Source organism: Sulfitobacter indolifex, from assembly GCF_022788655.1.
GTDB lineage: Bacteria > Pseudomonadota > Alphaproteobacteria > Rhodobacterales > Rhodobacteraceae > Sulfitobacter > Sulfitobacter indolifex.
The window spans coordinates 1523132-1634184 of the sequence record NZ_CP084951.1 but is presented as its reverse complement, the minus strand read 5'-3'; the positions used below and the strand labels follow the sequence as shown (position 1 = coordinate 1634184).

The following is a 111053-nucleotide window of genomic DNA, read 5'->3' as shown; positions in this document are numbered from 1 at the left end:
TTAAGGCGGTTCTGAAGGAAGAACCAGCCCGCCAACATGGTCAGCAAGACAATGAGATAGATCAGACGTGCTGTGTCGATGTCGGCCATGAATGCGCCCCCTTATCAGAGATATAGGAACGCAGAGCGCAAATGTCAGCCGGGCATCGGGCCGGGGCCAAAGCCGAAGGCCGCAAGGCCATCGAGCACGAATTGAACCGAAAGGGCCGCCAACAGCATGCCGAGCAGACGGGTGATGATATTGATGCCAGTCTTGCCCATCGCGCGCTCAAGTGCGCCGCTTACTTGCATGGTCAGCGCCATAACCACCAGTGTCAGCGCGGTGATCACGATGATGGTCAGCAGCCCTTCGCCGCCCGGTTTCTCCCCCGTCAGCAGGATGACCGAGGCAATGGAGCCCGGGCCAGCGATCAGGGGAATGGCCATGGGAAATACCGACGGATCGTCGTGGTCATCCTCATCCGCACGGTCCTCGCGCCGTTTGGTGCGGCGATCGAACAGCATGTCGAGGGCGGTGATAAAGAGCAAAATCCCACCCGCGACGCGGAAAGCGGGCATCGAAATCCCGATAAAGCCAAGCACTGCCTCGCCAAAGGCGGCGAAGATCAGCAAGATCAATCCAGCCACACCCACCGCGCGCCAAGCGATTTTGCGCCTTTGCGCGTTGCTCATCCCGCGGGTCAACGCGAGGAAGACTGGCGCGATGGCGATGGGGTCGATCACCACGAACATCGTGACGAGGGCGGTGATCATATAGGCGGTATCGAATGTCATTGGTCTTCCTTGGCGGTTCGCGTTTTGCCAGAATGCACGAGGGCCGCCCTCTAGGCGACCCCCGCAACTTGATAATTTGAACGGTATCGGATCAGGCGTTGGCCTTTTCCAGCTTTTCCTGAGCGCCCATCCAAAGTGCTTCGGCGCGGTGCAGCGCGTCCATCACTTCTGCGTATTTCTTGTTCCAGACCTCAAGCTCGCCGGTTTTAACGTCCTCATAGAGTGCGGGATCGGCCAGCTTCTTGGCCAATTTGTCGCGCATCTCGTTGATCTTTTCCATCCGCGCTTCGGCCTTGCGAACCTCGCTGCGGAGCGCCAGCACCTCGTCACGGCTGGCGCGTTTGGGCTTGGGCGCTTCCTTGGGTTGTTTCGACGGGTTCTTGCTGACCGGCTTTTCCGGCGTCAGCAGCATCTTCCGGTAGGCTTCGAGATCATCCTCATAGGGTTTGACCGTGCCATTCGACACCAACCAAAGCCGATCCGCCACGAGCGACAGCAAGTGCATGTCGTGGCTCACAAGAATCACGGCACCTGAGTAGCGCGTCAGCGCCTCAACCAGCGCTTCGCGGGATTCGATATCAAGGTGGTTGGTCGGCTCGTCGAGGATCAGCAGATGCGGCGCGTGGAGCGTCGCCAAGAGCAGCGAAAGACGTGCCTTTTGCCCGCCCGATAGGCGGCCCACTTCGGTCTCGGCCTGTTCGGGGCCAAGGCCAAAGCCCGCCAATTGCGCGCGCAGTTTTGACTGCATCACCCCGGGGCGGGCGGCGATCATATGCTGCAGCGGCGTCTCTTCGACGATCAACTCATCCACTTGGTGCTGCGCAAAGAAGCCCACACGTAGTTTGCTGGAGTTGATCTGCTTGCCCGCCATCAGCGGCAGCCGGTCTGACAGCAGCTTGGCCAGCGTCGATTTACCCTGACCGTTCTTGCCCAACAGAGCGATGCGGTCGTCTTGGTCAATGCGCAGGTTCAGGCGCGTCAGCACCGGGTTGTCCTCGGTATAGCCGACCGAGCCGTTCTCGATGTTGATAATCGGCGGCGACAGTTCTTCGGGCTCGGGGAAGGTGAAGACCTTACGCGCCACATCCTCGGGCGCGGTGATCATGTCCATCTTCTCGATCATCTTCAGACGTGATTGCGCCTGTTTCGCCTTTGATGCCTTGGCCTTAAAGCGGTCCACGAAGCTTTGCATGTGATCGCGACGGGCTTGCTGTTTCTTGGCCATTGCCGCTTGCAACGCGCGTTTCTCGGCGCGCTGGCGGGCGAACTGGTCGTAGGGGCCTTGGTAGTAGGTCAGCTTGCGGTCTTCGAGGTGCAAGATACCGCCGACGGCCCGGTTTAGCAGGCCGCGGTCGTGGCTGATGATCAGCACTGTATGCGGGTATTTCGCCAAATAGCTTTCCAGCCAGAGCGCCCCTTCGAGGTCGAGGTAGTTGGTCGGCTCATCCAAGAGCAGCAGGTCAGGCTGGGCAAAAAGCACCGCCGCCAGCGCCACACGCATCCGCCAGCCACCCGAGAAGGCAGAGCAGGGCATCTGCTGTTCTTCGTCGTCAAAGCCCAGACCTTTGAGGATCGACGCGGCGCGGCCTTCGGCGGACCAAGCGTCGATATCAGCCAGACGGGTCTGGATGTCAGCGATGCGGGTCGGGTCTTCGGCGGTCTCGGCCTCTAGCATCAGCCGGGCGCGCTCGACATCGGCGGCCAGCACCGTGTCGATCAGCGTGGTCTCGGAAGACGGCACCTCCTGCGCCACGCCGCCGATCTTGGCGCGGGACGGCAGAGAGAACTCGCCGCTATCGAGCGACAGTTCGCCACGGATGATCTTGAACAGCGTGGTCTTGCCCGCGCCATTGCGCCCGACGATGCCCACCTTGTGGCCCTCGGGGATCACGGCGGAGGCTTCCTCAAACAGAGGGCGACCTTCGACGGAGTAGTTGATTTCTGAAATGCGTAACATGGATGCCGTTTGGAGCAACCTGAGCAGAAGGTCAATCGCGGCTTTTCATGTGCAAGACCCCATGCTAGGGAGCGCGCAAATCAACACCCGCTATGGAGTACAGCCAATGGCCCTCGAACGCACTTTCTCGATCATCAAGCCCGACGCAACCCGCCGCAACCTGACCGGTGCCATCGTTAAGAAATTCGAAGACGCTGGTCTGCGCGTTGTCGCACAAAAGCGCATTCACCTGACCAAAGCGCAGGCGGGCGAGTTCTACAAGGTACACGCCGAGCGTCCTTTCTATGACGAACTGTGCGAATTCATGGCCTCCGCGCCGATCGTTGCTCAGGTTCTCGAAGGTGAAAACGCCATCGCGAAAAACCGCGAAGTCATGGGCGCGACCAACCCCGCCGATGCCGAAGCAGGCACTATCCGCGCAGAATTCGCTGAAAGCGTTGGCGAAAACTCCGTTCACGGTTCCGACGCACCGGAAACCGCAGCGGTTGAGATCGCGTACTTCTTCTCCGGTCTGGAACTGGTCGGCTAAGCCACCGTTCTCCGGACAAATAAGGGGTCGCCTTCGGGCGGCCCTTTTGCGTTTAGATTAGTTGTTAAGTGTCGGATGATGCGAGGACATGCGCCCTTCGACGTCGCCCGTCGGTGGCGCTTTGGCAGCTTGGTCTTTCAGATGGCGCTCTAGCAGATCGACATTACGCAGTTTGGATTTCCATCCGATATCGAACAAATCACCCACGAGCGGGACCGAGCCGATCACATAATCGATGCCCGTGTTTACCAGCATCTTGGCCAAAACACCCTTGGGTGCGCCCATGCGGTGCGATTCCTTTAGGATATAAGCGGCTGGCAACAGCGCTAACGTATCACCGACAACGGGCACAAAGCCCAAAATCGAATCCCACCCCATACGCACGCCAACGACCGGCAGTTTGAACGCGCTGTCCATGCTCACCGCCAAACGGCGGAGGCGGGCGAGGTCGGCTTCGTGAGAGGGGGTATGCGGTTCCATGGGCGTCCTTGCGTGTCCTGCTATAGAGCGCAAACGCCGTGCCAGGGCTCAAAGTTCCCCAAAGTACCGTCCCCGTCCGGTGTTCTGCTAGGCCAGCTCAGAGGCTGGCGTAATCCGTGATCAGAGGCGTGGGCCGCTGCGGCGGTTGGGCTGAGGTGCCTTTCGGCGTCTGCTCAGGCTTGGGTTTTTGCGGTTGCGGCGTTCTGTCTAGTCGGGCCATCGGGTAGCTCCTTTGCTGCTCGCTGGGGTTCGATGTCTCTTACCCCTGCAACCAACTTGGGCGCGGTTCAGGTCCATAAGGGGGCCGGATTGCGCCCAAAATGGGGCATTTGTTGCGATTTTGCGACGGAATCCGCTGTTTTCGCCTATGGGTTGAGGCCAAAAAGCGCATCTGCCTGCAACGCACTTTGAGGTGCGACGCGCCCTCGGCCTGTCAAATCGACCAAATGGGCCAACACATTTCGCGTGGCAGCGCCCAGCAAAGCGGGCGGCGTTTCGGTATATATTACGCGGGCCAGGTCCTCGGCTGTGGCGGGGCCGTCGTGAAGCGCTTGAAGGATCGAGGCTTCGCGCGCGCGGCGATGGTCGACCAGCCAATTGAGGCGCGCATTGGGATCAGAAACCGGCGCGCCGTGGCCGGGGTAGAACACCCGCCATTCCCGCGCGGCCAGTTTTTCACAGGACGCCATGAAGTCCGTCAGATCACCATCGGGGGGAGAAACCAGAGAGGTCGCCCAGCCCATAACGTGATCTGCGGTCAGACAGGCGTCCCCCCAAGCCAAACAGAGGTGATTGCCAATATGGCCCGGCGTGTGAAGCGCCTCTAGCGCCCAGCCATCGCCCCGCAGTACATCGCCATCGACCAAAGTGTGATCAGGCGAAAAGTCGTGATCGACACCCTCACCGCCGCCCATCAGCCCCGCTTGCGCCAAATCTTGCATGATCGGTGAACGCCCGGATGTGCCATCACCAAAGGCCCAGACCTCGGCCTCCGTGTGCTTGGCCAAGGGGTGGGCCAGTGGTGAATGATCGAGATGCGTATGGGTCACGATGATATGGCTGACCCGTTGGCCGGGTTCCAGCGCGCTCAGGATCGCCTCAAGATGTGCGGGATGATCGGGGCCGGGGTCAATCACAGCGATATCACTGTCGCCCAGCAGGTAGGTATTGGTGCCGCGATAGGTCATCGGTGAAGGGTTTGGCGCGACAATCCGGCGCAGACCGGGCTCTAAAATCTCGGCAACTCCGATCTCGGGGGCAAAGTCATCGGGTGGCAGCATGGTTTCACCTTTCGCAGGGGCAGGGGGCTGGCTAAGGTCTAGCCATGAATTTTGCTTGGCTCAAACGATATGTGCCGCGCGGCATCTACGGACGCGCCGCGCTGATCCTGCTGCTGCCGGTGGTGGTTTTGCAGTTGGTCGTTGTGGTGATTTTTGCCCAGCGACATTTCGAAGGCGTTACCAACCAGATGACCGACACCGTCCTGCGTGAGCTGGAACTGGTGATGCTGGCCGTTGGCACCGCACCAGATCTGCAATCGGCCCCAATGGCGGTTGAGGCGCGCGCCGGGCCGCTTGATTTCGTGGTGACCCCAGCCAACCGGCCACTTCCAGAAATCGACAAGTTGCTGTGGTACGATTACTCGGGCCGGGTGCTGATCCCACGGCTTAGAAGCGAGATGGACGGGATTGAGGCGGTGGACCTCCGCGATGATGATTTTGTCGTGCTTTATGTGGAAACCGTTCACGGCCCGCTGCGTATTCAGTTTGAGCGGCGGCGCATCTCAGCCTCCAACCCGCATCAGCTTTTCGTCTATACGGTTTTCTTTGGCGTATTGCTTAGCGTCATCGCATCAATCTACCTGCGCAACCAATTGCGCCCGATCAAGCGCTTGGCCCGCGCTGCCGAAGCTTTTGGCCGGGGGCGGCATGAGCCCTATACCCCCACGGGCGCGGTCGAAGTGCGCGCGGCAGGCAATGCCTTTGTCGACATGCGCGCGCGGATTGAGCGGCAGATTGAGCAGCGTACACTGATGCTGTCGGGGGTAAGCCATGACCTGCGCACACCGCTCACGCGGATGCGGCTAGGCCTGTCGATGATCGACGAAGAAGACGCAGCGCCGCTGTTGGCCGATGTCGATGATATGCAGCGGATGCTGGATGAGTTCTTGAACTTTGCCAAGGGTGCCGCCGAAGGGGAGCCGGAGAAGGTGGATCCCCATAAATTCGTGCAGACCATCGTCGACGACGCGCAACGCGGCGGCCGCAATGTGACACTGCTTCCGCCTGAGGGCAGCGGCGAGGGCAGGGTGAAGCTGCGCAAGGTGGCCATGCGCCGGGCGGTCGATAACCTGATCTCTAACGCGGTGCGCTATGGCACGCAGGCCGAAGTCTCGGTCATGCTAAGCGACCGCACCCTGCGCATTCGCGTCGAAGACAACGGCCCCGGCATCCCACAAGAGCGTCGCGATGAAGCGACGCGCCCGTTTTCGCGGCTTGATCCGGCCCGCAATCAAGACAAGGGCGGCGGCGTGGGACTTGGCCTTGCCATTGCCACCGACATCGCCCGTGCTCATGGCGGGGTGCTGCGTCTGGGAGAAGCGCAACGGCTGGGCGGATTGCGCGCGGATATCGTTATTGCACGGTGACCCGGCGGCAGGATTGTATGGCACGCTGTCCTTTGCCAAGGTAGTCGAAACCTAAAGCGGAGCGCGTCCATGACCCCCTATGACATGATCAAAGCCCATCTCGATTCAGCCGTGCCCTTTGCGGGTCATGTTGGGGTGAAACTGCTAGAGCTTGGCGACGGGACAGCCAGCGCTGAATTGGTGCAGCGGCATGAAACCTCCAACCACATCGGCACCCAGCATGCAGGCGCGATGTTTACATTGGGCGAGGCGGCGTCAGGGGCGGCCATGGCCGGGGCCATCGCGCCGGTCATCATGGACATGCGGCCCGTTGCAGCCATGGGGCAGATCGCGTTCAAAAAGATCGCAGAGGGCACGCTGACCGCCCACGCCAAAACCTCACGCCCCGGCGCTGAACTGCTATCGGCCCTGCAAGAGGACGGTAAGGTCGCCTTTGACGTAACTGTCGACATCCGCAACGAGGCGGGCGAGACGGTGGTTGAGATGATGATGAACTGGCACGTCAGCGCAAAACGCTAAAGGGGAGCAGGTGGGACACTGGTTTTTCTATGGCCGGCAGCCCAGTTCAGTCAGCAGGTGGGCGCCTGAACAGCGACAACCGCGGCAGGCGCCCTTCACAGCTGATGTTCTGTGTCGGTCTAAGCAAGTCATTCACGGCTACCCGCGATCAGTCATTCGGAAGACTAGGCCCAGACCACCCCTTTTGAGATCCCCGTTACCCCATGCGCTTTGAGCTATAGCTGCCGGGTGATGCGGGGAACACGACTGTCTTATTGCCGTTCAAAAAGACCCGGTGATGCGCATGGGCATGGATCGCCCGTGACAGTACGCCCGATTCAACATCCCGGCCAAGAGACACGTAGTCCGAGGCGCTTTGCGCGTGGGTAATGCGAACGATGTCTTGCTCAATGATCGGTCCTTCGTCGAGATCGGCAGTTACATAATGAGAGGTCGCGCCGATCAGCTTTACGCCGCGCTCATACGCCTGCTTATACGGGTTCGCGCCTTTGAACGACGGAAGAAAGGAATGGTGAATATTGATGATCCGACCGCTCATCTTTTGGCACATCGCATCAGATAGGATCTGCATATAGCGGGCCAGTACGATCAGTTCAGCGCCAGCATCCTCGACCACCTCCATGATCCGTGCTTCTGCCTCGGATTTGTTCTCCTTAGTCACCTTGATGTGGTGAAAGGGGATGTCATGGTTCACCACAACCTTCTGATAATCCATGTGATTAGAGATCACAGCCACGATCTCGATCGGAAGCGCGCCAATGCGCACGCGGTAGAGAAGATCGTTCAGGCAATGGCCGAAGCGCGACACCATAACCACGACCTTCATCGTGCTGTCCGTGTCGTGGAACTTATAGTCCATGCCAAAGGGCTCAGCGATTTCGGCGAACCCTGCACGCAGATCTTCAAGCGTATTGCCTGTCTCAGCCTCCGCGCTCACCCGCATGAAAAACTGACCGTTGTCGGCATCATCAAACTGCGCGCTGTCGGTAATATTGCAGCCGTTCTCAGCGATATATTTTGCGATTGCGGCAACGATCCCGCGTCGAGAGGGACAGGTAACGGTCAGGCAAAACTTGGTCATCGGATGGTCCTTGAAAATTGGGTTGTGCAGCCGCGACAGCCACGTTGTCTGACCCGGCTGTATGGGCACCTCAGGCTGCGTAGGGCAATAGACATGCATTCGTGAGACAAGCAATCATCTTGAACTTGATGCCGGACAATTCTTGAGCGGCCCTTGCCGCCTTGGCTTGATTATACTCCGTGGTGACACGTCGATTGATCATGCGCGGCACTTGCAAACGCGTGCATCGCAGCCAGCAGCCCGGTAACCCGCGACACGCTAGGATCACCTTTCCCCGACATTGGTCATCCTCGCGCATTTTCCGCAGTTATCTTCAACGAGGTCCGTTAATCGATGCAGTGCTCAGTCTCTCTGTCTAATGCCGACCTTACTGCAGTCTTCGGGATAGGCGGTGCCCGCGAAACCCATTCCGCTGGCGGAGGCCAAACGTAGATGTCTCATGCAGTCTCCCGTTGGTGTCATATTTGGCTTTTATCTGGCATTGAGGTTTAGACCTTTCCGCGTGAACCACAGAAGAGGAAACGACGTCTCAGAAGAATTGATATTTATACTTTGATTAGATGCGATTAGTAAGCTCAGTGTCAGCTGAATTGAGGAGGCCGCCATGTCTCGCACGAAATCCGCCAGAGATATCAGCCTGAAATCGCTCGAGTTGTTTCAGGTCTGCGCCAAGGAAGGTTCGCTTCAAGCTGCAGCGCGAGAGGCCGGTCTGACGGTCAGCACCGTGTCGCACCATCTGCGCAGTCTGGAAGACCACCTGGGCGTTGAACTGTTCAACCATGCGCGGCGCCCGATGGTTTTAACGCCGAAAGGCCAAGTCTTCTCCCGCCAGATTGAGGAGGCGCTGCGGACGATCCGCAAGGCGAAGGCCGAAGCATCCGCAGGCAGTGTTGCCGATGCCAGTTTTCTAAGAATTGGCGCAATCGAGGATTTTGTTAGCGATATCGTGCCGCATCTCGCCGTCTCCCTCTCAGGCGTGATGCCGAATTGCGATTTTGTGTATCACACAGGGGTCAGTCACGATCTGATCAATATGCTGCGAAACAGGCAACTGGACCTCGGCATATGTACCGCGCCGGGCGAAACGATGAGCGATCTTCAAGAGCGCCCTCTTTTGCGTGATCCCTTTATCGTTGTTCTGCCGCGGCTCGCGCCCCAGTCGCTGTCGGATATTATGGAGGGGACGACTAAACTGCCCTTCCTACGGTTCTGCAGCAATCTGATGATTGCACGTCAGATCGATGCGCAATTGCGGCGGCTGGGGGTGTCGTCACCGCATCGGTTTGAATGCAGCAACAACCAGACGCTCATGGCAATGGTCGCGGCAAACGCGGGCTGGACGATCACCACACCGCTGCTTTTTTCCCGGGCCAAGCGGTTCCACAACGATCTGCGGATGCACCGCTTCCCGGGGAAATCTTTTGCGCGCAGGCTCGCGTTGATGACAACGCCCGACTGTTCGCGCTCTGTCATCGAACTGGTCGACAGCAAAGTGCGCGCGTTGATCCTGCAACACGCGATTGAACCTCTGCATGCCAGCGAGCCTTGGTTGGCCGATAGCTTTGGACTGCTTGAGCCCTCGGAAAACGAAGCTGGAGAGACCATCGGCCTGGCGTAGAAATTCGGTTTCTACCGCCGTATCATTAAGTGCGATCAAACTATCGGAACTATCTTAAGATTTTTTCGAATATTGGATTGAGCGTTTGCTGTTGCGAGCGCTGTCTGCCCCTCTGAACCCGGAATATTTCGGAGGCACCACCATGAAATCTCGGACCAAAGTCGTCGTGATCGGCGGCGGCATTGCCGGTTGCTCGACACTTTATCACCTCACTCAAGAAGGATGGAGCGACGTCGTGCTTGTTGAGCGGGACGAGCTGACCTCGGGCACCACGTGGCACTCCGCCGCGCAGGTTACGAATTTTGGGGCCAATCAGACGATGGTGGGGCTGAAGACCCATTCGATCAACCTTTACAAACGCCTTTCCGAAGACCCTGAGTATCCCATCAACTACCATCACGCCGATGGTGGAATCCGGCTCGCCAACACCGATGCGCAGATGCAGGGCTATCGCCATTTTGCCTCAATGGCGCGCGGCATGGATGTGGATCTGGAAGTCATCGACGCCGAGGAATGCGCCCGACGTCACCCACTGATCTCGACCGAGAACCTGCTGGGCGGGCTTTGGGATCCGCTCGACGGGGACATCGACCCGGCGCAGCTTTGTCAGGCTTTGGCCTATCACGCGCGCACAGCCGGGGCCGAGGTCTACCGCAATACGCCGGTCACCGCTCTGACGCAGCACAAAGACGACACATGGACGGTCCACACCAAACACGGCGACATCGACTGCGATATTGTGGTCAACGCCTGTGGCTACCGGGTGAATGAGGTCGGCAGTATGATGGGTGTGCATCACCCCGTCGCCTCGATGGAGCACCAGTATTTTCTGACCGAAGACATTCCCGCGATTGTTGAGGCCGGTCACCGTATGCCACTGCTACGCTGTCCTATTTCCGACTACTACAGCCGACAGGAAAAGAACGGTCTGCTGGTCGGCTTTTATGAGCAGAACTGCAAAACTTGGGGGATGGACGGGATCGACCCGAATTTCGTCAACGCCCTTTGCCCGGACGATCTGGAGCGGGTCATGGACGTGCTGGAAGGTGCCTTTGAGCGTATGCCCGCGCTGGCCGAGACCGGCATCCGATCCATCGTCAACGGCCCCATCACCTATACCATCGACGGCGCGCCGCTGGTTGGCCCAATCCCCGGCAAGCGCAACGCCTTTTGTATCATTGGCCTGCGCGCAGGTCTGGGCGAGGGCGGGGGGCACGGTTGGCTGCTGGCCCAGCAGATCGTCCATGGCGAGGCGCAGTATGACACCTGGGTCATCGACCCGCGCCGCTTCACCGGCCATGCGAATGTTGAACTCACAGCGCTCAAGGCCATCGAAGATTACCAGAACGAATTCCGCTTCCATTTCCCGCATGAGCATCGCCCCGCGGCGCGGCCCGCCAAGACCACGCCGCTGACCCCGGTGATGGCTGCCGAAGGGGCTGAATTCACCGTCGTCAACGGCTGGGAGCGGGTCGACTACATCAAGCCGTCGCCGAACTTCCACCCGACACTAAGCTTCAACTTCGACGAAGCCTTTGACGTGGTCGCGGCGGAGGTGAAGAACGTGGCCGAGAATGTCGGCCTGTGCGAAGTCAACGGCTTCAACCGCTTTGAAATCACCGGCAGCGACCGGCACAGTTTCCTCGATCGAATGTTCTGCGGCGCCGTGACCAAGCGCGATGGACGTGTCGGATTGGGCTACCTGCTGAACCACCACGGGATGGTCAAGGGCGAGGCCACGGTGGCCAATTTGCCCGACTCAGATCGCGGTCCGCAGCGTATCTGGTACGGCTCGGCAGCCGCCAGCGAATATCATGACATGGACTGGTTGCAGATGCATCTGCGCGAAGATGAAGACGTGCAGATCCGCAGCCTGACCAATGACCAAACGATCCTCGTGCTCGCCGGACCCAAAGCGCGCGACGTGCTCAGCGCCTGTTCTCGCGGCGATTGGTCGAAAGAGGCCTTCCCATGGCTCAGCCTGCGCGAATGTTTCATCGGCTTTGCGCCCGCCACGGTGCTGAGCGTGAGCTTTTCGGGCGAGTTGGCCTATGAAATCCACGTACCAAACAATGCGCTCTATGCCGCCTATCTGGCCCTGCGAGAGGCTGGGGAGGCACATGGGATGAAGCTGTTCGGTGCCCGGGCGGTTGACGCGATGCGACTGGAAAAAGGTTTCATGCACTGGAAAGCGGAACTGCTGACCGAATTTGACCCCTTCGAAACCGCGCTGGACCGTTTCGTAAAACCCGAAAAGCCCTCAAATTTCATCGGCAAAGCGGCGCTGCACAAACGCATGGCCGAAGGGCCGCGCAAGAAACTGGTGACGCTTAAGGTCGATGCCACCCACGCTCCGGCCCATGGCGGTGCCTCCCTGATGCAAGACGGCAAGGTTGTCGGTACCGTGACTTCGGGGGATTGGGGGCACAGGGTGGGCATGAACCTTGCCTATGCCTTCGTCGACCCCGCGCTGGCCACGCCCGGCACGCAAATCCCGCTTGATCTCTATGGGGAAATGGTCGGCACCGAGGTGATCGACCCCTCGCCATATGATCCTTCCTATGCGCTAATGCGCGGATAACATGATGGGCAGGGGCCGGTCCAAAGCTGGCCCCCGTCCCGCACCAAGGTCATCCAGCGACAATGTGTTCCGCTGCACACCCAATATCTACGACAAGGATCACCCATGCACCTCTCCCGTTTTCCCCGCGTCCACCTTGCCCATCTGCCAACCCCGCTTGAGCATATGAAGCGCCTGTCAAAAGAGCTTGGCACTGAAATTTGGATCAAGCGGGACGATTGCACCGGCCTTTCGACCGGCGGCAACAAGACCCGCAAGTTGGAATTCCTGATGGCCGAGGCCATTGAGCAGGGCGCTGACATGGTGATGACCCAAGGCGCCACCCAAACCAACCACGGCCGCCAGACAGCTGCTGCGGCGGCCAAGCTAGGGCTTGCCTGCCACATCCTGTTGGAAGACCGCACCGGATATGACGACGCCAACTACAACACCAATGGCAATGTGCTGCTGGACCATCTCCACGGTGCCACGACCGAAAAATTCCCCGGCGGCCACGACATGCCCGGTGAGATGGAAAAGGCTGCAGAGCAGAAACGGGCTGAAGGACATAAGGTCTATGTCATCCCCGGCGGCGGCTCCAACCCCACGGGTGCTTTGGGCTATGTGAACTGTGCGTTTGAGCTGCTGAACCAAGTGAACACGTCGGGCATGAAGATCGACCGGCTGGTCCACGGCACCGGGTCTTCGGGCACGCAGGCAGGGCTTGTCACGGGCATGTGTGCGATGAACGCCCAGATCCCCATTCTCGGCATCGGCACCCGTGCGCCACAGCCCAAACAGGAACAGATGGTCTATGACCTTGCCTGCAAAACCGCCGAGAAGCTGGGCTGCGCGGGCGTGGTCAAACGCGAAGATGTGATGGCCAACACTGATTATGTGGGTGACGGCTATGGCATCCCCACCGACAGTGGTATCGAGGCGATCCAGATGTTTGCCGAGCTTGAAGGCATCCTGCTTGATCCTTGCTATTCCGCCAAGGGGGCTGCTGGTCTGATTGATCTTGCCCGCAAAGGCAAGTTCAAGGACGAGCGGGTGGTCTTTTTGCACACCGGCGGGGCGGCGGCGCTTGGCGGCTATGACTTCGCCTTTGACACCGCTAATCGCTGGGTCAACCTATAAGAGAGGATGGCTTCCGTGGCGCGCAAGTTTACCGGCAATTTCACCCAGCAAGAGGGTCTTTCCGCAGACGCAATCGCAGCCGCGGTTGCGGTCCTGCAATCGGGGCGTTTGCACCGGTATAACCTCGCACCGGGTGAGGTTGGGGAGGTGGCCCAGCTTGAGGCTGAATACCGTGATTGGCAGGGCAGCAAATTCTGCCTTGCCGTCACCTCGGGCGGGCAGGCGTTGCAAATAGCCCTGCGCGCCTGCGATGTGGCGCCGGGCGACAAGGTGCTGACCAATGCCTATACGCTGGCCCCGGTGCCCGGCGCGATCCGGGCGGTGGGCGCTGAGGCGGTGCTGGTCGAGATCGACGAAAACCTAAGGCTCGACCTTGATGACCTAGACGCCAAAATCGCCAGTTCCGGGGCGCGGGTGCTTTTGCTTTCGCATATGCGCGGGCATCTTTGCGATATGGAGCGGCTGATGGCGATCTGCGATGCGGCGCAGGTGACCGTGATCGAGGATTGCGCCCATACGATGGGCGCGCGGTGGAAAGGTCGTCGGTCGGGTAATTTTGGCAAGGTGGCCTGTTTCTCGACCCAGACCTACAAACACATGAATTCCGGCGAAGGCGGGTTTCTGACCACCGACGCCGCCGCAATCGCCGCCCGCGCCACGATCCTGTCAGGCAGTTACATGCTGTATGAGCGCCACGGTGCCGGGCCGGAGCCTGAGGCCTATGCCGATGCGCGCTATGACATGCCCAATTGCTCGGCCCGGATGGACGCATTGCGCGCGGCGATCCTGCGTCCGCAGCTTGCAGCCCTCGACACCAACATCGCCCGCTGGAATGCGCGCTATGCGCTGGTGGAAAATAGGCTGGAAGCACAGGACGGCGTGGCGACAATCAAGCTACCCTCCGCCGAAGCACACGTCGGGTCCTCCATCCAGTTCCGCCTGCCGGGCTTTACCGCCGGGCAGTGCCGCGCCGTGCTGGAGGCTGCTGCCGCGCGGGGCGTGGAGCTTAAATGGTTCGGCGCGAAAGAGCCGGCAGGCTTCACCTCGGCGCATCCGTCTTGGCGCTATGTTCCAGCGCAAAACATGCCCGCGACAGACCGCATCATGGCGACGCTTTTCGACATGCGCCTGCCGCTGAGTTTTTCGGAAGACGACTGCGCGCTGATCGCCGAGTTGATCTGCGAAGCCGTGGGCGAGGTGGCATCATGAGCCGCCCAGTTGTCGGCGTATTGGGGGGCATGGGACCGGAAGCGACGATCCTGTTGCAACAGCGTGTGCTTGCGACAGTCGATGCCCAAGACGACGCCGATCACCTGCCACTTTTGATCGACATGAACCCTCAGGTGCCGTCGCGCATCGCGCATCTGATCGACGGGACCGGGGAAGACCCCACCGCCACGCTAGCTGCGATGGCACAGCGGCTGGAACGGGCAGGGGCCACGGCCCTCGCCATGCCCTGCAACACCGCGCATCACTACGCGCCAGCGATTGAGGCGGCGGTTTCAATCCCATTCTTGAACATGGTGACCCTATCGGTCGACCGCGCGGCGGGGCAACTTCGCTCGGGCGCTTCCGTCGGCATTCTTGCCTCTCCCGCCGTGCGTATGGCCGGGGTGTTTGACGCAGCCCTCGACCGCGCAGGGCTGAAATCCCTTTGGCCCGCCGATGCCGATCGCATGTTGGCCGCAATCCGGTTGATCAAGGCGCAGGGCATCACCCCGCAGGCGCAGCAGACGCTCTCAGAGGCGGCGGATGAATTAACAGAACAGGGGGCCGAACTTCTGCTCATTGCCTGCTCGGAGTTCTCGCTGCTGGCCCCAGCATTGTCAGCCCCCGTGCCTATCCTCGACACGATCGACGTACTGGCCGAGGCGATCCATCAGCACTCCCAAACCGAACCGAGGTAAGCCCATGGCGATCACGTATCTGAAGCAAGTCGAGACGCGCCCTGCGGTTGAGGGCAACGACATCCGCGGCGTTGTTGCACAGATGCTTGCCAAGATCGAAGAGGGCGGCGAAGCAGCCGTTCGGGACTACGCGCGCGACCTTGATGGCTGGACCGGGGATATCGCGATGTCTGAAGCGGAACGGGCCGCCGCCTGTGCGCGGGTGCCGCAAAACCTGAAGGACGATATCCGTTTCGCCCATGCCAATATCCGTCGATTTGCCGAAGCGCAGAAAGCGACGATGGCCGATTGCGAAATCGAGGTCATGCCGGGGCTGATTGCGGGGCAGAAACAAATCCCCATATCCAGCGCGGGCTGCTATGTGCCCGGCGGACGCTATAGCCATATCGCCAGTGCTTTGATGACGATCACCACCGCCAAGGTCGCGGGCGTGCCACATATTACCGCGTGCTCGCCCACGCGTCCCGGCATTGGTATTCCCGACCCGATTGTCTTTGCGATGGACCTGTGCGGGGCAGACCTGATCCTCAATCTCGGCGGGGTGCAGGGGGTGGCGGCCATGTCGATGGGGCTGTTTGGCGGGACGCCTGCCGATATCCTCGTCGGCCCCGGCAACAGCTATGTGGCAGAGGCCAAGCGCATGCTGTTCGGTGCCGTGGGGATCGACATGTTTGCAGGTCCGACCGATTCACTCGTGGTCGCGGACCACAGCGCAGACCCTGAAACGGTGACATGGGACTTGGTCAGTCAGGCGGAGCACGGGGCCGACAGCCCGGTTTGGCTGGTCACAACCGACCGGAAACTGGCACAAGCCGTTTTGCAGCGGGCGCCCGAAATGATCGGCAGCCTGCCGGAACCAAACGCCAGTGCCGCGCGCGTGGCTTGGACAGAGCGCGCCGAGGTGGTCTTGTGCGACACCCGCGAAGAGGCGGCCCAAGTGGCCGACCGCTACGCACCAGAACATCTTCAGGTTCAGGCCGAAGACCTTGATTGGTGGCTCAACCGCCTCTCGGCGTATGGATCATTGTTTCTGGGGCAAGAGACAACCGTTGCCTTCGGCGACAAGACCTCTGGCCCGAACCATGTGCTGCCCACTAGTGGGGCGGCGCGCTATACCGGTGGCCTCTCCGTCCATAAATTTACCAAGACCGTAACGTGGCAACGCTGTAACGCGGATGCCTCGCATGAACTGGCCCTGCGCACCGCGCGCATCAGCCGGATGGAGGGGATGGAAGGCCATGCCCGTTCTGCCGAACTTCGGCTGAAACACCAACCGGCCTGACCCCAAGCCGCGCTTAGGAAAAATAATGCTACTGACTGCCAAATCCCGCATCTCCCCCTATGCCGGGGGGTTGCTGCTTGCGAGTGTGATCGCGGTGGCCGCCACCTTCCTGTCTGACCACTATGGTGCGCCGGTCATGCTGTTTGCGTTGCTGCTCGGCATGGCATTTCATTTCCTGTCGGAAGATGGCGCCTGCGCCGTGGGAATCGACTTTGCCGCGAAGGCGCTGCTGCGCTTCGGGGTCGGGCTGCTGGGGCTGCGGTTGGGGTTGGCAGAGGTCATGAGCCTTGGGCTTACGCCTGTCATTGCCATCATCGGTTTCGTTCTGGCAACATTTGGCTGCGGGGTGGTGATGTCTCGCCTCTTTGGCCGCCGCACGGCCTTTGGCATGCTGGCAGGCGGGTCAGTCGCGATCTGCGGTGCATCGGCGGCCCTCGCGATCACTTCGGTATTGCCGCCGCATAAGGACCGCGAGCAAGACACGCTTTTTGTGGTGATCGGCGTCACTGCGTTGTCGACGATCGCGATGATCGTCTATCCCATTCTTTTCCAATCGCTGGGCCTGAGCAATATCGAAAGTGGTTTTCTGGTCGGCGCGACGATTCACGATGTCGCGCAGGTGGTAGGGGCTGGGTACTCGATCAGTGAAGAAGCAGGCGTTTTTGCCACCTACGTCAAAATCTTGCGTGTCGCGCTGCTTCCGGTGGTGATGCTGGTCGTGATGTTCAGCTTCAGAGGCGCGCAGCAGCAGTCGGTCGGCGTTCCGTGGTTTCTGGTGATGTTCGCAGGCTGTGCGGTTCTGGCAAATCTGGGGGTGGTGCCCGCGCCCGTGCTCGCATTGCTGAACGAGGTATCGCGTTGGTGCTTGGTCATCGCGATTGCGGCCTTGGGGGTAAAAACCAGTCTGGCACGGATTGTGAAGGTGAAACCCAGCTATAGTATTATTTTGATTGTTGAGACGTTGTTCCTGCTCTGTGCAGCGCTTGTCTTTGTTCTGATGATTGGGATTTAGACGGCGGTGTAACTGATGCTGCTAAAAATGTGATGCGATTCTGCACGGTTACAGTCAGCAGAAGGGCCGCACTGACCCCAGTCAGCTTGTGGCGGTTCCAGACAAGTCTTTGAAAACATGGTAGGCCCGGCAGGACTTGAACCCGCAACCAAAGCGTTATGAGCGCTCTGCTCTAACCAATTGAGCTACAGGCCCGCCATGGCGTTTGGGTATGATGCCGCAGCCCCAGCGTCAAGACATTAGCTGCACCAAATGATTGCAGTCGGCGGCGCAATACTCTAACTCCGCGCGCAAGGGAAAATGCGCGCCGGGGGCCATGACCATGACAAAATCCGACAACGGAATCACCTATGCCGAAGCAGGCGTGGATATTGACGCAGGCAATGCGCTTGTAGAGCGGATCAAGCCGGCGGCGAAATCCACCGCGCGCCCGGGCGTTATGTCTGGCCTTGGCGGCTTTGGCGCGCTGTTCGACCTCAAAGGCGCAGGCTTTACCGATCCGGTGCTGGTTGCGGCGACAGACGGCGTGGGCACCAAGCTGCGCATCGCCATCGACACCGGCAATGTCGACAGCATCGGCATTGATCTGGTCGCCATGTGCGTCAACGATCTGGTCTGCCAAGGGGCGGAGCCGCTTTTCTTCCTCGACTACTTCGCGACAGGTAAGCTGGAGCTCGACAGTGCCGCGCGGATCATTGAGGGCATCGCCAAGGGTTGCGCCGATTCAGGTTGTGCTCTGATCGGTGGCGAGACCGCTGAGATGCCGGGCATGTACCACGCGGGCGATTTTGACCTCGCCGGTTTTTCTGTCGGCGCGATGGAGCGGGGGACGGAACTGCCGCGCGATGTGAAAGAGGGTGACGTGCTTTTGGGTCTGCCGAGCGACGGTGTGCACTCCAACGGCTACAGCCTTGTGCGCAAGATTGTTGAGCGTAGTGGTCTGGGCTGGGGCGATGATTGCCCATGGGGCGCGGGCGATCTGGGCAGCGCGTTGCTGACACCCACACGGCTTTACGTCAAAGGGGTTGTGGCCGCGCTGCGTGCCGATGCGGTGTCGGCGCTGGCGCATATCACCGGCGGTGGTCTGACCGAAAATCTGCCGCGTGTGCTGCCCGTCGGGCTGGCCGCTGAAATTGATTTGAATGCATGGGACTTGCCGCCAGTGTTCAAATGGCTGGCCGCCGAAGGGGGCATGGCCGAGGCCGAGATGCTTAAGACCTTTAACGCCGGGATTGGCATGGTCGCGGTGGTGTCTGCCGATAAGGTTGAGGCTGCCAAGGCCGCCTTTGCCGAGGATGGCCATAGCGCCATTGAGATTGGCCGCATCACCGAAGGCAATGGCGTCACCTACTCCGGCGCGCTGCTTTGACCAAGCGGGTTGCGATTTTCGTCTCAGGCGGCGGCTCCAACATGCAAGCGCTGGTTGAGGATATGACCGGCGACCACGCGGGCCGCCCCTGTCTGGTGCTCTCGAACAACGCGGATGCAGGCGGAATCGCCTGGGCGCAGGGGCAGGGGATCGCGACGGAAGTTGTCGATCACCGCCCCTTCGGCAAGGATCGCCCGGCCTTTGAAGCGGCCTTGGGCACAGCGCTTGAGGCCCATGCCCCTGACATCATTTGCCTTGCCGGTTTCATGCGCAAGCTGACCGAAGGTTTTACCGACGCTTGGGCCGGGCGGATGATCAACATCCATCCGTCGCTGCTGCCGAAATACCGCGGGCTGCACACCCATGCCCGCGCGTTGGAAGCGGGCGATACCGAACATGGCTGCACCGTGCATGAGGTAACTGCCGCTTTGGACGATGGTCCGATCCTTGGCCAAGCGCGCATTCCGGTTCTGCCCGGCGACACGGCTGAGACATTGGCCCAGCGGGTGCTGGTACAAGAACACCGCCTTTACCCCGCCGTGCTGCGCCGTTTCGCCGCCGGTGAACGCCAGCCGGTCATGCTCACGGGCTGACGCTGGTCAAAGCTTTCCGCGTGATGTACCTCTTGAGCAAAGCCCGATGACCGGGCGAGCAACTTGTCAAAGAGCATTTATGAAAACCATCACCACGACAGCCGACCTCGCGCAATTCTGTGAAGAGGCGGCCCGCTATGATTATGTGACCGTCGACACCGAATTTCTGCGCGAACGGACCTACTATTCCAAGCTCTGCCTCGTGCAGTTGGCCATGCCCGGCACGGATGACAGCAACGCCGTTCTGGTCGATCCGCTGGCCGAGGGCATCTCGCTTGAGCCGCTCTACACGCTCTTCCGCGATACGTCAGTGGTAAAGGTTTTCCACGCGGCGCGACAGGATCTTGAAATCTTCTTTGTCGATGCCGAAGTCTTCCCCGAGCCGCTTTTTGACACGCAAGTCGCCGCGATGGTCTGCGGCTTTGGCGAACAGGTGGGCTACGAAACTCTGGTGCGCAAGATTGCACATCAGGCGCTGGACAAGACCTCACGCTTTACTGACTGGTCGCGTCGTCCGCTCACCGATGCGCAAAAGACCTATGCGCTGGCGGATGTAACCCATCTGCGCCAGATTTACGAATTTCTGGCCCGCAAACTTGAAGAAACCGGCCGCGCGCGTTGGGTGGCGGAAGAGCTTGAGACACTGCTCAGCCCCGACACCTATGTGACCCAGCCGCAGGATGCATGGAAACGCGTTAAGACCCGGACCAATTCGCCCAAGTTCCTCGCCATTGTGCAGGAACTGGCGGCTTTCCGAGAGGATTACGCCCGCACCCGCAACATCCCGCGCAACCGCGTTTTCAAAGATGACGCGCTGGTCGAATTGGCGAGCCTCAAGCCCACGAATGGCGAAGAGTTGAACCGCGCACGTCTGCTGCTGCGCGAGGCCCGCAAGGGTGAGATTGCCGAAGGCATTCTGAAAGCCGTCGCCGCAGGCGTGGCGTGCAAACCGGGCGATACCCCTCAGCCTGACCGCAAGCGCGATAAGCTACAAGTGAACCCGGCGCTGTCCGATCTTTTGCGTGTGCTGCTCAAGGCCAAGACCGAAAGTGCAGGGGTCGCAGCCAAGCTGATTGCTTCGGCCAGTGATCTGGACATGCTTTCGGCGGGCGAGCGTGACGTGCAAGCGCTGCGCGGCTGGCGGCACGAAGTCTTTGGCGCCGATGCGCTGCTGCTTTGCGAAGGCAAGATCGCCTTGGCGGCAGACGGCAATGACGTGAAGACCGTTAAGGTCTGATACGAAAAGAGCCGCCCGATTGGGGCGGCTCTTTTCGGCACTACGCGGTGTAGCCTCAGCGGCGCGACACCAGCGTGTTCAACTGCCCTTCAACGCGAATCTCCCGCACACCGCTCAGCGTCTGATTGGTCAGACGGCGCGCTGCGATCACTTCGCGGGTGGGGTTGCTGCCTTGCGAGGTTGCTTTGTCGGGGCGGACCCCTTCCAAACGGTAGGTCAGCACCCCATCAACGGGCTGTTCGTCAAGCGTCGCAGGGGTCAGACGTACCGCATAAATGCCTTGCCTCGCGGCCAGCCCGGTGGCCCGCAAGATCGCACCGCCCGGCACCGGCTCAATGGTCAGGTCGGTGATCTGCTCAAAGGGGCGGCCCGCATAGGTGTCGACTTCAACCGCGCGTTTGGCAAACAGCCCGCTGCGCTGTGGAATCAACGGATTAGCGTTTTCCTCAGAGGCCGCTGGGACCGAACGCGAGGGGCCGAACCAATTCATCGGATTGATGCGGCTGTCACGCACCGTGCCGCAGGCGGATACCAAAAGGGTCGAGGCCAAAAGAGCGAGGAGTGTCTTGCGCATGGGATCCGCCGTTAAGTTAACTTGTCTTGTGCTACCGCATCACGCCAGCCATGGGAAGGGGGTGGACCTTTGCGCATCGGCATCCTACCTGTCAGGCAGTGAAATTCACCAAAGAGAGTGCACCAATGGCCACGCCCGCCTTTGAAGAACTGGTCGAAGATTTCGAGTTTTTGGAAGACTGGGAAGACCGCTATCGCCATGTGATCGACCTTGGCAAAGCGATGGACCCGCTGGCTGAGCCCCTGCGCGTGCCCGCGACCAAGGTTGATGGCTGCGCCTCTCAAGTCTGGCTGCATGCGCAGTTCGACGGTGGGAAACTGCATTTCGACGGGGCAAGCGATGCGATGATCGTGTCGGGTCTGATCGCGGTATTGCGTAGGCTGTTCAACGGTTTGGCGCCTGCTGAAGTTGGCAAAGTCGACGCGAAAGCGGAGTTGGGGCGGTTGGGGTTGAACGACCACCTCTCGGCGCAACGTTCCAACGGTCTGCGGGCGATGATTGAACGCATCCGCGAAACGGCTGCGCAAGAAGCGTAAATGCTAGAGACCGCGCAGCGCAGTCTCTAGATCCCCATAGCCGGTAAATCGCCGTTCGAAGGCGAGACCCAAACGGTCAGCGCATTCGCGCGCCTTTTCAGTGAGTGCCGGATTGTTGGTCTGCGCCTGATAGACGAGTTTTTCGTAGTTACCAAAGTACATATCGCGCAGTTCAGGATGCCGGTCGAGACCCATAGGTTTGATAATGAACGCCTCAAACTGCCGCACCAGAAAATCGGTGAGGTAGAAGGTGGTGATCTCATCTTCTGAGGTTATGGCGAAACTGTCGTTGCCTTGGAAAAAGCTATAGCAATGCGGTCCGGCGACCATCTGCACGCCCATTTCTGCGCAGGCCCGTTCAAGACCACCCCCGGTGCCGCAATCGGCATAGACGACAAAGAAATCATCATAGTCTGCGCGGTGTTTGGCGACCGTGTCGCGCACCGCTTGGGTGATCTTTTCGGGGTAGAGATGGTATTTCGCCGGCAAGCAGGTGAGGTCCAGATGGGTCCAGCCGTTCGCGGCTTTCAGATCCAGTATCTCACGGGCCAGTGCACCGCAGGCGATCAGCAAGATGCGGCCCGCGCGGGTGGGCGCGAGCCCCTCTTGGGTGAGGGTCCGATCATCTGGAAGGTTGCTGTCGCTCATACCGTCACCATCGCATGTCATCGACGCCAACGCAAAGCAGGGACGGCAGGTCAGGCGTTGGCAGAATTATGTTTCCGGCCCATCCAGTCTTTCGCCGTCTCCACGGCGACCGCTGCATCGCGGCAATAGGCGTCTGCACCGATGGCTTTACCGAACTCTTCGTTCAATGGCGCGCCACCGACCAGCACAATATAGTCATCGCGTTTGCCCTGTTCGATCAGGGTGTCGATCACGACTTTCATATAGGGCATGGTCGTGGTCAGCAGGGCGGACATCCCGAGTATGTCGGCTTTTTCCGCTTCCAAAGCTTCGAGGTAGGCTTCGACCGCGTTGTTGATGCCCAGATCGACGACTTCAAATCCCGCGCCTTCCATCATCATGCCGACGAGGTTTTTGCCAATGTCGTGGATGTCGCCTTTGACCGTGCCGATCACCATTTTGCCCACCCGAGGCGCGCCAGTTTCAGCCAGGAGCGGCTTGAGGATGGCCATGCCGCCCTTCATTGCGTTGGCCGCCAGCAGCACTTCGGGCACGAACAAGATACCATCGCGGAAGTCTGCGCCTACGATGGTCATGCCACCAACCAACGCTTTGGTTAGGACTTCGTAGGGTTCCCAGCCACGGTCGAGCAGAATTTGAACGGCCTCTTCGATCTCTTCTTTAAGACCGTCATAGAGGTCATCGAACATTTGTTGGACAAGTTCTTCGTCGTCCAACTCGGCCAGGATGATATCGTCTTCTTCTGACATGGTGTTTCCTTCTGCTGGGCGTGCAGGTGCATGACACTTGGGCCCTTGTCTCACGGAACGTTTGCGCCGGGGTCGCGGTTTGCGACATCGCCCGCGCCTTGCGCGACGCCTTGGCGGCAAACTACTGCTTTTTGCGGTGTAAGGACAAGGTGTTGAGGGGGAGATACTTGCTGATGTTCGCGCAATGTTCTAACCTTCTTTCATGGATAGGGAAGACCAGCGATTCCGCGTGCTTGGCCGCGCGGCAGGCAGCAATGATGCGGGCCGGTTTGAGCGTCATGCCCGCGTGGCGGAAGATGACGGTTGGGCGCGCGAAGACGAGCTTCCGGTGCTGCGTACACAGACCAGCATCGAAGTGCCGCGCAAGGTTATCACCTACAACCGCTCGCCGGACTTGCCCTTTGATCGGTCGATCAACCCATATCGCGGCTGCGAGCATGGCTGCGTCTATTGCTTTGCCCGGCCCAGCCACGCCTATCTCGGCCTGTCGCCGGGGCTGGATTTTGAGACGCAGTTGATCGCCCGACCCGAGGCGCCACAGGTGCTGGCGCGGGAGTTGCGCGCGAAACGCTATGAGGTCGCGCCCATCGCCATCGGCACCAATACCGATCCGTATCAGCCGATTGAGAAAACTCATGGCATCATGCGTGAATGCCTAGAGGTGCTCTCGGCGTTCAATCACCCGGTGGCGATTGTTACCAAAGGCAGCCTAATCGAGCGGGACATCGACATTCTGAGCGACATGGCCAAGCGGGGTCTCGCAGCGGTTGGGATTTCGGTAACCACGCTTGACGCCCGGCTCAGCCGGTTGATGGAGCCGCGCGCGCCCGCGCCGCAGCGACGTTTGCAGGTGATCCGAAAGCTGTCAGAGGCTAGGGTGCCGGTGCGGATCATGGCCTCGCCGATGGTTCCAGCACTTACTGACCCGGAGCTAGAGGCGATCCTGACCGCCGGGCGGGATGCCGGGGCGCGTCATGCCAGTTGGATCATGCTGCGCTTGCCGCGTGAGGTGTCGCCCTTGGTGCAGGAGTGGCTTGCCACCCATTACCCCGACCGTGCTGAGCGGATCATGGCACGGCTGCGCGATATGCATGGCGGGAAAGAATACGATGCGAGCTGGCATAAACGCATGCGGGGCGAGGGGCCCTATGCGCAGATGGTGGCGCAACGCTTTGATCTGGCGGTCAAACGTCTGGGACTGACTCGCGCGGGCGTGCCGTTGCGCTGTGATCTGTTTCGACCGCCCCCGGTGAAGGGCGATCAACTGAGCTTGTTCTGAGCGTTTAGCCCCGGCGGCGACCCCGGCGCGGGGCACGCACTGGGCCTTGACCGTCGGTGCCATCGCTCTCTGATGAGAACTCGCCGATCTCTTCGCGGATCTGCTCCAGCGTCGGGGCCGGGCCTTTTTCGGTGCTGTCGAGGGCGTCGCGCATCGCCACCAAATGCTCGGGCAGGGTGCCGCAGCACCCGCCGATGATGCTCGCACCCGCGTCGCGCGCCATTGTCGCATAGCGTGCCATCAACTCAGGCGTGCCGTCATAGTGAATATGGCCTTCGACGTATTTTGGAATGCCCGCGTTGCCCTTGGAAATAATCGGCAGCGTGCCGTTCTTGGCTGCAAAGCCCAATACGGTGCGCAACAGGTCCGACGCGCCCGTGCCGCAGTTGGCACCATAAGCCAGCGGTGTGTTGTCCAGCCCATGCACCATGTCGACCATTCCTTCGGAGGTCAGGCCCATCATCGTGCGGCCAGCGGTGTCAAAGCTCATCGTGCCGCACCACGGCAGATCCGCCAGCGCAAAGCCTTCGGCAGCGGCGCGGTATTCTTCAGGTGCGCTGATCGTTTCCAACCAGCCAATATCGGCACCGCCTGCCTTGAGGCCATCAGCGGTCTCGTGGAACATCTCTACGGCGAGGGAATGGGACAAGGTGCCGACCGGCTCCATGATCTCACCCGTGGGGCCAACGGAGCCTGCAACGATGACCTTGCGTTCGGCGGTATCGGCCACCTCACGCGCCAGTTCGGCAGCGACACGGCTGAGCTCATGAACGCGCTTTTCAGCGCCGTGCAGCTTGAGCCGCGACGCATTTGCCCCAAAAGAGTTGGTCAGAAAAAGGTCGCTGCCCGAATCCACCGCGAAACGGTAAAGCTTCGTAATCTTCTTCGGCTCATCGGTGTTCCACATCTCAGGCGCGTCGCCTGACATCAGCCCCATGTTGAACAGATTGGTGCCCGTGGCCCCATCCGCGAGCAATGTGCCCTTTTCAGCCAAAAGATCGGTGAATGCGTTGCTCATGGGGGCTCCTGTAGGGTCTGGGAATTTCGCCTGATGTCATGATGCCACTATGGGGGCAATCTCATAATATTCATCTTCATTATGAGGGCAGGCGGGAAGGGCACCCCGGCGCGGATGGCCGGGGTGCAGGGGTTTAGCTGGTCTCGTTCAGCAATTGTGTTTTGGCTTCGGCCATCAGCGCCTGCATTTTGGCGCGGATCGTCGCCTCATCAGCGCGGTCGCCCAAGTCGCCGGAGACTTTGCGATATACATCTTCGTCGCCCGCTTCTTCAAAGTCCGATTTTACGACCTCTTTGGCATAGTCCTCGGCGTCACTGCCCGATTTGCCTAAAAGTTCAGCAGCCCAGAGGCCCAAAAGTTTATTACGGCGCGCCTCGGCGCGGAATTGCATGTCTGCATCGTGGGCGAACTTGCTTTCAAAGGCATTTGCACGGTCGTCAAACTTGCTCATAGCGGGTCTCCGATTGCTGCTGTTACCCTAATCATATCGTGTCGCGCCTGCGTTCCCGCAAGTGGCGCATGAAAGGTCGCGGGCCATGCTTGCAGCAGCGAGGTGGTTGCACTAAGAGAAGCGCAAGCGGCGGGGATGTTCCCGGCCCCCTGTTGGAAAGGATGCCCATGGCCCGGCGCAACAAGATCTACGAAGGCAAGGCAAAGATCCTCTATGAAGGTCCTGAGCCCGGTACCATCGTGCAATATTTCAAAGACGATGCCACGGCCTTTAACGCCGAGAAGAAAGCCACGATCGAGGGCAAGGGCGTGTTGAACAACCGCCTGTCCGAGTTCTTTATGACCGGGCTGAACAACATCGGCGTGCCGACGCATTTCATCAAACGTCTGAACATGCGTGAGCAACTGGTGCGGCAGGTTGAGATCATTCCGCTCGAAGTGATCGTGCGCAACTATGCGGCGGGCTCCATGTCCAAGCGTCTTGGCATCGAAGAGGGCACACAGCTTCCGCGCCCAATTGTCGAGTATTGCTACAAAGACGACGCACTTGGTGATCCGCTGGTTACCGAAGAGCATATCGCGGCCTTTGGCTGGGCCACCCAGCAGGACATGGACGATATCCTAAGCCTCGCGCTGCGGGTCAACGACTTCATGTCGGGTGTGATGATGGCCGTCGGCATCAAGCTGGTGGACTTTAAGATCGAGATTGGCCGCGTTTACGATGGTGATTTCCAGCGTTTGATCGTTGCCGATGAGATCAGCCCCGACAGCTGCCGCCTGTGGGACATTGAGACGGGCCAGAAGCTCGACAAAGATGTGTTCCGCCGCGATCTAGGCTCGCTCACCGATGCCTATACCGAAGTGGCCAAACGTCTGGGCGTGATGCCTAAAAACAATCAGCCGGTGACCAAGCCGACGTTGATCAACTAACGCGGCTTCGCCGTTCAATTTGCAGAAGTTACAAAGGGGTGTCGCGCCATGAAAGCACGGGTGCATGTGATGCTGAAGAACGGGGTGCTCGACCCTCAGGGCGAAGCAGTTCGCCACGCGCTCGGAGCCTTGGGCTTTGATGGGGTGAATGGGGTGCGCCAAGGCAAGGTGATCGAGTTGGACCTTGCCGAGGGCACGTCTGAGGCCGAAGTGACCGCCATGTGCGAAAAGCTCTTGGCCAATACGGTGATCGAATCCTATTCGGTGGAGCTGGCCTGATGCACGCAGCGGTAGTTGTCTTTCCCGGGTCCAATTGCGACCGCGACCTTGCCGTGGCCTTTGAAGCTGCGGGCGCCAAGGTTTCCATGGTCTGGCACAAGGACAGCGAGCTGCCGCAAGGCGTTGATATCGTAGGGATCCCCGGCGGGTTCTCCTATGGGGATTACCTGCGCTGCGGGGCGATTGCCGCAAACTCTCCGATCTGTCGGACTGTGGCGGCCCATGCAGAGCGCGGTGGCTATGTGCTGGGCATCTGCAACGGCTTTCAGGTGCTGACGGAAACCGGCCTGCTGCCCGGCGCGCTGCTGCGCAATGCTGGACTGAAATACATCTGCAAGACCGTGGGTCTTAAGGTTGAGACCACGGCGAGCGATTACACCAATGGCTACGACGCCGGTCAGGTGATCAACATTCCGATCGCGCATCATGATGGCAATTACTTTGCCGATGATGAGACCATCGCGAAATTGCGCGGCGAAGATCGCGTGGCTTTCAGCTATGCCGAGAACCCGAATGGCGCGCGTGATGATATCGCGGGCATTCTATCGGAAAACCGGCGCGTGCTGGGCATGATGCCGCACCCTGAGCGAGCAGCCGAAGCGGCACACGGCAACACCGACGGGGCGGCGCTCTTTCGCGCATTGGCCGGCGCGCTGCAGACTGCCTGACTTGAGTGCATCGCGCGTAGGGCGTAGGTTGTCGTGATGAGCGATGCATCCCGTCCCGAACGCAGCAGTATGGCCGTATCTTGGCGGGTACGGTTTGCGATTGCGTTGCTGATGATTTTGGCAGTGGTGACGATTTCGATCACCAACAAGCTGCTGACTGACCGTTTTACCGAAAGCACCCGCAATCGCGCAGAACTGCGGATCGCGCTTTACAGCGGCAACCTGCTCGCGGAGTTGCGGCAAAACGCCATCGTGCCACAGCTTCTGGCGCGGGATCCCACGTTGATCGGTGCGCTGCAGTCAGCGGATTATTCGCTGTCGACGCAGCGGCTTATCTCCTTCGTGGAGGAGATCGGCGCGGCGTCATTGATGCTTTATGACATCGACGGGCGCACGGTGGCCGCGACGGACCGTAACCGCCTTGGCTCAGCACATAAATCCGAGCCTTATTTTGTCGATGCCATCCGCTCCAACGCCACGATCTTCTCGACCATCCAGCGCGAGCAGGGGGGCTACCGTTTCCTCTATTCACGGCGGATGCAATCGGGGGGAGAGACGCTAGGTGTGATTGCCGTCGAGGTCGATCTGCAAAAGTTCGAGCGGGCATGGGCCGGCATCTCTGACGCGGTCATCGTTATGGACAGCACTGGCGAGATTATCCTTGCCACGGAACCCCGCTGGCGGGGTCTGACAGAACCTGAAGCGCTGGCCAATCACACCCCACAAAGCGCGATTGAACGCGCCATTCAGGCCACGACGGATTGGACGGCACTGCCGCCCGATGCCTATTTGCAGGGCGAAGCGGTGATGCGCCTTGAGAACCGGATACCGTTCCGGGGCTGGCGGATGAGCAGCTACACCACCTATGCCTCGGTTCGGGAAAAAGTGAACGGCGTGTTGGCGTTAGAGGTGATGGGCTTTGCAATCCTCCTTGCCCTGGCGTTCTATTTCCTCAGCCGTCGCACCGCCGGACGGCTTGCTATTTTCCAACGGGAATCGGCCAAGCTGCGCGCGCTGAACCTTGCGCTGCAACGTGAGATTGCCGAGCGTAAGCGCGTTCAACAGACCCTCGCAGTGGCCGAGCAGACGCTTGAGCAATCGTCAAAACTGGCCGCCTTGGGCGAAATGTCTGCCGCCGTGAGCCATGAGTTGAACCAACCGCTTGCGGCGATGAAAACCTATCTGGCGGGTGCGCGACTGCTATTAAAGCGGAATCGGCAGGACGAGGCGCTCTCGTCTTTTGGGCGCATCGACGACCTGATTGAACGTATGGGCGCGATCACACGACAGCTTAAATCCTATGCCCGTAAGGGGCAGGAGGCGTTCTCTCCAGTCGATATGGGGGCGGCACTGGCGTCTTCGCTGTCGATGATGGAGCCGCAGTTGCGCCAGCGGCAGGTTCAGATCAGTCGAATTCTACCGGATAACCCTGTTTTGGTGATGGGGGACCGTATGCGGATCGAACAAGTTATGGTAAACTTGCTAAGAAACGCATTGGACGCGACTAAATCGGAACGAAACCCGCAGGTAGACATTATACTATCAGCGGGGGAGACGGCGACATTGACCGTGCGCGACAATGGTCCGGGTATTGAGGATTTAGACGCGCTGTTCGAACCTTTCTACACGACCAAACAGCCCGGCGATGGTGTGGGGCTGGGTCTTGCCATTTCATCGGGGATCGTAAACGACCTTGGTGGACGGCTCATGGCGCGCAACGGACAGAACGGTGGCGCTGTTTTTGAAATGCAACTGCCTATATTGGCAGATGAAACGAAGATTGAAGCGGCGGAGTAAACGCATGGCTCAGGCAATGAAAATCGCGATTGTAGATGATGAACAGGACATGCGGCAGTCGATCAGCCAGTGGCTGGCTCTGTCAGGCTATGACACTGAAACCTTCGGCAGCGCCGAAGATGCGCTGAAAACGTTGGGGCCGGATTATCCGGGCATCGTCATTTCTGACATCAAGATGCCGGGTATGGACGGAATGCAATTCCTGAAAAAACTGATGGGCAGCGACTCGGCTCTGCCGGTCATCATGATCACCGGCCATGGCGATGTGCCGATGGCAGTTGAAGCGATGCGCGTCGGCGCGTTCGACTTTCTTGAAAAGCCCTTTAACCCCGATCGGATGAGCGAGTTGGCTAAGAAAGCCACCAATGCGCGCCGCTTGGTGATGGACAACCGTGCCCTGCGGCGCGAACTGTCCGACGGCGGCCAGCTGATGAAAAAGCTGATCGGGCAGTCGCCAGTGATGGAACGGTTGCGCGAAGACATTCTCGATCTGGGGCAGGCCGATGGTCATGTGCTGATCGACGGTGAAACCGGGACCGGTAAGACTTTGGTGGCCCATGCGCTCCACGCAGTCGGCAGCCGCGCAGGTAAGAAGTTTGTCCTCGTTTCCTGTGGTGCCTTGGAAGAAGACGCGCTGGCCAAACGGCTTTTTGGCCCCATGCAGCCTGAGGATGCACAGCTGCCAGCGATTGAAGAGGCACGCGGTGGGACGCTGGTGTTGGAAGACATCGAAGCGCTTTCCGAAAGCCTGCAGGCGCGTTTGCTTAGCGCTATCAACGAGCAGGGCACACCAGCCGAGACGCGAATCGTTGCGATCTCAAACCTGCAAGAGGCGGGCCGCACATCTGAGGACGCGCTACGCTCTGACCTCTTCTACCGTCTGGCAGCGCTGCGCATTACCGTACCACCGCTGCGCCAGCGCGGCGAAGACATCCTGACGCTTTTCACCCGCCTGAGCGATCAGTTCGCGGATGAATACGGGTGCGACGCACCGCAGGTCTCGGCCCAAGAAGCCGCGCAACTGTTGCAAGCGCCGTGGCCCGGCAATGTGCGCCAGCTGATCAACGTGGCCGAACGCGCAGTGCTGCAATCGCGCCGTGGCTCGGGCACCATTGCGTCGCTGTTGATGAGCGACCATGACGAGATGCAGCCGGTGATGACCACTGAAGGTAAGCCGTTGAAAGAATACGTCGAAGCCTTTGAGCGCATGTTGATCGACAATACCATGCGCCGCCACAAAGGCTCAATCGCCAGCGTTATGGATGAGCTTTGCCTGCCGCGCCGGACCTTGAACGAGAAGATGGCCAAATATGGATTGCAGCGGTCAGACTACCTCTGACCGCGCCTGTGATCTTTGAGGGCAGCGCGGCTTAACCGCTGCGCTGCTCTGCGATCTCGATGGCTTTGCCGTTCTGATCGGTGATGCAGGACCAGCTTGCCGCCCCGGGCACATTCACCACATAGCGGTATAGTTCGACGATTGGCCGGCTGGTGTTGATCGCGACGCCAGATGCACCGGTCTGTTGGCCCACCGCTGCCACACAGCTTTTTTGCCCACGCAGGTCTGCCAATGCTGCTGGATCGTCGGCCACGGCGATCTCGTCGCAGGCGGCGAGGCCAAGAAAGGTGAGACACAGCGCCGGGCGCAGAATTTTTTGCATAGGATGCGGTCCTTCAAGGCTTGGGGGCCGCGCGGCGCGGCAAGGCATATCTATCGCGTCACCCCGACATCAGTCTCGGCGACAGTCTGAATGTTTCCAAGCGCATCCAGCTTGTCAACCGAGCCAAGTTAAACCGCATTTGACTGTTGCTCATTCGATTGACCATTGTGTTTCACCCCCTAAAGCCCTTAACTAGCCGGATAAGTCCCGTAACGCCCGACTGGCGTATGACGACTTTTGACAGTTTCGCTGCTGCGTCACTCCGACACCGGGGGGCAGGCAGACCGATTGGGCCGGAAACGGCCGAAGAACCGCTGATATTCGCAAGGGCTAGCCCGACCGAAGCACAGCTAAATTAATGGATGCAAGCGGCGCGACAAGCCCTTGCGTCGGAGAAGAACCGCGATGACGCGCGCAGTTGCTCAGAGCAGACAGACCGGGGCCAGCACTGGCCTCGCTGTTGTTGCCGCGTCCTCCATCGCCCTGACAAGTCACACCTCCCAGCCCGATGCCCCACCAGGGGCCTTCCGCGCGCGGGTGCTGTGCATAATGGATCTATGTCTAAGAAAATGCTTATCGATGCCACCCACGCCGAGGAAACTCGCGTTGTGGTCGTGGATGGAAACAAGGTCGAGGAATTCGATTTTGAATCAGAAAACAAACGCCAGCTTGCCGGCAATATCTATCTAGCCAAGGTTACGCGCGTTGAGCCGTCCCTTCAGGCGGCCTTTGTGGATTATGGCGGCAACCGCCATGGATTCCTCGCATTCTCGGAAATTCACCCCGATTATTACCAGATTCCCGTGGCTGACCGACAGGCGCTGCTGGAAGAAGAGCGCGCTTATGCTGAAGCACAAGCCGCCAAGGATGAGGATGACGAAAAGCCCAAACGCACCCGCTCTCGTTCGCGTGGCCGGTCCAAAAGCCAAGCCGCTGAGACCAACAGTGATGATGCAGTAGCCACGTCCGAGGTTTCCGACGAAAGCAGCGACCAGATCGCCGGGATGGAAACGGTTGACCTCGACAGCGAAGAGGGCAGTTCGCCCATGGAGCGTGTCGCTGAAACGCCTGTGGAAGAGCCCGAAGGCAATGGCGATGATGGCGACGCGTTCGAAGCAACCGACGCCACAGAAAATAACGCCAACGAGGCGAACGGCAGCGATGCCACGGCCAAGGACGATTCCATCGAATCCGTGGCTGACGAAGACGACAGCGAAGACATTCGCCCCGTGCGCAAGCCGCGCCCGCGTCGGTACAAAATCCAAGAAGTGATTAAGGTGCGCCAGATCCTTCTAGTGCAGGTCGTCAAAGAAGAGCGTGGCAACAAAGGTGCCGCACTCACGACTTACCTCAGCCTGGCTGGCCGCTACTGTGTCTTGATGCCCAACACCGCACGTGGTGGTGGCATCAGCCGCAAGATCACCAATGCCGTCGACCGCAAGAAGCTTAAGGAAATCGCGACCGAAATCGAAGTGCCGAAAGGCGCAGGCCTGATCGTGCGGACCGCCGGTGCCAAACGCACCAAGGCCGAGATCAAGCGCGATTACGAATACCTCCAGCGCCTCTGGGAGCAGATCCGCGAGCTGACGCTGAAGTCGATCGCGCCTGCGAAAATCTACGAAGAAGGCGACCTGATCAAACGCTCGATCCGCGACCTCTATAACCGCGAGATTGACGAGATTCATGTCGAGGGCGAGCGCGGCTACCGCATCGCCAAGGACTTCATGAAGATGATCATGCCGTCCCACGCCAAAAACGTAAAACTCTATAACGAGAGCCTGCCGCTGTTCGCGCGCTATCAGGTGGAAAGCTACCTGTCGGGCATGTTCAACCCCACGGTGCAACTGCCCTCGGGCGGCTACATTGTGATCGGCGTGACCGAAGCGTTGGTTGCCATCGACGTCAACTCTGGCCGGGCGACCAAAGAAGGCTCGATCGAGCAGACCGCGACCAAGACCAACCTTGAGGCCGCCGCCGAGGTGGCGCGCCAGTTGCGTCTGCGTGACCTTGCCGGGCTGATCGTCATCGACTTCATCGACATGGACGAGCGGAAAAACAACGCCGCCGTCGAAAAGATGATGAAAGACAAACTCAAGACCGACCGTGCGCGCATCCAAGTGGGCCGCATCTCGGGCTTTGGTCTGATGGAAATGTCGCGCCAGCGTCTGCGCCCCGGTATGATCGAGGCGACCACTCAGCCTTGTCATGCCTGCCACGGCACCGGTCTGGTGCGCTCGGACGATAACCTCGCGCTGTCGATCATCCGCCAGATCGAAGAAGAGGGCACCCGCCGCCGTTCGCGCGAAGTGCTGGTGCGTGCGCCCGTGGGCATCGCCAACTTCTTGATGAACCAAAAGCGTGAACATATCGCCCATATCGAAATGCGCTATGGCATGTCTGTGCGGATCGAAGGCGACCCATCCTTGGTAAGCCCCGATTTCCACATCGAGAAGTTCAAAACTGCTACCCGCACCGTGCCGCCTGTGTCGGATCACGTTGTGTCGGTCGACACCTCCTTGATGGATCAGATCGACGAAGACGAGAGTGCAGCAGAGGCTGAAGCCGAAGAGGCACCTGCCGCTCAGGACCCCAGCCAGTCCGAAGACGGGAATGGTAACGGCAACGCAAATGGCAATGGCAATGGTGAAGAGGGCGATGGCGAGGGTAAATCCAAGCGCCGCCGCCGTCGTCGTCGCAGCCGGGGTGGCCGTGGCCGCAATGGCAATGGTGAGCAGCAAAATGGTGCCGAGGACCAGAACGACGGTCAGCAGCAGGACGCCGCACAATCAGATGACGCGGAAAAGAGCCAGCCGGTAGAGGCGGAGACGCCTCAATCCGAAGGTGAAACCGCGCCTGCCGCCGAAGAAAAGCCTAAGCCCAAGGGCCGTAGCCGGTCGCGCAAGCCCAAGGCCGGAATCGCACCAGAGGCCGAACCGGCCCCCGAAGCGCTTGCTGCCGCCGAGGGCGAAACGCCCAAGGTTGCCGCTGAAGCTGAGGCGGAAGAGACGTCCAAACCCAAGGCACGACGGAGCCGTGGCAGCCGGGCCAAAAAACCAGCCGCCGATGCACCGGCAGAGGGCAGTGTGACAGTCGATCCGGTGACCACCGAAGACGCTGCCGAACCCGCACCAAAGCGCAAGCGCCGCAGCCGCGCCAAGGCGAAACCGGTAGAGCCGGTCGCCGAAGCAACGCCCGACGCAGCAGCAACGCCTGACGCAATGGCCGACGTGCTGCCGACCGAAGCACCGATTGCAGAGCCGGCCCCTGAAACGGCGCCGATCGCGCAAGAGCCAAAGCCAGAGCCCACACCTGAGCCCGCAGCCGAACAGGTGCAGGAACAGCCCGCTGAGAAGCCCAAGCCCAAACGTCGGGGCTGGTGGTCGCTGGGCAGCTAAATCACAGCGCAGTAAATAGAAACGGCGGGCCCTCAAGCCCGCCGTTTTTGATTCTCGCGCGGATGAATTTCAGGGATAAGTCGCCCCGCGCTGTGCGCTTAGCCGCCTTTGGTAATAATATAGAGCTCAGCCTTACCCTCGGTCCGGGTTTCGGTCAGCGCGTGCCCGGCTTCGGCACAAAAGTGCGGCACGTCAATCACGGCGGCAGGATCATCGGCAAGCATGTGCAGCTGATCGCCCAGTCCCAAAGCGACCAGTCGTTTGCGTGCTTTTAACACAGGCAGGGGGCACAAAAGCCCCGTGGCATCTAGTTTTTCGATTTTCATAAGCTCAGTTAATCCAAGAGTTTCTCAAGGTCCACGATCTTGTGACAATATGACAGGTGACGCCGGGGCTCAGGCGGTCTAGGACTTGGGCATGTTTGATATCAGCCTCCTCGACGCTGGGCTCTTGCCCGCCATGACAATCGCCCTGATCGCCGGGATTTTCAGTTTTCTGTCGCCCTGCGTGCTGCCCATCGTGCCGCCCTATCTGGCCTATATGGGCGGCGTGTCGATTAACGACATGTCCAGCCACGGCACCGCGCGGCGGCGCGCGGTCGTGGCGGCGTTGTTCTTTGTGCTGGGGCTGAGCACCGTGTTCATCCTGCTGGGCTTTACCGCCTCGGCCTTCGGGATGTTCTTTCTGCAGAATCAGGCGCTCTTCGCCAAAATCTCTGGCGTGGTGATTATCGTCTTTGGCCTGCATTTTGTGGGTCTGTTCCGCATTCCGTTCCTTGATCAAGAGGCGCGTTTGGACGCAGGTGATAAGGGCGGCTCAAGTTTCGGTGCCTATGTTCTGGGGCTGGCGTTCGCCTTTGGCTGGACGCCTTGTATCGGCCCGCAGCTCGGCGCGATCCTGTCGCTGGCGGCAAGTGAGGCCTCAGTCTCTCGCGGGACGCTATTGTTGGGCGTCTATGCGGCAGGTCTTGGTATTCCCTTCCTATTGGCCGCAATGTTCATCACCCGCGCGATGACACTGATGAACCGGATCAAACCCCATATGAAGCTGATTGAGCGGATCATGGGCGGGCTTTTGGTGCTGGTCGGTCTGGCGCTGCTGACCGGGGCGTTCACGACCTTCTCCTTCTGGCTGCTTGAGACGTTTCCGATCCTCGCCACCGTGGGATAAAGCCTTATTCTTGCCCCGAATTAAGGCTAGACTGTGCCGGACAAGGGGTTGGGCATGAGCGCTAGCAATAAAGGGCAAGTCAAGACGCGTCGGGTGTTCTACATCCCCGGCTATGATCCGACTCACCCGCGCCGCTACCGCGAGCTTTACCGTAGGGAAGGCGCGGCGCAGGCGAAGATTTCTGGCTATGAGATCGGTTTGAAACCCAAGGCGGGCAAGGGGAACTACGGCTGGCGCGTCGATTCTCAGATTGACGGCCGTCAGGTCACCTCACAGGTGGAGGTGTTGGTCTGGTCCGACATCGTGCGCGAAAGCATGAGCAATTCGATCCCCGCGACCTATTGGCAATTGCTGCGGACAGCTTGGGTCTACATCGGCTCGGGCGCCCTTTGGCGGCTGATGCGTCTGCGCAAGGGGCCTGTGATTGCGGCGCTCTATCCGGTGGGGATGTTGATTTTGCAAGCCTTGCTGGCCATTGCACTTGGCCTGCTGACCTATCGTGCCCTCGGGGTGATGACTGACCACTGGGCGGCGCGGCTGGCTTTTGCAGCAGCGGGCATGGGGCTGGGGACCGCGCTGCTCCGCTGGTTCAAGAAAAAGGACGGCAGGTTTTTCGCCTATTACCTCATGCATGACTACGCCTATTCCGCCGCCACGCGGGGTGCGAACCCGCCGGAGTTGGAGGCCCGCATGGAGCGGTTTGGCGACGACATCGCCCCCGCCTTGGCCGAGGACGTTGACGAGGTGCTGGTTGTTGGCCATTCCTCCGGCGCCCATCTGGGGGTTTCGGTACTGGCCGACCTGATCCGCGCGGGCAGGGTGCCCGAACACGGTCCGGCATTGGGGTTCCTCTCGCTCGGACAGGTGGTGCCAATGGTCTCCTTCCTGCCCCGCGCCGACCGGTTGCGCGCCGACCTGCGCTATCTCTCAACACGCGATGAATTGGCGTGGGTTGATGTCACCGCGCCCGGCGATGGCTGCGCCTTTGCGCTTTGTGATCCGGTGTCGGTGTCAGGTGTGGCCCCCGACGGCAAACGCTGGCCGCTGGTCTTTTCTGCTGCCTTCACCCAAACGCTCAGTCCCGCGCGCTGGAAGGCGTTGCGCTGGCGCTTTTTCCGGCTGCATTTCCAGTATCTCTGTGCCTTCGACCGACCGGGCGACTATGACTATTTTCAGATCACTGCCGGGCCGCAGACCTTGGCCGCGCGATATGATGGGCGCCCGGCCTCCAAATCCCGCATTAACCACGCAGTCAGCAAATACACATCTGTCGCCGCATGAACCTGCCCCCCAAGCCCCCCGCGCGCGCCGATCGCGTGTCGCTCTGGCGCTATGCCAAGCTGTTTCGCGAGGACATCCTTTCGGCCCAGCCCGCGCGGCTTTACCGGGCGTGGATGGCGGAGTTTAAAACGCCGTTTTTCCGTAGCTACCTGATGAACCAACCTGAATTGGTCAAAACGGTTCTGAAAGAACGGCCCGATGATTTTCCGAAGTCAGAACGGATCGGCGAAGGGCTGCGCCCGCTCTTGGGCAACTCCGTCTTTCTGACCAATGGCGAGACATGGAAACGCCAGCGCCGCATCATCGATCCGGCGTTTGAAGGGGGGCGCCTGCGCGAAACCTTTCCAGCCATGTGGGATGCGGCAGAGGCTGCTGCTAAGCGGCTTGAGGGACAAGCGGGGCAGGTGGTCGAGATCGAAGCCGAGACCAGCCACGCCGCCGCAGATGTAATCTTTCGCACGCTGTTTTCGCTGCCCATCGAGCACGAGGTCGCCCGCGCGGTCTTTGACGAGTTTCGCAACTATCAACGCAGCCAGCCGATTCTGAACCTCGGTGCGCTTTTGCCGCTGCCGCGTTGGATGCCACGCTTGTTTCGCAAGGACACCCGGGCCAGCGCCGCCCGGATCAGGGCGCTGCTCACTGACCTGACCCGAGAACGGATGGCTCAGATCAATGCAGGCTCCGCGCCCGACGATCTTGCCACAAAGATCATGACCCAGGCTGACCCCGAAACAGGCGAGAGGTTTGACACCGAGGAAATGGTCGATCAGGTCGCGATTTTCTTCCTTGCGGGTCATGAAACGAGTGCCTCCGCATTGGCATGGGCGCTTTATCTGATGGCCACGCATCCCGAGTGGCAAGAGCGGCTGGCCGAGGAGGCGCAGGCGCTTGAGACTTGCGATTTCGCGGTGATGTCCAAGCTTAAGCTCAGCCGGGATGTCTTTCGCGAGACGCTGCGCCTTTATCCGCCCGTGCCGATGATGGTGCGCGAAAACAGCTGTCCCGAACGTTTCCGGGATCGGGATGTGAAGAAAGGCGCGCAACTGGTGCTCAGCCCGTGGCACCTGCACCGTCACGAACGGCTCTGGGACAACCCCGACGGTTTTGACCCAACCCGCTGGCAGACCGAGAACGGCAAACAGTGCCAGCGCGAGGCCTTCATCCCATTCTCTGCCGGGCCGCGGGTCTGTACAGGCGCGGGATTCGCCATGGTCGAAGGGCCGTTGATCCTGTCGCGTATCCTGCGCGACTTCCGCGTCACGGCGCAGCCCAACCGGGTGCCCGTGCCGGTCGCACATTTGACCGTCCGTTCAGATAAGGGCATTTGGTTAGCGCTATCAAGACGCTAGCTTCTATCATCGGCTTTGCGTTTCAATTAGAAACGCTGCGAACGGAATCAACAATAGGACGTGGGTGACATGGGCTACGACAAGGCGCAACTTGAGCAAATGAACAGCGGCAAGGGCTTCATCGCGGCGCTCGATCAATCGGGTGGCTCCACCCCCAAGGCGCTGAGCCTCTACAGCGTGGAACCGTCGGATTACAACGGCGACGCCGAGATGTTCAAAGCCGTCCACGACATGCGCGCGCGGATCATTCTGGCCGAAGATTTCACCTCTGACAAAGTGATTGGTGCGATCCTTTTCGAGCGCACGATGGATGACACGATCAACGGCAAGCCGGTCGCGCAACTGCTCTGGGAAGACCGGGGTGTGGTGCCATTTCTGAAGATCGACAAGGGTTTGGAAGAAACAAACAACGGCGTGCAGATGATGAAGCCGATCATGGAGATCGACGATCTTCTGGCTCGCGCGGTCAAGCACGGCATCTTTGGCACCAAAGAGCGGTCGGTGATTCACGCGGCCAATGAGAACGGCATCGCCGCCGTGGTGGCGCAGCAATTTGAGCTGGCCAAGCAGGTCTGCGCGGCGGGTCTGGTGCCGATCATCGAGCCTGAGGTGGACATCAACTCCGACAGCAAAGCAGAGGCCGAAGAGATCCTGCGCGGCGAGATCGAAAAGCATCTGAACGCGCTACCTGAAGGTGAGATGGTGATGCTGAAGCTGACGATCCCTGAAAAGGCAGGTCTCTATGACGGTCTGGCGGGTCACGCCAACGTTCTGCGCGTCGTGGCGCTGTCGGGTGGGTATTCTACGGCTGAAGCCTGCGAACGGCTGGGCAAGAACCGGACGATGATCGCCAGTTTCTCCCGCGCCTTGACCGAAGGTTTGAACGTTAAAATGACGGACGAAGAGTTCAATCAGGCGCTTGGTCAGAACATCGACAAGATTTATCAGGCATCAATCTGCTAGATCGGAATTTTTTGAAAATTCCGGGGCCGATTTCTTTAAAAGAAATCGGCTAAACGATCCGCCGGATGGGTTCTCTATTGCAAAATATGATGACCTGTCCGGCGTTTTCTACAGCTTGAAAACCACGACGTTCCAATTCGTTTTCAAATTCTCGCCGTCCGATAAACTTCTCAATATCGCGCGCTTTACGTCGAATGACCTGACCGCGGATCGCCGCCTTAGAGGCGAACATATCATCTAGCCAAGCGGCGGGCGAGAGAGGGGATGCGAGGGCCATGGTCCAACGCTATTCCGCCTTTGGTAAACGTTCCTTTAACGCCCGCAGCACGAATAAACGGATCGCACCAGCGAGCCCGATGTCCAGCCCCCGCGCCGCGTCAATCTCCGTCACCAGCGCATTAATTGGCATGCCGCGCGCGGCAGCAATGGCGCGGAACTCATCCCAAAACTCATCTTCGAGAGAGATAGATGTCCGGTGACCCCGAAGGGTCACCGAATGTTTGCGAGGCCGCGCGTTCATGTCTCGCGCTTATGCGCTTCCAGATTGCGGGCGATCTGTTCGGCGCGAGCCTTCAGCGCTTCTTTCTGCGCTTTGGTCTGGCCAAAACCCACGGCGTTTTCGTTCGCGCGGGCTTTGCGGGACGAACGGTCCCGCTCTTTCTTCACCTTGTTCAGGTTGATGGGCGCACTCATTTTGGTCCGATCATATTTTCGGGCCGCACGACCCGTTCAAAGGTTTCAGCATCCACGAAGCCCAGTGCGATGGCTTCTTCTTTCAACGTGGTGCCGTTCTTATGCGCGGTCTTGGCGACCTTGGTGGCATTGTCATAGCCGATTTCGGGCGCCAGCGCGGTTACAAGCATCAGCGACTCGCGCATCAGCTTTTCGATCCGGTCCGCGTCAGCCTTGAGGTCAACCATAAGATTGTCGGTAAAGGCCGAGGCTGCGTCACCCAAAAGTTGCATGGATTGCAACACGTTATAGGCCATCATTGGCTTATAAACGTTGAGCTCAAAATGCCCCTGAGAGCCGGCGAAACCGACGGCCGCGTCATTGCCCATTACTTGAATGCAGACCTGTGTCAGCGCTTCGCACTGGGTGGGGTTCACCTTGCCCGGCATGATGGACGAGCCGGGCTCGTTCTCAGGCAGGATCAGCTCGCCCAAACCGCAGCGCGGACCGGAGCCCAGAAGGCGGATGTCATTGGCGATCTTGAACAGCGAGGCCGATACGGTTTTCAGCGCGCCAGAGATTTCCACCATCGCGTCATGAGCGGCCAGCGCTTCGAATTTGTTCGGCGCGGTGACGAAGGGCAGGCCGGTGATCTCGGCCATGTTATGCGCTACGGTCTCGGCCCAACCCTTTTTGGTGTTTAGCCCGGTGCCAACAGCGGTGCCGCCTTGGGCCAACTCATAAATGCGGCCAAGCGCGTCGCGCACGCGGACGATGCTCATGGCGACCTGATGGGTGTAGCCCGAGAACTCTTGGCTGAGTGTCAGCGGAGTCGCATCCTGCGTGTGGGTGCGGCCGATCTTGATGATGCCGTCAAATTCTTCGACCTTTTTCTGCAGCGCGCCGTGCAGCTTCTCCAGCCCCGGCAGCAGCACGTCCCGCGCGGTCATCGCAGTGGCGATATGCATGGCGGTGGGGAAAGTGTCGTTCGACGACTGGCCCATGTTGCAATGATCATTGGGGTGCACCGGGTCTTTGGAGCCGATGGTGCCGCCCATAAGCTCAATCGCGCGGTTGGCGATGACCTCATTAGCGTTCATGTTGGACTGCGTGCCCGAGCCAGTCTGCCAGACCACCAGCGGGAAGTTATCGTCGAACTTGCCTTCAAAGACTTCGCCAGCGGCTTGAATGATCGCTTTACCGCGCTCTTCGTCCAGCGAACCTTGAGCCACATTCGCCTGCGCACAGGCTTTCTTGATCACGCCAAGCGCGCGGACAATGGCGATCGGCTGCTTTTCCCACCCAATTGGGAAGTTGATGATCGAGCGCTGTGTCTGCGCGCCCCAATATTTATCGGAGGGAACTTCGAGCGGACCAAAGCTGTCGGTTTCGGTGCGGGTATCGGCCATTTTGCGGCTCCTGCTGTGACTTATCGTTGTCCAGCGGTTTACCTGCGCGATGCGGCCTGCGCAATGCAGGGATGGCGCTAACGGAGCTGTTGCCCTTACTTCCGGAACGAATCCAGCGAGACGATCTCGGCATCTTTGGACGGCTCTTCCGCGACTTCCAACTCGTCCTCGTCAGTCTGATCAAGCGTGTTCTCTTCGCTGTCGTCGTCTTCCTCTTCGCTTTCCTGCTGCTCAAACCGCAGGCCGAACTCAACCGAAGGGTCCACGAATGTGCGGATCGCGTCGTAAGGAATATAAAGCGGCTCTGGCGCGTCGCCAAAGTTCAGCGTGATCGCAAAGCCGTCAGGCGTGACGTCCAGCCCGTCGTACCAATGCTGCATGACCACAGTCATTTCGCCCGGATAGCGATCTGACAGCCAATCGGCCAGTTCCGCGTCAGGATGCGATGTATCGAAGGTGATAAAGAAGTGGTGATTCCCCGGCAGGCCATTGTCAGAAATATCCTGCAAAACCTTGCGGATCAGACCCCGCATGGCTTCGTGCATTAGGTTGCCGTAATCAATGCTGCGGCTCATTCTTCTCTCCGGTACGGGCGATGGGCAGGGCTAAGCATACCCCATTCACGGGCGAGTGAAAGGGGGCGCGGCGCTAAATCACGCTCAATAGCAAGGCGAGGGCGGCAAGCAGGACCATGGAGGTCACAAAACCGCGCTTAAGCCCTAGCATCAATATACCGGCCACGAGGGTCAGCGCCGCGGCCGTGAGGTTGAAGCTCTCCCAAACCGGGGCGGGCAGGGCAAGGAAGGTCGCCGAGGCGACCCGGTCAAACAGCACATGCAAGGCAAACCAAACTGACAGGTTGGCAATCACACCAACGACGGCTGCGGTAATCGCTTGCAACGCACCCGCAATACGCGGCTGCGCCGAAAGCGCTTCGAGATAAGGCCCAGCAAGGAAAATCCACAAAAAGCAGGGCGTAAATGTTACCCAAAGCGCCAGCATCCCGGCAGAAAGCGCGCCCCAAGGCCCACTCTGCGCGAAACCTGCCAGCATGCCCACAAACTGCGTCACTAGGATCAGCGGCCCGGGCGTGGTTTCTGCCAGCCCGAGCGCATCGATCATCTGATCCGTATCAATCCAGCCGAAATCCTGCACCACTGTCTGCGTCATATAGGCTAACACGGCATAGGCACCGCCAAAGGTGACCACCGCGAGTTTTGAGAAGAACAGCCCCAATTGAAGCAGAAATTCATTTCCCGTGAGCGCCAACATAACAAGCGGTGCCGCCCAGAGTGCGCCCCAAACGAGCAAAGTACGCAGACTGCGCGCAGGGGCTAAATGGACGCTTTCCGGCGCAACCGCAGGGTCACCCGCGATCATGCCGATAACGCCGGCGACAAGGATGATAAGAGGGAACGGAAGCCCCAGTACGAAGAGCGCGATAAATGACCCTAGGGCCAGCGCCCAGCCCAGTTGTCCCCGAAGCGCTTTTGAAGAAACCTTCATAAGCGCCTGAAAGACCACGATAATCACTGCCGCCTTAATACCTAAGAACGCAATTTGCACCAAGGGCAGTTGGCCATACCACGCATAGAGCAGAGCCAGTACCGCAATGAAGAGCGCCCCCGGGACTACAAAAAGCAACCCGCCCAGAAGCCCACCTGCCACCCCGCGCAGACGCCATCCCGCGTAAGTCGCAAGTTGCATTGCTTCGGGGCCGGGCAGGAGCATGCACAAGGACAGAGCACGCAGGAATGTCTGTTCGCTGAGCCACGGCCGCTCCTCAACCAGCTCGCGATGCATGACGGCAATCTGCGCGGCGGGCCCGCCAAAAGACATCAGGCCGATCCGGCCAAACACGCGGGTCATTTCGGGCCATGTTGGCGGGATCATTGCGCGCGTCCTGCAGGCCAATCATGGGTTTCGCCTGCACCATCTCGCGCCCAGCGGTATAGCGCGTCGTAAAGCACCATGCCCGCCTCAAGCTGCGCCAGATCATCGCGGTATTGGCGGGATAGGCCCACCGAGATCGCCAACAGACCAGCGGCCTCGGGGGCGAGGTCATGGCGGTTGGTATCTGCCCCGCGTACGACGGCGGCAAGTCGCACAAGCGCCTGCGTTTGCAGATTAAATTCAGCCAGCATTGTGTCGAAGGTACAGAGTTCGCCCCGGTGCGACCAGTGTACATCTTCGATGTCGAAAGGCGTGGCGTCGAACTTTTCGGCGACAGCCAAGACCTGATCCGGCGCGACAAAAAGGAACCGCGCGCCCGGGTCCACGAAACGTCGGATCAGCCAAGGGCAGGCGATGCGGTCGATCTTTGGCCGATGGCGGGTAACCCAGAGCGTCGCGCCGTCTTGTAGCGGCGGCAGCGCGTCAAACGGGATACGGGGCGCCGCTGGCAAATCCCGCCAGCCGTACATGCCGCCAGACAAAAACTGCGCGTTGATAACATCTGCGCGCAAGCGCGCGGCGAGCCCTTGGCTCAGCTTTAGTCCGCGCTGGCAGACAACGATGCAAGAACGTCCTGCAAGCCTTTGTTTCAAAGCGTCTATATCGCTATGGGGATGACGAAAGGAACCGGGGATCAAATAGGGGTCTTCGGCAAAGTCAGGTTCAATGCAACTATCCACGATAACCGGTGCATCCGGCGTGCCGATCAGACGCAGAAGCTGGGCGGGGGTGATTTCACTTGGGGCGGGCATAGGGCATCCTTTGTTTCCGTAACAGGATGCGATCCTCGGGCCTTAGCCTCACGGGGCAATCGCGGACCCCATGTATCTGGGATAAACCGCAAAAACGCCTTGGTCAATGCTCAAGCGAAAAGCGTGTAAGATGGGGAGTAAGTGCAGGTTTCTGTTGCCAGGTACCTGCGAACCCCGCCTTAAGCTGCAAAGCCTAAGGACTTAGATTTCAGTCGCTGAAACCGCTTACGCGGCCATCGCAACTGGAGCACGATTGTCATTTGCAATTGTACATTTTGTACCGATAACGGTGGTAACTCACCGAAACAAAGCAACCCCTTTAGACGTTCGTCGATCCTATTTCGGCCCCATGATCCCCAAATGAAGGATAATTGGTGGAGCCGCCGGGTACCGCCCCCGGGTCCGAACCGCTTATTACGAGCGCGTTTATGTCCATAGTCCCGAAGGACATGACTAAGGTAGGGCCGAGGGGGATGAATTGCAAGGGGCGCGATGCAGTGAAATTCCTAGATTAAAGAAGGAGCGCAACTATATGTTATTTAGCGCAACTTTGAATTCTCGGGCGCAGCGTCAGCCTTTCCGATGTTCCGTGCGGCCCGAGCAGCGAAAACACTTTCCGCCAATCCTTGGGTCTCCGCCTCAAGTGCGCTCAATCCATCCGTTACTGCTGCGCCATCCTGCGCTTCCACCGCATTGGCAATGTCCTGATGTAACACAATAATCCGCTCACGGTCCCGCGCTGTGAAGGTGATCATATTCATCAACGGCTGCATGGCCTCAACGGCGCCGGCGAGTTGATAACTCAGCACCGGATTGCCTGCGCCATCCACCAGTGCGCGGTGAAAGGCCACATCAGAGGCGCAGAAGGCCTCATCGGTCAGCCCCGGCTGCGTTTGACGGTGAATTTCAGCACGCATCGTCGCAAGGTGATCGGCCGTGCGGCGCTGCGCCGTGAGGGGCGCACATGCGCGTTCAAGGGCATAGCGGGCTTCGCAGGCGGTCTCAAAGCTCACCGCATTCATCGACAAAAGCAGGGTCGATGTGGTGATCTGCTGATCGTAGGCATCAGGAAAGCTGAGGCGGTTCACAAAAGCGCCGCCCGTGGCCCCGCGCTGCGTCCGGATCAGCGATTGTGCTGCAAGACGCTTGAGCGCCTCACGTACCGTTGGGCGCGAAACCTCAAACTGTTCGGCCAATTCCGCCTCCGACGGTAGCCGCTGGTCGACAATTAACCGCCCACCGACAATCGCGTCGCGAATGGCAGTGGCGATCTGAGCTGAAAGATCGGCAGGGTTGGTAGGGTCAATTTTCATATGTCTTACAATTAATGTTTGCGAGGACTTTAATTGTCTGACATTAAATTCACAAGAGCTTGCACGGGGGGAGCGCGGGATGTCTGCAGTGGTACGATCCACAGTCTGGTTAGGATTTTTCTCTTTAATCCTAGTCGCTTGGTGGGTGATGTATACCATGGTGATGCAGATGGACCTTGATCTGCTTGGCCGCCCCGGCGCCATGGCCGAACGGATGCGGCAAATGGATCCGGGTATGGATATGTACATGCCCATGGCGCGTTTTCTGCCGCTTTTTGTGATGTGGGGTGCCATGATGGCAGCGATGATGGTGCCAACGATGGTGCCCACGCTGCGCGCTTACGAGGACCTTATGACTTCGGCCAACGGCACCCGTGCGGGCTGGCTGGCGGTGCTGGCGGGCTATTTTTCGGTCTGGCTTGTTTTTGCTGCCGCGATCGCCGCGCTGCAGTTGCTGTTGCTGCATGGCGGGGTGATCGACATGCTGGGTATCGCCAAATCCCGCTGGACGGCCGCGGCACTGCTGCTGGCTGTGGGCTTGTTTCAATTCACCCGCGCCAAGGAGATTTGCCACGGCGTCTGCCATTCCCCGATGATGTATTTCATAGGCAACTGGCGGCCCGGAGCCGCAGGTGGTTTCCGCATGGGGCTTGGGCTTGGGATATTCTGTGCAGGTTGCTGTTGGGGCTTTATGGTGTTGGGCTTTGCCGGCGGGGTGATGAACCTTGCATGGATGGGGCTGGCGACATTGTTTATGGTAATCGAAAAGCTACCCCAAATTGGCCATTACGTAACAAAACCAATGGGTTTCACCCTGATCCTCGGCGCTGTCGTCGTGGCCGGGTGGCCCGTATTAACAGGAGGATAATATGCCAAACCGAGAGATGACGCCCGCCGATTGGGCCGTGAAGGGAGAGCTCTTTCTTAACTGCTCATGCGATGTCTTCTGCCCCTGCGTGGTCAGCCTCGGCGCGCATCTGCCGACCGAAGGGCACTGTCACGCCTGGATGGGCATCGTGATCGACGAGGGCCATTTTGAGGGTGAAGACTTGGCTGGGCTGAACGTTGGCCTATTGGTTGATATTCCGGGCCGTATGGGCGAGGGCAATTGGAAGGTCGCAGCCTACGTGGACGACCGTGCAAGCGAAGCGGCTTATGAGGGATTGTTGAAGATTTTCAGCGGTGCCGCAGGTGGTACGACAGGACTGTTCACCATGCTGGTGAGCGAGATTATCGGGGCCGAACGCGCGCCGGTTGAGATTATTCGTGATGGAAATCGCCGAGTTATCAACATTGGCCGCAAGATTAACGGCGAAATCGAACTGCTTGCAGGGGCCGAACCAGATCAGCCTGTAACTATTACCAATTCCAAATACTGGATGGGCCCCAATATCGTCGCGGCACGTGGTGTGAAATCCAAGGTGCGTGACTATGGCCGGGTTTGGGATTTTGGCGGAAAATCGGCTGAGGTCTGCGCGATTGACTGGCAGGGCACCAAGTGATTACCCCCGGTTACGCCCAAGAGATGGCCCGATATAACGCTTGGCAAAACAAACAGTTGATAAGCGTTATTAAGGTGATGCAGGAAGATGCGTTGACGCAGGATCGCGGGGCGTTCTTTGGCTCGCTCCTCAGCACCCTGAACCATCTTCTTTGGTGCGACCAAATTTGGTTGTCTCGTTTCGATCCGGCCTTCCCGAAGCCTGAGGGGCGGGACACCGAACTCTGTCCCACAGGTGCCGCTTGGTGCTCTGCGCGGCAACAGTGCGACGTGGCTATTTCGAACTGGGCCCAGAACCTCCGTCAGGATGATTTGGATGCCGAGTTAACTTGGTATTCCGGTATCTTACAGCGCGATGCTACTACCCCCTTTGCGCGAACTGTGGTGCATTTCTTTAACCACCAAACCCATCATCGGGGTCAGGTGCATGCCATGCTGACGAGTGCCGGGCAGGAGGCGCCGGTGACCGATCTGATCTTTATGTCGGAGGACGGCTGATGGCTGAACTTTCCCCTTCACGCCGCATCCGGCGCACGCCCTTCTCGGCTGGCGTGGAGGCTGCGGGGGTGAAGGCCTATACGGTCTACAATCGGATGCTGTTGCCAACCGTCTTTGAAAGCACCGAAGCCGATTATCACCACTTGAAGAAAGCCGTGCAAGTCTGGGATGTGGCTTGTGAAAGACAGGTTGAGCTGCGCGGGCCGGATGCTTCACGGCTGATGCAAATGCTGACCCCGCGCGACCTGCGTGAGGTGGCGCCGGGGCGCTGTGTTTATGTACCGATCGTGGATGAGACAGGCGGGATGCTCAACGATCCCGTCGCCGTAAAATTGGCCGAGGATCGTTGGTGGATCTCCATCGCTGACAGTGATTTATTGCTGTGGGCCAAAGGGATATGCAACGGCTATCGCCTTGATGTTTTGGTCGATGAGCCTGACGTGAACCTGCTGGCCGTGCAGGGGCCAAAGGCCGAAGACCTTGTCGCGCGGATTTTTGGCGATGCGGTACGAAACGTGAAGTTCTTCCGGTTCGGCGCGTTTCAGTTCCAAGGCCGCACTATGAATGTAGCGCGCTCAGGCTACTCCAAACAGGGCGGCTTTGAAATCTACACCGAGGGCGCGGACATCGCCATGCCGCTGTGGGAGGCCCTGTTTGAGGCAGGGCGCGATTTAGATGTGCGCGCGGGCTGTCCCAATCTGATCGAGCGGATCGAGGGGGGATTACTGAGTTATGGCAATGACATGACCGACGATAACACCCCCCATGAGTGTGGTCTGGGAAAACTGTGCGACACACAGGCGGCCATGGGCTGTATCGGCAGAGATGCGCTGCTCCGGGTGGCCAAAGAGGGACCGTTGCAACAGATACGGCCCATTGAGATCTCGGGCGATCCGGTACCGCTTTGTGACCGGGCTTGGCCGCTGATGGCAGGTAACAAGCGCGTAGGGCAGGTGACTTCGACCGTCTGGTCGCCTGATTTCTCGGTGAATGTCGCGATTGGAATGGTGCGCATGACCCATTGGGATCCGGGCACGCGGTTGCAGGTTCAAACACCCGAAGGCGTGCGAGACGTGACCGTACGAGAGCGTTTCTGGGCCTGAGACCCACCATATTGAAACCTGAAAAGGAGATGAGAGATGAGCTTTAACGCATTGATTGTGAACAAAGACGACGAAGGCAAGACCCATGCCGAGGTGACCCAGATCACCGAAGATCAACTGCCCGAGGCCGAGGTAACGGTCGCGGTGGAATATTCGACCGTGAATTACAAAGACGGGCTTTGCATTGGCCCGGGCGGCGGATTGGTCCGCAACTATCCGCATGTGCCCGGGATCGATTTCGCTGGCACCGTCGAGACCTCAAGTGACGACCGCTACAAGCCCGGTGACAAGGTCGTGCTGACCGGCTGGCGCGTGGGAGAGGCGCATTGGGGCGGCTATTCTCAAAAGGCGCGTGTCAAAGCCGACTGGCTGGTGCCGCTGCCTGATGGGCTCGACACACGACAGGCGATGGCCGTGGGCACCGCGGGCTTCACCGCGATGCTGGCTGTCATGGCGCTTGAGGATCACGGGATCAAGAAGGGACCGGTTCTGGTCACCGGCGCTGCGGGGGGGGTGGGCTCGGTCGCCACGGCGATCCTTGCCAACCTAGGCTATCAGGTAGCAGCGGTCACCGGGCGGCCCGAGACCGAAGACTACCTTAAGGATCTCGGCGCGACCCAGATCGTCGCCCGCGAGGCGCTTAACGAGACGGTCAAACGCCCCCTCGAAGGAGAGATGTGGGGCGGCTGCGTCGACGCCGTGGGCGGCGCGATGCTGGCCCGCGTCTTGGGACAGATGGAATACGGCGCGAGCGTTGCGGCCGTGGGCCTTGCCGGGGGCGCTGCGCTGCCTGCCACGGTCATTCCATTCCTGCTGCGCGGTGTGAACGTTTTGGGCATCGACAGTGTCTTGCAGCCCTATGACAACCGTCTGCGCGCGTGGGAGCGGGTGGCCAAAGACCTGCCGATGGAGAAACTGGAGGCGATGGTCCAGCCTGCCAGCCTAAGCGACCTGCCCAAACTTGGGGCGGACATCTTGAAAGGTCAGGTCAAAGGCCGTGTGGTCGTCGACGTAAACGCCTGATATTGCCTAGGCGCGGGGCGGTGTGGTTAATGATCTGCGCCGCCCCGGCTGCCAAAAGGAGAGCATGATGGCCGACTATGACGACGACAACATCTTCGCCAAGATCCTGCGTGACGAGATCCCCAGCTTTAAGGTCTATGAAGACGACAAGACTTATTGTTTCATGGACATCATGCCGCGCGCCGAGGGGCACTGTCTGGTGATCCCCAAGTCGCCTTGCCGTAACATGCTGGATGCAAGCCCGACACAGTTGGCCGATTGTCTGGCGACGGTGCAAAAGGTCAGCAACGCCTGCCTGCGTGCTTTTGGTGCTGACGGGATCACGGTTCAGCAGTTTAACGAGGCCGCGGGCGGGCAAGAGGTGTTCCACCTGCATTACCATATTTTGCCACGCCATGAGGGCGACAAGCTGCGCCCACCGGGTGTGCAAGGCGACATGGACCGGATTCGCGAACAGGCCGATGCCATTGCAGCCGCGCTCGGGGCAGAGTAACCCCCTCAAACTTACGTCGCAGCAGATAATGAATTGGTCGTTTTAGCCAAGTTCTTAGGGCACTCGGATGCAAAAGCTTGCCCAATGGTCGCAAGCCTCTATCCTGTTGCGCACGGATGAAAAAAACAGAGGCCATGTTTTCGCATGGCGATCTGTCATCAAAGAGGGAACAGATAATGAGCGATACAAGTTCGCACGGCATCCCCGAGCCTGAGGGCAAGGCGGATGTAATCGACACCGATTATGAGATCGGTCAAGACAATATTGAACGGCAGATCGGGCCGTTCGGGTTGGACATTCACAACCCGGTTTTTCTGATTTCGGGGATCGCTGTCGTGCTCTTCGTCTTCTACACGATTGCTTTGCCAGAGCAGGCCGCCGGCGTTTTCTCGGCAATGTTCGACTTTACCACCAAGAACTTTGACTGGTTCTTGATTGGGGCCGCCGATTTGGTGGTGATTTTTGCGCTGCTGCTGATTGTGACGCCTTTTGGCAATGTCCGCCTTGGCGGCAACGAAGCGGTGGCTGACTACACCTATCTGGGCTGGTTTGCGATGCTCTTCGCCGCTGGCATGGGCATCGGCCTGATGTTCTATGGCGTGTCTGAACCGCTGACCCATTTCTCGACTTCGATGGGTGAGATCTCGACCGAGAACGGTCTGCGCACCGACTGGGCGCCTTTGGGTGCGGCAACAGGTGACGAAGCCGGAGCGCTGCGCCTTGGCATGGCGGCGACGATCTATCACTGGGGTCTGCACCCTTGGGCGATCTATGCTGTTGTCGCGCTGGCACTCGCGCTTTTCACCTATAACAAAGGTCTGCCGCTGACGATCCGCTCGGCATTTTATCCGGTATTGGGTGAACGCGTTTGGGGCTGGCCTGGGCATATCATTGATATCATCGCGGTTTTTGCCACGCTTTTCGGTCTGGCGACATCGCTTGGCCTCGGCGCAACGCAGGCCAACGCCGGTCTGAACGAACTCTTCGGCGTGCCGATGGGGACGACCTCTGAAATCGTACTGATCTCGCTGATCACGGCCGTGGCGCTCATCTCGGTTCTGCGCGGCCTTGATGGCGGTGTGAAGGTGTTGAGTGAGATTAATATGGGGCTGGCGGCGCTGCTGGCGCTGTTCACGCTGATCGTCGGACCGACGGTGTTCCTCCTGACGTTCTTCTGGGACTCTCTGGTTGCCTATGTTGAGTATCTGCCTGCGCTGGCCAACCCCTTTGGCCGTGAAGACGTGAACTTCTCCCAAGGCTGGACGGCGTTCTATTGGGCGTGGTGGATCAGCTGGTCACCTTTCGTAGGCATGTTTATCGCCCGCGTCAGCCGGGGCCGCACCGTGCGCGAATTCATCGTTTGCGTGCTGTTGATCCCATCGTTGGTCTGCGTGCTGTGGATGTCGATCTTTGGTGGCACCGCGATCCATCAGGTGCTGAACGACGGCTACACCGGCGCACAAGATGCCGGCCTGCCGCTGCAGCTTTTCAAGATGCTGGATCAACTGCCACTGGCGTCGATCACCTCGTTCATCGGCATTGTGCTGGTGGTGGTGTTCTTCGTTACCTCGTCTGATTCCGGCTCGCTGGTCATCGACACCATCACCGCAGGCGGCAAGGTCGACGCGCCGGTGCCGCAGCGGGTGTTCTGGTGCATCTTTGAAGGTGCCGTGGCGATTGCTCTGCTGATCGGCGGCGGCTTGGCGGCGCTGCAATCCATGGTGATTTCCACCGGGTTGCTGTTCACGCTGCTGTTGCTGTTCATGTGCTACTGCATCTTCCGCGGTCTGCAGGATGAGCGGAAAATCCGCTAATTTTTAGCGGGTAGACAGAAAATCAGAACGGCGGCTCTTCGGGGTCGCCGTTTTTTCTTTGAGCGCTTGACCTTAGCCGCGCCTCGGTGGACCTTCGCATCATGCATATTGATTCCGACTGGGTCCGCGCCCAATTCCCCGCCTTCGCCGAGCCGAGCCTTCAGGGCCAGGCCTTTTTCGAGAACGCCGGTGGGTCATATACCTGCCAACAGGTCATCGACCGTCTGCATCGCTTCTACACCCAGCGAAAGGTGCAGCCCTACGCCCCATATGAAGCGAGCCGCTTGGGCGGAGGAGAGATGGATGAGGCGCGCAACCGGATGGCCGCGATCCTTGGCGTGACCCCGGAGGAGCTGAGCTTTGGCCCTTCAACCACACAAAACACTTATGTACTGGCACAAGCCTTTGGCCAGATGATGCAGCCGGGTGAGGCGATCATCGTGACCAACCAGGATCATGAAGCAAACACCGGACCGTGGCGGCGCTTGGCCGAGCGCGGTATCGAAATCCGCGAGTGGCAGGTTGATCCGGAGACAGGGCATCTGGACCCGGCAGACCTTGAAGACCTTCTGGACGAAAAGGTGCGTCTGGTCTGTTTCCCGCATTGCTCAAACGTCGTCGGAGAGATCAATCCGGTGACCGAGATCACAGCACTCGCCCACGCGGCGGGGGCATTCGTCTGCGTCGATGGTGTTTCCTATGCGCCCCACGGCTTTGCCGACGTGGGGGAGCTGGGGCCGGATATTTATCTATTCTCGGCCTATAAAACGTTTGGGCCGCATCAAGGCGTGATGATCATCCGCCGCGCGCTTGCAGAGCTGCTGCCCAATCAAGCGCATCACTTCAACGGCGATGTGCTCTACAAACGCTTCACGCCCGCAGGTCCGGATCACGCACAGATCGCGGCGAGCGCAGGGATGGCGGATTACATCGACGCATTCTATGCCCACCACATTGGCGGCGACACCAACGCAAAGGCACGCGGCGTGGCCGTGCATGACGCCATGCGCGCCCATGAAACCGCGCTTCTTCAACCGCTGCTTGACGCGATGTCTGCGCGCAATTCAGTGCGGCTGATTGGTCCTACCAATGCTGAAAAGCGCGCACCGACCGTCGCACTCGCGCTTGACCGTCCCGGTGCGGATATGGCGCAGGCATTGGCCAAGCGGGGCATCATGGCGGGGGGCGGCACCTTTTACGCGGGCCGGGCACTTGGTGCGATGGGCGTGAATGAGGACAAGGGCGTTTTGCGCCTAAGTTTCACCCATTACACAACAAAAGGTGAGATGGATAAACTGCTGAACACGCTGGATGATCTGCTCTGAGCCTTGACCCCCGGGCGGGGGCGCTATGTTTCGGGGTCAAGCCAGGAGCAAGACCCCGAACGTGAGTGAAAACGCCCCCCTTATCGTATGGTTCCGCCGCGATCTGCGACTGAGCGACCATCCTGCATTGGCGGCGGCCTGCAAGACGGGCCGCCCGGTGATCCCGCTTTTCATCCATGACAATCAGTCAGACGCCTTGGGGGCCGCACCGAAGTTTCGGCTGGGGCTGGCGTTGGCCTGTTTGGGGGATACGCTCAAGGAAAAGGGCAGCCGTCTGATCCTGCGGCGCGGGGATGCACTGGACGTTCTGCGCGATGTGATCGAGCAAACCGGGGCAGGGGCGGTTTACTGGAGCCGTCTTTACGATCCCGCCGCCATCGACCGCGATACCAAAGTGAAGGATGCGTTGAAGGAGGATGGGGTCGAGGCCTGCAGCTTTGCCGGTCACCTGATGTTTGAGCCTTGGACGGTCGAGACCAAAACAGGCGGTTTTTACAAGGTTTTCACCCCTTATTGGAAATCCGTGCGGGGCCGCGATGTGGCGGAGCCTTTGGCGACCCCTAGTGAGATTCGCGCGCCCGAAGACTGGCCCGACAGCGACGTGCTGGACGATTGGCAGATGGACGCCGAGATGCAGCGCGGGCGTGATGTTGTGCGCCCCTATGTCCGATTGGGCGAGGCCGCCGCGCAGGCGCGGCTGGGGTCCTTCATCGCGGATATCGTCGACGGCTATGATGAGAGCCGCGACATGCCGGGTGAAGATGGCACTTCTGGACTGTCCGAAAACCTGTCGTTAGGCGAAATCAGCCCGGCGCACTGCTGGCATGCAGGTCAGCGGGCCATGCAAGAGGGCAAGCGCGGGGCCGAGACGTTCTTGAAAGAACTCGCGTGGCGCGAATTTGCGTACCACCTGATGTACCACACGCCGCGCATCCTTGACCAGAACTGGCGCGAGGAATGGCAGGCTTTCCCATGGAACGAAGATGAGCGGTGCGCGGAAGTGCTGGCATGGAAACAGGGGCGCACCGGCATGCCTTTCGTTGATGCCGCTATGCGCGAATTGCAGGTCACGGGGCGGATGCACAACCGGGGCCGCATGATCGTTGCGAGCTATCTGACCAAGCACCTCATGTGTCACTGGCGGATTGGCCAAAAGTGGTTCGAAGAGCACCTGATCGACTGGGACCCGGCCAATAACGCGATGGGCTGGCAGTGGGCGGCAGGATCCGGCCCTGATGCGACGCCGTTCTTTCGGATTTTTAACCCCGAAACCCAGCTCGATCGCTTTGACAAGGGGCGCAACTATACCCGTCGCTGGATCGCCGAGGGGCGTGAGAAACCGAGCGAAGACGCGCTTGAATATTTCGACGCGATTCCGCGTCGCTGGGGCCGCCGCCCGGACGACGACTACCCCGATCCGATTGTCGATCTCTCAGAAGGGCGCGCACGGGCGCTGGACGCCTATCGCAATCGTGATTTTTAAATTTTTGCCAAGCAGCAACCTGCGATTAAAGTGGGTGCCAATAACAAGAACGGAACCGAGGTATGACGCTGACAACCACCGAGGGGCAGACAGGTCTGCCACGCTATTTCCCGCAGGTCTTTGCCATGGCGCAGGCGATGCAGCATGGGCGGGTGGACTTCGTCTTGCCTGATGGCCGTACGTTCCGCGCCGAAGGGGCCAAACCCGGTCCGGTGGCCGAGGTGCATATCCACAATGATGACCTTTTTGCCCGGCTGATCCGCGAAGGCGATCTGGGCTTTTGTGATGCCTACCTAGATGAATGGTGGTCGACACCGGATCTGCAAGCTTTCATGGATTTGGTGCATGCCGGCAATGAGACGGTCTATGATGGCTTCCCCGGCCAAGGGCTGTTGCGCCAGTTTGAAAAGTTCCGGTTTTGGCTGCAACGTAACAACCGCAAGCAGGCCAAACGCAACATCAGCAAGCATTATGATCTTGGCAATGCCTTCTATGGCCTTTGGCTAGATGAGACGATGACCTATTCCTCTGCCATGTTTGAGGACGGCGCCCAGATGTCGCTGGAGGCCGCCCAGACGGCGAAATACAAATCTATGATCGACCAGATGGGTGTCCAGCCGGGCGATCACGTGCTGGAGATCGGCTGCGGCTGGGGCGGTTTTGCGCAGTATGCCGCCGCCGAACGCGGCTTGCACGTCACCGCCCTTACGATCAGCGCCGAGCAATATAACTATGCCGTGGCGCGGATCGAAAATGCCGGGCTGTCCGACCGTGTTACCTTCAAGCTACAGGATTACCGCGACGAGCGCGGGCTCTATGATGGCATCGCCAGCATCGAGATGTTCGAGGCGGTGGGCGAGCAATATTGGCCAATCTATTTCGAGACCCTGCGCCAGAGGCTGAAGCCCGGACGTGCGGCCACTTTGCAGATCATCACCGTCGATCACGCCCGCTGGGACGTCTATAAACGGGGCGTCGATTTCATCCAAAAGTACATTTTTCCGGGCGGCATGTTGCCCAGTCCCAAGGTGCTCCGCGAGCAGGTCGAACGCGCCGGTCTGGTGGTAGACCGCTCGGTCGAGTTTGGCAAAAGCTATGACATCACGCTACGTCGCTGGCATGAGACCTTTAATCAAAAATGGGGCGAAATCACCGCGCTCGGCTTTGATGAACGCTTTCGCCGGATGTGGAATTTTTACCTCACTTCCTGTGCTGCGACATTTGACAGTGGAAATTGCGATGTGACGCAGATTACGGTACGGCGACCTGTGTGACCGCCACTGCGGTCGCCCACGCAAGGAGCCGAAATATGCCGACAGGTGCACGACTTATGGCCGCGATCTCGCTCGCGGTTCTGGCTTTTATCCTATCGGGGATGGTCGTGCCCTTGATGCCGGAAAGCACGGATTTCGGGTATTTCCTACCGCTGAACATCGTATTGGGACTGCTGGTGGGCTGGTCCGTTATGGGCAGGCGTGCCGGGCGGGGTATCACGGCGGCGGTTAACAACGGTCTGGCTGGGGTCGTCGTGCTCATACTTTGGGCGATTTTCCTGCAAGCAGCGAATGAGATGGTCCGACGGGCCTTGCGCCATCGCTATGATGATCCCTTTGAGGCTATCGTCGCCATTTTCCAAATCGGAGCAGAGTTCGGCCTAATGATTGCCACTGTACCGATGGCCGTGGCGCTTGTAGTGGGTGCGGTGATCTCAGGTCTGTTGACCGAATTTGCTTATAATCGTTGGTCCTAACTACAATGCGACATTTGTTTATTTACGGAACTTTGCGGCATCTGCCGCTGCTAGAGCTTGTGCTGGGCCGTCCCACAGCGGCGATAGACCTCAGCCCCGCCGTTTTGCCCGGCTACCGCGTTTTTGCTGCTGCGGAAGGCCCGTTTCCCACTATCGCAAAGGATTCCGGCACCGAGACCGTGGGCCTGGTGCTGCGCGACCTCAGCGCGGATGATTTTGCCCGGCTCGACTTTTACGAAGGCGCGTTTGACTACGATTTGGTGCCGGTGACATTGGCGGACGGGCAGGCGGCAGAGGTTTATCTGCCGCAGCCGGGGCGGTGGACCTCAGAAGGGCCGTGGTCATTGGCGCAATGGGAGGCCGATTGGGCCGCACTGTCGTGCCATGCGGCGCGCGAGGTGATGAGCTATATCGGCAAACGCCCCCGCGCCGAGGTAGATGCGATATTCCCGATGATCCGCCGCCGGGCCTATCAGCAGGTGTTGGCCAAGCAGGGACAGCATGATCCGCGCACCTTGGGCGGCAAGATCGACATCACCCGCCGCAGCCGCGCCTATGCGAATTTCTTTGCCCTTGATGAAATCTCTCTTCGGCATGAAACCTTCAAGGGCGGCATGTCAGCCCAGATTGACCGTGAAGTCTTCATCAGCGCGGATGCGGCGCTGGTGCTGCCCTATGATCCAGTGCGTGACCGCGTGCTTCTGGTGGAACAAATCCGCATGGGGCCGCTGGCACGGGGCGATGACACCTGTTGGCAGTTAGAACCCATCGCAGGCCATATAGACCCCGGTGAGACACAGCAGGCCGCCGCCCGGCGCGAAGCGCTTGAAGAAGCTGGGATCACACTGGGCAAGCTGGAGCCGGTTGCCAACGTCTACGCCTCCCCCGGAAACGCGACCGAATTCTTTCACATTTTCGTGGGTTTGGCAGATTTACCGGACCTAATTACTGGCACGGGCGGTTTGGCTTCCGAAGGTGAGGATATCCGCTCACATCTGATGTCATTCGATGAATTGATGGCTTTGGCTGACGCGCAGGCGCTTGCCAATGCGCCTTTGGTGGCAAGCGCCTATTGGCTGGCCCGTCACCGCGAACGCTTGAGGTCCGATGGCACGACAGCTAAACCGGATGGAACATGAACTGGGGGCAAACATGCAGGTTGCAAAAGATCTGGCCGAGGCCATTGGAAACACACCGCTGATCCGGCTGCGCGGCGCGAGCGAAGAGACCGGCTGCGAAATTCTGGGCAAAGCGGAATTCATGAACCCCGGTCAGTCGGTCAAAGACCGCGCGGCGCTGTTCATCATTCGCGACGCTATCGCGCGGGGCGAGTTGAAGCCCGGCGGCACCATTGTCGAAGGCACGGCTGGCAACACCGGCATCGGTCTGGCGCTCGTTGGCGCATCGATGGGGTTCAAAACCGTGATCGTCATCCCTGAGACCCAATCTCAGGAGAAGAAGGACATGCTGCGCCTTGCTGGTGCCGAACTGGTGCAGGTGCCCGCGGCCCCCTACAAAAACCCCAATAACTTCGTGCGCTACTCTGAACGTTTGGCCAAAGAACTCGCCAAGACCACGCCCGAAGGGGTGATCTGGGCCAACCAATTCGACAACACCGCTAATCGTCAGGCGCATGTTGAGACGACTGGCCCAGAAATCTGGGAACAGACCGGCGGTAAAGTGGATGGTTTCTGCTGCGCCGTAGGTTCCGGCGGTACACTGGTCGGCGTCGCCATGGCGCTTCAGCCCAAAGGTGTGAAAATTGCGCTGGCCGACCCGGACGGCGCGGCCCTGCACAATTATTATACCGAAGGCGAGTTAAAGGCCGAGGGCAGCTCCATTGCCGAAGGCATCGGGCAGGGGCGGATCACCGCCAACCTCGAAGGCTTCAAGCCGGATTATAGCTATAACATCTCTGACGAAGAAGCCCTGCCGGTGGTCTTTGACCTGCTGGAGAACGAAGGGCTTTGCCTTGGGGCGTCTTCGGGCGTCAACGTCGCGGGCGCCATGCGCATGGCGAAAGACATGGGGCCGGGGCATACGATTGTCACTGTTCTTTGTGATTTTGGCACGCGGTACCAATCCAAGCTCTTCAACCCAGAATTCCTGCGCGAGAAAGGGCTGCCAACGCCCGACTGGCTTGATGCCGCGCCGCAATCCATTCCAGGTGTTTTCGAGGATACATGACCCAAATGCTCCGCTTCGCCCTAAGCCTCACCGCGTTGCTGGTCTGGCTGACCGGCGCTGCACTCGCTCAAGAACCGGTCCTGCCGGACTTTGACGAGTGGGAAACCGTCGCCTCGACCGCCGAAGCAGCGGTAGATGATGCGGACACCACCGAAACCATGCTTGAGGTGCAGCGCGCCCGGCTGGTCGAGTACCGTGGGAAATTCGACTCTGCGCGCAATCTGAACGCGGCGCGGATCAGCACCCTGCGCGAACAGTTGGCCGCTCTTGGCACTGCGCCCGAAAGCGAAATCGCCGAGCCGGAATCGCCTGAGGTAGCTGCCAGCCGGGAGGAGTTAAACCGACAGCTCAACACCTTGCTAAATCCGGTGCAGCGCGCCGAAGCAGCATATCTACGTGCCGACGCCCTAATCGGGCAGATCGATGTAGCCCTACGCGATCGCCAGACTGAGCAGCTTCTTGAGGTCGTCCCGACGCCGCTTAATCCCGTGCACTGGCGTACGGCGATTGATGATCTGGCCACCGCGGCAGGTGAGATTGCCGTAGAAGCCCCCACCAATGCCGAAGCGGGGCGTCGGGATTTACTGTCATCACTTCCAGCGGTGCTGGCTCTTTCCGTTCTAGGCTTGGTGCTGATCCTTCGCGGGCATCATTGGTCGACGGCTATCGTCGGACGTCTGCAGCGGTTTGGCGCGCGGGGCTTTGGCATTTGGCGCTTTGTCGTTTCTTTGCTGCGGATCATCCTGCCCACAGTTGGGCTGTTCTTGTTGGTCATGTCCGTGCTGGCAACCGGGTGGCTTGGGCCGCGTGGCGCTGCTTTGGTAAAGCTGATCCCGGTGATCGGCGGCGCGATGTTGGGTGTTCGCTGGGTGGCCGAGCGGGTATTTTCGCGCGATGAAGACGAGGCGCTGATCCTCCTCCCCGCGAGTGAGCGTAAGGCTGTCCGCTTTTACGTGAGCATCATCACCGGCACCATCATTCTAGGGGCGATCATCGACGCCATCTTTGACGGGCACCAACCTGCTGAGACCACTGAAGCGGTGTTGCGCCTGCCTGTTATGCTGTTTAGCGCCTTTGCCCTGTTCCGCATTGGTCGCATACTGCACGGCCACAACGACCCGCAGCCCGAAGAAACACCTGTCTCCGAAGAACCCCGTATTTCGACGCTCAGCCGTGTCGTGCGCGGTCTGGGGCTTGGCGCAATGATCGTTGCCATCTTGTCGCCCCTCTTGCTGATCAGTGGCTATTACAACGCCGCTGTTTCGCTGCTGCCACCCTATGTTAGCACGCTGGTCCTGTTGGGGCTCGTCATGACGCTGCAACGGTTTTTAGCAGATGTTTACGGCGCAGTGACCGGGCAGGGGGTGCAGGCGCGTGATGCGCTGATGCCGGTGTTCTTTGGCTTGATCCTGCTGTTGCTGTCACTGCCGGTGATGGCGCTGGCGTGGGGCGCGCGGGTCACTGACCTGACCGAGCTTTGGGCGCTCTTTAGCCGCGGCTTTGCCTTTGGCGAAACCCGCGTCCGCCCGACGGATTTCCTGTCTTTTGCGGTGATCTTTGTCATTGGCTATGCCGCAACCCGTCTGATCCAGGGCGCACTGCGTAGCAATGTGCTGCCCAAAACGCGGATGGACATCGGCGGGCAGAACGCCATCGTTTCGGGGATCGGCTATGTCGGTATTTTCCTCGCAGCGCTGCTGGCCATCACTGGCGCCGGGATCGACCTGTCGGCGCTGGCCTACGTTGCCGGTGCGCTTTCGGTGGGTATCGGTTTTGGTCTGCAAAACGTTGTGTCAAACTTCGTCTCGGGGATCATTCTGTTGATCGAGCGGCCGATTTCCGAGGGCGACTGGATCGAAGTTGGCGGCCAAATGGGCTATGTGCGCGACATCTCTGTGCGCTCGACAAGGATCGAAACCTTTGACCGCACCGATGTCATCGTCCCCAATGCTGACCTAATCAGCGGCACGGTCACCAACTACACGCGTGGCAATACCGTAGGCCGCCTCATCGTGCCTGTGGGTGTGGCCTATGGCACTGACACCAAGCGCGTCGAAGGCATCCTGCAAGAGATCGCAAAGGCTCAGCCGATCGTGCTTACCAACCCGCCGCCCGCAGTGCTCTTCCTGAACTTCGGCGCCGATGCGCTTGAGTTTGAAGTCCGCTGCTACCTGCGTGACGTTAATTGGATGATGAAGGTAAAGAACGACATCAACCATGCCATCGCGGCCCGCTTTAAAGACGAGGAGATCGAGATTCCATTCGCCCAACGCGATTTGTGGCTCCGCAACCCTGAGGTGCTGAAGCCCGCAGAAACGACCGCGTCAGACGTGGAAAACAGCAGCGAGACGGCGGAACCGCAGGTATGACGGGCGAACTATTCCGGCAGGAAACCTACCTGCGCGATGCACCCGCCCGTGTGGCGGCGCATACGCCTGAGGGCGGCGTGATCTTGGAGAACTCGCTTTTCTACCCCACAGGGGGAGGTCAGCCGGGCGATAGCGGCTGGTTGACGTGGGACAGGCAGGAACTTTCCATCGCTACCACGGTACGGGACCGCGACAGCGGCCGCATCGCGCTGGTTCCGGCAGAGCCACGCGCGCTTCCGCCCGTAGGCGCCTATGTGACCCAAGAACTTGACTGGGACCGGCGTCACAAGCACATGCGCGTGCACACGGCGCTACATCTGCTGTCGGTCGTGATCCCGTATCCGGTGACAGGCGGGCAAATCTCGGCCAGTCATGGGCGGCTCGATTTCAACATGCCCGACGCACCGCAAGATCGCGGGGAATTAGAAGAAGCGCTGAACTACTTTGTCTCGCTGGATGCGCGGGTCAGCGAGGATTGGATCACTGAGGCGGAGCTTGACGCGGCACCTGAGTTGGTCAAGACCATGTCGGTCGCGCCTCCACGTGGGCGCGGAGATATTCGGCTGATCCGTATCGGAGAGCCGCAGGAGCCCATCGACCTGCAACCTTGCGGCGGCACCCATGTGGCGCGAACCGGTGAAATCGGTGCGCTTCGTCTTGGAAAGATTGAGAAAAAAGGCCGGTTGAACCGGCGCATTTACGTTCATCTTGGCGGTTGAATAAATTTATCCGCCTTGGGGGGATTTCGCTCTTGCAACTCACTGTCCCCCCAAGCTAAACCGCGCATCAACGGAGCGGTGGCCGAGTGGTCGAAGGCGCACGCCTGGAAAGTGTGTAGGCGGGAGACCGTCTCCAGGGTTCGAATCCCTGTCGCTCCGCCATTATCTATTTCGACAGTATTGCAGATATCATGCCCATTTGGGCCGATCGCATGAACGTGCAAAAAAGCCCGGCACCTTTCGGGCCGGGCTTTTGCATTTCTATAACGATCTTCAGACCAACGGTTCGTAAAGGACCACACGGGTATTCATCGGCACCCGGTCATAAAGCTCGGCCATTTGGTCATTCACCAGTCGCGCACAGCCGTTCGACACGCGCTTGCCCAATGTGCTGGGGTCATCGGTGCCGTGAATGCGCAAGAACGTATCGCCCCGCTCTTCGGTAAAGAGGTAAAGCCCCCGCGAGCCGAGTGGATTGTTCAAACCGCCTTCCATACCGTCGGAATATTTCGCATATTTCTCCGGTTCGCGGTCAATCATATCTGGGGTCGGGGTCCAGCTTGGCCATTCTTTCTTGGCCCCAACATAAAACTCACCGGATTCGTAAAGACCGGGACGGCCAACGCCCACAGTGTAGCGCCAAGCCATATTATCAGGCAGCGTCCAGTAAAGGGCAAAATTGTCCGGATCGACGTGGATCTCATAGGGTGGCGCGCCTGCAGCAATCGGCACCTTGCGCGGCATCATGTCTGGCGGCACATCATAGCTCGGCATCTCTTTAGGAGCATGTGCAAGCGCGGGTGTTGCGAGAGCTGTACTAAGTGCTGCGCCGCTTACCGCCGCGCCGGTGATGAAATGTCGTCTTCTCATTACGTCGTTCCCCTTTTCTTCGATCGAGTGTTGTGGGTGAAACCAATTTCGGGCCGCGTCGTTCCATCTTAAGCGAAGGATCACAAACTGTTGTGGTTTTGCCATTACTCAGCTGGGCGCGCATTCCGCAATCGCGCAACCACGCCATCCGCCCAGCGGTCGGCAGAGTGCCCAAAGCAATCATGCAGCGAATCCACAGCCGTCACGCTGCCAAGCGCCAGACGTCCCAACAGACAAAGACCAGATACGGGGCTTCCGCTTTGGTCGCGCAGGGTGCCGTCAGGCTCAGTCGCAGCGGCCAGATCGTCTGAGACCGCGACGATCAAGCCCTTTGTGATGAGACCGGGCAGGGGCGGAACACTGATATTTGACAGCGCAGGCGCGGGCAGCACCGCGTCTATGATGATAGAAACCTCAACCTGCTGACCTCCTACGCCCAGCATCCACCCCTGCGATGTTTCAATGATTCCTGGGTCTACGGCGAAAGACAGATCGGTCTGCCCTGCGTCGATCAAGGCCAGAAGCTCACGCGCAGAGGACAGGGGCAGGCCGTAGGAGTATCGTTTTAACCCTTCGTCGAAATCAATTAGGTGCTTCGCGGTTTCAGGCGTGGCGCATCCGGGATTAAAAGCCGCGCGCCATTCGTCCTGCCATTTGCGCCAGACCTGACCGAGCGCATAGCCGATGGTTGGCGCGGCATGTCCCGCGGCCAATGCAATCCCATGTCGCAATGCATCCATCGGCGCTTGCCGATCTTGCGTCCCGGGATCAGCCCATTCTGTCGCCAGCCAGTCCAAGACCTGCGTATCGTTCACACGTTGTGGCGCAAGAATGCGGGTCACGACTGGCGCCAACGCCCCGTTGATATTTGCTGTTGCCTCCTGTGGCGTTGCGCATACGGCCGCCTCGGCCGCCCGGGCGAAGTGCGCGGTTTCTTCGGGTGTGGGCGCAAAAAGCGCATCTAGAACCGCGTCCTGCGGTTTGGGGAAGGGCGGCTGACCGTTGAGTGAGAACGGTAGAATGCAGGCAGGCTCCCGGCCAGAGGGGTGATACCCCGCCGCATCAAAGCGACCGCCCTGTGCGATGGTAAGGCTGCGAAGCACATCGAAGGTTGATAGACCAAGCCCTCGAATGGCCACGCATTGTCCCTGCCACTCCGACGCTCGGTCGCACAATTCAGCTGCTGGATAGGCCGGCGCAACTTCCGCAGTAGATTGAGCCGCGTGGGCCTGCCAACTGGCCCATTGGGCGTCCGGCTCTACCGGGGGTTGGCCGAGGGTAAGAAGGACCTCATCGTAATGCGCAGGCTGGCCGTTCTCTATATGGAGGCACCAGCCAGGTGCCTCCTGCGAGACGCGTTCGACATTTTTGCGCAATAACGTGATCTTAGCGTCAGATTTAGTAAAACCCCGCTTAAATAAATCATCGCGCCGCGCTTCGAGATAGCGGCCCATGTCAGCGCGTGACGGAAAATCATCACGATCAAAGGGTTTGTTTTGCCAATCTGCGAAACTGCCCACGGCGGATCCTTGAGGCGGCCGAATGGCAATATCTTGGTAGGGTATGTTGAGAAGACAATACTCCGGGTCCGACGGCGCGAAATTTGGACCTGCGCCGGGGAAGGGGCTCGGCTCATAGATATCAATCTGCACGCGGCGCCCAGTTTCCCGCAACCGCTGAGACAACGCCTCTAACGCGCCAAGCCCGCGCGGGCCGAAACCGATCACCGCAATTCTTGCCATATCCTTTGCCCGCATGTCGCCGCCCCAGTTCATTCAGCGCAACCGTAAATCCGGGCCAAGGGCGGGGAAAGTCCTGTCGCGCAACAAAAAAGGCACCCTAAGGTGCCCTAATCAAATTATGCATCTAACTGCGTTGGTTGCGATCAACCGCCCCAGCTGCGAACGTTGCCGCAGTCCATATGGGTAAAGTTGGAACCCGAGTAACGCCCGACCCCACCGCCGCCGCAGGCGACTGCCGCGCGGGCCACTTGATGCACAGAGCGCGACGCCAGACGCAGGTCAGCGGCTTGGCCTTTTAGGTGCAGCGAATTCTTAGCCACACCGCTAGAGCGGGAGCGCAGCATCGCGTTGGTTTTAGGGCTGCGGTAGCCAGAGAGGAGCATATAAGGCTCGTTCACGTCCAGCAGGTTATGCGATGCAGCCATGATATCAACGGTACGCAGGTCCATGTTCGTGACCTCATCCGTCCGCCAATCGCGCATAAAGTGGTTGATCTCAGCAAAGGCGTCTTTGATATAGTGGCCTTCGATCCAATAGATCATATCCAGTCGTTCACCTGTACGGCCGGAGTACATGCGGATGCGGCGAATATCGCCAGCGCCACGCAGGAAACCTGCCGCGTTGGAGAAGGTAGGAGCTGCTGCAACAGTGGTTGCTGCGAATGCACCCAAAAGGGCGCGTCGGGTCATACCCGAGGAGCTTTTGCCTGTCATGTGTCTCTGTCCCGTTGTCTGCCTAAGTTACCCAAGATGTTACATGGGCCATTCATCTCATCCCCAGATGCAACATTGTTATTGCATAGCGGGAAAATCTGACCAAGACCTGAATCGAAATGGTTCCCGACCGCATCAAATTTAGGCAAGTTTTTGCGCAAAGCTTATAAAAAGCCCAGTGTTTACAGGGCAAAGCGATGCGCGATGCGCACAATCCAAAGTCAGAATTTTCCACGAACGGAAATTTGAATGGACTTGCGCGTCTATATATTGGCAAACCGAACAGGCGATACGGTCGCTTGGCGGCAGAGATATATTCCACGGGGAACGACATGGCATTCAGCGCGACTTTTTCACGGCAACTGCCCAATCTAATTGCAGGGCTGGCCCTGATGATCGCGGCGCTGGTTCTACCTGGACCTGTCGCGGCGCAAGTCACAGCTTTCAAGCAAGCGGTCGCCGAGGCAGCAGCCCAAGACGATGATATCGCGGCCTTCTATCGTGAGAATGATTATACCGCGATCTGGACAGGGGCGGCCGACACACATCGCGCCCGACGGTCTGAATTGCTGCGCGCGATCAGCGCCGCGGATGATCATGGCCTGCCCATTACCCGCTATAATCCAGACGCCGTTTTGGAAATGCTGCGCAACGCCAAATCCCCGCGCGACCGGGGATTCGCCGAAGTGGAACTTAGCCGTGTTTTCCTGCGCTATGCCCGGGACGTGCAGACCGGCGTCTTGATCCCTAAGCGGATCATCAGCCAAATCGTGCGCGAAATTCCCTACCGCGACCGCAAAACATACCTGCAAGACTTGCCGAAAACCTCGCCTGCCGCCTATTTCCGCGCACTGCCGCCGCGCAGCCTTGAGTATAATGCGTTGCTCAAGGAAAAAATCGTGATGGAAAAGCTATTGTCGCAGGGCGGATGGGGCCCCTCGGTGCCCGCAGGCAAGCTTGAGCCGGGCGATACCGGCAATGATGTGATCGCGCTGCGCAACCGACTGATCGCCATGGGCTACCTTGAGCGCTCGAACGCCGTTGGCTATGACGCAACCCTAACCGACGCCGTGCGCCAGTTCCAAGAGGCCCATGGATTGAACACCGATGGCGTCGCCGGTCCGGCCACCATGAAACAGATCAACATCGGTGTTGAGCAGCGGCTGCAATCGGTCATGGTCGCGTTGGAGCGCGAACGTTGGTTCAACACCGACCGCGGCAAGCGCCATATCCTCGTAAACATCCCCGACTTCTCGGCCAAGATCATTGACGATGGAAAGACTACCTTCCAGACCCGCTCAGTTGTTGGCGCCGCACGCGAAGACCGCCCAACGCCCGAATTTTCCGATGTGATGGAGCATATGGTGGTCAACCCAAGCTGGTACGTCCCGCGCTCCATCGTGACCGGGGAATACCTGCCGCAGCTCAAGCAGAACCGTAATGCGGTGAGCCATATTGAAATCACCGACAGAAGTGGACGGAAGGTGAACCGCGGTGCCGTGAACTTTAGCAAGTACACTGCCCGGACGTTCCCCTTTTCCATGCGCCAGCCGCCCAGCAACACCAATGCGCTCGGGCTGGTGAAGTTCATGTTCCCGAACAAGTATAACATCTACCTGCATGACACGCCCGCCAAGAGCCTGTTTGACCGGGACGTGCGCGCGTTTAGCCATGGTTGTGTCCGTCTGGCTGAACCTTTTGAGTTCGCCTATGCGCTGCTGGCACCGCAATCCGCCGACCCTGAAGGCGACTTCCAAGCGGTGCTGCGCAGTGGCCGCGAGACCCGGATCGTTCTTGAGGAGCAGGTTCCCGTTCACCTGATCTACCGCACCGCCGTCACCAATGCCCGTGGCCACACCGAATACCGTGATGACGTTTATGGCCGGGATGCGCTGATCTGGAACGCGCTGGCCAAGGCGGGGGTGGCCTTGCGCGGCGTTCAGGGGTAACTCTCGGGCGCGCAACAAATAAAGGCCGCCTGAAATGACCTATAATGTTCAGCAAATCGCCAAAGCCGTCGGCGCCAGCGCCGAGGGCGACATTGAACTCGAGGTCAGCGGCGTCGCCGAACCGGCCAGCGCTCAACGCGGCGAGTTGGCGCTGGCGATGGACCCGCGCTATGCCAGCAGCCTCTCTGAAGGTGCCGCCGAAGTGGCGATGCTTTGGGAGGGGGCTGATTGGCGGGCACTGGGGCTGAAGGCCGCGATCCTGCCCAACCGTCCGCGCTATGCGCTTTCTGGCGTGACGCGAATGCTCGACAAGGGGCAGGGGTTCAAGCCGGGCATCCATCCTACAGCTGTGATCGACCCCGATGCCGTGCTTGGCGATGACGTCTCGGTCGGCCCGCTGGCGGTGATCTCCGCCGGGGCTACGATTGGCGCAGGGAGCATGATCGGACCGCTGTGCTTTGTCGGTGTGGATGCGACATTGGGCGAGGGCTGTTTTCTACGCGAACACGTCAGCATCGGCGCCCGCGTCACCATCGGGCCACGCTTCATCGCGCAGTCCGGCGTGCGCTTGGGCGGCGATGGTTTCTCCTTTGTGACGGCTGAGCTGTCCACGGTCGAAAAGGCCCGGCAAACGCTGGGCGATCAGGGCGACGCCGCGCCGCAGCCTTGGTCACGTATCCATTCGCTTGGCGCTGTGACCATCGGCGCGGATGTGGAAATGGGCATGGGCTCCACCATCGACAATGGCACCATCCGCGACACTCGTGTGGGCGATGGCACGAAAATCGACAACCTTGTTCACATTGGCCATAACGCGGTGATTGGTAAAAACTGTTTGCTTTGCGGGCAGGCCGGTGTTGGCGGCTCGACCCGCGTGGGCGACAATGTTGTGCTCGGCGGGCAGGTCGGTCTGGCTGATAACATCACGATCGGCGACCGGGTGATTGCGGGCGGCGGGACGATTGTATTGTCCAACGTGCCCGAGGGCCGCACGATGCTCGGCTACCCCGCCACGCAGATGAGCAAGCAAACCGAAATCTACAAAGCGCTGCGCCGCTTGCCCAAACTGCTGCGTGATGTCGCAGCCTTGCAGAAGCTGGTTTCCAAAGCCGACAAGGCTGACTAAACCTGCCGCGGACATATGTGAGGGACGCCATGAGCACTCAGGATCAGGTCATCACCATCCTCGCCGAACAGGCCATGATTGAGCCGGAGGATGTCACGCTCGACAGCACGCTGGAGGATTTGGGCATCGACAGCATGGGGGTCGTCGAAAGCATCTTCGCCATTGAAGAGACATTCGACATCAACGTGCCCTTCAACGCCAATAGCCCCAGCGAAAGCGATTTCGACATCTCGACCGTGCGCAGCATTGTCGCCGGGGTGGAGCGGCTAAAGGCCGAACAGAGCTAAGCGCATGAAGAGAGTTGTCATCACCGGCGCCGGCACGATCAACGCTCTGGGCCTGTCGGTGCCAGAGACGCTCGCCGCGATGCGCGAAGGCAAATGCGGCATCGGCCCGCTTGAGTTCCGCGATGTGGAGCGGCTGGCCATTCGCATCGGCGGGCAGGTGCGCGGGTTTGAGGCCGAAGGGCGCTACAACCGCCAGCAGATCGCCCTTCATGACCGTTTCACCCAATTCACCCTCGCCGCCGCACGCGAAGCAATTGAGCAGTCGGGGCTGACCTTTACCGATGAGTTGGCCGCCCGCGCCGGTGTGGTTCTGGGCACGGCGGGGGGTGGTGTGTCCACGTGGGACGACAACTACCGCGCCGTCTATGAAGAGGGCAAAAACCGGGTGCATCCCTTCGTGGTGCCCAAACTGATGAACAACGCCGCCGCCAGCCATGTCAGCATGGAGTGGAACCTGCGCGGCCCGTCCTTTACCGTGTCGACCGCTTGCGCGTCGTCCAATCACGCGATGGCGCAGGCCTTTGCTATGGTCCGCTCTGGCATGAGCCCGGTGATGGTGACGGGCGGATCGGAATCGATGCTGTGCTTCGGCGGCGTGAAAGCGTGGGAAGGGCTGCGCGTGATGAGCCGCGATGCTTGTCGCCCGTTTTCAGCCAACCGCAACGGGATGGTACAGGGCGAGGGCGCAGGGGTCTTCGTGTTTGAGGAATATGAACACGCCCGCGCGCGAGGGGCCGATATCCTCTGCGAAGTCGCGGGTTTTGCCATGACGTCGGACGCCAGCGACATTGTTATGCCGTCCAAAGCCGGGGCCGCGCGGGCGATGCAGGGGGCGCTGACAGATGCGGGGATCAACCGCGAAGAGGTCGGCTATATCAACGCCCATGGCACCGGGACGGCGGCGAACGACAAGACCGAATGCGCGGCGGTGGCGGATGTTTTCGGAGCCCATGCCGATCAACTGATGATCTCATCGACCAAGTCGATGCACGGCCATGTGATCGGCGGCACCGGCGCGGTTGAGCTTTTGGCCTGTATCATGGCGCTGCGCGACGGGGTGATCGCGCCCACCATCGGCTATGAAGAACCCGACCCGGAGTGTGCGCTAGATGTGGTGCCGAATGAGGCCCGCGAGGCGAGGGTCGATGTGGCGCTTAGCAATGCCTTTGCCTTTGGCGGGATGAATGCTGTACTGGCCCTGCGCCGCGCCTGAGTAATTAGGCAGAGACGAAAAATGCCGCCCCCTGGGGGAGCGGCATTAATTTCGAAATATGTCGCAGGTCTTACTGCTCGATGACTGAGACTTCGTCGTAGCTGGCGGTGAAGCCGTCGAGCGACAGGGTTACTTTCACTTCTTGATCAGGGGCCAGTGCGGGCACGATGGTCATCACCGCTTGCTTGCCACGCTTGAACGCCGCGATATCTGCATCTGTCAGGCCCATGCGCACGTAACAGCCCACCGGGTTGCAGAAGGCATAGGGATAACGGCGCGCCTTGCCACCGTCGACCGAGAGGGTGAGCTGCGCGGGCAGGGCGGTTTCCAGCGGTACAACAACCGTGGCACCCGCTTTGGCTTGGCCACCGCCGGGCAGACGGAAGAGCGAGAATTCGGCGACGGGCGCGCCTTCACCATCCGCGAGCAATTGATACATCTGGCAGGGATCGACCTCTTCTTCGGTCTTGATGCAGCGCATCTCCCACGATCCGATCTCTTTCTTGGTGTAAGGTTTGCCCAGCTCGGGATCTTTGTTTGCGTCTTCGCCAAGGCTCAGCTGGCTCTCGACCTCAGATGCATTTCCACTGGTGCCAGGCTGGAGTTCCTTATCTGGCGTGGTGCTTTCCTCTGCAGCCGTTTCAGATGCTGCTGTTTCAGGCGCAGCGGTCTCAGACGTTGTGGTATCTGTCGCGGTTTGGGCGAAAGCGGTGATTGGGGCCGTCAGTGCAAGCGCTGCACAAAGCGGCAGGGCGGTCATAAACTTGCTCATGTCATATCCACATTAGTTGCGTTACCGCCCCTTACCATGCCGCCCCGCGAATGTCAGTGGTCAAGGCCGCATTTCACTCATGGTTCGGGCAAATTCATGCCGACAGAGAGTAGCGCGATTTCCCTATGATGTCAGAGGCTTAGCTGCCGGAAAAGCAAAAGGGGACGCAGCGCGCCCCCTTCCGTGTACTTTCTCCCCGTCGGACTGGGCCGACTTATTAATGCCACGTTAGGCAAGCGCGTGGTGCCGGTCAACAGTAAAAATGCGACAATCTGTCAGGGTGATGCGGCAGCCTGTGGTAGAAAAAGGGCCGCACCCGAAGGCGCGGCCAGTCTAACAGGGAGGAAGTATACCCCGCCCGGTAGAAGGACATATGGGCGGGATGTCTTCACTATGGCGCGCAAAGGTTAAGTTTGTATGCTCTAGTGGAACGGACGAATGGCTAAAATTGACAGAAAGGCCCAAGCGTGAGCAGTGACATTTTTATCGGCGGCGGTGGTCCCGACTATGCGACCAAGCAATTTCTCGATCTCGGCTATGCCAACCGCCACGGGCTGATTGCCGGGGCGACGGGCACCGGCAAGACGGTCACGCTGCAAATCCTCGCCGAAGGTTTTGCCAATGCGGGCGTTCCAGTGTTTCTGTCGGATGTGAAGGGTGACCTCTCGGGCCTCGCTGTCGCGGGGAGCGAGGCTGCGAAACTGCACGGCCCCTTCACCGAACGCGCCGCCAAAATCGGCTTTGACGACTATACCTATCAATCCTTCCCGGTGACCTTTTGGGATCTCTTTGGGGAACAGGGGCATCCAGTTCGCACCACCGTGTCAGAGATGGGCCCATTGCTGATCGCTCAGCTTCTGGACCTCAGCGAAGCGCAGGAGGGTATCTTGAACATCGCCTTCCGCGTCGCCGATGAGGAGGGCATGCCGCTTTTGGACCTCAAAGACCTCCAAGCGCTGCTGGTCTGGGTCGGAGAGAACGCGAAAGAACTGGCGCTACGCTATGGCAATGTTTCCGCCGCGTCCGTTGGCACGATCCAGCGGCGGCTGCTGGTGTTGGAAAACCAAGGCGGCGCGCAACTGTTTGGCGAACCGGCGCTGGCGCTGTCGGACCTGATGCGCTGCGATGCCGACGGGCGCGGGCGGATCAACATCCTTGCCGCTGACAAGCTCATGGCCTCACCGAAACTCTATGCCACTTTCCTTCTATGGCTCATGTCCGAACTTTTTGAGGAACTGCCCGAGGTCGGTGACCCCGATAAACCCAAGCTGGTCTTCTTCTTCGACGAGGCGCATCTGCTTTTCGACGACGCGCCCAAAGCGCTGGTCGATAAGGTCGAACAGGTGGCACGGCTGATCCGCTCCAAAGGGGTTGGCGTCTATTTCGTGACCCAAAACCCCGCCGATGTGCCCGAAGACATTCTGGGCCAGCTTGGCAACCGCATCCAACATGCGCTGCGCGCCTTTACCGCGCGCGACCGCAAAGAGCTGCGCCAAGCCGCCCAGACCTACCGCGAGAACCCACGCTTTGACACCGAAGAGGCGATCCGCGAGGTGGGCGTCGGCGAGGCGGTGACCTCCATGTTGCAGCGCAAGGGCGTGCCGGGCGTGGTGGAGCGCACCTTGATCCGCCCGCCGTCGTCGCAGCTTGGGCCGATCACCGTGGGGCAACGTGCCGCCGTGGTGGCTGAGTCCGATCTCGCCGGGAAATACGACACGTTGAAAGACCGCGAGTCGGCCTATGAGATGCTGAAGGCCCGCGCGGAGGCCGCGGCGAAAGAGGCCGAGAAAATTGAGGCTGCCGCAGAGGCAGAGGATGGAGCCGCGCGTGAATTCCAGAAAGCCCGCCGCTATGGCGGGGCGCGGAGCAGTAAGAGCACGCGCAGTACGTCAAATGGGTTTGGCGATGCCATCGCCTCGGTTGTGATCAAGGAGCTGAAAGGCACCACAGGTCGCCGGATCGTCCGCGGCATCTTGGGCGGTCTGTTCAAAGGGCGCTGAGACGGACCACAGACAACAGAGGGGCGCGGTACCAATACCGCGCCCCTTTTTCGTGAGGTGATGTCAGCCGGGTTTACCGCTCGGGGATCAACCCGCGCGGGCTGAAGCGCAGCACCAGCAGCAGCACCATGCCCATCGTCAGCAGACGCATATGGGCGGCACTCTCAATCAGATGTGCCTTCAGCGCGGAGCCTTCGGCCATGCCTGAAGTGATCAAGCTCATCAACCACAGCCCCATCGGCTCGACCTGCACCCAGAGGAACCAGATCAGGAAGCCGCCCAAGATCGCACCGAAGTTATTGCCCGACCCGCCTACAATCACCATCACCCAAATCAGGAAGGTGAAGCGCAGGGGCTGGTAGGTGCCCGGCGTCAACTGGCTGTCCATCGTGGTCATCATCGCACCCGCGATGCCACAGATCGCGGAGCCGAGGATGAAGACCTGCAAATGCCGTGCGGTGACGTCCTTGCCCATGGCCTCCGCCGCGACCTCATTGTCGCGGATCGCCCGCAGCATCCGGCCCCAAGGGGAATGCAGCGCACGCTGGCTCATCCAGAGCAGGACGATCAGCACCACCGCAAAGAGCGCGATATAGAGCAATTTGACCCAGAGCGTCGATGCGTCCACCGGATCAAAGCCGAACCCGGCGGCGCGTTCGACAAAGCTGGGATCGTTCTGCAGATCGATCTCATAGGGCACCGGGCGTGGCAGGCCGATGACGTTTTTGACGCCGCGGCTCATCCAGTCTTCGTTTTTCAGCACCGCGATGATGATCTCGGCAATCCCCAGCGTGGCAATCGCGAGATAATCCGACCGCAGGCCCAGAGCCGTCTTGCCGATGAGCCATGCCGCACCAGCGGCAAAGAGACCACCCACGGGCCAAGAGATCAGCACCGGCAGACCCAGACCACCGAGATAGCCGCTCTGCGCCGGATTGATCGCTTCGACCGCCTCGACCGCAGGGTCGAGCAGGGCGCGGAAGACGAAGAAGCCGATGACCAGTACCGCGATTACCGCAAGCGTGCGGGCCGTGCCGGGGGCCATGCGTTTCATCAGCATAACCGCCGCGACCACCGTGCCCGCGCCAAGCGCCAGCGCACCCAGAATGGCGAAGCCGCCGGTGGACCAAGCGCCCTCGGTCGGGGGCATGGAGACCAGCACAGCCGCAAGACCGCCAAGCGCCACAAAGCCCATGATGCCGACGTTAAAGAGCCCCGCAAAACCCCATTGAAGGTTCACCCCAAGCGCCATGATCGACGAGATCAGGCCCATGGCGATGATCAGCAAAGCGGAATTCCAGCTCTGCTCAAACCCGGTGTAGATAATCATCAAGGCGATGATGCCGAAAAGGATCGTGTTTTTCACAGTCTGGGTCATACCGATTTCCCCTTGAACAGCCCGGTGGGCTTGATCAGCAGAACGATCAGAAGAATGACGAAGCTGACCGCAAATTTGTAATCCGTGCTCATAAGCTGGACCAAGCCGTCAGGCTCCATCCCCTCGGGCATGACGTAGCCCAGCACCTTTTTCCAAGCATAGGTGATGGTCACCTCGCTAAACGCGATGACGAAACCACCCGCAATTGCCCCCACAGGGCTGCCAAGCCCACCAACAATCGCCGCCGCAAAGATTGGCAAAAGAAGCTGGAAGTAGGTGAAGGGTTTGAATGACTTATCCAGCCCGTAAAGCGTGCCTGCGATGGTCGCGAGTGCGGCCACGATCATCCATGTGATCATCACCACGCGCTCTGGGTTGATCCCCGACAAAAGCGCCAGATCTTCGTTGTCCGAATAGGCCCGCATGGATTTGCCCGCACGGGTCTTGTTGAGGAACCAAAACAGCAGCGCCACAACGATGATCGCGGTAACGATGGTGATGCCTTGGGTCGTTTTAAAGGCAAGCCCCTCGTCCAGACCGGTCATCTGTTTGAAGTCGCGCGCCGACATGATGAAACGCTGACCGTCGAGGAAGTTCTGATCGTCCGCGCCAATGATGAAACGGGTGATGCCGTTGTAGATAAAGGTCACACCAAGCGAAACGATCACGAGGATCACCGGCTTTGCCTTTTGTTCGCGGTAGAATTTGTAGACCACCTTGTCGGTGCCCAGCAGCAATAAGATCGCAAAGGCGATGCCGAAGGGCAGGGCGAGCAGTGCGGTGGGCAGGAAACCAAGGCTCAGCCCCATGGACTGGAACAGCCATGTGACAAGGATGGTGGCCATTGTCCCCATCGCCATCGTGTCGCCATGGGCGAAGTTGGAGAACCGCAGGATGCCGTAAACCAGCGTTACCCCAAGCGCGCCAAGTGCCAGCTGCGAGCCATAGGCGATGCCCGGAATGAGGACATAGTTCGAAAGTGCAATAAATGCGTTGAGCAGATCCATGTTCAGCCCCCCAGAAACGATTTGCGGACTTCGGGATCGGCCAAAAGCTCTTTGCCGGTGCCGGTAAAGGCGTTCGCCCCCTGCACGAGCACATAGCCCTTGTCCGCGATCTCAAGCGCCTGACGGGCGTTTTGCTCAACCATCAAGATCGGGATGCCGGTGCGGGCAACCTCGATGATCCGGTCGAACAATTCATCCATTACGATGGGGCTTACGCCCGCTGTCGGCTCGTCAAGCATCAGCACTTTAGGCTGGGTCATGAGCGCCCGGCCTACGGCGACCTGCTGGCGCTGACCGCCAGAGAGTTCGCCGGCAGCCTGCAACCGCTTTTCCTTGAGGATTGGAAACAGGTCATAGACCTGCGCCATCGTATCGCGGAAATCATCGCGGCGGATGAAAGCGCCCATCTCAAGGTTCTCTTCAACCGTCATCGACGTGAAGATGTTGGAGGTCTGAGGCACAAAGCCCATGCCTTTCGCCACGCGGTCTTGGGGGCTGAGGCCGGTGATGTCCTCCCCATCCAGCCGCACATGGCCCTTGCGCATGTCGAGCATGCCAAACACCGCTTTCATGCCCGTGGACTTGCCAGCGCCGTTGGGGCCGACGATCACAGCGATCTCGCCGCGGTCCACGGCGATGGTGCAATCATGCAGAATGTCGGGGCCAGCGCCGTAGCCCGCCGTCATACTGTCACCGATCAGGAAGGGGCCGCCGGGGGCGGGGTGGGTTTTGCCGCTGGCCTTTGGCATGATGCTGCCTTGGCCTTTTGCGTTGCCGACCGACCAATCTTTGTTGCCGCGGTCGCCGTAGGGATCATTGCTCATGCGCCTACCTTGTCCTTGTTTTTCAGGCCGGTGCCGAGATAGGCCTCGATCACCTGTTCGTTCGCCTTGATCTCATCCAGCGTGCCTTCGGCCAGCACGTGACCCTCAGCCATGCAGATCACCGGGTCGCAAAGGCGGCCGATGAAATCCATGTCATGCTCAATGACGACGAATGTGTAATTGCGTTCTTGGTTCAAGCGGATGATCGCGTCGCCGATGGTGTTCAGCAGCGTGCGGTTCACGCCCGCGCCGACCTCGTCCAAAAAGACGATCTTGGCGTCGACCATCATGGTGCGGCCCAGCTCCAACAGCTTTTTCTGACCGCCTGAGATCTGACCTGCCTTTTGCTCGGCCAGATGTTCGATGGTCAGGAATTCGAGCACTTCGTCGGCCTTAGCCTTCAGCGCGCGTTCCTCATTGGCGATCCGTTTCGTGCCAAACCATGTGTTCCACAACGTTTCGCCAGACTGGTCGCCGGGGACCATCATCAGGTTCTCGCGGCATGACATCGACGAAAACTCATGCGCGATCTGGAAGGTGCGCAACAAGCCCTTGTGGAACAGCTCATGCGGCGGCAGGCCGGTGATGTCTTCACCGTCCATCGTGACCCGGCCCGAAGTGGGCTTGAGCACGCCGGCGATAACGTTGAACAGCGTGGTCTTGCCCGCGCCATTGGGGCCGATCAACCCGGTGATCGATCCCTTTTCAATAGACAGGCTGGCCCCGTCCACGGCGTGAAAGCCGCCGAAATGTTTGTGTAAGTCGTCTACGACGATCATATGTCCATCCCCGTGTCCGCCACCTTTGTGGCTGGTTTTTATTGGTCGTTGTTTGCCGCGCAGCCCGAACGTCGGACTGCGCCCATGATTACAGCGAGATGCGATTTTGGAAAGTAACCGTTTCGGTCAGATGAGAATAGAACCGCGCCCGCGCTGCGTTTTTGACAGCAGTTTGAACGCGGATTTCAGCTTTTGCGCCTCCAACGCAAAAAGCCATGGCCTCAGCAGCCATCACATGATTATTCATCTGTCTCTCCCTGACGGGACATGTTTCCCACATCCTCGCGGGGCGCGTTGTAAAGGCCGTGCCCGCGAAAGAAAAGCCGTTTTGCAAAAGCAAAGGCCCGATCGCTGTGCGACCGGGCCCTGCAAGGTTCAATGGCGCAAGGATCAGCGGTAGCCGACCGTGACCATCTTGCCGTCTTTCATCTCGATCTCACGGTAGCTGCCCGCGCTTTCGCCTGGCCCGATCAGCTCAACAGCCGAGGCACCGACATAGTCCACATCGCCACCGTCTTTGATGATCTGAAGCGCTTTGCCCAGCTCACCCGGCAGGATTTTCTCACCCGGTGCGTTGGCGACTTCCATCACCTTTTCTTTGTACTTAGCCGGATCGTTGGACCCTGCCGCCTGCATCGCCAGCAGCATCAAAGCTGCCGCGTCATAGGCTTCGGGAGAGAAGGCGTTTGTCGGCTCGAAACCGGCTTCTTCGCCCATCTTCTTGTAGTTGTCGGGGCCTTCGCCAGCCGCACTTGGGTTCTGACCAAAGGAGCCATCCGCGATCTCGGCAAATTTCTCTTCCAGCGTGTCGGAAACCATGCCGTCGGGGAACATGAATGTATCGAACGCGCCTGCGTCCAATGCACCGTTCACAATGCCCGCGCCGCCCTGGTCGACGTAGCCCGCGACGATCAGCACTTCACCACCGGCAGAAGCCAGCGCGCCGATTTCGGCAGAGTAATCCGCTTTGCCGTCTTCATGCGAGGTGTTGATCGTGACCGTGCCGCCGGATTCCTTGAACGCGGTTTCAAAGCTGTCGGCCAGACCTTTACCATAGTCGTTGTTGGTATAGGTGACGGCGACTTCTTTGATGCCACGGTCGTTCAGGATGTCGGCCATAACCTGACCCTGACGCGCATCCGATGGCGATGTGCGGAAGAACAGACCGTTGTCTTCGACAGTCGACAGGGCAGGCGATGTCGCGGAAGGCGAGATCATCACGATGCCGTTTGGAATGGCGACGTTTTGCAGCGAAGCAGTCGTCTCGCCCGAACACATGCCACCAACGATGCCGCTCACGCGGTCGGAAGTGATCAGACGCTCAGCAGAGGCCACGGCGAGGCCCGCGTCGATGCAGCCGGTGTCGCCACGCTCGGACGAAACGGTGCCGCCATCGAGGAAGTTGCCGGATTCGTTGACTTCGGAAATCGCCAGTTCAGCACCAGCCGCCATGTCATTCGCCAGCGATTCCAGCGGGCCGGTGAAGCCCAGCAGAATGCCGATTTTAGTATCTTGGGCCTGCGCGCCAGTGGCAAGCAGAGCAACAGCCGTTGTGGCCATCAGAATTTTTTTCATTTGGTTCTCTCCCTTAGTTGAACTCTCGTTCTGATGGAACGTTAGGTCGGCGTTTCGGAAAAGAAAAGGCGATTTATCAAGTGTTTTCGCTGGGCGGCTTTTTGCGTGCGTCGGGCAGAACTGTGGAAACGGGCGTCGCGCTGGCTACATCTTAGACCAAGCCCCCCATCCAACAGGAGCCTACCCATGACTTCCGTAAAGCATATTGTCACGACCGCTGCGATTAGCCTTAGCAGCGTTTACGCCGCAGGCCCCGCCCACGCGCAAAGTGCCATGACGATCACGCCAATCGCCGAAGGTCTAGTAGCCCCTTGGGGCGTCGCACCCTTGCCGGGAGGGGGGCTGCTCGTCACGGAAAAAGCAGGGCGGCTGATCTATGAGAAGGACGGCGCGCGACAAGAGGTGTCGAACCTGCCAGAGGTCGCGGTGGTCGGGCAGGGCGGTCTGCTCGACATCACATTGGCGCAGGATTTTGCGCAGAGCCGTGCGTTATTTCTGACTTATGCCAAGCCGCAAGAGGGCGGCGGCGCGGGCACAGCGCTGGCCTCTGCACGCCTGTCGGACGACGGCAGCCGCTTGGAAGACCTGACCGAACTTTTTGCCATGAAACCGGGCAGCACCGGCGGGCAACATTTCGGATCGCGCGTGGTTGAAGCGCCCGATGGCACGCTGTTGATGACCATTGGTGAGCGGGGCGACCGGCCCGCCGCGCAAGACCGCAGCACGCACAACGGCAGCATCATCCGCGTCAACCGCGATGGTTCTGTCCCCGATGACAACCCTTTTATAGACACGCCCGGCGTTCTGCCTGAAATCTGGTCTTACGGCCACCGCAACCCACAGGGTGCCGGGCTTGACCTTGAAGGACGGCTTTGGGTGTCAGAGCATGGGGCCAAGGGTGGTGACGAGGTGAACCGCATCTCCAAGGGGTCGAATTACGGCTGGCCGGTGATATCTTATGGGGCGCATTACTCAGGCGAAAAGATCGGCGAGGGGTCTGCAAAAGAGGGGATGGAGCAGCCCGAATTTTACTGGGATCCCTCCATCGCCCCTGCGGGCCTGATGGTTTACTCAGGCGCGCTTTTTCCTGAGTGGGAGGGCGATATCTTCGTAGGTTCGCTTAAGTTTGACTACATCTCCCGCCTGAGCGGTGACCCCCTTGAGGAGGTAGAACAAATCAAAACCTCAGAAACCGCCCGCGTGCGCGATGTGGTCGAAGGCCCGGAGGGCGGGATTTGGTTCATTTCCGAGGTTAACGGCACCGTTTACCGGATAACACCCTAAGTCTCAGGCGGGCAGCCGAGATGATTGGCTGCCCCGCTCGCGATAAGGCGTGGTCTGGTAATGTGCGCGGTAGCATTTCGAGAAATGCGACGGCGACGCGAAACCGCAGGCCAGTGCCACGTTGATCACGCTCATATCCGTCTGCATCAACAGGTTGCGCGCCTTTTGCAGGCGCAACTCCATGTAATAGCGCTTGGGGCTGCGGTTGAGGTAGCGGCGGAACAGCCGCTCCAACTGGCGGGTCGACATGCCGACATCGCGCGCAAGGATCGACGGGCTGATCGGCTCTTCGATATTGCGCTCCATCTGCTGGATGACTTGGCTAAGCTTGGGATGACGCACGCCGATTCGTGTCGGTACCGACAGGCGCTGTGTGTCTTGGTCAGTGCGGATTGAAGAATAGATCAATTGGTCTGCCACGGCATTGGCTGTCTCTTCGCCATGGTCATCCGCGATAAGCTTTAGCATTAGATCAAGTGACGAGGTGCCACCGGCGGTGGTCAGCCTGTTACCGTCCACCACGAAAACCGATTTCGTCAGTACAACTTCTTCGAATTCCTCACCAAAGCTGTCTTGGTTCTCCCAATGGATCGTGGCGCGTTTTCCGTCCAACAGCCCGGCCTTGGCCAGCGTATGCGCGGCAGTACACAGCCCGCCGACCACCAACCCCTTGCGGGCCTCACGACGCAGCCATGCCAGCAACTTCTTGGTGGTGGCCGCCTGTACGTCGATGCCGCCACAGATCAAAATCGTGTCGTCGCGGCCCAACTCTTCCAACCCGCCATCAAGCGCAAAAACCGCCCCCGAAGAGCTGACACAGGTCGCACCCGTCTCGCCCACGACCTGCCAATCATAGACTTCCCGGTCGAGCATACGGTTGGTGATACGCAGGCATTCCACAGCCGAGGCAAAACTCAGCAACGTGAAGTTCTCCAATAGCACAAAGACAAAGCGCCGCGGCTTGTCGGAGTGGGGGGGCATGCGGGTGGCCGGGCGCGGTGGGGACATCTCGGCGTCTTTCTACTCAGGTCGTCTCTGCCGGCATGTGCCATGGCCGCCAGAACTTGCCCAAACATTGCCCACGGGCCTCTCGCCACGTCAATAGGCCGCATTTCGGTTCTGGTCACTTTCCTTAGGCCTTTGTATAGACAAAGACCACAAAGCGCCGACACTCGGCGCTGTGGAGCGGAGTAGAAAGATGACAGACTGGAGCACCTCGAGCTGGCGCAGCAAACCGCGCGTCCAGATGCCCGATTACCCTGACCAAGCCGCATTGCAAGCGGTTGAGGCGCAGTTGGCACGCTATCCGGTCCTCGTTTTTGCAGGCGAAGCGCGCCGACTGAAGAAGCACCTGGCAGCCGCTGGCCGTGGCGAAGCCTTCCTTTTGCAGGGCGGCGATTGCGCCGAGAGCTTTGAGCAGTTCAGCTCAGACGCCATTCGCGACACGTTTAAAGTGATGTTGCAGATGGCCATCGTGCTAACCCACGGGGCCAAGGTGCCGGTGATCAAGCTTGGCCGTATGGCCGGTCAATTCGCCAAGCCGCGTTCGGCCCCGACCGAGACGGTTGATGGCGTGGAACTGCCCAGCTACCGCGGCGACATCATCAACGATTTGGCCTTTACAGCCGAGTCGCGCATCCCCGACCCGCAAAAGATGCTGCGCGCCTACACGCAGGCCGCCGCCACGCTGAACCTTTTGCGCGCTTTCTCCACCGGGGGCTATGCCGACGTGCATCAAGTCCACGGCTGGACGCTAGGCTTTACCGACGACGAAAAAGCCGAGAAATACCGTGAGATCGCCAACCGCATCTCTGACACGCTGGATTTCATGGCCGCCGCTGGCGTGACCGCCGAGACCGCGCATACGCTGCAATCGGTGGAATTCTACACCAGCCACGAAGCGCTGCTGTTGGAGTATGAAGAGGCGCTTTGCCGCCGTGACAGCCAGACCGGTAAATGGTTGGCAGGCTCGGGTCATATGATCTGGATCGGTGATCGCACGCGGCAGCCAGACGGCGCGCATGTGGAATTCGCCAGCGGTGTGCAGAACCCGATTGGGTTAAAGTGCGGCCCCTCGATGACCAGCGATGACCTCAAGAAACTGATGGCCAAGCTGAACCCCGAGAACGAAGAAGGCCGTTTGACACTGATCTCGCGTTTCGGTGCGGGGCAGGTGGGCGATCACCTGCCGCGTCTGGTCAAAGCGGTGCAGGAAGAAGGCGCGAATGTCGTTTGGACCTGCGACGCGATGCACGGCAACACGATCAAATCCTCGACCGGCTACAAAACCCGGCCATTCGATTCTGTGCTGCGCGAAGTGCATGAATTCTTCGCCGTGCATAACGCCGAAGGTTCTGTCCCCGGTGGTGTGCATTTCGAGATGACCGGCCAAGACGTGACCGAATGCACCGGTGGCGTGCGGGCCGTCAGCGACGAAGACCTGTCGGACCGCTACCATACCGCCTGCGATCCGCGTCTTAACGCCAGCCAATCGTTGGAACTGGCGTTCTTGGTGGCTGAGGAACTGTCAAACCGGCGCGCGACGCAGGCGACACGAGCGGCCGGGTAACAGCAGCCTCGGGCTGAGAACGATTAAGATTAACGCCGCCCACAGTTTGCAGGGCGGCGTTTTCATTTCATCAAGGCTTTTCAATTTTATCAAGGCGTCGGAGCGAGGGTTATTCCTCTTCCGACTTCACCACGCGCAGATAGGGCGGCAGCTGCGCCCGCTCAGAGCGGGTGAAGCGGCCTTTATCCTCGGCAAAGGCAAATTCCTCTGGCAAGCTTTGTTCGGGGCGATGACTGGCATAGGTTAACGCCTTGGTCGCGCTTCCCAACACGTTGTGCCGTGTTTCCTGCGCCAGATCAAAGCGGCGCGGGGTTTGGCCAATCTCGCCCTGCACGACCAAACAGCCCAGCACACGGCTCACATCGCCAAGATCACTTTTAAGCGGCAACAGCAGCATCTGGCCCGTCAAAGCGGGGCGACCATAGGTGGCGGGCGCGCTAAGGTGCAGCGTGGTCTGGCCGGGCATCTGAAAGACTTCTTCAAGCGCTTCAGCCACGCGGGGGCGCGACTGCGTGCCGAAAAAAGCGGTAATCGGCATGCCGCGGACCTCCATCCCCATCAGATCGCGCAGATGCCCGCCTGCGATGCGCAACCGACCGACGCCAACCGCGACACGTTCAAGAATAAAGGCAAACTCCAGCGCGGATTCGATCCCGCGTGGGTCAATATCAGACCGTCGCGGCATCAATCTGTTGCCGCGCAATGCTTCCCAATAGGCTTCGACCTGCGCCAGCGGGCCATAGCCAACATGCATCCGATGATCTGACATGGCGACAACATTCTGCGCGGTTTGGCCTGCATTGTCCATCAAACTTACCCTTAAGGACTTGGCCAATACAGCTGCCGTCTGCGGGACGACAGCGACAGTGAAAGGCCCTAAACATTACCAAACTATTAATAGCCACGTTTAAGACCACTTTCGCCTCTCCTTCAACTAAGTGGTTAACGGGTCATCGTCAGATGCCAGGCGGTCGCGGAAGGTCGGGGGCTTGCCCCTTGCGGGGGTTTCGCCGTAAGGCAATGCATGACCGCCCTAGCAAGGAACGCGCCAATGATCAGGTCCATGACAGGTTTCGCCTCTGCCTCCGGCACGCAGGACAGCTGGAGTTGGTCTTGGGAATTGCGTGCGGTCAACGGTAAGGGACTGGACCTGCGCCTGCGCGTGCCCGATTGGATCGAAGGACTAGAGGTCGCTTTGCGCAAGCAAATGACAGCAGATGTGGCACGCGGAAACGTCACCTGCAACCTGCGCATATCTTCCACCGAAACTGCGAGCACGCAGCAGGTCAACACGGCCCACGTCGACGCGCTTCTCGATGCATTGCACGAGATTGAGACCCGCGCCATGGACGCCGGTGTGTCGCTGGCACCTTCGCGGGCGAGCGATATTCTGACCATGCGCGGTGTGTTGGAGCAGACCGATCAGGTTCAAGACATTGCCGGGTTGCGTGAAGCATTGCTGTCCGAATTCCCTGCCGTGTTAAGCGATTTTAACGCCATGCGCCGTCAAGAAGGGGCGATATTGGCCGATGTAATGCAAAACCAGCTTGGGGAAATTGAAAGCCTCGCCGCTCAGGCAGCAAGGCTTGCCAACGACCGCAAAGAAGACACCGCCGCCAACCTGCGCCGCAATCTTGCTCGGGTACTGGACAACAGCGAGGGCGCGGATGCCGACCGGGTGGCGCAGGAACTGGCGCTGATTGCCGTGAAGGCCGATGTCACCGAAGAGATCGACCGCCTTGCTGCCCATGTCGCCGCGGCACGCGCGCTGATCGGGCAGGGCGGCCCGGTGGGGCGCAAACTGGATTTCCTGATGCAGGAGTTCAACCGCGAAGCCAACACGCTCTGCTCCAAGGCGCAGAGCACGGAATTAATGACGGTCGGTCTGGCCTTGAAGGCGGTGATCGACCAGATGCGCGAACAAGTACAGAATGTGGAGTAAGACGTGACTAAGCCAAGCCGACGCGGCCTTCTGATCATCCTCAGTTCCCCCTCCGGGGCGGGCAAATCGACCATGGCCCGCGCCCTGCGCGCATGGGATCCGACGATAAATTTCTCCGTCTCCGCCACCACCCGCGCGCCCCGTCCGGGCGAGGAAGACGGCAAGGATTACCGCTTCGTCGGCGAAGAGAATTTCCGTCAGGCCGTGGCCGAAGGCGAGATGCTGGAACACGCCCATGTCTTTGGCAACTTCTACGGCTCACCCAAAGCGCCGGTGCAGGCGGCCATTGATCAGGGGCAAGATATTCTCTTTGATATCGATTGGCAGGGCGCACAGCAGATCCGCAACTCGGACCTGAACACACACACGCTGTCGATCTTCCTGCTGCCGCCTTCCATCACAGAGCTGAAACGCCGTTTGGAGAGCCGCGGGCAGGACGATGCTGAGACGATTGCCAAGCGCATGGGCAAAAGCTGGGATGAGATCAGCCACTGGGATGGCTATGACTTTGTGCTGGTGAATGATGACCTCGACCAGACCGAAGCGCGGCTGAAGTCCATCATCACCGCCGCGCGTCTGAGGCTAAGCCAGCAACCCGCGATCAAGGACCATGTCCGTCTTCTGCAATCTGAATTTGAGGAATTGAAATGACCCTTTACGCCCTCGCCGACGCCAGCCCCGAAGTCGCCCCCGAGGCATGGGTCGCCCCAGATGCAAACGTCATCGGCAAGGTGACGCTTGGGCCCGATGCCTCAGTCTGGTTCGGCAGCACCCTGCGCGGCGACAATGAGATGATCACCGTGGGGCGCGGCAGCAATGTGCAAGAGAACTGTGTATTCCATACTGATATGGGCTATCCGCTCACCGTGGGCGAAGATTGCACCATTGGTCATAAGGTCATGCTGCATGGCTGCACCATCGGCGACAACAGCTTGATCGGCATGGGGGCCACGGTCCTGAACGGCGCCAAGATCGGCAAAAACTGCCTGATCGGGGCAGGGGCGTTGATTACTGAGAACAAGGTGATACCCGACGGCTCCCTTGTGATGGGCGTACCGGGCAAAGTCGTGCGTGAGCTGGATGCCGAAGCGATCCAAAAGCTAACCGCCTCCGCCAAACACTACGCTGAAAACGCCGCGCGTTTCCGCCGCGATCTTAAACCGCTCTGACATGGCGACCACCGCCGTTACCTTGGCCGATGTCGTCGCAGCGCTGCCGCTGCCCAGTGTGGCGATCAACGCCGAAGAGCGGATCACGGTTCTGAACACGCCTGCCGAAGATTTGCTGGGCAAGGGGCTGATCGGCCGCCATTTCGTCACAGCTTTGCGCCAGCCGGCGCTGGTCAATGCGGTTGAACGCTGCTTGTCCGGCGAAGGGCCGTGCCAGGCTCGGTTCAACAGCATCGGCGGAGAGCATGGCACCACCTATGACGTGAGCCTGCGCCCCTTGGGCGACCACGGGATCGTCCTGCTCAGTTTCAACGATGTGACAGAGATGGCGCAGGCGGGACAGATGCGCCGCGATTTTGTGGCCAATGTCAGCCATGAGTTGCGCACCCCGCTGACCGCGCTCATCGGGTTTATCGAAACACTGCAAGGCCCGGCGCGCGATGATACCGCCGCGCGAGAGCGGTTTCTGGGCATCATGGCGCAAGAGGCCGAGCGCATGAACCGACTGGTGGGAGAGCTGCTGTCCCTCAGCCGGGTGGAGGCCGAAGAGCGCGTGCGCCCCGAAGCCCCGCTTGATGTGCGCGATGTCTTGGGCGGCACGCTGCGCAACCTTGGGCCCTTGGCGGCGGATAGTAATGTGACGCTGGTCCCTCAGTTGGGAGAAGAGCCTGCGCATGTCTTGGGGGATGCGGACCAGTTGATGCAGGTCTTCACCAACCTGATCGAAAACGCGATTAAATACGGGGGGCGTGACAGTTCGGTCGAAATCTCGACTGAGATTGCCTCCTACGACCCCGCCATGCGCGGCCCGGCGGTGCATGTCAGCGTCCGGGATCACGGCCCCGGAATTGATGCCATTCACCTGCCACGTCTGACCGAGCGGTTCTACCGAGTCGACAGTCACCGCAGCCGTGCGCTTGGGGGGACAGGGCTGGGGTTGGCCATCGTCAAACACATCATGAATCGCCACCGTGGGCGGCTCAAGATCACTAGTACCTCCGGACAAGGCGCTGAATTCCGCGTGATTTTGCCGATGAAAACGGAATCTGACTGAATTTTGCAGAAATTTGGTGATTCACGTCGACTGTCATGAAACTGTAACGTTGCTGTCACAAAAGCACAGCACCGCTTTCATAAACGGGGCGCAGATCACCATGGGGTGGTCACCAATTCGCATCTGACAGGAGATATCATGTCACTCGCAAAACTCACCACTTCCGCCCTGGCCATTGCTGCCGTATCCGCAACTGCTGCTGCCGCGCGTGACCAGGTGCAAGTTGCCGGTTCTTCGACCGTGCTGCCCTATGCCTCCATCGTCGCCGAAGCCTTTGGCGAAAACTTTGACTTCCCGACACCGGTCGTGGAATCGGGCGGCTCCTCGGCAGGTCTCAAGCGCTTCTGCGAAGGCGTGGGCGAGAACACAATCGACATTGCAAACGCCTCGCGCCAGATCAAAGACGCCGAAGTGGCGGTCTGTGCAGAAAACGGCGTGACCGATATCATCGAAGTTCGCGTCGGCTATGACGGCATCGTCTTCGCGTCCGACATCGATGGCAACACATTCGAATTCACCCCGACCGATTGGTACAAAGCCCTGAGCGCCAAGGTCGTCGTCGACGGCGAAGTGACCACAAACCCCTATACAACTTGGGATCAGGTTAACCCCGCATTCCCCGCCCAGCCGATCCAAGCCTTCATTCCCGGCACCAAACACGGCACGCGCGAAGTCTTTGAGGAAAAAGTGATCCTCGCAGGCTGCGAAGAAACGGGCGATCTGGAAGCCTTTGCCGAAGCGGCGGGCGGCGACGAAAAAGCGGCCGAGAAAGAGTGCATCAGCCTGCGGACCGACGGTAAATCCGTGGACATCGACGGCGACTACACAGAGACACTGGCGCGCATTGAAAGCAACCAAGACGGCATCGGCGTCTTCGGTCTGGCCTTCTATGAGAACAACACCGACAAGCTTCAGGTTGCTACCATGGGCGGCGTCGAGCCGACCACAGAGAGCATCGCCTCGGGTGATTACCCTGTGTCGCGTCCGCTGTTCTTCTACGTCAAGAAAGCCCACATCGGTGTGATCCCGGGCCTCAAAGAATACGCCGAATTCTTCGTCGCTGACGAAGTCGCTGGCCCCGACGGCCCGCTGGCCGAATACGGTTTGGTATCCGACCCCGAGCTGGCCGAGACCCAGTCCGTGGTTGCAGATGAGACCGTGCTGGGCAACGGTTCCTAAACCTCACTGACACGACACCGGGGGCGGGTGACTGCCTCCGGTTTTTCGCTTTTTGATCCACCGGGGGACATGTGGGACAAATACTGACAACAGGCGCGGTGCTGCCGCTGGTCATCCTGATCGCAGCTTTGGCACTGGGCGGGTACTTCCTTGCGCGGGGTCGGGCTTTGGCTTCGGCCCAAGGCGACAGCCGCAACCTGCATTCGCTGCCTAGCTATTATGGCTATAACGCAGTGATGAGCGTGGCCGTGCCCGCACTTTTGGTGTTGAGTATTTGGCTGCTGGTCCAGCCGATGCTGGTGCAATCTTCGGTGGTGGAAATGATCCCTGCCGGAGCGGTGCCCGAAGGGTCGTCCGTTAACCTGCTGATGAGCGATGTGCGCCGTCTGGCAGATGGGCTTGATGCTGCGGTTTCTGCTGGGGTGATCAGCGCGGAGGATGCAGCAGATTTGTCTGCCGCAGACGATCTGCGCGCTTGGCTGGCCGAGCAGGGTGTGGCGATTGGCGGCGATATCAGCCCCGAGGTGCTTGGCGCCGCTCAGGCCTTCCGCGATATGACGGCCAGGGGCAATTTCTGGCGCAACATCATCGTCGACCTGATCGCTTTGGCCGGACTGCTCATCGTCCTGCGCGAAACCAACGCAGAGTTTCGCGCCCGCAACCGGGTTGAGAGTGGCATCAAGGCACTGCTGATCCTCGCCGCATCGTTGGCGATCCTCACCACCGTGGGCATCGTGCTGTCGATGCTGTTTGAGACGATTAACTTCTTTAACCTGCATCCTTGGACCGACTTTTTCTTCGGCTCTTCCTGGGCGCCGAACTTCCGCGGTGACAGTGACCTATCGATCCTGCCGCTGCTGTGGGGGACGCTCTATATTTCGTTTATTGCACTGCTGGTGGCCGTGCCCATCGGACTTTTCGCCGCGATCTACCTGAGCGAATATGCGGGACCGAAAGTGCGTGCGACAGCTAAACCGCTTCTGGAGATCCTCGCCGGTATTCCCACAATCGTCTACGGCCTCTTTGCGCTGCTAACCGTGGGCCCGTTCCTTGTTCAAGTGTTTGGTCGTGGTGACGAAGGGCTTTTGGGCGTCGAATGGATGTCGGGGGCGACCTCGGTCCTGACCGCCGGGCTGGTTATGGGCATCATGCTGATCCCCTTCGTCTCGTCCCTGTCCGATGACATCATCAACGCAGTGCCCCAGTCGCTGCGCGACGGGTCGTTCGGCCTGGGCGCCACCCATTCTGAGACGATCCGCCAAGTGGTCATCCCCGCCGCGTTACCCGGCATCGTCGGCGCCGTTTTGCTTGCTGCCAGCCGCGCCATCGGTGAGACGATGATAGTTGTACTGGGGGCAGGGGCCATCGCCCGCATCTCTGGCAATCCGTTGGAAGCCATGACCACCATCACCACCCGCATTGTCAGCCAGTTGACCGGGGACAGCGATTTCGCCAGCCCTGAGACGCTGGTGGCCTTTGCGCTTGGCCTGACCCTCTTCGTCCTGACCTTGGGCCTGAACGTGCTGGCCCTCTACATCGTGCGTAAATATCGGGAGCAGTACGAATGAGCGATATCCCCAACCCCGCAGCCCCCATCACAGACCCGCGCGGCGCATCCTTGCTGGTGCAAGACGGGCGGACCAAACGCCGCAATGCCGCCGAGGGTCGTTTCAAACTCTATGGTATCGTAGCCATCACCATCGGCCTGTTGATGCTGCTGACGCTGCTCTTTACCATCGTCTCGCGCGGCACAGGCGCATTTCAGCAGACCTTTGTCACGCTTTCGGTTCCTCTTCTGGAAGACAAGCTCGACAAGAATGGAAACCGCGATTTGGAAGAGATCAAGAAGGTCTCAACCTTTGGCTATGCGCCATTGTTGAAGGCGGCCTTTGAGACCAAGGTCGAGGACACTGGGATCGAGACTGAACTGAAGTCCAAAGCGATGGCGGACATCTTGTCGAAAGACGCCGCCGCACAGCTTCGCGACCATGTGCTTGCGAACCCCGAGTTGATCGGTAGCGTTGTGGAATTCGAATTCCTGACCAACAGCCGCGTCGATGGCTACCTCAAAGGTCGCGTGACCCGTGAGAGCATTGCAAACGACAAGAACATCAGCGCCGAACAGCTTGATCTGGTCGACGCGCTGGTGGCTGATGGCAGCCTAGCGAAGCGCTTTAACCTCGACTTCATCACCGGCGCAGATGCCTCTGACGCGCGCCCCGAAGCGGCGGGCATGGGCGTGGCGATGATCGGTTCTTTTGCGATGATGCTGGTGGTGTTGGTGCTGGCCCTGCCCATCGGGGTCGCGGCCTCGATCTATCTTGAAGAGTTTGCGCCAAAAAACTGGATTACCGACATCATTGAGGTGAACATCAGCAACCTTGCGGCAGTGCCGTCGATTGTCTTTGGTATCCTCGGCCTTGCGGTCTTTATCAACTACATGCACCTGCCAAACTCCGCCCCCTTGGTCGGGGGTCTGGTGCTGACGCTGATGACCCTGCCGACGATCATCATCTCGACCCGCGCCTCGTTGAAATCCGTGCCGCCCTCGATCCGGGATGCGGCACTGGGGGTAGGGGCCTCGAAGATGCAATCGGTGTTTCACCATGTGCTGCCACTGGCCGCGCCCGGCATCCTGACCGGGACCATCATCGGGCTGGCGCAAGCGCTTGGCGAAACGGCCCCTTTGCTGCTGATCGGCATGGTCGGCTTCATCGCCTCCAACCCGCCGGAAAGCATCGCCGAAGGGCTAATGTCCCCGAACTCGGCCATGCCGGCCCAGATCTACGAATGGGCCAAACGCGCCGACCCGGCCTTCTATGAACGTGCTTGGGGCGGTATCATCATCTTGCTGGTGTTCCTGATCTCGATGAACGCCATCGCCGTACTGCTCCGCCGCCGCTTTGAACGGCGCTGGTAAACAGGGGACGGGACCATGAAAGACAACAGATATTCGGAGAGTGACGTGACAACCCAACCCGTCAAGATCGCGGCCCGCAGTGTGCAGGTCTACTACGGTGACAGCCACGCCATTCGTGACGTGGACATCGATATCAACGATAAAACAGTGACTGCCTTCATCGGCCCTTCGGGCTGCGGCAAGTCGACTTTTCTACGCTGTATCAATAGGATGAACGACACAATTGATGCAGCGCGCGTCACCGGTGACATTCGTATTGATGGCGAAGACATCTATGACAAACGCGTCGATCCGGTGCAGTTGCGCGCCAAGGTGGGCATGGTGTTTCAAAAGCCGAACCCGTTCCCCAAGTCAATTTATGACAACGTGGCTTATGGCCCGCGCATTCACGGGCTGGCGCGCAACAAGTCTGACCTAGACGAGATTGTCGAGCAGGCGCTCCGCCGTGGAGCGATTTGGAATGAGGTGAAAGACCGGCTCCATTCACCGGGCACCGGCCTATCGGGTGGTCAGCAGCAACGTCTGTGCATTGCCCGCGCCGTGGCCACGGAGCCCGAAGTGCTGTTGATGGATGAGCCTTGCTCGGCGCTTGACCCGATTGCCACCGCGCAAGTCGAGGAATTGATTGACGAATTGCGTCAGAACTACTCCGTCGTGATCGTCACACACTCGATGCAACAGGCCGCTCGGGTGAGCCAGAAGACGGCCTTTTTCCACCTCGGCAACCTCGTGGAATATGGCGACACCGACGACATCTTCACGCGCCCCAAAGACCCGCGCACCGAAAGCTACATCACCGGCCGTATTGGATAATATCATGTCAGATCAACACATTGCATCAGCATTCGACCGCGATCTGGAAGCCGTTCAGGCACAGATCCTCAAGATGGGCGGCTTGGTCGAAGACGCCATCCGTCGCGGCGCACAATCGCTCGAAACCCGCGACGAAGAGCTCGCCAATGAGGTGCGGGCAGGGGACAAAGCCATCGACGGGCTGGAAGAGCAGATCAACGAAAGCGCCGCTCGCGTCATCGCATTGCGCGCGCCGACGGCCATTGACCTGCGTCTGACGCTCAGCGTCATCAAGATTAGCGCCAACCTCGAACGTATTGGCGACTATGCAAAAAACATGGCCAAGCGGACCAGCGTGCTCAACCAGATGGAGCCGGTCAGCGACAGCACCGGCGCGATCCGTCGCATGGCCGGCGCGGTTGAGGCGATGCTGAAAGATGCGCTCGACGCCTATATCCAGCGCGACGCTGATTTGGCGCGCGATGTAATCACCCGCGACGAAGATGTCGACCAGATGTACAACGCTTTGTTCCGCGAATTTCTGACCTTCATGATGGAAGACCCGCGCAGCATCACGGCGTGCATGCACCTGCATTTCATTGCCAAGAACGTTGAGCGTATGGGCGACCATGTCACGGCCATTGCGGAACAGGTTGTCTATCTCGTAACCGGCGTCACGCCCGAGGAAGACCGGCCAAAAGCCGATCGCACCTCAGTGACTACGAAGGACTGAGACGATGGACGTAACACGGCCACAGGTTTTGCTGGTTGAAGATGAGCCCGCGCAACGTGAAGTTCTGGCCTATAACCTCGAAGCCGAAGGCTTTGAGGTGCGCCGCGCTGAGGATGGTGAGGAAGCCATGCTCTTGGTATCAGAGGCCGCACCTGATCTGGTGATCCTCGATTGGATGATGCCCTTGATGAGCGGCATAGAGGTGTGCCGCCAGCTTAAGACGCGCGAGAGCACGCGGCATATCCCGGTCATCATGCTGTCTGCACGCTCTGAGGAAGTCGATACCGTGCGCGGCCTTGAAACCGGTGCGGACGACTATGTGATCAAGCCGTACAATCTACGCGAACTCATGGCGCGCGTACGGACCCAGCTGCGTCGCACAAGACCCGCAGCCGCGGGCGCGCTGCTGAGCTTTGATGACATCCAGCTTGATCCAGAGCGTCACCGCGTGAGCCGCGCAGGTAGCGAGTTGAAGCTGGGGCCAACGGAATACCGGCTGCTCACAACGTTGCTGGAAAAGCCCGGCCGTGTGTTCAGCCGAGATCAGCTTCTCGATCATGTTTGGGGTCGCGATATCTATGTCGATACCCGTACCGTAGATGTTCACATCGCACGGCTGCGCAAAGCGTTGACCCGCGAAGGCGGTGGCGATCCGATCAGAACTGTACGTGGCGCGGGATATGCATTGGGATAAGCGCTTTCGCGCACCGGACACCACCGTTTAATTACATAATACCAATTATAAGTATCAATCTATATTCCACGACCCATTGTTGCGATTTTCTCGCCACAGTAGCATCTCAATGCCAGCTGATGCTGGACAGCGCCAGTTTTGCTCCGTTAACACTATCTAGATGATTGTAAGCGAGTAATTATGGCCTCTGTACTTATTTTAAACGGCCCGAACCTGAACCTATTGGGCACGCGACAGCCTGAGGTCTATGGCAAGACGACGTTGGCGGATGTCGAAGCCCTCTGTGCATCGGAAGCTGCGCGGCTTGGATTGGATATGCAGTTTGCACAGTCCAACCATGAAGGCATGATGATTGATTTGATCCATCAAGCGCGCGGCCAGCACGATGGCATTGTCCTAAATGCCGGCGCCTATACGCACACATCAATTGCCTTGATGGACGCCATTTCCTCGGTTGAGCTGCCTGTGGTCGAAGTGCATTTGAGCAATATTCATGCGCGAGAAACCTATCGCCACACCTCCTATATCGCGCCCGTTGCCCTGGGCCAAATTTGTGGTTTTGGCGCCCATGGTTATGTTCTGGCCCTTCAGGCCCTTCAGAATCGCCTCGTAAGCTGATGAATCTGCGCGACTATCTACACAAGATCGCACATAGCCCGACCATCGAAGAACTCTGGGATGCCCACACGCGACAGATGGCAGACTACGGATTCAATCGGTTGATTTATGGCTTTACGCGCTACCGAACGCCGACGTCGCTGGGGGATCCGGCAGATTTCGTCATTCTGAGCAATCAAAGCTCGGAATACCTCAAAGGCTACCTGCACAGCGGGCTCTATTTCCATGCGCCCATGGTGCGTTGGGCGCTCAACAACGAAGGCGCTTGCAGCTGGGGCGCTTTGCGTGAAATCGCGCTCGGTGAAGGTCTGACCGAAACCGAAAGCCGTGTCATTGAGTTCAACCGCTCTATGGATGTTACGGCTGGCTATACAATCAGCTTTCGTTCGATCTCGGCCCGGTCCAAAGGTGCGATTGCCCTGACAGCGAGGCCCGGCATGAGCCAAGCGGACGTTGATGCAATCTGGACCGAGCATGGGCGCGATATTCAACTGATGAATGAGATTGCGCACCTCAAGATTCTCTCCCTGCCCTATAGCAGCCCGAACCGCAGCCTTACGCGCCGCCAGTTGGAAGTCCTTGAATGGGTCGGAGATGGGAAGACCACGCAGGACATCGCCCTTTTGATGGGTCTGACTGCAGCCACCGTGGAAAAGCACTTGCGTCTCGCCCGCGAAGCGCTGTCGGTCGAGACGACGGCACAGGCCGTTCTAAAGGCTGCATTTGCGAACCAGATGTTTGTGATGGATACGTAATATATTAGGGTATGGAATACCTTACTGGAACCTAGAGTGGTAGATGGCCATGGTCCGCTAGTATCGCGGGTGTCCGCATCGGCGGTACGACGGGCCGTATATCCTTGTAATACCAAGGCTCTTTCCGGGCCGCCGGTCTCAGTCAGGTATATTTTTCACCTGGCTGACCGGGTCCCTCCCCCTTTCAGAAAGACCTGCTCGTAAGATGTCGCAATATGGCATCTGCGCTTAGCTCGACCGGCTTCAGAGGCCGCACACAAAAAAGGCGGCGCATTCCCATGCGCCGCCCTTTTTATAACTAAGCTAGAAAGGCTTAGCCTTTGGCAGCTTTTGCCACTTCGGCGGCGAAGTCTTCTTTGACGACTTCGATGCCTTCGCCAACTTCAAGACGCACGAAACCAGTGATGGTCGCGCCAATCTCTTCTGCTGCTTTGCCAACGGTCAGGTCAGGGTTCACAACGAAGGACTGGTTCAGCAATGTCACTTCGGACATGTACTTCTGCATCCGGCCAACGATCATCTTTTCGATCACGGCTTCGGGCTTGCCGCTTTCGCGGGCGATGTCCATCTGAACCTGCTTTTCTTTCTCGACAACAGCCGCGTCCAAATCAGCTTCGGACAGCGACGCCGGGTTCACAGCGGCGATGTGCATCGCGACCTGCTTGCCGAACTCTTCGTTGCCACCGTTCATGGCAACCAGAACGCCGATTTTGCCCATGCCGGGTGCGGCTGCGTTGTGCACGTAGGAAACAACGGTCTCGCCGTCGATGCTTTCCATGCGGCGCAGCGACATGTTCTCGCCGATTTTGGCGATGGCGTCGGTCAGCGTGGTTTCAACGGATTTGCCGTTGATCTCAGCCGCTTTCAGCGCTTCAACGTCATCGGCTTTCAATGCCGCGTCGGCAATGTTGCTGACCATTGACTGGAATTCAGCGTTCTTGCCAACGAAGTCGGTTTCGGAGTTCACTTCAACCGCGACACCGTGACCGCCTTCAACCTTAACGGCAACGAGGCCTTCGGCTGCTGTACGACCGGATTTCTTCGCCGCTTTGGCCAGACCTTTGGTGCGCAGCCAGTCAACGGCGGCTTCCATGTCGCCATTGCTTTCTGTCAGCGCCTTTTTGGCGTCCATCATGCCTGCGCCGGTGGTGTCGCGCAGTTCCTTGACCATGGATGCTGTGATTGCCATCTCGTGGGTCTCCTTTGGAAATAAGGGGGCAGGCCCGAGGCCCGCAAATATTGGAAATCGGGGCAGGTTACCCTGCCCCGTGTTTCAGGTCCGTGACGCTTAGCCTTCGGCTTTGGCGACGGTCTCTTTTTTGGATTCGATGTCCAGCGGCGCGTCTTTGCCCATGGCATCGTTGTGCACGGTCTCATCGGACGCATTGCCGATTTCGACACCAGTGCTTTCGCCTTCGCTCACGGCTTCTTCTTCCGGAGCTTCTTCCATGGCGCCAAGGTCAACGCCTGCCGCACCCAGCTGAGCGGACATGCCGTCGAGCGCTGCACGTGCTGCCAGATCGCAGTAGAGCGAGATGGCGCGGGCCGCGTCGTCGTTGCCAGGGATGATGTAGTCGACGCCATCGGGCGAGCAGTTGGTGTCAACCACGGCCACAACTGGGATGCCCAGTTTGTTGGCTTCGGCGATGGCCAGTGCTTCTTTTTTCACGTCGATGACGAACAGAAGGTCAGGACGACCGCCCATTTCCCGGATACCGCCCAGCGATGCTTCCAGTTTGTACTGGTCGCGCTCCATGCCAAGACGCTCTTTCTTGGTCAGGCCTTCAAAGCCGCGCTCGGACTGCTCATCGATGTTTTTCAGACGGTTGATCGACTGCGAAACGGTCTGCCAGTTGGTCAGCGTGCCGCCGAGCCAACGGTGGTTCATGTAATACTGTGCGCATTTCTCTGCGGCTTCGGCGATCGGCTGAGCAGCCTGACGCTTGGTACCAACGAAGAGAACGCTGCCGCCTTTGGCGACGGTGTCACGGATGATTTTCAGCGCATCGTCCAGCATAGGGACGGTTTGCGTGAGGTCCATGATGTGGATGCCGTTGCGTGCACCGTAGATGTACGGGCCCATACGGGGGTTCCAGCGCTGTGTCTGGTGACCAAAGTGTACGCCTGCTTCGAGCAGTTGGCGCATGGAGAACTCAGGAAGAGCCATGTCTTTATACCTTTCCGGTTTAGCCTCATCGGGGGTATGACAGCGATATGCTGCCAACCGGCGGACGTTTTGGGATTTCTCCCCAAAAGGCCCAACCCCGACTGCGGGTTCAAGTGGGGCGCGTATATGCCAGCATGCGTCGTAGCGCAAGGGGCTTATTGGTGGCTAGTCTGACCGATGCTATGCCCTGCCCGCACTGCCGCTTCGCAGGCTTGCGCCAGTGCTTTGCGGCCCGCGAAATCTGCCACGGGCAGGGCTGGGTGATAGATCACCTCAACCGCCCCCTGTTTTTGCGCGGCCAATGTCGTAAGCAGATGCACCCCGAAAGACATGTCCCCCCACCAGCCGTAAAAGCGCGCGTCCTCACCCTGGGGCGCATGATAGATCACGCTCACCGGTTGCACCGCGATCTCTTCGCGCAGTTCGGGATCAAAGAAGGCCTCAAAGAGCGTCGTCTTAAAGGGCAGCACTTGCAGCCCGTCGGTGCTGGTGCCTTCGGGAAAGAACAACAGCTTATGCCCTGCCATCAACCGGGTGCGAAAGACCTCGGTCTGGCTGCGCGCCTCGGCCCGGTCGCGGCGGATGAATACGGTGCCTGTGGCCCGTGCCAACCAACCGATGCCGGGCCACCCTGCCACTTCGGATTTAGAGACAAAGTAAATCCGCTTTGCCGCATTCAGCGCGAAAATATCCAGCCATGATGTATGGTTTGCCACTACCGCGCCGCGCCGCTCCATCGGTATGCCTTGCCGGAAAAAGCGCATTCCCAGTACCCAAAAGGCCGCGCGACAGACGGTCTGCGTGATAAAAGGCGTCACGGGCCGGTGCAGCCCAAAGATCGGCCGCTCGATCAACCGTAGCAACAACAAGATCAAAAGGCCGCCAAAAACCAAAAGCGCGAGGAGCGTACCGCGTAGGACCACCCTCAGCGTGCCGGCGAGGGTTAGGCGCAGGTTGGGCGGTGGCTGGTCACTGTCCCAAGTTGTGGTCATGCAGCGCTCCCGCCGTAAATCCGCGATTGGCGCGCACTCATCTGTTTCGTATCAAGGATCAGGCAAACATCCGTGGTGTTGAAGGCGCGGTCAATATATGCCCCCTCGCCCACACACCCTCCCAGCCGGAGGTAGGCCTTGATCAAGCTGGGCACTGCAAGCATGGCTTTGCGGCGGTCGAGGTCGGGCTCGGCGATCAGGTCCATCGGTGCAAATTCCCGGGCGCGCACGCGCAATTCAGGCGGCGCAAGGTGCCGGTGATGCAGCAGCGAGAGCGGCTCGGCTAAGGTAGCCGTATCGGTGCCATGAAAGCTCGCCACGCCGAACAGAACTTCGATCTCATGCTCTGCCACATAGCGTGCCAATGCGCCCCAAAGATGGTGCATCGCAGCACCACCCCGGTAAGCCGGGTCGAGACAAGATCGCCCTAATTCCAAAAGCTTGCGCCCTGATTGAACCAGCGGCGTCAGGTCATATTCAGCCTCTGAGTAGAAGCCTCCTGCCCGCGCCGCCATGTCTGCACGCATCACCCGGTAGACGCCAGCCAGTTTACCGTTCCGTAGATCCGTCAACAGCAGGTGGTCAAAGAAGGGATCAAACCGGTCCTGCTCCAGCCCCGCCGCATGATCCACCATCGCGCCGCTGCCACCCAGCTCTTGAACAAAGACCTCATAGCGCAGCCGTTGCGCGGCCTGCACATCGGCGTCCGTTTGCGCCAGTCTGACCTGAAAATCTGCTGCAACGCCCCGCGGCATCGGCCAATCCTGTGCCCAAAAGAAAGTTTCTGCCTGATAGGCAATCAGACCCCAAGGCGCAACACTTGCCAGATCGACAGCACTCAGGTACTCTCCTTATAGTTGCATAACTGAAAATTTGCTCCACCATTAAGGATTTGGAAAGGGTCATCCCTCATCAAAGACCGGTATTAATTCCAAGCGAAAGCTGTCTATGACCATCTTGCCCTGGTCACGAAAGTTGACCGTCACCTTGCCGCCAATGTTGCTTTGTACCTGGCCCGCGCCCCATTCGGGGTGTTGCGGATGCATGACCAACATGCCGGGGCTCAGCAGCGCATTTAGATCATCCATGCCTTTTCCAATCATTCAGGGAGGCCATGATGGGCCCAATTAATCTCGACCTACCTGCGCTTATCGGCAGCCGTATCTGCCATGACTTAATATCGCCCATCGGTGCCATCAACAACGGCCTAGAACTGCTCAACATGGCGGGCACCGGGGCCGCTCCGGGGCCAGAGCTTGAGTTGATTGGCCAAAGCGTGGAAAGCGCCTCTGCGCGCATTCGCTTTTTCCGCATAGCCTTTGGTGCCTCTGGTGATCAGGCCATGGGCCAAGGTGAGGTGACGTCGATATTACGCGACCTTTACACCGACACACGGATCGAAATTGATTGGCAAATCACGGCTCCGCAGTCGCGTGACTGTGTGCGGATGGCATTCCTTTCGCTCATGTGTATGGAAACGGCTTTGCATCATGGGGGGCTTATCACCATTGCCGAGCAGGCAGGCAAATGGCGCCTGCAAGCTGAAGCCGATAAAATCGCCGTAGAGCCTGAGCTTTGGGCATTGCTGTCCAAAGTGGATCAAGACCTGCAGCTTCAGCCCGCGCAGGTTCAATTCGCGCTGCTGCCAATCCTTGCCCGGGCGCAAGGCAAAGAAATCAGCCTGACTAACACGGAAACGGTTCTGACCCTGTCCTTTTAAGCGTTAGCTGCGCACCGTCCCGTCACCGCGTACAATATACTTAAAGCTCGTCAACTGCGTGGCCCCCACTGGGCCACGCGCATGAAGTTTGCCCGTAGCGATCCCAATCTCTGCCCCCATCCCAAACTCGCCGCCATCGGCGAATTGGGTCGATGCATTGTGCATCAGAATTGCGGAATCCAGCCCGTTCAAGAATTTAGCCGCGGTTTGGCTGTTCTCCGTCAAAATACAATCCGTATGACCCGACCCATACTTCCCGATATGGGCCATGGCGGCCCCGACATCCGGTACCGAGCGCGCCGCAACGATCATGTCGAGGTATTCCTGCCCCCAGTCAGTCTCATGCGCTGGCACCGTGCCGGTAATATCTTGCAAACCCGTATCGGCGCGCACTTCGACGCCCGCATCGATCAAGGCACGGATCACGCCTTGCCCAATTGTTTTTGCGATATCTTGGTGGATTAACAGGCATTCAGCCGCGCCGCAGATACCGGTGCGCCGTGTCTTGGCGTTCAACACCACCTTCAATGCTTTTTCTGGGTCGGCGTCGGCATCAATGTAGATGTGCACGATCCCCTCAAGGTGAGCAAAGACAGGCACCCGAGCCTCTCGTTGAACGAGGCCAACCAGCCCCTTGCCACCACGGGGCACAATCACATCAATGGTATCGGTCATGGTAAGCATCTCGCGCACCGCAGCGCGGTCGCGCGTTGGCACCAGTTGCACCGCATCTTCGGGCATGCCGGCATCTCGAAGCCCTTGCTGCAAACAGCGGTGGATCGCGCGGGACGAATGAAAACTCTCAGATCCGCCGCGCAAAATGACCGCATTTCCCGCTTTGAGGCAGAGCGCCCCTGCGTCGGCGGTTACATTGGGGCGCGATTCATAGATGACGCCAATAACCCCCAAGGGCGTGCGCACGCGCTGGATGTTCAACCCTGTCGGCTGGTCCCATTCCGCGATGATTTCACCAACAGGATCAGCTTGTTCCGCGACGGACCGCAATCCGTCGACCATGCCACGAATGCGCTCTTCGTCGAGCATCAGGCGGTCCATCATGGCGTCTGACAGGCCCTTGTCGCGGCCATACTCAAGGTCTTTGGCATTGGCGTCGATAATCTCAGCCCGGCATCTCCAAACAGCTTCGGCAGCGCCAATCAGCGCCGCGTGTTTGCGCTCTGCACTTGCTGTGGCCAATTGCGCCGCAGCCGTTCGGGCGCGGGCGCCAATATCGGCCATCAATTCGGGAATATTTTCGATTTCATTCATAGCCTTATGTCCCTGTCTTGATGTTGCTTGCGTCTATAGCGCCATGTCGTCCCGGTGGACGAGCGCCGCGCGCCCCGGATAGCCCAATATCGCTTCGATCTCTGTGCTCTTGCGGCCTTTGATCTGATTGATCTCCTCCGCAGAATAGCGGCTAAGGCCATGCCCCACAGCATGGCCTGCGGGGTCGAACATGGCGATACTGTCACCACGTTCAAATTTGCCCGCGACCGCCGTCACCCCTGCTGGCAGCAAAGAAGTCCCCCGTGCCAGAGCAGAGACCGCACCCGCGTCTAGGGTCACCCCGCCGCGCGGCTTCATCGCTGCAATCCAGCGCTTGCGCGCAGCTTGCGGATCGCTCTGAGCGCTAAACCAAGTGGCATTTGCCCCGGCCTCCAAAGCAGAAAGCGGACGCATGACAAATCCGTCGGTGATTGCCATCGCGCAACCCGCTGCCGTCGCAGTGCGCGCCGCCATCAACTTGGTCTTCATGCCCCCTTTTGACAGGCCAGACCCCGCATCACCTGCCATCGCTTCTATCTCGGGCGTGATCGTGTCGACCACATCATAGCGCTTCGCGTCTGGATCCTGCGTGGGATTGGCGCTGTAGAAACCGTCAACATCTGACAGCAGGATCAACTGATCCGCCCCCACCGTCACAGCAATCTGCGCGGCAAGACGGTCGTTGTCACCAAAGCGGATTTCGTCGGTGGCAACCGTGTCATTCTCGTTGACAATCGGCACCACGCTGAGGGAAAGCAACTGCTCCAGCGTCGCGCGGCTGTTTAGGTAGCGGCGCCGATTGGCGCTGTCTTCGAGCGTCACAAGCACCTGTGCCGTGGTGATACCATGGGGCTCCAGAACCTCTTCATAGGCGCGGGCCAGGCGAATTTGCCCAACCGCTGCCGCCGCCTGCGCCTGTTCCAGCGCTAAGACGGTCGACGGCAAACCCAAGACGCCGCGGCCAAGCGCGATGGAGCCTGACGAAACCAGTACAACATCGCAGCCCAACCCTTTGAGCCACAACACATCTTGCGCCAAACCGCTTAGCCAATCACGGCGCAAGGTGCCGCTGTTGCGGTCGACTAAAAGCGCGGAGCCGATCTTGATAACGACACGGCGGGCGGTGCTTAGGGTTGCCAAGTCTCTTCTTCCTCAGAGGTGCGGTAACGCAGACGGTCATCGTCGATGTTTTGGCGCAGAGTCCGAAGCACTTCTGTGACGCCTTCACCGGCCACGCCGGACATCATCATGACATCGCCACCTGAGGCTTTTTCCAATTCTTTCAAACGCTCTGCGCGCTCTTCTTCATCCAAAGCATCAACTTTGTTTAACACAGTTACACGCGGTTTTTCTGCCAGTTCACCACCATAGGCTTCCAGCTCGCCGATGATGGTACGACAGTCTTCTGCAACGGTTTCAGATGTGCCGTCGATCAGGTGTAACAACACCGCGCAACGCTCTACGTGGCCAAGAAAAAGATCGCCAAGCCCGCGGCCTTCGGATGCCCCTTCGATAAGGCCGGGAATATCGGCGACGACGAATTCTGTGTTATCCACGCCGACCACCCCAAGATTCGGGTGTAGCGTGGTGAAAGGGTAATCTGCAATCTTAGGCCGCGCATTCGATGTGGCCGCCAAAAAGGTCGATTTACCCGCATTCGGGAGCCCTAAAAGACCAACATCCGCAATCAGTTTCAGCCGCAGCCAAAGCGTGCGTTCGACACCTTCTTGGCCGGGGTTCGAGCGCCGCGGTGCTTGGTTGGTGGACGACTTGAAATGCAGGTTGCCCCAACCGCCGTTGCCGCCACGCGCCAATTGCACGCGCTGGCCCAGTTCTGTCAGATCGCAAATCACCGTCTCCTGATCTTCATCAAGAATCTCGGTGCCTACGGGCACACGCAGGATGATGTCGTCGCCATCCTTACCGGTACGCTGCTTGCCCATGCCGGGCTGGCCGTTCTTGGCGAAGAAGTGCTGCTGGTAGCGAAAGTCGATCAGCGTATTGAGGCCATCCACCGCTTCGGCCCAAACCGAGCCGCCCGTACCGCCATCGCCGCCGTCAGGGCCACCATATTCAATGTATTTCTCGCGCCGGAACGACACGCAGCCGCCCCCACCGCCACCGGATCGGATGTAGACTTTGCACAGGTCGAGAAACTTCATGGTCTTGCCTTTCAGGCGCGGTAAACGGTCCTATAGCTTGCGGCTATAGGTCCATGTGGGTACGGCAGCATCGCGGGCCAAGCAATAGATTTCCGCGTCGCCGAGATAGACAAATCCGGCGTTGGTCAGCACCTTGGCCGAGGCCGGGTTGTCGTGGAAAACAGAGGCAAAAAGCGCGTCGTTGCCCAAAGGATTGGCATCGACCAGCGCCTGCACTGCATCAGACGCCAGATGGGTGTTCCAAAAAGCGGGAGCGACCCAATAGCCGACTTCGGACTGGTTGCGATCAAGCCGGGTCAGGGAAATTACCCCCATGACTTCAGAGCTTTCCTCGCGCGTACCATCCATGACCCAGACAGTTTCTTCCCTGTCATCAGCCATGGCCCGGGTGATATAGGCCTCGACGCTGCCGGGCGGCAGCGGATGCGGGATCGAAGATGTCGATTTGGCCACGCGCGGGTCGCTGGCATACATCTCAATCAGTCCCATATCCGAGCGGCGCACCGGGCGTAGGTCAAATCGATCGGTTTCAATCAAGGGTTGGTTAACTATTGAGTCCATCTGCATCGTCATGTTCCTCCTCCGAACAGACTGAATATCGGGGTATGGCCTAAATGGGTGGCCGAGCCCCCGAACACCGAGTCTAAGTTAAATCCGGTATATTCCTCCCAACCGAATGTAACGTTTTCGCCAAATCTACGCGTTTTTGCCCCGCTGAGCGCTTTACCGCGTTCGAGCGTGAAAGGCCCATTAACTGATAATGAAAACATGGGAAGCTTCCCGTAAAAAGAAAAGGGACCGGCGGTATCGCCGATCCCTGATTTTTTCAAACCCTTTGGGGTACGGCTTATTCAGCGGCCTCCGCGCGTGGCAGAACCGAAATAAACGTGCGGTTTTTCAGACCCTTGTGGAAGGTCACAGCGCCGTCGACGGTTGCAAAGATCGTGTGATCTTTGCCCATGCCAACGCCGTTGGCTGGCCAAAACTTGGTGCCGCGCTGACGCACGATTATGTTGCCAGGGATAACGGCTTCGCCGCCATATTTCTTAACGCCAAGGCGACGACCAGCTGAGTCGCGCCCGTTACGGGATGAACCGCCTGCTTTTTTATGTGCCATCTCGGTCTCTCCTTAGCCTTTGGTCTTTTCTTTGGCCTGATCGACCCAGCCTTCACGCTGGATACGGCCTTTGAAAGACAGTTTCTCGTCAACTTCAGCGATATCCGCTTCGGTCCATGCTGCGATCTGAGCGAAGGAGGTGATACCCGCTTCGTGCAGCTTCTTCTCAAGTGCCGGGCCAACGCCGCTCAGCTCTTTCAGGTCGTCGGAACCCGCGTCGGCTTTCTTGGCCTTCGGCGCGGCTTTCTCGGCCTTCGCCTTAGGTGCGACAGCCTTCTTGCTCTTGGCTGGCTTTGCAGCGTCATCGGACTTGCCGGTGATCGCAGCAACAGCAGCAGCGCTTACGGAGCCGGTGCCGATGGCAGCAGCAACGCCCGACTTATCCGCGCCCGAGGACAGGATGTCGGTGATCTTGATCAAGGTCAGTTTCTGACGGTGACCTTTGGTACGCTTGGAAGAGTGCTTCCGGCGACGCTTGACGAAGTTGATAACCTTTTCGCCTTTGATCTGGTCAACGACTTCGGCCTGAACGCCTGCATCTTTAACCATAGGCGCGCCGAGCACGGGGCTATCGCCGCCCAGCATCAGCACTTCGTTAAACTGGACTGTTTCGCCAGCATTGGCCGCAATACGTTCAACCCGCAGCATATCGCCGGATTGTACTTTGTATTGCTTGCCGCCTGTCTTGATGACCGCAAACATGCGTCTTCCTTTTCTGTCATCCGCGTTCTGTGGCCCCCGGTGGGTGTTGTGGAATGGCCTTCTAGCCAATCCGCCTCGAACAGCGCGCCCATGGGGCGTCATTAAAAATCAATCCCTAAGACGGATTACCCGCCGGGATGCGGGCTTATCTTCGGAATGGGGGCTTAAGTCAAGCAGGTTTTCGGGCTCAGCGGCAAGACGACTGTCAAAGGTCTTCAGCCACCATATTTAACGCCACCGTCCGGCCCAAGGCATAGGAAGTATCCTCATATGCTCGGCCAAAACCATCGAACAACGCGCGGTTCAACGCGCGTCCCGCACTTGTTTCGGCAAAGGTGGCATAACGCGCAACCTCGGCGTCATCCAGTGGATAATAGGCCAGCAACATATAGGCGTACACCCAGACAGAGGTATCTTCGGTCACCGCGTCCAGATCGGCGCCAATATCGGCCAGCAGCTCTTCATCGCTGTCCTCCAAAGCGCCACCATCGCGCATTCCGCGCAGGAACTGAAAATTGCTGTTCAAGGCCGTGCTTACGTTACGGTCGACCATGTCGGCTGCATCGATCAATCGGCCAACCAGCTTAATTCGGGGATCATCATCGCCTGCCAGCACGCCGTAGTTGGCCCGGGCGATCTGCTCAACTTCACGCTCAGAGATGGCGGCGCGGGCGGCGTTCTCAAGAGCGATGATCCGACCGCCCAAGTCCGATGCGTAAAAGGCGATCGCGCTTTCTACCTCGGCGGGCTGCATCGTTTCTTCGAGCGCGCGGCGGACCATCTCGACCATCCGGTCTGCATCGTGAATGCGATCGACCTGCATCTGCCAGCCCGGACCGCCCTGCCCGCCCAACATGTCTTGGTTCAACGCATCCGCGTGGGCACGCCCCTCGTCACTAAGAATCGCCGCCGCTTGCCGAAGCTCCAATAGATCGACAAGCACGGTCATTCGCGCATCTGCCCAAGCGGGCAACGTCAAAAGCCACAAAACGGGCGCGAAGAACCACGCGCGCATTAAAGGTCCTGACTGGGCTGCATGGCGGCCAAACGGGCGGCCACAGCCTCAAAACGATTGGCCATGATCTCATATTGAACGGCATTCATCAGCGTATAGACCTGCTGCATTTTCGGATGCTCCAGCGCTTCGGCATAGGCTTCAAGGTCATCATCCGAAAAGGATTGGTAGGTATAAGCGCCATTGGCCAGCGCATTTTCGGCAATTTGGGCGCCCAATTCATCTGCCTGTGCGCGCATCGCCTCACGCAGATCCGGCTCTTCCATCTGCAACTCGATGACCCCGGCCCCGGCAGCTGCAAGAAGGAACCGTATCTGCACCTCCTGTATGGCCCGGACCGAGATTTCTTCGACATCGCTCGCCACGTTGAGCCGCCGCAAAGTCTCCAACCGCGGGGACTCGATTCCTGCGAGCCCTGCGATAATCGCGGCACCGCTTTCAGCCTTTAATCCGTCATCCTCGGTCATATGCGCTTTGTTCTCAACTTCGACCAAACGCTTGCCAAGATCGCTGGCGTAAAAATCAGCCGCGTGCTCCAGTTGATCGTCGCTTAATGTTTCGGCCAGAATATCCATGGCCATACCGTGCATCAGGTCGGTATCAAACACGTCCTGCACCAAACGAGACCATTCCGAACCGAAGTCCTCGGTCTGCAGCCCCAGCATTTCAGGGGCAGAATCGGCAGAAAGCCGGATGCTGTCCAACGCGACGTCAAAACCGGTCACCTCCAAAAAGCGCTCCAACGCTCCGCGCTCTGCTGCGCGCAGCGGGAGGGCAAGTGCAACCAACACGACGAATGCCATGAGCAACGGAGCAGCGATTGAACGATTTTGACGGAACATGAGCTGTCCTTTCGAAGAATACTCCCTTTGAACTTAGGCCTTCCATGCCCCGGCGCAATGAAAAACCCCTAACTTTCCCTTGATGCGCAAAACCCCTCTTGCCACTGCCAGAAAACGCGACTAAACGGGCCACCCAGACCCCCGCGGAGAGGTGCCGGAGTGGTCGAACGGGGCGGTCTCGAAAACCGTTGAGCCTTCACGGGTTCCCAGGGTTCGAATCCCTGTCTCTCCGCCACTATACTCCTGAAATTATGTAGTATTGTGCAATCCGCCCAGATGGGCAGATACCGATGATAATGCCCAATTTCGGCTTAGCTTGACGACTTCTCTGCCCACCCGACTGCGCCAATTACGCCAAGGCGCGCGAATTGGGATGGTTCAAAACGACAAAGCCCCGCTGGGCGGAGCTTGGAGCCGAGAAGGACTATCATGCAGAAGTTTAAAAACTTACTCAGTAACTTCTACTCTGTCATCTTTACGAGAGGTGCGCTGAAAAACCAGCGAAATCCGTCTGGGTGGAATTCACGCTGTGTTTCTCCTGACGTAATTCCTTGGAGAATAGGGCCGGTCACTTGAGAACCAAAGCCCATTCTTTCCGGTGCAGAAACCGGCGGTCCACCTGATTCAACCCAAGAAATTTCGAGTTTCGGGTCCGGTCCTTGCGCAACCACCCAAGACAGAGTGACCGAGCCAGTATCCTTGGATAACCCGCCATATTTGGCAGCGTTTGTTGCCAACTCAAAAAGTGCCATACCTATAGCTTGGGATGTAGCCTCGTTCATCTGAACAGTCGGACCACTTACCGTTATACGAGGGTCTTCGGGGGTAACTAGATGTGCGAATTGGGATCGGGCCAGCGTTTCTAAATCAGCATGGTTTCCCCGACTATTAAGCAGGGTATCTTGATTTGACGTCAAACTGGCCAAACGCTTGCTAAACGCTGAAAAAAACTCTGATCCTTCGTACATGCGCGCTGTCTGCCGGGCGATAACTTGTACGACCGCAATCAGGTTTTTGGATCGGTGATTAACTTCTTGCAATAGGGTTTGAATATGAGCCTCAGATGCCTTGCGTGCACTGATGTCGCTGTAGGTTGCGACAAAGCCACTATACTCTTGGGTCACATCATGAATGGCTGCAATGCTTCGTTCCACCTGCACCCGGTGACCATCCTTATGGAGCCTCTCCGTCTCACTTCTCACAGTCTCGCCAGAGGTAATGCGCCGCAAATCGTCCCCGAGACCTTTCCGATCATCTGGCGGCACCAAAATCTCGTCAAATTTCTGTCCGATGACTTCTGCTTCGGAGTAGCCGAACAATTGCTCGGCAGCAGGATTCCATGCGCGAATGGTCCCGTCCATGCGCACCGACATGATGGCATAGGGTGACGATCCGACGAGCACTTTGAACGCTTCACTTTCGCGCCGCTTTGCCACCAGTTCATGTTCAAACGCTTGGCGTTGCTCATTGCGGAACATGCTGAACTGGGCACTCACCATGCGACCCTTTGACAAGGTCGCACGCCCATTCATGAAAACAGCCACGCGCGTGCCGTCAGGGCGTTCAAGCTCAAGAGATACTTCAGAAAAGTGACCGTTCACGAGCAGAAGTGGGCGCAGATGCGTTTCGAAATAAATGCGACCCGCCCGCGACAAAATATCCACGAAGCGAACGCCACTGCCCTGCTCAGCAGCATCCATACCCAGCCACTGCCGAAGGAAAGCATTCGTTTTTTCAAGTTGACCCGACGCGTCCATGACCGCAAGACCGCAAGGCCATTGGTCAAAATCCGTCAGACATTCGGAACTATCGCTCATATATTGATGCGCGGCCGCACAAAGTCAGCAAGCACCTTTATTGTCTCTTCTGGATAGCTCATGTGTGGGCAGTGACCCGTTGCGTCCAGCACCGTCAACTCCACATCCTGCATATTTTCTGTCAACCAAGTCCAGACAGAGGGTGGCACCAGAATATCGTCTTTGCATTGCAATACCAAGGTAGGCTGTGCAATCGCCCTCACGTCGTTACGATGGTCGCTGAGAAACGTAACCCTTGCAAAATGTTTCGCGATATCCGGATCCGTTTGGCAAAAGCTATCTGTCAATTCATGGCCGAGTTCTGGACGGTCTGCTGCCCCCATAATCTGCGGCGCCATCTCTTGCGCCCACCCCAAATAATTTACATCGAGAACATTCAGCAGCCCAACAAGATCGCTCCGCTCGAAGCCGCCGACATAGGAGTTATCGTTAGCATAACTGGGTGACGGGCAAATCATAGCCAGTTTCCCTATCAAATCCGGGCGACGTGTGGCGGCGAGCCCGATTGTCATCGCGCTTACAGAGTGGCCGACGGCAACGACGTCCTTCAATTGAAGTTCATCCAATATCGCGATCAAGTCATCCGCATGACCATCCAATGTGGCATAGCGGGCCATGTCATAATGCGTCGTTTCAGACTTCCCGTACCCCATGAGATCATAGGTAACGACACGGGAATCCTTCGCAAAAACTGGGGCCACCTTGCGCCACATGCCACTGTCACAACCGTAGCCGTGCAAAAATACGATAGCCTCGTCGCCAGACCCGGTGGTGTTGACGGCACAACGTTCAACTGTAGACATCCTGCTCTCCATTCGGTCCGAAAAAACATAGACGGCATTCCTATACCGTGGTTCTAAACCGGCGCAAAGAGGCAGCATTTGCGGGCGGGGCCGACGGCATGAGTTCCGCGGTTCTCTTACGGCAAAGTGCTACCGCCCAATGCAAATATCTCAGCTTTCGTCCTACCTTAGCCGGTCTGGCCACTGTGCATAGAATGCAAACCTATCATATCGTCCGTCCTATTGGCGAGCACAACCGCCACCTTCGGCGTTTTCCGTTAAGGTAGAGTGGAACCCATCGTGGCGGCGCCATGCACACGGTTTTAGCGAGCCAACATCTCTAGCAGCGCGATGACCTGCGCGTTTTTAGTTGATCCAGATCAATGCTGCTGCCCCACGGCCACGTCATGCTGAACGTGGCCACACAAGGAGCGCCGCAATGCAGAATTTAACACTCACCGTCGTTCTTGGGGTCGATGCCCAGCCAAATCAACTGGGACCGATCAGCCAGGTGGCACAAGCACATAGCGCACATCTTATCGTTTTGCTGTTGAGCGAAGTCCCCCCTGTTCCGGTTTATTCCATCGGCATCGGAGAGCTGAGTTCCTATTCTCTGCCAACAGGTTGGCAAGCGGATGTGGACGCGGCACGCGAAGCCCTTGATGTGCGGCGCGAGAAGATGTCTCAATACCTTGCTGACCAAGGCACGAGCGCAGATGTGCGCGCGGTTTGTGGCGAGGTTTCAGGCCTTCGAAATGCAGTGGCGCGGGCGGGGCTGACTTGCGATGCACTTGTTATGGGGGACGATCTTCGCAAGGACGAGCGCTTGTTCGACGACATCATGCACGCGGCCCTGTTCGATTCTGCCGCGCCCGTGGTGCTGAATGCCACAAAGGTCGAAGCAGCCCTATCTCCTCAGTCAGTCTTTGTTGCGTGGAAAGCAGGTATTCCAGCCGCCCGGGCGCTCCGCGCCGCGTTGCCAATATTGCGCGGGGCACGAGAGGTTACTGTGGCGCTTTTTGATCCGGTCTCGACGTCCTCCGATGACGGCGAGAACCCCGGCACAGACGTGGCGGCGTGGCTGTCCCATCAAGGATGCCGCGTCGCGGTTCAGCAATATTCAAGCGGTGGGCAGGAAATCGGGGTGGCCATTATGAAACGCGCCAAAGAGGCCGGGGCAGACCTGATCGTTATGGGCGCCTATGACCACTCCCGCTTGCGTGAAATGGTCTTTGGCGGCACCACGCGGACGCTGATCGAGCAAGATACATGCGCTGTCCTTTTGTCTCACTAATTCTCCGAATGACGCCCCCTGATCCAAAGGTAGACCCCGTTATGCGCTTTCGCTTCATCGCCCTCGTCGGACTTTCCGGCGCCCTTCTCTCCGCCTGTTCAGACGGCCCGGCGGAGGATGCCGATAGGGTACGCGAAGGCCAGCGTGTCTATGCAAAGGAATGTGCCGCCTGCCACGGCGCGCGGGCCGAAGGGGCTGGTCCTGCCTCACTGCACTTGGATGTTGTCCCGCCAGATTTGGCCGGGCTGAAACAACGCAATGATGGATATTTCCCCCGGGAATTCGTCAGCCGCTTTGTCATGGGGCAACTGGAAAAAGACGACCCCAGCTCTCCCATGCCTGACTTCTCGGCCGTGGGGCTGCGCCACGTCTACCCGAATGGCGGCGCTGACGGAGAGGTGCTGGAAACCGATTTTGCCAATCTCCTGAACTATCTGGAAGCAATCCAATGGTAGGCGCGTCGAGGGTGTGCAAGGAGCAGCGAGGTTAAGGCTCCCCCGGTGCACATTGCAGCCCTGCCCTGTTTCGCGCTATCGGATAGGTTGCACATATATGGCCGCGCGTGTTTGCTGTTTTCCACGCCCATCACTGACGGAAACCTTGCATGAAGATCAACGATGAAAGCCCCGTCCTGCTGGCCCTTTTGGATGCTGCCGTTGACGCGATGGTTGTGGCCGATCACGCGGGCAATATCCTGCGCGTGAACAAGGCGGCAGCGATGCTTTTCGGCCATTCGGTCGGTGTGTTGGTGGGCCAAAACGTGCGTATGCTCATGCCCCATGCGATGGCCGTGCAGCACGACGGGTTCCTGCGCCACCACCTTGAAACCGGCGAGAAGCGGATCATCGGCGTGGGCCGCGATGTAGAAGGCATCCGCGCCGACGGCAGCGTTTTCCCACTGCATTTATCCGTAGGTCGCGCCGATATCTCTGGCGAGGTCGCCTTCGTCGGCATCATGCATGATCTCTCCCGCAGAAAGGCCGCCGAAGAGGCAACCGCCCGCTCGCAAAGAATGGACGCCATCGGCCAGATGACCGGTGGCATTGCCCATGACTTCAACAATCTGCTGACCGTTGTGATTGGCAATCTTGAGCTTTTAGAGATGTCTGAGACCGCTGCAAAAAGCGGCGCGCTGATTTCGGACGCTCTGGAAGCGGCTGAGGTTGGCGCAGACCTGACCTCTCGGCTTATGGTCTTTGCCCGCAAAAGCACATTAAATGCCGAAGTCATTGATCTGAATGCCGAAGTCTCAAAGGCGGTGGCGATGTTAAACCGGACCATCGGGGCGCATATCACGGTCGAGACTGCCTTTGCAGATGATCTGTGGCAGGCCAAAGTCGACGCGACCCAGCTTCAGACTGCCGTCTTGAACATTGCGCTCAACGCGCAAGACGCCATGCCGTCGGGTGGAAAGA

General features: G+C 59.1%; 112 protein-coding genes, 3 tRNA genes and 1 other RNA gene (2 of these 116 running past the window's edge). 65 read left to right on the top strand and 51 right to left on the bottom strand.

The annotated features are described in order from the left end of the window. From DSM14862_RS07960 to DSM14862_RS07950, 3 genes are all read right to left on the bottom strand, one after another. A protein-coding gene (locus tag DSM14862_RS07960) for a retropepsin-like aspartic protease family protein (RefSeq protein WP_007119736.1) crosses the window boundary here: on the bottom strand, positions 1–89 show its 5' end (the start). 493 nt of this gene lie to the left of the window's left edge; only the first 89 of its 582 coding nucleotides appear in the window; its start codon is at positions 87–89; its stop codon lies off the left edge, out of view. Between the two features lie 45 nt (positions 90–134). Beyond that, complete coding sequence (locus DSM14862_RS07955; RefSeq protein ID WP_007119735.1) at positions 135–773, bottom strand: MarC family protein; 639 nt, start codon at positions 771–773, stop codon at positions 135–137. A 91-nt stretch (positions 774–864) separates the two neighbouring features. Beyond that, positions 865–2730, bottom strand: coding sequence for an ABC-F family ATP-binding cassette domain-containing protein (locus DSM14862_RS07950; protein ID WP_007119734.1), 1866 nt, complete (start codon positions 2728–2730; stop codon positions 865–867). A gap of 106 nt (positions 2731–2836) precedes the next feature. Between DSM14862_RS07950 and ndk the strand changes: the two genes are divergently transcribed. Further along, positions 2837–3259, top strand: coding sequence for a nucleoside-diphosphate kinase (gene ndk / locus DSM14862_RS07945; RefSeq protein WP_007119733.1), 423 nt, complete (start codon positions 2837–2839; stop codon positions 3257–3259). A 57-nt stretch (positions 3260–3316) separates the two neighbouring features. Here the strand turns inward: ndk and DSM14862_RS07940 are convergent, their stop codons facing one another. The 3 genes from DSM14862_RS07940 to DSM14862_RS07935 all read right to left on the bottom strand — a co-directional run bounded on the left by DSM14862_RS07940 (position 3317) and on the right by DSM14862_RS07935 (position 5019). Further along, on the bottom strand, positions 3317–3739 hold the full coding sequence (locus DSM14862_RS07940; protein ID WP_007119732.1) for a DUF4112 domain-containing protein: 423 nt from the start codon (positions 3737–3739) through the stop codon (positions 3317–3319). Between the two features lie 97 nt (positions 3740–3836). Next, positions 3837–3959, bottom strand: a complete 123-nt coding sequence (locus DSM14862_RS21795) for a hypothetical protein (protein WP_259980958.1) — start codon at positions 3957–3959, stop codon at positions 3837–3839. Positions 3960–4104: 145 nt separating this feature from the next. Next, entirely contained in the window at positions 4105–5019 is a 915-nt protein-coding gene (locus DSM14862_RS07935; RefSeq protein ID WP_007119731.1) for an MBL fold metallo-hydrolase, read from the bottom strand. Positions 5020–5063: 44 nt separating this feature from the next. Between DSM14862_RS07935 and DSM14862_RS07930 the strand changes: the two genes are divergently transcribed. Together DSM14862_RS07930 and DSM14862_RS07925 are read left to right on the top strand one after the other, a co-directional pair. After that, positions 5064–6386, top strand: coding sequence for an ATP-binding protein (locus DSM14862_RS07930; protein ID WP_007119730.1), 1323 nt, complete (start codon positions 5064–5066; stop codon positions 6384–6386). 69 nt (positions 6387–6455) lie between these two features. Next, positions 6456–6905, top strand: coding sequence for a DUF4442 domain-containing protein (locus tag DSM14862_RS07925; RefSeq protein WP_007119729.1), 450 nt, complete (start codon positions 6456–6458; stop codon positions 6903–6905). A gap of 196 nt (positions 6906–7101) precedes the next feature. On the opposite strand, the gene purU is transcribed toward DSM14862_RS07925, so the two are convergent. Further along, on the bottom strand, positions 7102–7986 hold the full coding sequence (gene purU / locus DSM14862_RS07920; RefSeq protein ID WP_007119728.1) for a formyltetrahydrofolate deformylase: 885 nt from the start codon (positions 7984–7986) through the stop codon (positions 7102–7104). 604 nt (positions 7987–8590) lie between these two features. On the opposite strand from purU, the gene DSM14862_RS07915 reads away from it, so the two are divergent. From DSM14862_RS07915 to DSM14862_RS07885, 7 genes are all read left to right on the top strand, one after another. Then, on the top strand, positions 8591–9604 hold the full coding sequence (locus DSM14862_RS07915; protein ID WP_007119727.1) for a LysR family transcriptional regulator: 1014 nt from the start codon (positions 8591–8593) through the stop codon (positions 9602–9604). Between the two features lie 142 nt (positions 9605–9746). Beyond that, a complete protein-coding gene (locus tag DSM14862_RS07910; RefSeq protein ID WP_007119726.1) occupies positions 9747–12185 on the top strand; it encodes a GcvT family protein in 2439 nt (812 codons plus the stop codon). Positions 12186–12290: 105 nt separating this feature from the next. Continuing rightward, entirely contained in the window at positions 12291–13304 is a 1014-nt protein-coding gene (gene cuyA / locus DSM14862_RS07905; RefSeq protein ID WP_007119725.1) for a D-cysteate sulfo-lyase, read from the top strand. A 6-nt stretch (positions 13305–13310) separates the two neighbouring features. Further along, entirely contained in the window at positions 13311–14513 is a 1203-nt protein-coding gene (locus tag DSM14862_RS07900) for a DegT/DnrJ/EryC1/StrS family aminotransferase (RefSeq protein ID WP_007119724.1), read from the top strand. Further along, a complete protein-coding gene (gene cuyB, locus DSM14862_RS07895; RefSeq protein ID WP_007119723.1) occupies positions 14510–15211 on the top strand; it encodes a cysteate racemase in 702 nt (233 codons plus the stop codon). Before DSM14862_RS07900 ends, cuyB begins: the two co-directional genes overlap by 4 nt. Before the next feature lie 4 nt (positions 15212–15215). Beyond that, positions 15216–16493, top strand: coding sequence for a histidinol dehydrogenase (gene hisD / locus DSM14862_RS07890; protein ID WP_007119722.1), 1278 nt, complete (start codon positions 15216–15218; stop codon positions 16491–16493). Positions 16494–16518: 25 nt separating this feature from the next. Beyond that, the gene (locus DSM14862_RS07885) at positions 16519–17505 is read left to right on the top strand and encodes a YeiH family protein (RefSeq protein WP_007119721.1); all 987 of its coding nucleotides are present in this window, start codon (positions 16519–16521) and stop codon (positions 17503–17505) included. A 118-nt stretch (positions 17506–17623) separates the two neighbouring features. On the opposite strand, the gene DSM14862_RS07880 is transcribed toward DSM14862_RS07885, so the two are convergent. Continuing rightward, positions 17624–17700: transfer RNA gene (locus DSM14862_RS07880), tRNA-Ile, on the bottom strand. Positions 17701–17827: 127 nt separating this feature from the next. Between DSM14862_RS07880 and purM the strand changes: the two genes are divergently transcribed. From purM to rnd, 3 genes are all read left to right on the top strand, one after another. After that, complete coding sequence (purM, locus tag DSM14862_RS07875) at positions 17828–18874, top strand: phosphoribosylformylglycinamidine cyclo-ligase (RefSeq protein ID WP_040701239.1); 1047 nt, start codon at positions 17828–17830, stop codon at positions 18872–18874. Continuing rightward, entirely contained in the window at positions 18871–19467 is a 597-nt protein-coding gene (purN, locus tag DSM14862_RS07870; protein ID WP_007119719.1) for a phosphoribosylglycinamide formyltransferase, read from the top strand. The genes purM and purN overlap by 4 nt, the downstream gene beginning before the upstream one ends. Before the next feature lie 79 nt (positions 19468–19546). Beyond that, positions 19547–20704, top strand: coding sequence for a ribonuclease D (gene rnd / locus DSM14862_RS07865; RefSeq protein WP_007119718.1), 1158 nt, complete (start codon positions 19547–19549; stop codon positions 20702–20704). 55 nt (positions 20705–20759) lie between these two features. On the opposite strand, the gene DSM14862_RS07860 is transcribed toward rnd, so the two are convergent. After that, positions 20760–21278, bottom strand: coding sequence for a hypothetical protein (locus tag DSM14862_RS07860; RefSeq protein WP_007119717.1), 519 nt, complete (start codon positions 21276–21278; stop codon positions 20760–20762). 125 nt (positions 21279–21403) lie between these two features. On the opposite strand from DSM14862_RS07860, the gene DSM14862_RS07855 reads away from it, so the two are divergent. Beyond that, positions 21404–21814: a SufE family protein gene (locus DSM14862_RS07855; RefSeq protein ID WP_007119716.1), complete on the top strand. Its 411-nt coding sequence runs from the start codon at positions 21404–21406 to the stop codon at positions 21812–21814. A gap of 3 nt (positions 21815–21817) precedes the next feature. Here DSM14862_RS07855 and DSM14862_RS07850 read toward each other — a convergent pair whose 3' ends face one another. Together DSM14862_RS07850 and DSM14862_RS07845 are read right to left on the bottom strand one after the other, a co-directional pair. Beyond that, entirely contained in the window at positions 21818–22462 is a 645-nt protein-coding gene (locus DSM14862_RS07850) for a DUF1638 domain-containing protein (protein ID WP_007119715.1), read from the bottom strand. 50 nt (positions 22463–22512) lie between these two features. Then, the gene (locus DSM14862_RS07845; protein WP_007119714.1) at positions 22513–23211 is read right to left on the bottom strand and encodes a corrinoid protein; all 699 of its coding nucleotides are present in this window, start codon (positions 23209–23211) and stop codon (positions 22513–22515) included. Between the two features lie 202 nt (positions 23212–23413). Here DSM14862_RS07845 and DSM14862_RS07840 point away from each other — a divergent pair, with 202 nt between their 5' ends. Continuing rightward, a complete protein-coding gene (locus DSM14862_RS07840; protein WP_007119713.1) occupies positions 23414–24490 on the top strand; it encodes a PA0069 family radical SAM protein in 1077 nt (358 codons plus the stop codon). Positions 24491–24494: 4 nt separating this feature from the next. On the opposite strand, the gene bmt is transcribed toward DSM14862_RS07840, so the two are convergent. Then, positions 24495–25508, bottom strand: coding sequence for a betaine--homocysteine S-methyltransferase (gene bmt, locus DSM14862_RS07835; protein WP_007119712.1), 1014 nt, complete (start codon positions 25506–25508; stop codon positions 24495–24497). A gap of 133 nt (positions 25509–25641) precedes the next feature. Next, complete coding sequence (locus tag DSM14862_RS07830; RefSeq protein ID WP_007119711.1) at positions 25642–25959, bottom strand: DUF1476 domain-containing protein; 318 nt, start codon at positions 25957–25959, stop codon at positions 25642–25644. Between the two features lie 167 nt (positions 25960–26126). On the opposite strand from DSM14862_RS07830, the gene purC reads away from it, so the two are divergent. Genes purC through DSM14862_RS07805 form a run of 5 tightly spaced genes read left to right on the top strand, consistent with a single transcriptional unit; the run spans position 26127 to position 30971 of the window. Next, positions 26127–26888: a phosphoribosylaminoimidazolesuccinocarboxamide synthase gene (gene purC / locus DSM14862_RS07825; protein WP_007119710.1), complete on the top strand. Its 762-nt coding sequence runs from the start codon at positions 26127–26129 to the stop codon at positions 26886–26888. A 48-nt stretch (positions 26889–26936) separates the two neighbouring features. Beyond that, positions 26937–27167: a phosphoribosylformylglycinamidine synthase subunit PurS gene (purS, locus tag DSM14862_RS07820; protein ID WP_007119709.1), complete on the top strand. Its 231-nt coding sequence runs from the start codon at positions 26937–26939 to the stop codon at positions 27165–27167. After that, positions 27167–27835: a phosphoribosylformylglycinamidine synthase subunit PurQ gene (gene purQ, locus DSM14862_RS07815; protein WP_007119708.1), complete on the top strand. Its 669-nt coding sequence runs from the start codon at positions 27167–27169 to the stop codon at positions 27833–27835. Before purS ends, purQ begins: the two co-directional genes overlap by 1 nt. Positions 27836–27871: 36 nt before the next feature. Beyond that, positions 27872–29632 carry a sensor histidine kinase gene (locus DSM14862_RS07810; RefSeq protein ID WP_040701162.1) on the top strand — a complete coding sequence of 587 codons (1761 nt, stop codon included), beginning with the start codon at positions 27872–27874 and terminating at the stop codon, positions 29630–29632. 4 nt (positions 29633–29636) lie between these two features. After that, positions 29637–30971, top strand: a complete 1335-nt coding sequence (locus DSM14862_RS07805) for a sigma-54-dependent transcriptional regulator (RefSeq protein WP_040701160.1) — start codon at positions 29637–29639, stop codon at positions 30969–30971. A gap of 31 nt (positions 30972–31002) precedes the next feature. On the opposite strand, the gene DSM14862_RS07800 is transcribed toward DSM14862_RS07805, so the two are convergent. Continuing rightward, the gene (locus DSM14862_RS07800) at positions 31003–31293 is read right to left on the bottom strand and encodes a hypothetical protein (RefSeq protein ID WP_007119705.1); all 291 of its coding nucleotides are present in this window, start codon (positions 31291–31293) and stop codon (positions 31003–31005) included. Between the two features lie 557 nt (positions 31294–31850). Here DSM14862_RS07800 and DSM14862_RS07795 point away from each other — a divergent pair. Continuing rightward, the gene (locus DSM14862_RS07795) at positions 31851–34688 is read left to right on the top strand and encodes an Rne/Rng family ribonuclease (protein ID WP_040701158.1); all 2838 of its coding nucleotides are present in this window, start codon (positions 31851–31853) and stop codon (positions 34686–34688) included. A gap of 98 nt (positions 34689–34786) precedes the next feature. Here the strand turns inward: DSM14862_RS07795 and DSM14862_RS07790 are convergent, their stop codons facing one another. Next, positions 34787–35014: a sulfurtransferase TusA family protein gene (locus tag DSM14862_RS07790; RefSeq protein ID WP_007119703.1), complete on the bottom strand. Its 228-nt coding sequence runs from the start codon at positions 35012–35014 to the stop codon at positions 34787–34789. A 91-nt stretch (positions 35015–35105) separates the two neighbouring features. Between DSM14862_RS07790 and DSM14862_RS07785 the strand changes: the two genes are divergently transcribed. The 4 genes from DSM14862_RS07785 to DSM14862_RS07770 all read left to right on the top strand — a co-directional run bounded on the left by DSM14862_RS07785 (position 35106) and on the right by DSM14862_RS07770 (position 39451). Then, positions 35106–35858: a cytochrome c biogenesis CcdA family protein gene (locus DSM14862_RS07785; protein ID WP_007119702.1), complete on the top strand. Its 753-nt coding sequence runs from the start codon at positions 35106–35108 to the stop codon at positions 35856–35858. A gap of 54 nt (positions 35859–35912) precedes the next feature. Continuing rightward, on the top strand, positions 35913–37139 hold the full coding sequence (locus DSM14862_RS07780) for a hypothetical protein (protein ID WP_007119701.1): 1227 nt from the start codon (positions 35913–35915) through the stop codon (positions 37137–37139). Further along, positions 37136–38488, top strand: coding sequence for a cytochrome P450 (locus DSM14862_RS07775; RefSeq protein ID WP_007119700.1), 1353 nt, complete (start codon positions 37136–37138; stop codon positions 38486–38488). The genes DSM14862_RS07780 and DSM14862_RS07775 overlap by 4 nt, the downstream gene beginning before the upstream one ends. 69 nt (positions 38489–38557) lie before the next feature. Next, positions 38558–39451, top strand: a complete 894-nt coding sequence (locus tag DSM14862_RS07770) for a fructose bisphosphate aldolase (RefSeq protein WP_007119699.1) — start codon at positions 38558–38560, stop codon at positions 39449–39451. Positions 39452–39500: 49 nt separating this feature from the next. On the opposite strand, the gene DSM14862_RS07765 is transcribed toward DSM14862_RS07770, so the two are convergent. The 9 genes from DSM14862_RS07765 to DSM14862_RS07725 all read right to left on the bottom strand — a co-directional run bounded on the left by DSM14862_RS07765 (position 39501) and on the right by DSM14862_RS07725 (position 45550). Next, a complete protein-coding gene (locus tag DSM14862_RS07765; protein WP_007119698.1) occupies positions 39501–39728 on the bottom strand; it encodes a hypothetical protein in 228 nt (75 codons plus the stop codon). Positions 39729–39737: 9 nt separating this feature from the next. Beyond that, positions 39738–39971 carry a ribbon-helix-helix domain-containing protein gene (locus DSM14862_RS07760; RefSeq protein ID WP_007119697.1) on the bottom strand — a complete coding sequence of 78 codons (234 nt, stop codon included), beginning with the start codon at positions 39969–39971 and terminating at the stop codon, positions 39738–39740. Continuing rightward, positions 39968–40144: a DUF4169 family protein gene (locus tag DSM14862_RS07755; protein WP_007119696.1), complete on the bottom strand. Its 177-nt coding sequence runs from the start codon at positions 40142–40144 to the stop codon at positions 39968–39970. The genes DSM14862_RS07760 and DSM14862_RS07755 overlap by 4 nt, the downstream gene beginning before the upstream one ends. Then, positions 40141–41532: a class II fumarate hydratase gene (fumC, locus tag DSM14862_RS07750; protein WP_007119695.1), complete on the bottom strand. Its 1392-nt coding sequence runs from the start codon at positions 41530–41532 to the stop codon at positions 40141–40143. Before fumC ends, DSM14862_RS07755 begins: the two co-directional genes overlap by 4 nt. Positions 41533–41627: 95 nt before the next feature. Beyond that, positions 41628–42107: an SspB family protein gene (locus tag DSM14862_RS07745; RefSeq protein ID WP_007119694.1), complete on the bottom strand. Its 480-nt coding sequence runs from the start codon at positions 42105–42107 to the stop codon at positions 41628–41630. A gap of 73 nt (positions 42108–42180) precedes the next feature. After that, positions 42181–43425 carry a chromate efflux transporter gene (chrA, locus tag DSM14862_RS07740; protein WP_007119693.1) on the bottom strand — a complete coding sequence of 415 codons (1245 nt, stop codon included), beginning with the start codon at positions 43423–43425 and terminating at the stop codon, positions 42181–42183. Continuing rightward, positions 43422–44237, bottom strand: coding sequence for a chromate resistance protein ChrB domain-containing protein (locus DSM14862_RS07735; protein WP_007119692.1), 816 nt, complete (start codon positions 44235–44237; stop codon positions 43422–43424). Before DSM14862_RS07735 ends, chrA begins: the two co-directional genes overlap by 4 nt. Positions 44238–44377: 140 nt before the next feature. Next, positions 44378–44725: a transfer-messenger RNA gene (gene ssrA, locus DSM14862_RS07730) on the bottom strand. Between the two features lie 51 nt (positions 44726–44776). Next, positions 44777–45550, bottom strand: coding sequence for a FadR/GntR family transcriptional regulator (locus DSM14862_RS07725; RefSeq protein WP_007119690.1), 774 nt, complete (start codon positions 45548–45550; stop codon positions 44777–44779). Positions 45551–45629: 79 nt separating this feature from the next. On the opposite strand from DSM14862_RS07725, the gene DSM14862_RS07720 reads away from it, so the two are divergent. The 16 genes from DSM14862_RS07720 to DSM14862_RS07645 all read left to right on the top strand — a co-directional run bounded on the left by DSM14862_RS07720 (position 45630) and on the right by DSM14862_RS07645 (position 61977). Further along, positions 45630–46418: a DUF2182 domain-containing protein gene (locus DSM14862_RS07720; RefSeq protein WP_040701155.1), complete on the top strand. Its 789-nt coding sequence runs from the start codon at positions 45630–45632 to the stop codon at positions 46416–46418. Between the two features lies 1 nt (position 46419). After that, on the top strand, positions 46420–47052 hold the full coding sequence (locus DSM14862_RS07715; RefSeq protein WP_007119688.1) for a DUF1326 domain-containing protein: 633 nt from the start codon (positions 46420–46422) through the stop codon (positions 47050–47052). Beyond that, entirely contained in the window at positions 47049–47549 is a 501-nt protein-coding gene (locus DSM14862_RS07710; protein WP_243254350.1) for a DinB family protein, read from the top strand. The genes DSM14862_RS07715 and DSM14862_RS07710 overlap by 4 nt, the downstream gene beginning before the upstream one ends. After that, a complete protein-coding gene (locus tag DSM14862_RS07705; protein ID WP_007119686.1) occupies positions 47549–48652 on the top strand; it encodes a dimethylsulfoniopropionate demethylase in 1104 nt (367 codons plus the stop codon). Before DSM14862_RS07710 ends, DSM14862_RS07705 begins: the two co-directional genes overlap by 1 nt. Positions 48653–48688: 36 nt before the next feature. Further along, positions 48689–49675 carry an acryloyl-CoA reductase gene (acuI, locus tag DSM14862_RS07700; RefSeq protein ID WP_007119685.1) on the top strand — a complete coding sequence of 329 codons (987 nt, stop codon included), beginning with the start codon at positions 48689–48691 and terminating at the stop codon, positions 49673–49675. A 67-nt stretch (positions 49676–49742) separates the two neighbouring features. Then, entirely contained in the window at positions 49743–50168 is a 426-nt protein-coding gene (locus DSM14862_RS07695) for an HIT family protein (RefSeq protein WP_007119684.1), read from the top strand. A gap of 176 nt (positions 50169–50344) precedes the next feature. Then, a complete protein-coding gene (locus DSM14862_RS07690) occupies positions 50345–51982 on the top strand; it encodes a BCCT family transporter (RefSeq protein WP_040701153.1) in 1638 nt (545 codons plus the stop codon). A gap of 101 nt (positions 51983–52083) precedes the next feature. Continuing rightward, entirely contained in the window at positions 52084–53307 is a 1224-nt protein-coding gene (locus tag DSM14862_RS07685; RefSeq protein WP_007119682.1) for an aminotransferase class V-fold PLP-dependent enzyme, read from the top strand. Positions 53308–53368: 61 nt separating this feature from the next. Further along, positions 53369–54790, top strand: a complete 1422-nt coding sequence (locus DSM14862_RS07680) for a cryptochrome/photolyase family protein (protein ID WP_007119681.1) — start codon at positions 53369–53371, stop codon at positions 54788–54790. 62 nt (positions 54791–54852) lie between these two features. After that, positions 54853–56064: an SAM-dependent methyltransferase gene (locus DSM14862_RS07675; protein ID WP_007119680.1), complete on the top strand. Its 1212-nt coding sequence runs from the start codon at positions 54853–54855 to the stop codon at positions 56062–56064. Positions 56065–56099: 35 nt separating this feature from the next. Next, on the top strand, positions 56100–56540 hold the full coding sequence (locus DSM14862_RS07670) for a TrgA family protein (protein ID WP_007119679.1): 441 nt from the start codon (positions 56100–56102) through the stop codon (positions 56538–56540). Positions 56541–56545: 5 nt separating this feature from the next. Further along, positions 56546–57679, top strand: coding sequence for an NUDIX domain-containing protein (locus tag DSM14862_RS07665; RefSeq protein WP_040701151.1), 1134 nt, complete (start codon positions 56546–56548; stop codon positions 57677–57679). A gap of 13 nt (positions 57680–57692) precedes the next feature. Then, positions 57693–58727, top strand: a complete 1035-nt coding sequence (locus DSM14862_RS07660) for a cysteine synthase A (RefSeq protein WP_007119677.1) — start codon at positions 57693–57695, stop codon at positions 58725–58727. Next, positions 58724–61096 (top strand): DUF3772 domain-containing protein, encoded by a 2373-nt coding sequence (locus tag DSM14862_RS07655; protein WP_007119676.1) that lies wholly within the window; start codon positions 58724–58726, stop codon positions 61094–61096. Before DSM14862_RS07660 ends, DSM14862_RS07655 begins: the two co-directional genes overlap by 4 nt. Next, positions 61093–61815, top strand: a complete 723-nt coding sequence (locus DSM14862_RS07650; RefSeq protein WP_007119675.1) for an alanyl-tRNA editing protein — start codon at positions 61093–61095, stop codon at positions 61813–61815. The genes DSM14862_RS07655 and DSM14862_RS07650 overlap by 4 nt, the downstream gene beginning before the upstream one ends. A gap of 72 nt (positions 61816–61887) precedes the next feature. After that, a tRNA-Ser gene (locus tag DSM14862_RS07645) sits at positions 61888–61977 on the top strand. A 111-nt stretch (positions 61978–62088) separates the two neighbouring features. On the opposite strand, the gene DSM14862_RS07640 is transcribed toward DSM14862_RS07645, so the two are convergent. The 3 genes from DSM14862_RS07640 to DSM14862_RS07630 form a co-directional block, all read right to left on the bottom strand. Continuing rightward, entirely contained in the window at positions 62089–62685 is a 597-nt protein-coding gene (locus DSM14862_RS07640; RefSeq protein ID WP_040701149.1) for a L,D-transpeptidase, read from the bottom strand. A 104-nt stretch (positions 62686–62789) separates the two neighbouring features. Beyond that, on the bottom strand, positions 62790–64427 hold the full coding sequence (locus DSM14862_RS07635; protein ID WP_040701147.1) for an FAD/NAD(P)-binding protein: 1638 nt from the start codon (positions 64425–64427) through the stop codon (positions 62790–62792). A 143-nt stretch (positions 64428–64570) separates the two neighbouring features. Next, positions 64571–65140 carry a YcbK family protein gene (locus DSM14862_RS07630; RefSeq protein WP_040701145.1) on the bottom strand — a complete coding sequence of 190 codons (570 nt, stop codon included), beginning with the start codon at positions 65138–65140 and terminating at the stop codon, positions 64571–64573. A 332-nt stretch (positions 65141–65472) separates the two neighbouring features. Here DSM14862_RS07630 and DSM14862_RS07625 point away from each other — a divergent pair, with 332 nt between their 5' ends. Genes DSM14862_RS07625 through DSM14862_RS07610 form a run of 4 tightly spaced genes read left to right on the top strand, consistent with a single transcriptional unit; the run spans position 65473 to position 69715 of the window. Continuing rightward, positions 65473–67089, top strand: coding sequence for a L,D-transpeptidase family protein (locus tag DSM14862_RS07625; protein ID WP_040701235.1), 1617 nt, complete (start codon positions 65473–65475; stop codon positions 67087–67089). Between the two features lie 34 nt (positions 67090–67123). Next, on the top strand, positions 67124–68215 hold the full coding sequence (lpxD, locus tag DSM14862_RS07620) for a UDP-3-O-(3-hydroxymyristoyl)glucosamine N-acyltransferase (RefSeq protein WP_007119670.1): 1092 nt from the start codon (positions 67124–67126) through the stop codon (positions 68213–68215). 29 nt (positions 68216–68244) lie between these two features. Further along, a complete protein-coding gene (locus tag DSM14862_RS07615; RefSeq protein ID WP_007119669.1) occupies positions 68245–68502 on the top strand; it encodes an acyl carrier protein in 258 nt (85 codons plus the stop codon). A gap of 4 nt (positions 68503–68506) precedes the next feature. Continuing rightward, positions 68507–69715 (top strand): beta-ketoacyl-[acyl-carrier-protein] synthase family protein, encoded by a 1209-nt coding sequence (locus DSM14862_RS07610; protein ID WP_007119668.1) that lies wholly within the window; start codon positions 68507–68509, stop codon positions 69713–69715. A gap of 70 nt (positions 69716–69785) precedes the next feature. Here DSM14862_RS07610 and DSM14862_RS07605 read toward each other — a convergent pair whose 3' ends face one another. Then, entirely contained in the window at positions 69786–70487 is a 702-nt protein-coding gene (locus DSM14862_RS07605; protein WP_007119667.1) for an invasion associated locus B family protein, read from the bottom strand. Between the two features lie 467 nt (positions 70488–70954). Here DSM14862_RS07605 and DSM14862_RS07600 point away from each other — a divergent pair, with 467 nt between their 5' ends. Next, on the top strand, positions 70955–72487 hold the full coding sequence (locus DSM14862_RS07600; protein ID WP_007119666.1) for a helicase HerA-like domain-containing protein: 1533 nt from the start codon (positions 70955–70957) through the stop codon (positions 72485–72487). A gap of 73 nt (positions 72488–72560) precedes the next feature. On the opposite strand, the gene DSM14862_RS07595 is transcribed toward DSM14862_RS07600, so the two are convergent. From DSM14862_RS07595 to DSM14862_RS07570, 6 genes are all read right to left on the bottom strand, one after another. Continuing rightward, positions 72561–73865: a branched-chain amino acid ABC transporter permease gene (locus tag DSM14862_RS07595; protein ID WP_007119665.1), complete on the bottom strand. Its 1305-nt coding sequence runs from the start codon at positions 73863–73865 to the stop codon at positions 72561–72563. Beyond that, positions 73862–74872 (bottom strand): branched-chain amino acid ABC transporter permease, encoded by a 1011-nt coding sequence (locus tag DSM14862_RS07590; protein WP_007119664.1) that lies wholly within the window; start codon positions 74870–74872, stop codon positions 73862–73864. The genes DSM14862_RS07595 and DSM14862_RS07590 overlap by 4 nt, the downstream gene beginning before the upstream one ends. A gap of 2 nt (positions 74873–74874) precedes the next feature. Continuing rightward, positions 74875–75696, bottom strand: a complete 822-nt coding sequence (locus DSM14862_RS07585) for an ABC transporter ATP-binding protein (RefSeq protein ID WP_007119663.1) — start codon at positions 75694–75696, stop codon at positions 74875–74877. Further along, entirely contained in the window at positions 75693–76475 is a 783-nt protein-coding gene (locus DSM14862_RS07580; protein WP_007119662.1) for an ABC transporter ATP-binding protein, read from the bottom strand. The genes DSM14862_RS07585 and DSM14862_RS07580 overlap by 4 nt, the downstream gene beginning before the upstream one ends. An 88-nt stretch (positions 76476–76563) precedes the next feature. Beyond that, positions 76564–76722 (bottom strand): hypothetical protein, encoded by a 159-nt coding sequence (locus tag DSM14862_RS07575; RefSeq protein WP_007119661.1) that lies wholly within the window; start codon positions 76720–76722, stop codon positions 76564–76566. A 143-nt stretch (positions 76723–76865) separates the two neighbouring features. Next, a complete protein-coding gene (locus tag DSM14862_RS07570) occupies positions 76866–78050 on the bottom strand; it encodes an ABC transporter substrate-binding protein (protein ID WP_007119660.1) in 1185 nt (394 codons plus the stop codon). Positions 78051–78236: 186 nt separating this feature from the next. Here DSM14862_RS07570 and DSM14862_RS07565 point away from each other — a divergent pair, with 186 nt between their 5' ends. Then, positions 78237–79334 (top strand): PQQ-dependent sugar dehydrogenase, encoded by a 1098-nt coding sequence (locus DSM14862_RS07565; RefSeq protein ID WP_007119659.1) that lies wholly within the window; start codon positions 78237–78239, stop codon positions 79332–79334. Positions 79335–79337: 3 nt separating this feature from the next. Here DSM14862_RS07565 and DSM14862_RS07560 read toward each other — a convergent pair whose 3' ends face one another. Beyond that, positions 79338–80342 carry a GlxA family transcriptional regulator gene (locus tag DSM14862_RS07560; RefSeq protein ID WP_007119658.1) on the bottom strand — a complete coding sequence of 335 codons (1005 nt, stop codon included), beginning with the start codon at positions 80340–80342 and terminating at the stop codon, positions 79338–79340. A 190-nt stretch (positions 80343–80532) separates the two neighbouring features. Between DSM14862_RS07560 and DSM14862_RS07555 the strand changes: the two genes are divergently transcribed. Beyond that, positions 80533–81903 (top strand): class II 3-deoxy-7-phosphoheptulonate synthase, encoded by a 1371-nt coding sequence (locus DSM14862_RS07555; protein WP_007119657.1) that lies wholly within the window; start codon positions 80533–80535, stop codon positions 81901–81903. A gap of 109 nt (positions 81904–82012) precedes the next feature. Here DSM14862_RS07555 and DSM14862_RS07550 read toward each other — a convergent pair whose 3' ends face one another. Further along, the gene (locus tag DSM14862_RS07550) at positions 82013–82711 is read right to left on the bottom strand and encodes a PAS domain-containing protein (RefSeq protein WP_007119656.1); all 699 of its coding nucleotides are present in this window, start codon (positions 82709–82711) and stop codon (positions 82013–82015) included. Between the two features lie 243 nt (positions 82712–82954). Between DSM14862_RS07550 and DSM14862_RS07545 the strand changes: the two genes are divergently transcribed. From DSM14862_RS07545 to DSM14862_RS07490, 12 genes are all read left to right on the top strand, one after another. Further along, positions 82955–83845 (top strand): YicC/YloC family endoribonuclease, encoded by an 891-nt coding sequence (locus DSM14862_RS07545; protein WP_007119655.1) that lies wholly within the window; start codon positions 82955–82957, stop codon positions 83843–83845. A gap of 72 nt (positions 83846–83917) precedes the next feature. After that, positions 83918–84496, top strand: coding sequence for a guanylate kinase (gmk, locus tag DSM14862_RS07540; RefSeq protein WP_007119654.1), 579 nt, complete (start codon positions 83918–83920; stop codon positions 84494–84496). Beyond that, positions 84493–85014, top strand: coding sequence for a gamma carbonic anhydrase family protein (locus DSM14862_RS07535; protein WP_007119653.1), 522 nt, complete (start codon positions 84493–84495; stop codon positions 85012–85014). Before gmk ends, DSM14862_RS07535 begins: the two co-directional genes overlap by 4 nt. A 1-nt stretch (position 85015) precedes the next feature. Next, complete coding sequence (locus DSM14862_RS07530) at positions 85016–86068, top strand: sensor histidine kinase (RefSeq protein WP_007119652.1); 1053 nt, start codon at positions 85016–85018, stop codon at positions 86066–86068. 138 nt (positions 86069–86206) lie between these two features. Next, positions 86207–87247, top strand: coding sequence for a substrate-binding domain-containing protein (locus DSM14862_RS07525; protein WP_007119651.1), 1041 nt, complete (start codon positions 86207–86209; stop codon positions 87245–87247). Between the two features lie 98 nt (positions 87248–87345). After that, a complete protein-coding gene (gene pstC, locus DSM14862_RS07520) occupies positions 87346–88815 on the top strand; it encodes a phosphate ABC transporter permease subunit PstC (protein ID WP_007119650.1) in 1470 nt (489 codons plus the stop codon). Then, entirely contained in the window at positions 88812–90167 is a 1356-nt protein-coding gene (pstA, locus tag DSM14862_RS07515) for a phosphate ABC transporter permease PstA (protein WP_007119649.1), read from the top strand. The genes pstC and pstA overlap by 4 nt, the downstream gene beginning before the upstream one ends. A 15-nt stretch (positions 90168–90182) precedes the next feature. Continuing rightward, positions 90183–90980 carry a phosphate ABC transporter ATP-binding protein PstB gene (pstB, locus tag DSM14862_RS07510; RefSeq protein ID WP_007119648.1) on the top strand — a complete coding sequence of 266 codons (798 nt, stop codon included), beginning with the start codon at positions 90183–90185 and terminating at the stop codon, positions 90978–90980. A gap of 4 nt (positions 90981–90984) precedes the next feature. Then, a complete protein-coding gene (gene phoU / locus DSM14862_RS07505; protein ID WP_007119647.1) occupies positions 90985–91692 on the top strand; it encodes a phosphate signaling complex protein PhoU in 708 nt (235 codons plus the stop codon). A gap of 4 nt (positions 91693–91696) precedes the next feature. Then, the gene (phoB, locus tag DSM14862_RS07500; protein WP_007119646.1) at positions 91697–92386 is read left to right on the top strand and encodes a phosphate regulon transcriptional regulator PhoB; all 690 of its coding nucleotides are present in this window, start codon (positions 91697–91699) and stop codon (positions 92384–92386) included. A gap of 180 nt (positions 92387–92566) precedes the next feature. Continuing rightward, the gene (gene aroQ / locus DSM14862_RS07495) at positions 92567–93004 is read left to right on the top strand and encodes a type II 3-dehydroquinate dehydratase (RefSeq protein WP_007119645.1); all 438 of its coding nucleotides are present in this window, start codon (positions 92567–92569) and stop codon (positions 93002–93004) included. Beyond that, the gene (locus tag DSM14862_RS07490) at positions 93004–93759 is read left to right on the top strand and encodes a LuxR family transcriptional regulator (protein ID WP_007119644.1); all 756 of its coding nucleotides are present in this window, start codon (positions 93004–93006) and stop codon (positions 93757–93759) included. Before aroQ ends, DSM14862_RS07490 begins: the two co-directional genes overlap by 1 nt. A gap of 313 nt (positions 93760–94072) precedes the next feature. Here the strand turns inward: DSM14862_RS07490 and tsf are convergent, their stop codons facing one another. The 5 genes from tsf to DSM14862_RS07465 form a co-directional block, all read right to left on the bottom strand. Then, positions 94073–94948: a translation elongation factor Ts gene (tsf, locus tag DSM14862_RS07485; RefSeq protein ID WP_007119643.1), complete on the bottom strand. Its 876-nt coding sequence runs from the start codon at positions 94946–94948 to the stop codon at positions 94073–94075. Positions 94949–95047: 99 nt separating this feature from the next. After that, entirely contained in the window at positions 95048–95926 is an 879-nt protein-coding gene (rpsB, locus tag DSM14862_RS07480; protein ID WP_007119642.1) for a 30S ribosomal protein S2, read from the bottom strand. Positions 95927–96081: 155 nt separating this feature from the next. Then, positions 96082–96918: a lysophospholipid acyltransferase family protein gene (locus DSM14862_RS07475; RefSeq protein WP_007119641.1), complete on the bottom strand. Its 837-nt coding sequence runs from the start codon at positions 96916–96918 to the stop codon at positions 96082–96084. Continuing rightward, positions 96915–97673 carry a GNAT family N-acetyltransferase gene (locus DSM14862_RS07470; RefSeq protein ID WP_007119640.1) on the bottom strand — a complete coding sequence of 253 codons (759 nt, stop codon included), beginning with the start codon at positions 97671–97673 and terminating at the stop codon, positions 96915–96917. Before DSM14862_RS07470 ends, DSM14862_RS07475 begins: the two co-directional genes overlap by 4 nt. A gap of 147 nt (positions 97674–97820) precedes the next feature. Beyond that, a complete protein-coding gene (locus tag DSM14862_RS07465) occupies positions 97821–98006 on the bottom strand; it encodes a DUF3553 domain-containing protein (RefSeq protein WP_007119639.1) in 186 nt (61 codons plus the stop codon). 26 nt (positions 98007–98032) lie between these two features. Here DSM14862_RS07465 and DSM14862_RS07460 point away from each other — a divergent pair, with 26 nt between their 5' ends. Continuing rightward, the gene (locus tag DSM14862_RS07460; protein ID WP_322790845.1) at positions 98033–98638 is read left to right on the top strand and encodes a histidine phosphotransferase family protein; all 606 of its coding nucleotides are present in this window, start codon (positions 98033–98035) and stop codon (positions 98636–98638) included. Positions 98639–98641: 3 nt separating this feature from the next. Here DSM14862_RS07460 and DSM14862_RS07455 read toward each other — a convergent pair whose 3' ends face one another. The 8 genes from DSM14862_RS07455 to DSM14862_RS07420 all read right to left on the bottom strand — a co-directional run bounded on the left by DSM14862_RS07455 (position 98642) and on the right by DSM14862_RS07420 (position 105745). Continuing rightward, positions 98642–99907 (bottom strand): glutamate-5-semialdehyde dehydrogenase, encoded by a 1266-nt coding sequence (locus DSM14862_RS07455; protein WP_007119637.1) that lies wholly within the window; start codon positions 99905–99907, stop codon positions 98642–98644. A gap of 33 nt (positions 99908–99940) precedes the next feature. After that, on the bottom strand, positions 99941–101047 hold the full coding sequence (proB, locus tag DSM14862_RS07450) for a glutamate 5-kinase (protein WP_007119636.1): 1107 nt from the start codon (positions 101045–101047) through the stop codon (positions 99941–99943). Next, positions 101035–102069 (bottom strand): GTPase ObgE, encoded by a 1035-nt coding sequence (obgE, locus tag DSM14862_RS07445; RefSeq protein ID WP_007119635.1) that lies wholly within the window; start codon positions 102067–102069, stop codon positions 101035–101037. Before obgE ends, proB begins: the two co-directional genes overlap by 13 nt. Positions 102070–102099: 30 nt before the next feature. Next, entirely contained in the window at positions 102100–102636 is a 537-nt protein-coding gene (locus DSM14862_RS07440) for a GNAT family N-acetyltransferase (RefSeq protein ID WP_007119634.1), read from the bottom strand. Between the two features lie 280 nt (positions 102637–102916). Continuing rightward, positions 102917–103186, bottom strand: coding sequence for a 50S ribosomal protein L27 (rpmA, locus tag DSM14862_RS07435; RefSeq protein ID WP_007119633.1), 270 nt, complete (start codon positions 103184–103186; stop codon positions 102917–102919). A gap of 12 nt (positions 103187–103198) precedes the next feature. Continuing rightward, a complete protein-coding gene (locus DSM14862_RS07430; RefSeq protein ID WP_007119632.1) occupies positions 103199–103888 on the bottom strand; it encodes a 50S ribosomal protein L21 in 690 nt (229 codons plus the stop codon). 205 nt (positions 103889–104093) lie between these two features. Continuing rightward, positions 104094–104903 carry a DUF2059 domain-containing protein gene (locus tag DSM14862_RS07425; protein ID WP_007119631.1) on the bottom strand — a complete coding sequence of 270 codons (810 nt, stop codon included), beginning with the start codon at positions 104901–104903 and terminating at the stop codon, positions 104094–104096. After that, positions 104903–105745: a DUF2059 domain-containing protein gene (locus DSM14862_RS07420; protein WP_040701141.1), complete on the bottom strand. Its 843-nt coding sequence runs from the start codon at positions 105743–105745 to the stop codon at positions 104903–104905. Before DSM14862_RS07420 ends, DSM14862_RS07425 begins: the two co-directional genes overlap by 1 nt. A gap of 145 nt (positions 105746–105890) precedes the next feature. Here DSM14862_RS07420 and DSM14862_RS07415 point away from each other — a divergent pair. Continuing rightward, positions 105891–105980 (top strand) — tRNA-Ser (locus DSM14862_RS07415). 226 nt (positions 105981–106206) lie between these two features. Here the strand turns inward: DSM14862_RS07415 and DSM14862_RS07410 are convergent. Together DSM14862_RS07410 and DSM14862_RS07405 are read right to left on the bottom strand one after the other, a co-directional pair. After that, entirely contained in the window at positions 106207–107562 is a 1356-nt protein-coding gene (locus DSM14862_RS07410) for a PAS domain S-box protein (RefSeq protein ID WP_007119629.1), read from the bottom strand. After that, the gene (locus DSM14862_RS07405; RefSeq protein WP_007119628.1) at positions 107559–108365 is read right to left on the bottom strand and encodes an alpha/beta fold hydrolase; all 807 of its coding nucleotides are present in this window, start codon (positions 108363–108365) and stop codon (positions 107559–107561) included. The genes DSM14862_RS07410 and DSM14862_RS07405 overlap by 4 nt, the downstream gene beginning before the upstream one ends. Positions 108366–108783: 418 nt before the next feature. Between DSM14862_RS07405 and DSM14862_RS07400 the strand changes: the two genes are divergently transcribed. From DSM14862_RS07400 to DSM14862_RS07390, 3 genes are all read left to right on the top strand, one after another. Further along, positions 108784–109638, top strand: coding sequence for a universal stress protein (locus DSM14862_RS07400; protein WP_007119627.1), 855 nt, complete (start codon positions 108784–108786; stop codon positions 109636–109638). Between the two features lie 41 nt (positions 109639–109679). Beyond that, positions 109680–110093, top strand: a complete 414-nt coding sequence (locus tag DSM14862_RS07395) for a c-type cytochrome (RefSeq protein ID WP_007119626.1) — start codon at positions 109680–109682, stop codon at positions 110091–110093. 149 nt (positions 110094–110242) lie between these two features. Further along, positions 110243–111053, top strand: partial view of a PAS domain S-box protein gene (locus DSM14862_RS07390; RefSeq protein ID WP_007119625.1) — the 5' portion only. 719 nt of this gene lie beyond the right edge of the window; the window shows 811 of its 1530 coding nt (coding positions 1–811); it begins with the start codon at positions 110243–110245; the stop codon falls past the right edge of the window.

Coding starts and splice junctions, on each gene's coding strand:
- DSM14862_RS07775 (WP_007119700.1), top strand. CDS start 37,136: ATGAACCTGCCCCCCAAGCCCCCCGCGCGCGCCGATCGCGTGTCGCTC.
- fumC (WP_007119695.1), bottom strand. CDS start 41,532: ATGGCCGATACCCGCACCGAAACCGACAGCTTTGGTCCGCTCGAAGTT.
- DSM14862_RS07715 (WP_007119688.1), top strand. CDS start 46,420: ATGCCAAACCGAGAGATGACGCCCGCCGATTGGGCCGTGAAGGGAGAG.
- purQ (WP_007119708.1), top strand. CDS start 27,167: ATGCACGCAGCGGTAGTTGTCTTTCCCGGGTCCAATTGCGACCGCGAC.
- bmt (WP_007119712.1), bottom strand. CDS start 25,508: ATGAGCAACGCATTCACCGATCTTTTGGCTGAAAAGGGCACATTGCTC.
- DSM14862_RS07830 (WP_007119711.1), bottom strand. CDS start 25,959: ATGAGCAAGTTTGACGACCGTGCAAATGCCTTTGAAAGCAAGTTCGCC.
- DSM14862_RS07800 (WP_007119705.1), bottom strand. CDS start 31,293: ATGCAAAAAATTCTGCGCCCGGCGCTGTGTCTCACCTTTCTTGGCCTC.
- ndk (WP_007119733.1), top strand. CDS start 2,837: ATGGCCCTCGAACGCACTTTCTCGATCATCAAGCCCGACGCAACCCGC.
- DSM14862_RS07430 (WP_007119632.1), bottom strand. CDS start 103,888: ATGTTTGCGGTCATCAAGACAGGCGGCAAGCAATACAAAGTACAATCC.
- DSM14862_RS07440 (WP_007119634.1), bottom strand. CDS start 102,636: ATGCAGATGGACTCAATAGTTAACCAACCCTTGATTGAAACCGATCGA.
- DSM14862_RS07610 (WP_007119668.1), top strand. CDS start 68,507: ATGAAGAGAGTTGTCATCACCGGCGCCGGCACGATCAACGCTCTGGGC.
- tsf (WP_007119643.1), bottom strand. CDS start 94,948: ATGGCAATCACAGCATCCATGGTCAAGGAACTGCGCGACACCACCGGC.
- DSM14862_RS07535 (WP_007119653.1), top strand. CDS start 84,493: ATGACCCTTTACGCCCTCGCCGACGCCAGCCCCGAAGTCGCCCCCGAG.
- DSM14862_RS07925 (WP_007119729.1), top strand. CDS start 6,456: ATGACCCCCTATGACATGATCAAAGCCCATCTCGATTCAGCCGTGCCC.
- purC (WP_007119710.1), top strand. CDS start 26,127: ATGGCCCGGCGCAACAAGATCTACGAAGGCAAGGCAAAGATCCTCTAT.
- DSM14862_RS07630 (WP_040701145.1), bottom strand. CDS start 65,140: ATGACAGGCAAAAGCTCCTCGGGTATGACCCGACGCGCCCTTTTGGGT.
- DSM14862_RS07780 (WP_007119701.1), top strand. CDS start 35,913: ATGAGCGCTAGCAATAAAGGGCAAGTCAAGACGCGTCGGGTGTTCTAC.
- DSM14862_RS07425 (WP_007119631.1), bottom strand. CDS start 104,903: ATGCGCGCGTGGTTCTTCGCGCCCGTTTTGTGGCTTTTGACGTTGCCC.
- DSM14862_RS07475 (WP_007119641.1), bottom strand. CDS start 96,918: ATGACCACAACTTGGGACAGTGACCAGCCACCGCCCAACCTGCGCCTA.
- DSM14862_RS07675 (WP_007119680.1), top strand. CDS start 54,853: ATGACGCTGACAACCACCGAGGGGCAGACAGGTCTGCCACGCTATTTC.
- DSM14862_RS07915 (WP_007119727.1), top strand. CDS start 8,591: ATGTCTCGCACGAAATCCGCCAGAGATATCAGCCTGAAATCGCTCGAG.
- DSM14862_RS07575 (WP_007119661.1), bottom strand. CDS start 76,722: ATGAATAATCATGTGATGGCTGCTGAGGCCATGGCTTTTTGCGTTGGA.
- DSM14862_RS07690 (WP_040701153.1), top strand. CDS start 50,345: ATGAGCGATACAAGTTCGCACGGCATCCCCGAGCCTGAGGGCAAGGCG.
- DSM14862_RS07805 (WP_040701160.1), top strand. CDS start 29,637: ATGGCTCAGGCAATGAAAATCGCGATTGTAGATGATGAACAGGACATG.
- DSM14862_RS07660 (WP_007119677.1), top strand. CDS start 57,693: ATGCAGGTTGCAAAAGATCTGGCCGAGGCCATTGGAAACACACCGCTG.
- DSM14862_RS07640 (WP_040701149.1), bottom strand. CDS start 62,685: ATGAGAAGACGACATTTCATCACCGGCGCGGCGGTAAGCGGCGCAGCA.
- DSM14862_RS07460 (WP_322790845.1), top strand. CDS start 98,033: ATGATGGGCCCAATTAATCTCGACCTACCTGCGCTTATCGGCAGCCGT.
- DSM14862_RS07765 (WP_007119698.1), bottom strand. CDS start 39,728: ATGGCCCTCGCATCCCCTCTCTCGCCCGCCGCTTGGCTAGATGATATG.
- DSM14862_RS07420 (WP_040701141.1), bottom strand. CDS start 105,745: ATGTTCCGTCAAAATCGTTCAATCGCTGCTCCGTTGCTCATGGCATTC.
- cuyA (WP_007119725.1), top strand. CDS start 12,291: ATGCACCTCTCCCGTTTTCCCCGCGTCCACCTTGCCCATCTGCCAACC.
- DSM14862_RS07745 (WP_007119694.1), bottom strand. CDS start 42,107: ATGAGCCGCAGCATTGATTACGGCAACCTAATGCACGAAGCCATGCGG.
- DSM14862_RS07635 (WP_040701147.1), bottom strand. CDS start 64,427: ATGGCAAGAATTGCGGTGATCGGTTTCGGCCCGCGCGGGCTTGGCGCG.
- DSM14862_RS07950 (WP_007119734.1), bottom strand. CDS start 2,730: ATGTTACGCATTTCAGAAATCAACTACTCCGTCGAAGGTCGCCCTCTG.
- rpsB (WP_007119642.1), bottom strand. CDS start 95,926: ATGGCTCTTCCTGAGTTCTCCATGCGCCAACTGCTCGAAGCAGGCGTA.
- DSM14862_RS07560 (WP_007119658.1), bottom strand. CDS start 80,342: ATGTCCCCACCGCGCCCGGCCACCCGCATGCCCCCCCACTCCGACAAG.
- DSM14862_RS07530 (WP_007119652.1), top strand. CDS start 85,016: ATGGCGACCACCGCCGTTACCTTGGCCGATGTCGTCGCAGCGCTGCCG.
- DSM14862_RS07410 (WP_007119629.1), bottom strand. CDS start 107,562: ATGAGCGATAGTTCCGAATGTCTGACGGATTTTGACCAATGGCCTTGC.
- DSM14862_RS07930 (WP_007119730.1), top strand. CDS start 5,064: ATGAATTTTGCTTGGCTCAAACGATATGTGCCGCGCGGCATCTACGGA.
- DSM14862_RS07735 (WP_007119692.1), bottom strand. CDS start 44,237: ATGCCCGCCCCAAGTGAAATCACCCCCGCCCAGCTTCTGCGTCTGATC.
- DSM14862_RS07695 (WP_007119684.1), top strand. CDS start 49,743: ATGGCCGACTATGACGACGACAACATCTTCGCCAAGATCCTGCGTGAC.
- DSM14862_RS07405 (WP_007119628.1), bottom strand. CDS start 108,365: ATGTCTACAGTTGAACGTTGTGCCGTCAACACCACCGGGTCTGGCGAC.
- DSM14862_RS07395 (WP_007119626.1), top strand. CDS start 109,680: ATGCGCTTTCGCTTCATCGCCCTCGTCGGACTTTCCGGCGCCCTTCTC.
- DSM14862_RS07790 (WP_007119703.1), bottom strand. CDS start 35,014: ATGAAAATCGAAAAACTAGATGCCACGGGGCTTTTGTGCCCCCTGCCT.
- DSM14862_RS07570 (WP_007119660.1), bottom strand. CDS start 78,050: ATGAAAAAAATTCTGATGGCCACAACGGCTGTTGCTCTGCTTGCCACT.
- gmk (WP_007119654.1), top strand. CDS start 83,918: ATGGCCCGCGCCCTGCGCGCATGGGATCCGACGATAAATTTCTCCGTC.
- purM (WP_040701239.1), top strand. CDS start 17,828: ATGACAAAATCCGACAACGGAATCACCTATGCCGAAGCAGGCGTGGAT.
- DSM14862_RS07615 (WP_007119669.1), top strand. CDS start 68,245: ATGAGCACTCAGGATCAGGTCATCACCATCCTCGCCGAACAGGCCATG.
- purU (WP_007119728.1), bottom strand. CDS start 7,986: ATGACCAAGTTTTGCCTGACCGTTACCTGTCCCTCTCGACGCGGGATC.
- DSM14862_RS07470 (WP_007119640.1), bottom strand. CDS start 97,673: ATGCCGCGGGGCGTTGCAGCAGATTTTCAGGTCAGACTGGCGCAAACG.
- DSM14862_RS21795 (WP_259980958.1), bottom strand. CDS start 3,959: ATGGCCCGACTAGACAGAACGCCGCAACCGCAAAAACCCAAGCCTGAG.
- DSM14862_RS07400 (WP_007119627.1), top strand. CDS start 108,784: ATGCAGAATTTAACACTCACCGTCGTTCTTGGGGTCGATGCCCAGCCA.
- obgE (WP_007119635.1), bottom strand. CDS start 102,069: ATGAAGTTTCTCGACCTGTGCAAAGTCTACATCCGATCCGGTGGCGGT.
- DSM14862_RS07705 (WP_007119686.1), top strand. CDS start 47,549: ATGGCTGAACTTTCCCCTTCACGCCGCATCCGGCGCACGCCCTTCTCG.
- DSM14862_RS07810 (WP_040701162.1), top strand. CDS start 27,872: ATGAGCGATGCATCCCGTCCCGAACGCAGCAGTATGGCCGTATCTTGG.
- DSM14862_RS07550 (WP_007119656.1), bottom strand. CDS start 82,711: ATGGACAATGCAGGCCAAACCGCGCAGAATGTTGTCGCCATGTCAGAT.
- DSM14862_RS07760 (WP_007119697.1), bottom strand. CDS start 39,971: ATGAACGCGCGGCCTCGCAAACATTCGGTGACCCTTCGGGGTCACCGG.
- chrA (WP_007119693.1), bottom strand. CDS start 43,425: ATGATCCCGCCAACATGGCCCGAAATGACCCGCGTGTTTGGCCGGATC.
- DSM14862_RS07855 (WP_007119716.1), top strand. CDS start 21,404: ATGGCCACGCCCGCCTTTGAAGAACTGGTCGAAGATTTCGAGTTTTTG.
- pstB (WP_007119648.1), top strand. CDS start 90,183: ATGAAAGACAACAGATATTCGGAGAGTGACGTGACAACCCAACCCGTC.
- DSM14862_RS07685 (WP_007119682.1), top strand. CDS start 52,084: ATGCATATTGATTCCGACTGGGTCCGCGCCCAATTCCCCGCCTTCGCC.
- DSM14862_RS07585 (WP_007119663.1), bottom strand. CDS start 75,696: ATGAGCAATGATCCCTACGGCGACCGCGGCAACAAAGATTGGTCGGTC.
- DSM14862_RS07580 (WP_007119662.1), bottom strand. CDS start 76,475: ATGATCGTCGTAGACGACTTACACAAACATTTCGGCGGCTTTCACGCC.
- rnd (WP_007119718.1), top strand. CDS start 19,547: ATGAAAACCATCACCACGACAGCCGACCTCGCGCAATTCTGTGAAGAG.
- purS (WP_007119709.1), top strand. CDS start 26,937: ATGAAAGCACGGGTGCATGTGATGCTGAAGAACGGGGTGCTCGACCCT.
- DSM14862_RS07850 (WP_007119715.1), bottom strand. CDS start 22,462: ATGAGCGACAGCAACCTTCCAGATGATCGGACCCTCACCCAAGAGGGG.
- DSM14862_RS07565 (WP_007119659.1), top strand. CDS start 78,237: ATGACTTCCGTAAAGCATATTGTCACGACCGCTGCGATTAGCCTTAGC.
- phoB (WP_007119646.1), top strand. CDS start 91,697: ATGGACGTAACACGGCCACAGGTTTTGCTGGTTGAAGATGAGCCCGCG.
- acuI (WP_007119685.1), top strand. CDS start 48,689: ATGAGCTTTAACGCATTGATTGTGAACAAAGACGACGAAGGCAAGACC.
- DSM14862_RS07465 (WP_007119639.1), bottom strand. CDS start 98,006: ATGGATGATCTAAATGCGCTGCTGAGCCCCGGCATGTTGGTCATGCAT.
- DSM14862_RS07720 (WP_040701155.1), top strand. CDS start 45,630: ATGTCTGCAGTGGTACGATCCACAGTCTGGTTAGGATTTTTCTCTTTA.
- rpmA (WP_007119633.1), bottom strand. CDS start 103,186: ATGGCACATAAAAAAGCAGGCGGTTCATCCCGTAACGGGCGCGACTCA.
- DSM14862_RS07795 (WP_040701158.1), top strand. CDS start 31,851: ATGTCTAAGAAAATGCTTATCGATGCCACCCACGCCGAGGAAACTCGC.
- phoU (WP_007119647.1), top strand. CDS start 90,985: ATGTCAGATCAACACATTGCATCAGCATTCGACCGCGATCTGGAAGCC.
- DSM14862_RS07845 (WP_007119714.1), bottom strand. CDS start 23,211: ATGTCAGAAGAAGACGATATCATCCTGGCCGAGTTGGACGACGAAGAA.
- lpxD (WP_007119670.1), top strand. CDS start 67,124: ATGACCTATAATGTTCAGCAAATCGCCAAAGCCGTCGGCGCCAGCGCC.
- DSM14862_RS07665 (WP_040701151.1), top strand. CDS start 56,546: ATGCGACATTTGTTTATTTACGGAACTTTGCGGCATCTGCCGCTGCTA.
- DSM14862_RS07525 (WP_007119651.1), top strand. CDS start 86,207: ATGTCACTCGCAAAACTCACCACTTCCGCCCTGGCCATTGCTGCCGTA.
- DSM14862_RS07940 (WP_007119732.1), bottom strand. CDS start 3,739: ATGGAACCGCATACCCCCTCTCACGAAGCCGACCTCGCCCGCCTCCGC.
- DSM14862_RS07885 (WP_007119721.1), top strand. CDS start 16,519: ATGCTACTGACTGCCAAATCCCGCATCTCCCCCTATGCCGGGGGGTTG.
- DSM14862_RS07935 (WP_007119731.1), bottom strand. CDS start 5,019: ATGCTGCCACCCGATGACTTTGCCCCCGAGATCGGAGTTGCCGAGATT.
- DSM14862_RS07605 (WP_007119667.1), bottom strand. CDS start 70,487: ATGAGCAAGTTTATGACCGCCCTGCCGCTTTGTGCAGCGCTTGCACTG.
- DSM14862_RS07555 (WP_007119657.1), top strand. CDS start 80,533: ATGACAGACTGGAGCACCTCGAGCTGGCGCAGCAAACCGCGCGTCCAG.
- DSM14862_RS07595 (WP_007119665.1), bottom strand. CDS start 73,865: ATGACCCAGACTGTGAAAAACACGATCCTTTTCGGCATCATCGCCTTG.
- hisD (WP_007119722.1), top strand. CDS start 15,216: ATGGCGATCACGTATCTGAAGCAAGTCGAGACGCGCCCTGCGGTTGAG.
- DSM14862_RS07590 (WP_007119664.1), bottom strand. CDS start 74,872: ATGGATCTGCTCAACGCATTTATTGCACTTTCGAACTATGTCCTCATT.
- aroQ (WP_007119645.1), top strand. CDS start 92,567: ATGGCCTCTGTACTTATTTTAAACGGCCCGAACCTGAACCTATTGGGC.
- DSM14862_RS07545 (WP_007119655.1), top strand. CDS start 82,955: ATGATCAGGTCCATGACAGGTTTCGCCTCTGCCTCCGGCACGCAGGAC.
- DSM14862_RS07910 (WP_007119726.1), top strand. CDS start 9,747: ATGAAATCTCGGACCAAAGTCGTCGTGATCGGCGGCGGCATTGCCGGT.
- DSM14862_RS07840 (WP_007119713.1), top strand. CDS start 23,414: ATGGATAGGGAAGACCAGCGATTCCGCGTGCTTGGCCGCGCGGCAGGC.
- DSM14862_RS07625 (WP_040701235.1), top strand. CDS start 65,473: ATGGCATTCAGCGCGACTTTTTCACGGCAACTGCCCAATCTAATTGCA.
- pstA (WP_007119649.1), top strand. CDS start 88,812: ATGAGCGATATCCCCAACCCCGCAGCCCCCATCACAGACCCGCGCGGC.
- DSM14862_RS07755 (WP_007119696.1), bottom strand. CDS start 40,144: ATGAGTGCGCCCATCAACCTGAACAAGGTGAAGAAAGAGCGGGACCGT.
- DSM14862_RS07655 (WP_007119676.1), top strand. CDS start 58,724: ATGACCCAAATGCTCCGCTTCGCCCTAAGCCTCACCGCGTTGCTGGTC.
- DSM14862_RS07650 (WP_007119675.1), top strand. CDS start 61,093: ATGACGGGCGAACTATTCCGGCAGGAAACCTACCTGCGCGATGCACCC.
- DSM14862_RS07785 (WP_007119702.1), top strand. CDS start 35,106: ATGTTTGATATCAGCCTCCTCGACGCTGGGCTCTTGCCCGCCATGACA.
- DSM14862_RS07955 (WP_007119735.1), bottom strand. CDS start 773: ATGACATTCGATACCGCCTATATGATCACCGCCCTCGTCACGATGTTC.
- DSM14862_RS07770 (WP_007119699.1), top strand. CDS start 38,558: ATGGGCTACGACAAGGCGCAACTTGAGCAAATGAACAGCGGCAAGGGC.
- DSM14862_RS07455 (WP_007119637.1), bottom strand. CDS start 99,907: ATGAATGAAATCGAAAATATTCCCGAATTGATGGCCGATATTGGCGCC.
- cuyB (WP_007119723.1), top strand. CDS start 14,510: ATGAGCCGCCCAGTTGTCGGCGTATTGGGGGGCATGGGACCGGAAGCG.
- DSM14862_RS07860 (WP_007119717.1), bottom strand. CDS start 21,278: ATGCGCAAGACACTCCTCGCTCTTTTGGCCTCGACCCTTTTGGTATCC.
- DSM14862_RS07670 (WP_007119679.1), top strand. CDS start 56,100: ATGCCGACAGGTGCACGACTTATGGCCGCGATCTCGCTCGCGGTTCTG.
- DSM14862_RS07900 (WP_007119724.1), top strand. CDS start 13,311: ATGGCTTCCGTGGCGCGCAAGTTTACCGGCAATTTCACCCAGCAAGAG.
- DSM14862_RS07725 (WP_007119690.1), bottom strand. CDS start 45,550: ATGAAAATTGACCCTACCAACCCTGCCGATCTTTCAGCTCAGATCGCC.
- DSM14862_RS07490 (WP_007119644.1), top strand. CDS start 93,004: ATGAATCTGCGCGACTATCTACACAAGATCGCACATAGCCCGACCATC.